This is a genomic window from Microbacterium phyllosphaerae, assembly GCF_050628115.1.
GTDB lineage: Bacteria > Actinomycetota > Actinomycetes > Actinomycetales > Microbacteriaceae > Microbacterium > Microbacterium phyllosphaerae_A.
On the sequence record NZ_CP192502.1, the window covers coordinates 3,654,342 to 3,766,758 of the forward strand.

General features: G+C 68.2%; 109 protein-coding genes, 1 tRNA gene and 1 riboswitch (2 of these 111 only partly in view). Of the genes, 40 read left to right on the plus strand and 70 right to left on the minus strand.

Annotated features, from left to right (window positions below; translation table 11 throughout):
• A protein-coding gene (gene dapE / locus ACQ4LY_RS17540; RefSeq protein WP_431073604.1) for a succinyl-diaminopimelate desuccinylase crosses the window boundary here: on the minus strand, nt 1-989 show its 5' portion. The gene continues 85 nt to the left of window position 1, outside the view; only the first 989 of its 1,074 coding nucleotides appear in the window; its start codon is at nt 987-989; its stop codon lies beyond the left edge, outside the window.
• A gap of 65 nt (nt 990-1,054) precedes the next feature.
• Between dapE and dapD the strand changes: the two genes are divergently transcribed.
• Nucleotides 1,055-2,008, plus strand: a complete 954-nt coding sequence (gene dapD, locus ACQ4LY_RS17545; protein WP_431073606.1) for a 2,3,4,5-tetrahydropyridine-2,6-dicarboxylate N-succinyltransferase — start codon at nt 1,055-1,057, stop codon at nt 2,006-2,008.
• 225 nt (nt 2,009-2,233) lie between these two features.
• Entirely contained in the window at nt 2,234-3,640 is a 1,407-nt protein-coding gene (locus tag ACQ4LY_RS17550; protein WP_431073608.1) for a DEAD/DEAH box helicase, read from the plus strand.
• 105 nt (nt 3,641-3,745) lie between these two features.
• On the opposite strand, the gene ACQ4LY_RS17555 is transcribed toward ACQ4LY_RS17550, so the two are convergent.
• The 7 genes from ACQ4LY_RS17555 to ACQ4LY_RS17585 all read right to left on the minus strand — a co-directional run bounded on the left by ACQ4LY_RS17555 (nt 3,746) and on the right by ACQ4LY_RS17585 (nt 8,689).
• Nucleotides 3,746-4,216, minus strand: coding sequence for an SRPBCC family protein (locus ACQ4LY_RS17555; protein WP_431073610.1), 471 nt, complete (start codon nt 4,214-4,216; stop codon nt 3,746-3,748).
• Nucleotides 4,217-4,227: 11 nt separating this feature from the next.
• The gene (locus ACQ4LY_RS17560; protein WP_157534228.1) at nt 4,228-5,547 is read right to left on the minus strand and encodes a citrate synthase; all 1,320 of its coding nucleotides are present in this window, start codon (nt 5,545-5,547) and stop codon (nt 4,228-4,230) included.
• 144 nt (nt 5,548-5,691) lie between these two features.
• A complete protein-coding gene (dapC, locus tag ACQ4LY_RS17565; protein ID WP_431073612.1) occupies nt 5,692-6,804 on the minus strand; it encodes a succinyldiaminopimelate transaminase in 1,113 nt (370 codons plus the stop codon).
• A 3-nt stretch (nt 6,805-6,807) separates the two neighbouring features.
• Nucleotides 6,808-7,128, minus strand: a complete 321-nt coding sequence (gene fdxA / locus ACQ4LY_RS17570; protein ID WP_341956961.1) for a ferredoxin — start codon at nt 7,126-7,128, stop codon at nt 6,808-6,810.
• A gap of 9 nt (nt 7,129-7,137) precedes the next feature.
• Entirely contained in the window at nt 7,138-7,614 is a 477-nt protein-coding gene (locus tag ACQ4LY_RS17575; protein ID WP_431073614.1) for a histidinol dehydrogenase, read from the minus strand.
• Between the two features lie 53 nt (nt 7,615-7,667).
• On the minus strand, nt 7,668-7,982 hold the full coding sequence (locus tag ACQ4LY_RS17580; RefSeq protein ID WP_431073616.1) for an AzlD domain-containing protein: 315 nt from the start codon (nt 7,980-7,982) through the stop codon (nt 7,668-7,670).
• The gene (locus ACQ4LY_RS17585; RefSeq protein ID WP_431075719.1) at nt 7,979-8,689 is read right to left on the minus strand and encodes an AzlC family ABC transporter permease; all 711 of its coding nucleotides are present in this window, start codon (nt 8,687-8,689) and stop codon (nt 7,979-7,981) included. The genes ACQ4LY_RS17580 and ACQ4LY_RS17585 overlap by 4 nt, the downstream gene beginning before the upstream one ends.
• A 93-nt stretch (nt 8,690-8,782) precedes the next feature.
• On the opposite strand from ACQ4LY_RS17585, the gene ACQ4LY_RS17590 reads away from it, so the two are divergent.
• The gene (locus tag ACQ4LY_RS17590; protein ID WP_120493244.1) at nt 8,783-9,331 is read left to right on the plus strand and encodes a helix-turn-helix domain-containing protein; all 549 of its coding nucleotides are present in this window, start codon (nt 8,783-8,785) and stop codon (nt 9,329-9,331) included.
• A gap of 24 nt (nt 9,332-9,355) precedes the next feature.
• Here the strand turns inward: ACQ4LY_RS17590 and ACQ4LY_RS17595 are convergent, their stop codons facing one another.
• The 3 genes from ACQ4LY_RS17595 to typA all read right to left on the minus strand — a co-directional run bounded on the left by ACQ4LY_RS17595 (nt 9,356) and on the right by typA (nt 12,972).
• On the minus strand, nt 9,356-9,646 hold the full coding sequence (locus ACQ4LY_RS17595; RefSeq protein ID WP_431073618.1) for a hypothetical protein: 291 nt from the start codon (nt 9,644-9,646) through the stop codon (nt 9,356-9,358).
• A gap of 354 nt (nt 9,647-10,000) precedes the next feature.
• Nucleotides 10,001-10,894: a phospholipase gene (locus ACQ4LY_RS17600; RefSeq protein WP_431073620.1), complete on the minus strand. Its 894-nt coding sequence runs from the start codon at nt 10,892-10,894 to the stop codon at nt 10,001-10,003.
• A 164-nt stretch (nt 10,895-11,058) separates the two neighbouring features.
• Nucleotides 11,059-12,972, minus strand: a complete 1,914-nt coding sequence (typA, locus tag ACQ4LY_RS17605) for a translational GTPase TypA (protein ID WP_431073622.1) — start codon at nt 12,970-12,972, stop codon at nt 11,059-11,061.
• A 100-nt stretch (nt 12,973-13,072) separates the two neighbouring features.
• On the opposite strand from typA, the gene ACQ4LY_RS17610 reads away from it, so the two are divergent.
• Complete coding sequence (locus tag ACQ4LY_RS17610; RefSeq protein ID WP_431073624.1) at nt 13,073-13,858, plus strand: CPBP family intramembrane glutamic endopeptidase; 786 nt, start codon at nt 13,073-13,075, stop codon at nt 13,856-13,858.
• Between the two features lie 24 nt (nt 13,859-13,882).
• On the opposite strand, the gene ACQ4LY_RS17615 is transcribed toward ACQ4LY_RS17610, so the two are convergent.
• From ACQ4LY_RS17615 to ACQ4LY_RS17675, 13 genes are all read right to left on the minus strand, one after another.
• A complete protein-coding gene (locus ACQ4LY_RS17615) occupies nt 13,883-14,446 on the minus strand; it encodes a PH domain-containing protein (RefSeq protein ID WP_431073626.1) in 564 nt (187 codons plus the stop codon).
• 2 nt (nt 14,447-14,448) lie between these two features.
• Nucleotides 14,449-16,122: a dipeptide ABC transporter ATP-binding protein gene (locus ACQ4LY_RS17620; RefSeq protein WP_431073628.1), complete on the minus strand. Its 1,674-nt coding sequence runs from the start codon at nt 16,120-16,122 to the stop codon at nt 14,449-14,451.
• Nucleotides 16,119-17,063 (minus strand): ABC transporter permease, encoded by a 945-nt coding sequence (locus ACQ4LY_RS17625; protein ID WP_431073630.1) that lies wholly within the window; start codon nt 17,061-17,063, stop codon nt 16,119-16,121. Before ACQ4LY_RS17625 ends, ACQ4LY_RS17620 begins: the two co-directional genes overlap by 4 nt.
• Nucleotides 17,056-17,982 (minus strand): ABC transporter permease, encoded by a 927-nt coding sequence (locus ACQ4LY_RS17630; protein WP_056508779.1) that lies wholly within the window; start codon nt 17,980-17,982, stop codon nt 17,056-17,058. Before ACQ4LY_RS17630 ends, ACQ4LY_RS17625 begins: the two co-directional genes overlap by 8 nt.
• Before the next feature lie 102 nt (nt 17,983-18,084).
• Nucleotides 18,085-19,758 carry a peptide ABC transporter substrate-binding protein gene (locus tag ACQ4LY_RS17635; protein WP_431073633.1) on the minus strand — a complete coding sequence of 558 codons (1,674 nt, stop codon included), beginning with the start codon at nt 19,756-19,758 and terminating at the stop codon, nt 18,085-18,087.
• Between the two features lie 220 nt (nt 19,759-19,978).
• The gene (gene gcvP / locus ACQ4LY_RS17640; protein WP_431075720.1) at nt 19,979-22,810 is read right to left on the minus strand and encodes an aminomethyl-transferring glycine dehydrogenase; all 2,832 of its coding nucleotides are present in this window, start codon (nt 22,808-22,810) and stop codon (nt 19,979-19,981) included.
• A 61-nt stretch (nt 22,811-22,871) separates the two neighbouring features.
• The gene (gene gcvH, locus ACQ4LY_RS17645) at nt 22,872-23,249 is read right to left on the minus strand and encodes a glycine cleavage system protein GcvH (protein ID WP_056508773.1); all 378 of its coding nucleotides are present in this window, start codon (nt 23,247-23,249) and stop codon (nt 22,872-22,874) included.
• Nucleotides 23,246-24,430 carry a glycine cleavage system aminomethyltransferase GcvT gene (locus tag ACQ4LY_RS17650; RefSeq protein WP_431073637.1) on the minus strand — a complete coding sequence of 395 codons (1,185 nt, stop codon included), beginning with the start codon at nt 24,428-24,430 and terminating at the stop codon, nt 23,246-23,248. Before ACQ4LY_RS17650 ends, gcvH begins: the two co-directional genes overlap by 4 nt.
• 234 nt (nt 24,431-24,664) lie before the next feature.
• Nucleotides 24,665-24,759, minus strand: a riboswitch (glycine riboswitch).
• Between the two features lie 125 nt (nt 24,760-24,884).
• The gene (locus ACQ4LY_RS17655; protein ID WP_431073639.1) at nt 24,885-25,721 is read right to left on the minus strand and encodes an ABC transporter ATP-binding protein; all 837 of its coding nucleotides are present in this window, start codon (nt 25,719-25,721) and stop codon (nt 24,885-24,887) included.
• Entirely contained in the window at nt 25,718-26,581 is an 864-nt protein-coding gene (locus tag ACQ4LY_RS17660; RefSeq protein ID WP_431073641.1) for an ABC transporter ATP-binding protein, read from the minus strand. Before ACQ4LY_RS17660 ends, ACQ4LY_RS17655 begins: the two co-directional genes overlap by 4 nt.
• Nucleotides 26,578-27,558: an ABC transporter permease gene (locus ACQ4LY_RS17665; protein WP_431073643.1), complete on the minus strand. Its 981-nt coding sequence runs from the start codon at nt 27,556-27,558 to the stop codon at nt 26,578-26,580. The genes ACQ4LY_RS17660 and ACQ4LY_RS17665 overlap by 4 nt, the downstream gene beginning before the upstream one ends.
• Nucleotides 27,551-28,546 (minus strand): ABC transporter permease, encoded by a 996-nt coding sequence (locus ACQ4LY_RS17670; protein ID WP_431073645.1) that lies wholly within the window; start codon nt 28,544-28,546, stop codon nt 27,551-27,553. The genes ACQ4LY_RS17665 and ACQ4LY_RS17670 overlap by 8 nt, the downstream gene beginning before the upstream one ends.
• Before the next feature lie 39 nt (nt 28,547-28,585).
• The gene (locus ACQ4LY_RS17675) at nt 28,586-30,277 is read right to left on the minus strand and encodes an ABC transporter substrate-binding protein (protein ID WP_431073647.1); all 1,692 of its coding nucleotides are present in this window, start codon (nt 30,275-30,277) and stop codon (nt 28,586-28,588) included.
• A gap of 244 nt (nt 30,278-30,521) precedes the next feature.
• Between ACQ4LY_RS17675 and ACQ4LY_RS17680 the strand changes: the two genes are divergently transcribed.
• The 7 genes from ACQ4LY_RS17680 to ACQ4LY_RS17710 are packed head-to-tail and all read left to right on the plus strand — an operon-like array spanning nt 30,522 to nt 37,867.
• Entirely contained in the window at nt 30,522-31,238 is a 717-nt protein-coding gene (locus tag ACQ4LY_RS17680) for an NUDIX hydrolase (RefSeq protein ID WP_431073649.1), read from the plus strand.
• Nucleotides 31,235-32,572 carry a quinolinate synthase NadA gene (nadA, locus tag ACQ4LY_RS17685; RefSeq protein WP_431073651.1) on the plus strand — a complete coding sequence of 446 codons (1,338 nt, stop codon included), beginning with the start codon at nt 31,235-31,237 and terminating at the stop codon, nt 32,570-32,572. The genes ACQ4LY_RS17680 and nadA overlap by 4 nt, the downstream gene beginning before the upstream one ends.
• Nucleotides 32,569-34,077, plus strand: a complete 1,509-nt coding sequence (nadB, locus tag ACQ4LY_RS17690) for an L-aspartate oxidase (protein ID WP_431073653.1) — start codon at nt 32,569-32,571, stop codon at nt 34,075-34,077. Before nadA ends, nadB begins: the two co-directional genes overlap by 4 nt.
• Complete coding sequence (gene nadC / locus ACQ4LY_RS17695) at nt 34,077-34,928, plus strand: carboxylating nicotinate-nucleotide diphosphorylase (protein WP_431073655.1); 852 nt, start codon at nt 34,077-34,079, stop codon at nt 34,926-34,928. The genes nadB and nadC overlap by 1 nt, the downstream gene beginning before the upstream one ends.
• 5 nt (nt 34,929-34,933) lie before the next feature.
• Nucleotides 34,934-36,073 (plus strand): cysteine desulfurase family protein, encoded by a 1,140-nt coding sequence (locus tag ACQ4LY_RS17700; RefSeq protein WP_431073657.1) that lies wholly within the window; start codon nt 34,934-34,936, stop codon nt 36,071-36,073.
• 53 nt (nt 36,074-36,126) lie between these two features.
• Nucleotides 36,127-37,074 carry a glycosyltransferase family 2 protein gene (locus tag ACQ4LY_RS17705; protein ID WP_431073659.1) on the plus strand — a complete coding sequence of 316 codons (948 nt, stop codon included), beginning with the start codon at nt 36,127-36,129 and terminating at the stop codon, nt 37,072-37,074.
• 19 nt (nt 37,075-37,093) lie between these two features.
• The gene (locus tag ACQ4LY_RS17710; RefSeq protein WP_431073661.1) at nt 37,094-37,867 is read left to right on the plus strand and encodes an SDR family NAD(P)-dependent oxidoreductase; all 774 of its coding nucleotides are present in this window, start codon (nt 37,094-37,096) and stop codon (nt 37,865-37,867) included.
• Nucleotides 37,868-37,930: 63 nt separating this feature from the next.
• Here the strand turns inward: ACQ4LY_RS17710 and ACQ4LY_RS17715 are convergent, their stop codons facing one another.
• Nucleotides 37,931-39,970, minus strand: coding sequence for an ABC transporter ATP-binding protein (locus tag ACQ4LY_RS17715; RefSeq protein ID WP_431075721.1), 2,040 nt, complete (start codon nt 39,968-39,970; stop codon nt 37,931-37,933).
• A gap of 174 nt (nt 39,971-40,144) precedes the next feature.
• Here ACQ4LY_RS17715 and ACQ4LY_RS17720 point away from each other — a divergent pair, with 174 nt between their 5' ends.
• Nucleotides 40,145-41,623: an MDR family MFS transporter gene (locus ACQ4LY_RS17720; RefSeq protein WP_431073663.1), complete on the plus strand. Its 1,479-nt coding sequence runs from the start codon at nt 40,145-40,147 to the stop codon at nt 41,621-41,623.
• Nucleotides 41,624-41,648: 25 nt separating this feature from the next.
• Here ACQ4LY_RS17720 and ACQ4LY_RS17725 read toward each other — a convergent pair whose 3' ends face one another.
• Nucleotides 41,649-41,792, minus strand: a complete 144-nt coding sequence (locus tag ACQ4LY_RS17725; RefSeq protein ID WP_431073665.1) for a hypothetical protein — start codon at nt 41,790-41,792, stop codon at nt 41,649-41,651.
• Between the two features lie 93 nt (nt 41,793-41,885).
• Here ACQ4LY_RS17725 and ACQ4LY_RS17730 point away from each other — a divergent pair, with 93 nt between their 5' ends.
• Nucleotides 41,886-42,467, plus strand: a complete 582-nt coding sequence (locus ACQ4LY_RS17730; RefSeq protein WP_431073667.1) for a 1-acyl-sn-glycerol-3-phosphate acyltransferase — start codon at nt 41,886-41,888, stop codon at nt 42,465-42,467.
• 10 nt (nt 42,468-42,477) lie between these two features.
• Here the strand turns inward: ACQ4LY_RS17730 and ACQ4LY_RS17735 are convergent, their stop codons facing one another.
• Entirely contained in the window at nt 42,478-42,699 is a 222-nt protein-coding gene (locus tag ACQ4LY_RS17735; RefSeq protein WP_431073669.1) for a hypothetical protein, read from the minus strand.
• Nucleotides 42,700-42,888: 189 nt separating this feature from the next.
• On the opposite strand from ACQ4LY_RS17735, the gene ACQ4LY_RS17740 reads away from it, so the two are divergent.
• On the plus strand, nt 42,889-43,302 hold the full coding sequence (locus ACQ4LY_RS17740) for a DUF6328 family protein (RefSeq protein ID WP_431073671.1): 414 nt from the start codon (nt 42,889-42,891) through the stop codon (nt 43,300-43,302).
• A 9-nt stretch (nt 43,303-43,311) separates the two neighbouring features.
• On the opposite strand, the gene ACQ4LY_RS17745 is transcribed toward ACQ4LY_RS17740, so the two are convergent.
• On the minus strand, nt 43,312-43,866 hold the full coding sequence (locus ACQ4LY_RS17745) for a Dps family protein (RefSeq protein ID WP_431073673.1): 555 nt from the start codon (nt 43,864-43,866) through the stop codon (nt 43,312-43,314).
• Between the two features lie 96 nt (nt 43,867-43,962).
• On the opposite strand from ACQ4LY_RS17745, the gene ACQ4LY_RS17750 reads away from it, so the two are divergent.
• The 3 genes from ACQ4LY_RS17750 (at nt 43,963) to ACQ4LY_RS17760 (ending at nt 45,353) form a co-directional block, all read left to right on the plus strand.
• The gene (locus ACQ4LY_RS17750; RefSeq protein ID WP_431073675.1) at nt 43,963-44,502 is read left to right on the plus strand and encodes a GNAT family N-acetyltransferase; all 540 of its coding nucleotides are present in this window, start codon (nt 43,963-43,965) and stop codon (nt 44,500-44,502) included.
• 76 nt (nt 44,503-44,578) lie between these two features.
• Nucleotides 44,579-44,878 carry a Fe-S cluster assembly protein HesB gene (locus ACQ4LY_RS17755; protein ID WP_431073677.1) on the plus strand — a complete coding sequence of 100 codons (300 nt, stop codon included), beginning with the start codon at nt 44,579-44,581 and terminating at the stop codon, nt 44,876-44,878.
• A 130-nt stretch (nt 44,879-45,008) separates the two neighbouring features.
• The gene (locus tag ACQ4LY_RS17760; protein WP_431073679.1) at nt 45,009-45,353 is read left to right on the plus strand and encodes a LysR family transcriptional regulator; all 345 of its coding nucleotides are present in this window, start codon (nt 45,009-45,011) and stop codon (nt 45,351-45,353) included.
• A gap of 3 nt (nt 45,354-45,356) precedes the next feature.
• Here the strand turns inward: ACQ4LY_RS17760 and ACQ4LY_RS17765 are convergent, their stop codons facing one another.
• From ACQ4LY_RS17765 to ACQ4LY_RS17775, 3 genes are read right to left on the minus strand one after another with little or no spacing between them, the layout of a single operon-like run.
• On the minus strand, nt 45,357-47,021 hold the full coding sequence (locus ACQ4LY_RS17765; RefSeq protein WP_431073681.1) for an ABC-F family ATP-binding cassette domain-containing protein: 1,665 nt from the start codon (nt 47,019-47,021) through the stop codon (nt 45,357-45,359).
• A 47-nt stretch (nt 47,022-47,068) separates the two neighbouring features.
• Nucleotides 47,069-47,605 carry an isochorismatase family protein gene (locus ACQ4LY_RS17770; protein WP_431073683.1) on the minus strand — a complete coding sequence of 179 codons (537 nt, stop codon included), beginning with the start codon at nt 47,603-47,605 and terminating at the stop codon, nt 47,069-47,071.
• 5 nt (nt 47,606-47,610) lie between these two features.
• Nucleotides 47,611-48,171: an alpha/beta fold hydrolase gene (locus ACQ4LY_RS17775; RefSeq protein WP_431073685.1), complete on the minus strand. Its 561-nt coding sequence runs from the start codon at nt 48,169-48,171 to the stop codon at nt 47,611-47,613.
• Nucleotides 48,172-48,405: 234 nt separating this feature from the next.
• Here ACQ4LY_RS17775 and ACQ4LY_RS17780 point away from each other — a divergent pair, with 234 nt between their 5' ends.
• Entirely contained in the window at nt 48,406-49,512 is a 1,107-nt protein-coding gene (locus ACQ4LY_RS17780) for a N(5)-(carboxyethyl)ornithine synthase (RefSeq protein ID WP_431075722.1), read from the plus strand.
• Nucleotides 49,513-49,555: 43 nt separating this feature from the next.
• Here the strand turns inward: ACQ4LY_RS17780 and ACQ4LY_RS17785 are convergent, their stop codons facing one another.
• Nucleotides 49,556-51,322: a GNAT family N-acetyltransferase gene (locus ACQ4LY_RS17785; RefSeq protein WP_431073687.1), complete on the minus strand. Its 1,767-nt coding sequence runs from the start codon at nt 51,320-51,322 to the stop codon at nt 49,556-49,558.
• An 83-nt stretch (nt 51,323-51,405) separates the two neighbouring features.
• Between ACQ4LY_RS17785 and ACQ4LY_RS17790 the strand changes: the two genes are divergently transcribed.
• Both ACQ4LY_RS17790 and ACQ4LY_RS17795 read left to right on the plus strand, forming a co-directional pair.
• The gene (locus ACQ4LY_RS17790) at nt 51,406-52,185 is read left to right on the plus strand and encodes an alpha/beta fold hydrolase (protein WP_431073689.1); all 780 of its coding nucleotides are present in this window, start codon (nt 51,406-51,408) and stop codon (nt 52,183-52,185) included.
• Between the two features lie 26 nt (nt 52,186-52,211).
• A complete protein-coding gene (locus tag ACQ4LY_RS17795; protein WP_431073691.1) occupies nt 52,212-52,550 on the plus strand; it encodes a hypothetical protein in 339 nt (112 codons plus the stop codon).
• A gap of 32 nt (nt 52,551-52,582) precedes the next feature.
• Here ACQ4LY_RS17795 and ACQ4LY_RS17800 read toward each other — a convergent pair whose 3' ends face one another.
• From ACQ4LY_RS17800 to ACQ4LY_RS17815, 4 genes are all read right to left on the minus strand, one after another.
• A complete protein-coding gene (locus tag ACQ4LY_RS17800; protein ID WP_363571361.1) occupies nt 52,583-53,113 on the minus strand; it encodes a VOC family protein in 531 nt (176 codons plus the stop codon).
• 81 nt (nt 53,114-53,194) lie between these two features.
• Nucleotides 53,195-53,854 carry a helix-turn-helix domain-containing protein gene (locus ACQ4LY_RS17805; RefSeq protein ID WP_431073693.1) on the minus strand — a complete coding sequence of 220 codons (660 nt, stop codon included), beginning with the start codon at nt 53,852-53,854 and terminating at the stop codon, nt 53,195-53,197.
• Between the two features lie 69 nt (nt 53,855-53,923).
• Nucleotides 53,924-54,997 (minus strand): redox-regulated ATPase YchF, encoded by a 1,074-nt coding sequence (gene ychF, locus ACQ4LY_RS17810; protein ID WP_056376106.1) that lies wholly within the window; start codon nt 54,995-54,997, stop codon nt 53,924-53,926.
• A 49-nt stretch (nt 54,998-55,046) separates the two neighbouring features.
• On the minus strand, nt 55,047-55,796 hold the full coding sequence (locus ACQ4LY_RS17815; protein ID WP_431073696.1) for a class I SAM-dependent methyltransferase: 750 nt from the start codon (nt 55,794-55,796) through the stop codon (nt 55,047-55,049).
• A gap of 59 nt (nt 55,797-55,855) precedes the next feature.
• Here ACQ4LY_RS17815 and ACQ4LY_RS17820 point away from each other — a divergent pair, with 59 nt between their 5' ends.
• Complete coding sequence (locus ACQ4LY_RS17820; RefSeq protein ID WP_311243064.1) at nt 55,856-56,449, plus strand: exonuclease domain-containing protein; 594 nt, start codon at nt 55,856-55,858, stop codon at nt 56,447-56,449.
• A gap of 44 nt (nt 56,450-56,493) precedes the next feature.
• Nucleotides 56,494-57,798, plus strand: coding sequence for a DNA recombination protein RmuC (locus ACQ4LY_RS17825; RefSeq protein ID WP_431075723.1), 1,305 nt, complete (start codon nt 56,494-56,496; stop codon nt 57,796-57,798).
• Between the two features lie 50 nt (nt 57,799-57,848).
• Here ACQ4LY_RS17825 and ACQ4LY_RS17830 read toward each other — a convergent pair whose 3' ends face one another.
• Entirely contained in the window at nt 57,849-58,145 is a 297-nt protein-coding gene (locus ACQ4LY_RS17830; protein WP_140036590.1) for a hypothetical protein, read from the minus strand.
• A 158-nt stretch (nt 58,146-58,303) separates the two neighbouring features.
• Complete coding sequence (gene glpX / locus ACQ4LY_RS17835) at nt 58,304-59,290, minus strand: class II fructose-bisphosphatase (RefSeq protein WP_056308721.1); 987 nt, start codon at nt 59,288-59,290, stop codon at nt 58,304-58,306.
• A gap of 184 nt (nt 59,291-59,474) precedes the next feature.
• Between glpX and fbaA the strand changes: the two genes are divergently transcribed.
• A complete protein-coding gene (fbaA, locus tag ACQ4LY_RS17840; protein WP_431073699.1) occupies nt 59,475-60,503 on the plus strand; it encodes a class II fructose-bisphosphate aldolase in 1,029 nt (342 codons plus the stop codon).
• Between the two features lie 64 nt (nt 60,504-60,567).
• On the opposite strand, the gene ACQ4LY_RS17845 is transcribed toward fbaA, so the two are convergent.
• From ACQ4LY_RS17845 to ACQ4LY_RS17855, 3 genes are all read right to left on the minus strand, one after another.
• A complete protein-coding gene (locus ACQ4LY_RS17845; RefSeq protein ID WP_431073701.1) occupies nt 60,568-61,092 on the minus strand; it encodes a DUF6264 family protein in 525 nt (174 codons plus the stop codon).
• Nucleotides 61,093-61,360: 268 nt separating this feature from the next.
• Nucleotides 61,361-62,152, minus strand: coding sequence for an IclR family transcriptional regulator (locus ACQ4LY_RS17850; protein ID WP_431073703.1), 792 nt, complete (start codon nt 62,150-62,152; stop codon nt 61,361-61,363).
• Nucleotides 62,153-62,154: 2 nt separating this feature from the next.
• A complete protein-coding gene (locus ACQ4LY_RS17855; protein WP_431073705.1) occupies nt 62,155-63,234 on the minus strand; it encodes a 4-hydroxy-3-methylbut-2-enyl diphosphate reductase in 1,080 nt (359 codons plus the stop codon).
• 54 nt (nt 63,235-63,288) lie between these two features.
• On the opposite strand from ACQ4LY_RS17855, the gene xseA reads away from it, so the two are divergent.
• From xseA to ACQ4LY_RS17880, 5 genes are read left to right on the plus strand one after another with little or no spacing between them, the layout of a single operon-like run.
• Nucleotides 63,289-64,581, plus strand: coding sequence for an exodeoxyribonuclease VII large subunit (gene xseA, locus ACQ4LY_RS17860; protein ID WP_431073707.1), 1,293 nt, complete (start codon nt 63,289-63,291; stop codon nt 64,579-64,581).
• 31 nt (nt 64,582-64,612) lie between these two features.
• Complete coding sequence (locus ACQ4LY_RS17865) at nt 64,613-64,849, plus strand: exodeoxyribonuclease VII small subunit (protein ID WP_431073709.1); 237 nt, start codon at nt 64,613-64,615, stop codon at nt 64,847-64,849.
• Entirely contained in the window at nt 64,846-65,484 is a 639-nt protein-coding gene (locus ACQ4LY_RS17870; RefSeq protein ID WP_431073711.1) for a DUF4245 family protein, read from the plus strand. Before ACQ4LY_RS17865 ends, ACQ4LY_RS17870 begins: the two co-directional genes overlap by 4 nt.
• A gap of 5 nt (nt 65,485-65,489) precedes the next feature.
• Nucleotides 65,490-66,179: a carbonic anhydrase gene (locus ACQ4LY_RS17875; protein WP_431073713.1), complete on the plus strand. Its 690-nt coding sequence runs from the start codon at nt 65,490-65,492 to the stop codon at nt 66,177-66,179.
• Nucleotides 66,176-67,597, plus strand: coding sequence for a class II fumarate hydratase (locus tag ACQ4LY_RS17880; RefSeq protein WP_431073715.1), 1,422 nt, complete (start codon nt 66,176-66,178; stop codon nt 67,595-67,597). Before ACQ4LY_RS17875 ends, ACQ4LY_RS17880 begins: the two co-directional genes overlap by 4 nt.
• Before the next feature lie 65 nt (nt 67,598-67,662).
• Here ACQ4LY_RS17880 and ACQ4LY_RS17885 read toward each other — a convergent pair whose 3' ends face one another.
• From ACQ4LY_RS17885 to ACQ4LY_RS17895, 3 genes are all read right to left on the minus strand, one after another.
• Complete coding sequence (locus tag ACQ4LY_RS17885) at nt 67,663-69,045, minus strand: PhoH family protein (RefSeq protein WP_120493280.1); 1,383 nt, start codon at nt 69,043-69,045, stop codon at nt 67,663-67,665.
• A 170-nt stretch (nt 69,046-69,215) separates the two neighbouring features.
• Nucleotides 69,216-70,334 carry an aminotransferase class V-fold PLP-dependent enzyme gene (locus tag ACQ4LY_RS17890; RefSeq protein WP_431073719.1) on the minus strand — a complete coding sequence of 373 codons (1,119 nt, stop codon included), beginning with the start codon at nt 70,332-70,334 and terminating at the stop codon, nt 69,216-69,218.
• Nucleotides 70,335-70,371: 37 nt separating this feature from the next.
• Nucleotides 70,372-71,151 (minus strand): isoprenyl transferase, encoded by a 780-nt coding sequence (locus ACQ4LY_RS17895; RefSeq protein WP_431075724.1) that lies wholly within the window; start codon nt 71,149-71,151, stop codon nt 70,372-70,374.
• 97 nt (nt 71,152-71,248) lie between these two features.
• Here ACQ4LY_RS17895 and trhA point away from each other — a divergent pair, with 97 nt between their 5' ends.
• Entirely contained in the window at nt 71,249-71,977 is a 729-nt protein-coding gene (gene trhA, locus ACQ4LY_RS17900; protein WP_056308749.1) for a PAQR family membrane homeostasis protein TrhA, read from the plus strand.
• Nucleotides 71,978-72,003: 26 nt separating this feature from the next.
• On the opposite strand, the gene ACQ4LY_RS17905 is transcribed toward trhA, so the two are convergent.
• Entirely contained in the window at nt 72,004-72,288 is a 285-nt protein-coding gene (locus ACQ4LY_RS17905) for a hypothetical protein (RefSeq protein ID WP_431073721.1), read from the minus strand.
• A gap of 69 nt (nt 72,289-72,357) precedes the next feature.
• Here ACQ4LY_RS17905 and ACQ4LY_RS17910 point away from each other — a divergent pair, with 69 nt between their 5' ends.
• Both ACQ4LY_RS17910 and greA read left to right on the plus strand, forming a co-directional pair.
• The gene (locus ACQ4LY_RS17910) at nt 72,358-72,744 is read left to right on the plus strand and encodes a DUF4307 domain-containing protein (protein WP_431073723.1); all 387 of its coding nucleotides are present in this window, start codon (nt 72,358-72,360) and stop codon (nt 72,742-72,744) included.
• A gap of 96 nt (nt 72,745-72,840) precedes the next feature.
• Entirely contained in the window at nt 72,841-73,332 is a 492-nt protein-coding gene (gene greA, locus ACQ4LY_RS17915; protein ID WP_056308754.1) for a transcription elongation factor GreA, read from the plus strand.
• Nucleotides 73,333-73,412: 80 nt separating this feature from the next.
• Here the strand turns inward: greA and ilvA are convergent, their stop codons facing one another.
• Complete coding sequence (gene ilvA, locus ACQ4LY_RS17920; protein WP_431073725.1) at nt 73,413-74,642, minus strand: threonine ammonia-lyase; 1,230 nt, start codon at nt 74,640-74,642, stop codon at nt 73,413-73,415.
• Nucleotides 74,639-75,835, minus strand: coding sequence for an AI-2E family transporter (locus ACQ4LY_RS17925; RefSeq protein ID WP_431073727.1), 1,197 nt, complete (start codon nt 75,833-75,835; stop codon nt 74,639-74,641). Before ACQ4LY_RS17925 ends, ilvA begins: the two co-directional genes overlap by 4 nt.
• A 78-nt stretch (nt 75,836-75,913) precedes the next feature.
• On the opposite strand from ACQ4LY_RS17925, the gene ACQ4LY_RS17930 reads away from it, so the two are divergent.
• Complete coding sequence (locus ACQ4LY_RS17930; RefSeq protein ID WP_431073729.1) at nt 75,914-77,176, plus strand: winged helix-turn-helix domain-containing protein; 1,263 nt, start codon at nt 75,914-75,916, stop codon at nt 77,174-77,176.
• Nucleotides 77,173-77,652, plus strand: coding sequence for a hypothetical protein (locus ACQ4LY_RS17935; protein WP_431073731.1), 480 nt, complete (start codon nt 77,173-77,175; stop codon nt 77,650-77,652). The genes ACQ4LY_RS17930 and ACQ4LY_RS17935 overlap by 4 nt, the downstream gene beginning before the upstream one ends.
• Nucleotides 77,653-77,724: 72 nt before the next feature.
• On the opposite strand, the gene ACQ4LY_RS17940 is transcribed toward ACQ4LY_RS17935, so the two are convergent.
• The 3 genes from ACQ4LY_RS17940 to ACQ4LY_RS17950 all read right to left on the minus strand — a co-directional run bounded on the left by ACQ4LY_RS17940 (nt 77,725) and on the right by ACQ4LY_RS17950 (nt 80,942).
• A complete protein-coding gene (locus tag ACQ4LY_RS17940; protein ID WP_056508667.1) occupies nt 77,725-78,291 on the minus strand; it encodes a LemA family protein in 567 nt (188 codons plus the stop codon).
• 93 nt (nt 78,292-78,384) lie between these two features.
• On the minus strand, nt 78,385-79,698 hold the full coding sequence (locus ACQ4LY_RS17945) for a D-arabinono-1,4-lactone oxidase (protein WP_431073734.1): 1,314 nt from the start codon (nt 79,696-79,698) through the stop codon (nt 78,385-78,387).
• A complete protein-coding gene (locus ACQ4LY_RS17950) occupies nt 79,695-80,942 on the minus strand; it encodes an amino acid deaminase/aldolase (RefSeq protein WP_431073736.1) in 1,248 nt (415 codons plus the stop codon). Before ACQ4LY_RS17950 ends, ACQ4LY_RS17945 begins: the two co-directional genes overlap by 4 nt.
• Before the next feature lie 141 nt (nt 80,943-81,083).
• Between ACQ4LY_RS17950 and ACQ4LY_RS17955 the strand changes: the two genes are divergently transcribed.
• Nucleotides 81,084-81,156 (plus strand) — tRNA-Leu (locus ACQ4LY_RS17955).
• A 12-nt stretch (nt 81,157-81,168) separates the two neighbouring features.
• Here ACQ4LY_RS17955 and ACQ4LY_RS17960 read toward each other — a convergent pair.
• From ACQ4LY_RS17960 to ACQ4LY_RS18010, 11 genes are all read right to left on the minus strand, one after another.
• Nucleotides 81,169-81,855: a DedA family protein gene (locus ACQ4LY_RS17960; protein WP_431073738.1), complete on the minus strand. Its 687-nt coding sequence runs from the start codon at nt 81,853-81,855 to the stop codon at nt 81,169-81,171.
• A 17-nt stretch (nt 81,856-81,872) separates the two neighbouring features.
• Nucleotides 81,873-82,700: a cation-transporting ATPase gene (locus ACQ4LY_RS17965; RefSeq protein ID WP_431073740.1), complete on the minus strand. Its 828-nt coding sequence runs from the start codon at nt 82,698-82,700 to the stop codon at nt 81,873-81,875.
• Nucleotides 82,701-82,990: 290 nt separating this feature from the next.
• Nucleotides 82,991-84,478, minus strand: a complete 1,488-nt coding sequence (locus ACQ4LY_RS17970; protein ID WP_431073742.1) for an NAD(P)/FAD-dependent oxidoreductase — start codon at nt 84,476-84,478, stop codon at nt 82,991-82,993.
• Nucleotides 84,479-84,516: 38 nt separating this feature from the next.
• A complete protein-coding gene (locus tag ACQ4LY_RS17975; RefSeq protein WP_431073744.1) occupies nt 84,517-85,809 on the minus strand; it encodes a S8 family serine peptidase in 1,293 nt (430 codons plus the stop codon).
• Nucleotides 85,806-86,348 (minus strand): DUF501 domain-containing protein, encoded by a 543-nt coding sequence (locus ACQ4LY_RS17980; RefSeq protein WP_431073746.1) that lies wholly within the window; start codon nt 86,346-86,348, stop codon nt 85,806-85,808. Before ACQ4LY_RS17980 ends, ACQ4LY_RS17975 begins: the two co-directional genes overlap by 4 nt.
• A gap of 65 nt (nt 86,349-86,413) precedes the next feature.
• Nucleotides 86,414-86,836: an FtsB family cell division protein gene (locus ACQ4LY_RS17985; protein ID WP_431073748.1), complete on the minus strand. Its 423-nt coding sequence runs from the start codon at nt 86,834-86,836 to the stop codon at nt 86,414-86,416.
• 194 nt (nt 86,837-87,030) lie between these two features.
• Nucleotides 87,031-88,311 carry a phosphopyruvate hydratase gene (eno, locus tag ACQ4LY_RS17990; RefSeq protein ID WP_056308775.1) on the minus strand — a complete coding sequence of 427 codons (1,281 nt, stop codon included), beginning with the start codon at nt 88,309-88,311 and terminating at the stop codon, nt 87,031-87,033.
• A 99-nt stretch (nt 88,312-88,410) separates the two neighbouring features.
• A complete protein-coding gene (locus ACQ4LY_RS17995) occupies nt 88,411-89,070 on the minus strand; it encodes an O-methyltransferase (RefSeq protein ID WP_431073751.1) in 660 nt (219 codons plus the stop codon).
• 31 nt (nt 89,071-89,101) lie between these two features.
• Entirely contained in the window at nt 89,102-90,052 is a 951-nt protein-coding gene (locus tag ACQ4LY_RS18000) for a lysostaphin resistance A-like protein (protein ID WP_431073753.1), read from the minus strand.
• Nucleotides 90,053-90,098: 46 nt separating this feature from the next.
• Nucleotides 90,099-91,118: a hypothetical protein gene (locus tag ACQ4LY_RS18005; protein WP_431073754.1), complete on the minus strand. Its 1,020-nt coding sequence runs from the start codon at nt 91,116-91,118 to the stop codon at nt 90,099-90,101.
• Nucleotides 91,115-91,465, minus strand: a complete 351-nt coding sequence (locus ACQ4LY_RS18010) for a GntR family transcriptional regulator (protein ID WP_056308779.1) — start codon at nt 91,463-91,465, stop codon at nt 91,115-91,117. Before ACQ4LY_RS18010 ends, ACQ4LY_RS18005 begins: the two co-directional genes overlap by 4 nt.
• Before the next feature lie 99 nt (nt 91,466-91,564).
• On the opposite strand from ACQ4LY_RS18010, the gene ACQ4LY_RS18015 reads away from it, so the two are divergent.
• Both ACQ4LY_RS18015 and ACQ4LY_RS18020 read left to right on the plus strand, forming a co-directional pair.
• Entirely contained in the window at nt 91,565-92,035 is a 471-nt protein-coding gene (locus ACQ4LY_RS18015) for a PaaI family thioesterase (protein WP_431073757.1), read from the plus strand.
• A 49-nt stretch (nt 92,036-92,084) separates the two neighbouring features.
• Nucleotides 92,085-93,311, plus strand: coding sequence for an APC family permease (locus ACQ4LY_RS18020; RefSeq protein WP_431073759.1), 1,227 nt, complete (start codon nt 92,085-92,087; stop codon nt 93,309-93,311).
• Here ACQ4LY_RS18020 and ACQ4LY_RS18025 read toward each other — a convergent pair whose 3' ends face one another.
• Nucleotides 93,312-94,115: a helix-turn-helix domain-containing protein gene (locus ACQ4LY_RS18025; RefSeq protein ID WP_431073761.1), complete on the minus strand. Its 804-nt coding sequence runs from the start codon at nt 94,113-94,115 to the stop codon at nt 93,312-93,314.
• Nucleotides 94,116-94,210: 95 nt separating this feature from the next.
• Between ACQ4LY_RS18025 and ACQ4LY_RS18030 the strand changes: the two genes are divergently transcribed.
• Nucleotides 94,211-94,732, plus strand: coding sequence for a VOC family protein (locus tag ACQ4LY_RS18030; RefSeq protein ID WP_431073763.1), 522 nt, complete (start codon nt 94,211-94,213; stop codon nt 94,730-94,732).
• On the opposite strand, the gene ACQ4LY_RS18035 is transcribed toward ACQ4LY_RS18030, so the two are convergent.
• From ACQ4LY_RS18035 to nhaA, 4 genes are all read right to left on the minus strand, one after another.
• Entirely contained in the window at nt 94,704-95,513 is an 810-nt protein-coding gene (locus ACQ4LY_RS18035) for an SGNH/GDSL hydrolase family protein (RefSeq protein WP_431073765.1), read from the minus strand. The genes ACQ4LY_RS18030 and ACQ4LY_RS18035 overlap by 29 nt on opposite strands.
• A gap of 60 nt (nt 95,514-95,573) precedes the next feature.
• A complete protein-coding gene (locus ACQ4LY_RS18040) occupies nt 95,574-96,824 on the minus strand; it encodes a histidine--tRNA ligase (RefSeq protein ID WP_431075725.1) in 1,251 nt (416 codons plus the stop codon).
• Between the two features lie 65 nt (nt 96,825-96,889).
• Nucleotides 96,890-97,501, minus strand: coding sequence for a MazG family protein (locus ACQ4LY_RS18045; RefSeq protein WP_431075726.1), 612 nt, complete (start codon nt 97,499-97,501; stop codon nt 96,890-96,892).
• Between the two features lie 67 nt (nt 97,502-97,568).
• The gene (gene nhaA, locus ACQ4LY_RS18050) at nt 97,569-98,735 is read right to left on the minus strand and encodes a Na+/H+ antiporter NhaA (protein WP_431073767.1); all 1,167 of its coding nucleotides are present in this window, start codon (nt 98,733-98,735) and stop codon (nt 97,569-97,571) included.
• 88 nt (nt 98,736-98,823) lie between these two features.
• On the opposite strand from nhaA, the gene ACQ4LY_RS18055 reads away from it, so the two are divergent.
• Nucleotides 98,824-101,511, plus strand: coding sequence for a phosphoenolpyruvate carboxylase (locus ACQ4LY_RS18055; RefSeq protein WP_431073768.1), 2,688 nt, complete (start codon nt 98,824-98,826; stop codon nt 101,509-101,511).
• 151 nt (nt 101,512-101,662) lie between these two features.
• Nucleotides 101,663-103,033 (plus strand): NADP-specific glutamate dehydrogenase, encoded by a 1,371-nt coding sequence (gene gdhA, locus ACQ4LY_RS18060; RefSeq protein WP_431073770.1) that lies wholly within the window; start codon nt 101,663-101,665, stop codon nt 103,031-103,033.
• Nucleotides 103,034-103,121: 88 nt separating this feature from the next.
• Here gdhA and ACQ4LY_RS18065 read toward each other — a convergent pair whose 3' ends face one another.
• From ACQ4LY_RS18065 to ACQ4LY_RS18075, 3 genes are all read right to left on the minus strand, one after another.
• Entirely contained in the window at nt 103,122-104,555 is a 1,434-nt protein-coding gene (locus tag ACQ4LY_RS18065) for an APC family permease (RefSeq protein ID WP_431073772.1), read from the minus strand.
• A gap of 156 nt (nt 104,556-104,711) precedes the next feature.
• Nucleotides 104,712-107,741 (minus strand): aminotransferase, encoded by a 3,030-nt coding sequence (locus ACQ4LY_RS18070; protein ID WP_431073774.1) that lies wholly within the window; start codon nt 107,739-107,741, stop codon nt 104,712-104,714.
• Nucleotides 107,738-108,364 (minus strand): gamma carbonic anhydrase family protein, encoded by a 627-nt coding sequence (locus ACQ4LY_RS18075; RefSeq protein WP_431073776.1) that lies wholly within the window; start codon nt 108,362-108,364, stop codon nt 107,738-107,740. The genes ACQ4LY_RS18070 and ACQ4LY_RS18075 overlap by 4 nt, the downstream gene beginning before the upstream one ends.
• Before the next feature lie 172 nt (nt 108,365-108,536).
• On the opposite strand from ACQ4LY_RS18075, the gene ACQ4LY_RS18080 reads away from it, so the two are divergent.
• A complete protein-coding gene (locus ACQ4LY_RS18080; RefSeq protein ID WP_431073778.1) occupies nt 108,537-109,418 on the plus strand; it encodes an SDR family oxidoreductase in 882 nt (293 codons plus the stop codon).
• A gap of 25 nt (nt 109,419-109,443) precedes the next feature.
• On the opposite strand, the gene mfd is transcribed toward ACQ4LY_RS18080, so the two are convergent.
• On the minus strand, nt 109,444-112,417 hold the 3' portion of the coding sequence (mfd, locus tag ACQ4LY_RS18085; RefSeq protein ID WP_431073780.1) for a transcription-repair coupling factor. It continues 590 nt past the right edge of the window; the window shows 2,974 of its 3,564 coding nt (coding positions 591-3,564); its start codon lies off the right edge, out of view — the gene reads right to left on this strand; the stop codon is at nt 109,444-109,446.

Consider the following 112,417-nt stretch of genomic DNA (forward strand, 5'->3'; position numbering starts at 1 on the left):
AGGTGGGGGTCGCCGGGGCCGTAGTTGACGGCGGGGATGCCGAGGGCCGAGAAGCGCGCCACGTCGGTCCAGCCGTACTTCGGGCGGGGTTCGGCGCCGACGGCGGTGACGAACTCCTGCGCGATGGGGGCGTCGAGCCCCGGGCGGGCGCCTTCTGCGGCATCTGTGATCTCGACGTCGAAACCGGCGAGCAGGTTGCGGATATGAGCCTCGGCGTCGGCGGCGGACTTGCTCGGCGCGAACCGGTAGTTGACCTCGACCTCGCAGGCGTCGGGGATGACATTGCCCGCGACTCCCCCGGCGATGCGCACTGCGCTCATGCTCTCGCGGTAGAGCAGCCCGTCTACCGGGATCTCCCTGGCGCGGTACTCGGCGAGACGAGCGAGGATCGGGGCCGCGCGATGGATCGCGTTCTCGCCGATCCAGGCGCGCGCCGCGTGGGCGCGGACCCCTGTGGTGCGCACGATCGCGCGCATCGTGCCGTTGCAGCCGCCCTCGACCTCGCCGTTCGACGGCTCGCCGAGGATCGCGAAGTCGGCCTGGAAGAGATCGGGGCGCACCGCGGCGAGAAGCGCCAGGCCGTTCTTCGACGCCTCGACCTCCTCGTTGTCGTACCACATCCAGGTGACGTCGACCGAGGGCTCGGTGAGCTCGGCGGCGAGCTTGAGCTGCACGGCGGTGCCGCTCTTCATGTCGACGGTTCCGCGGCCCCAGAGGTAGGCGACGCCGTCGATCTCGATGTCCTTCGTCGGCACGTTGTCGTTGATCGGCACCGTGTCGATGTGACCGGCGATCGCGACCCGCTGCTCGCGCCCGAGATGCGTACGGGCGACGATCGTGTTGCCGTGGCGGATCACCTCGAGGTGATCGAAGGCCGAGATCGCCTCCTCGATGGCATCCGCGAGGGTCTTCTCGTCACCCGAGACACTCGAGATGTCACAGATCGCGCGGGTCAGGTCGACGGAGGACGCTGTCAGATCGAGCACCATGACCCCAGCCTACTTACCCCGACATCTGTGCGATCGCGCATATCCCGTCGCGATAGCGTTGAGTCATGACTGAGGCGCGCACCGTGTGGGGTACTGGACTTTCGACGATCTCCGGCAACGGCACCGTTCTCGATGCCTGGTTCCCCGAGGTGCGCACCGACACCCCGTCGGCCGCGGACGCCGCGGCCGCGCTCGTCACCCTCGAGGCCCTGGCCGGCCCCGACGAGCGTCGCAACGTCACGGTGGAGACCGTCCAGCTGCAGATCGACCTGGATGCCCCACCGGCATCGACCGTCGACGCCTACCTGCGCCTGCACGCGCTGTCGCACCTGGCTGTGCGTCCGAACCAGCTCAACCTCGACGGCATCTTCGCCCATCTGCCGAACGTGGCGTGGACGAACGCCGGCCCCGTGCACCCCGATGACGCGGCCCGGCTCCGTCCGCTGCTGCAGCGCGCCGGCATCCAGGTGCAGGGCCTCGACAAGTTCCCGCGGCTCAGCGACTACGTGCAGCCCGCCGGCGTCCGGATCGCCGACGCCTCGCGCGTCCGGCTCGGCGCTCACCTCTCCCCCGGCACCACGGTCATGCACGAGGGCTTCGTGAACTTCAACGCCGGCACGCTCGGAGCATCGATGGTCGAGGGCCGCATCTCGCAGGGCGTCGTCGTGGGCGACGGCAGTGACATCGGCGGCGGGTCATCGATCATGGGCACCCTGTCCGGGGGCGGCGCACACCGTGTGTCGATCGGTTCCCGCACACTGCTCGGGGCGAACGCCGGCATCGGCATCTCGCTCGGCGACGATTGCGTGGTGGAGGCCGGTCTCTACGTCACGGCGGGCACCAAGGTCGTCCTCGTCGACGGCCCCACCACGCCCGACGGCGGCAAGAAGACCGTCAAGGCGGCTGAGCTCTCGGGCCAGGACGGCCTGCTGTTCCGTCGCAACTCGCTCAGCGGAGCGGTCGAGGCCGTCAGACGTGCCGGCGTCGGAGTGACCCTCAACGACGCGCTGCACGCCTGACACCGACTCGCTGGGCGGGCGACGTCCCAGGTTTCTGCATCTGACGCGTGATAGTGTCGAGGCGACGCTCCTCGCGATGCGAGACGTCTGCGTCGTCGACACGCTCCCGCGCCACTTGCCTGGTTCTGGCCATTTCGAACGGCGAAACGATGCGCGATCCCGCGCCGTCGCCCACCTTCCCGCACCCGGCCCGATGGTTCGTGCGTGCATTCTCGGAGATACTTCATGACTTCCTTCCTCGATCTCGGCGTGCCCGCCGACCTCGCCGCCGTCCTCGCGAAGGACGGCAAGACCGAGGCGTTCGCGATTCAGCGCGACACGCTTCCCGACTCTCTCGCGGGCCGCGACCTCCTCGGCCGCGGCCGCACCGGCAGCGGCAAGACGATCGCATTCGCGCTTCCCCTCGTCTCGCGTCTTGCGGCCTCTTCGCGCAAGAGCCGTCCGAACCACCCGCGCGGTCTGGTGCTCGCACCGACCCGTGAGCTCGCCACCCAGATCGCCGCGACCATCGCTCCCCTCGCCGAGGCCAAGGGCCTGCGCGTCACCACCGTCTTCGGCGGCGTGAGCCAGCGCCCGCAGGAGCAGGCCATGCGCAACGGCGTCGACATCGTCGTCGCATGCCCCGGCCGCCTGGAAGACCTCATGAAGCAGCGGGTCGTGCAGCTCGACGCCGTCGAGGTCACCGTGCTCGACGAGGCCGACCACATGGCTGACCTCGGCTTCCTGCCCGGCGTCACCCGCATCCTCACCGCCACCCCCGCCGGTGGCCAGCGCCTGCTGTTCAGCGCGACGCTCGACCGCGGCATCGACACCCTCGCGCGTCGCTTCCTCTCGAACGCCGTGAGCCACGAGGTCGACGAAGAGAGCGTTCCGGTCGGCGAGATGACGCACCGCGTGCTCGTGGTCGACTCGCCCGACAACAAGACCACGCTCGTGCGCGACCTCGCCTCCGGCACCGGCCGCCGCATCCTCTTCACCCGCACCAAGCACCAGGCGAAGAAGCTCGCGAAGCAGCTCACCGCCGCCGGCATCCCGGCCGTCGACCTGCACGGCAACCTCTCGCAGAACGCGCGTGAGCGCAACCTCGGCGCGTTCTCGTCCGACCCCGAAGACGGCGGAGTGCGCGTTCTCGTCGCGACCGACGTCGCCGCCCGTGGCGTGCACGTCGACAACGTCGACCTGGTCGTCCACGTCGACCCGCCCATGGAGCACAAGGCGTACCTGCACCGCTCCGGTCGCACCGCTCGTGCGGGCGCCGCCGGAACGGTCGTCACGGTCGTGCTGCCCGAACAGCGTCGCGATGTGAAGGACCTCCTCCGCAAGGCGGCCATCACGGCCGCCCTCGAACCGCTCACGTCGAACGCCGTCACCGAGCTCGTGCCCGAGCGTGCGCCGCACGTGCGCCCGGCTCCTGTGCAGCCGCAGCAGCAGCAGCGTCAGTCGTCGAAGCAGCGTCCGGCAGGGGGCGAGCGGAACTCCGCAGCCAACCCGCCGTCGCGTCGCAGCCGTCGCCCCCGCTCCGGTGGTCAGGGCGGACAGGGACAAGGTGCTCAGGCAGGGTCCCGTCAGGGTGGCGGCCAGTCCCGCTCCGGCGGCCAGGGCGGCCGTGGTCGCGGCTCGCAGGGCCGCTGACCCTCAGACATGACAAGGCGGGTGCGCCGATGCTCAGGCATCGGGGCACCCGCCTTTTCGTAACCCTGTTCCCGAGGCCGGGACAAGGCGTGATCTCGTCTCTCGTCAGCGACGAACGGCGTCCAGCACCTGCGGGTCGGAGCATCCGCGGGCGAAGCCGGCGATGCGTCGTCGGATCTCGAACCCGAGAACCCGCACGCCGATCCACTCCGCGATCGGAGCAATCCACGCCGGCCGGCACGAGAAGTTGTACTTCCACACGGCGAGCGTGCCCTCGGGAACCTCGATGAACCGCCAGCCGCCGCCGAGCTTGGTGAAGAACCACGGCCCGGTCTCCATGACCATGCCGACGTTGCGCGGCGGGGCGTAGGACACGTAGCGGCTCACCATCGAGAAGCCCAAGCGCTGGCGCGTGTAGGTGCGCACATCCTTGGCCGCGACGACCGCACCATCGAGGAAGTGCTGCTCGCTGATGAACGGATCCCAGCGCCTGCGCGCGGCTCCGGTCGTCTGCGAGACTGCGAAGGCCGTCGCCGGATCGACCGGAACGACGGCCTCAGCGGTGACGACGGGCATAGCGCGTCGGATCAGCGGGTCTGGAAGGTGCGCTCGGGGGATCCCGTGTAGAGCTGCTGCGGGCGGCCGATCTTGGTCTGCGGGTCGAGCTGCAACTCGCGCCACTGTGCGAGCCAGCCCGGCAGGCGTCCGATAGCGAACAGCACGGTGAACATGCGCGTGGGGAACCCCATCGCCTTGTAGATCACGCCCGTGTAGAAATCGACGTTCGGGTACAGACGACGCTCCTTGAAGTAGTCGTCGGCGAGGGCGAGTTCCTCGAGCTCCTGCGCCAGGTCGAGCAGCGGGTCGGTGACGCCGAGCTCTGCGAGGACCTCGCCGGCCGCCTCCTTGACGAGCTTGGCGCGGGGGTCGTAGTTCTTGTAGACCCGGTGCCCGAAGCCCATCAGCTTCACGCCCTCTTCCTTGTTCTTCACCCGCTCGACGAAACGCGACACGCTCTGACCGGAGTCGCGGATCTGACCGAGCATGGTGAGGACGGCTTCGTTCGCGCCGCCGTGCAGCGGGCCCGAGAGCGCCTGGATGCCCGCGGAGATGGAGGCGAACTGGTTCGCGCCGGTGGACCCGACCAGACGCACGGTCGACGTCGAGGCGTTCTGCTCGTGGTCCTCATGCAGGATCAGCAGGAGCTCGAGCGCCTTCGACATGACCGGGTTGACCTGGTACTCCTCGGAGTGCACGCCGAAGTTGAGCTTGAGGAAGTTCTCCACGAACCCGAGAGAGTTGTCGGGGTAGAGGAACGCCTGACCGACGCTCTTCTTGTGCGCGTATGCCGCGATGACCGGCAGCTTGGCGAGCATGCGGATCATGTTGAGCTCGACGTGCTCGGGGTTGTGCGGGTCGGTCTGACCCTCGTAATAGGTCGACAGTGCGGCGACGGCCGACGACAGCACCGACATCGGGTGCGCCGTGTGCGGGAGAGCCGAGAAGAAGCGCTTCAGATCTTCGTGCAGCAGCGTGTGCCGACGGATCTTCTCGTCGAACTCTGCGAGCTCGGCGGCAGAAGGCAGCTCGCCGTAGATCAGGAGCCAGGCGACCTCGAGGTAGCTGGTCGAGCCCGCGAGCTGCTCGATCGGGTACCCGCGGTAGCGCAAGATCCCCTTGTCCCCGTCGATGAACGTGATCGCGGACTTCGTCGACGCCGTGTTGACGAACCCGTAGTCGAGTCCCGTATAACCGGTCTGGCGGGTCAGCGTCGAGAAGTCGATGCTGTCGGTTCCTGCCGTGCCGCGCACGAGCGGGAACTCCGCAGTGGTCTCGCCGATCGTCAGCTTCGCCGTCGCCTGCTGCTCTGCCGCTGCGCTCACGCGGGCCTCCTCATGGATCTTCATCAAGTCGGATGTGGCGATGTCACGGCGCTGTGCACCAGGTCGGATCGAGATCATCGATACATGACCGAATCGCCTTTACAGCCTAGTAGGCACACCGGCCTACTGTGACATCGGACAAAAGAAAGGCAATGGTAGGGAGAGAAGCTACAGAGCCTGCGCGTGCAGGCGCCGAGCACCCTCGGCTATTCGCTCGGACGGGGCCGTCAGAGCAAGACGCACGTGCTGCGTGGAGTGCGGCCCGTAGAAGGGGCCCGGGCCTGCGAGGATGCCGAGGTCGGCGAGCCGGGCGATGCTTGCCCACGCATCCTGCCCTTCGGTTGCCCACAGGTACAGCCCCGCCTCGGAGCCGTCGATGCGGAATCCCGCAGCCTCGAGCGCGGGGCGCAGGGTCTCGCGCCGGTGCCGGTACAGCTCCTTCTGCGCCGCGACATGCTCGTCGTCGCCGAGGGCGACGGCCATCGCATGCTGCACGGGCTCGGGCGGCATGAGACCGAGATGCTTGCGTGCCGTGAGCAGCTCGCCGACAATGCGCGCGCATCCGGCGACGAACGCTGCCCGGTAGCCGGCGAGGTTCGACTGCTTGCTCAGCGAGTACACACTGAGCAGATTCGCTCTGCTGCCGTCCGTCACGCGGGGATCGAGGATCGATGGAATGGGCTCGCTCGCCCAGCGACCGTCCCAGCCGAGTTCCGCATAACACTCATCGCTGGCGAGAACCGCGCCGATCTCACGCGCGCGGCGCACCGCTGCCGAGAGCTCGTCGACGGTCCACGTGCGTCCGTCGGGGTTTCCCGGGGTGTTGATCCAGATCAGCTTCACACCCTCGGGCCATTCGGCGGGGTCATCGGCGGCCAGAGGCGTGGCACCGACGACGCGAGCGCCGACCTCGTAGGTCGGGTAGGCGATGCGCGGGTGCACCACGATGTCGCCCTCCCCGAGACCCAGGAGGGTCGGCAGCAGCGCGACGAGCTCCTTCGAGCCGATCGTCGGAAGGACATTGGCCACGGTGAGGTCGGGCACTCCCCTGCGCCGCGCGTACCAGTCGACGATCGCCTCGCGGAGCGCCGGAGTCCCGACGGTCTGCGGGTAGGCGTGCGCGTCGGTTGCGTCGGACAGCGCCCGACGGATCAGCTCGGGCGTCGGATCGACGGGCGATCCCACGGAGAGATCGACGATGCCCTGGGGATGCAGGGCTGCGCGCTCACGGTACGGGACGACGGCATCCCAGGGGTAGTCTGCGAGGTCGCGGACGCTCACGGACTACTCGCCCTGGGGAGGGAGGGCTGTGATGATGGGGTGGTCGTGCGCGATGACGCCGACCTTCGCCGCACCACCGGGCGAGCCGACCTCGTCGAAGAACTCGACGTTGGCCTTGTAGTAGTCCTGCCACTCGTCGGGCAGATCGTCTTCGTAGTAGATCGCCTCGACGGGGCAGACCGGCTCGCAGGCGCCGCAGTCGACGCACTCGTCGGGATGGATGTACAGCGAGCGTTCGCCCTCGTAGATACAGTCAACGGGGCACTCGTCGATGCAGGCGCGATCCTTGACATCGACGCACGGAAGGGCGATCACATACGTCACCCCCTCAGTCTACGACTCGCGACCTGTCCGATCGCCCAGCGCGGGTCCTCGAGTGGGCGAAGCCGCGTCGTCGCCGTGCGGTCGGGCCTGCAGTGCAGCGGGCTCCGCCACGGCATCCGTGCGGACAGGCAGCCGAGAGAACGACGGCCACGCGACGGCGAGCAGTACGAGACCTGCGACCAGATAGATCCAGATGCGACCGCTGAGCGTGTCCTCGACCACGACGGATCCGCCGGGGCCGACGCCGGAGATGAGGACGAGCATCCCCAGCATCCCGAGACCGGCGGCGAGGGTCGCGCCCCGATCGTGGGTGAGCGCCCGGATCGCCACGAGGATCGCGCCGCAGGCGATGGCGCCGACGATGAGGCCCACGGGGATCGGCCCCCACGTCAGACTGTGGCCGATCGTGCCGGCCACGCCGAACACGCCGCCCACGAGGGCCGCCGCTATCCAGGAGAGCACCCGGGAGATCCATCCGATACGCACGAGACGATCCTACGCGCGGTCGCCCTGCGCCCGGATCATGCCGCGGTCCGGCGTCAGACCGCGAGACCGAGCAGACGCAGCAGAGCGGCCACTGCGGCCGCAGCGAAGACCACGACCAGGAACGACTGCCGCAGCCACAGCAGTCCCGCCGCGACGAGCAGCGCGGGCACTCGCGCATCCACGACGACGGCCTGCCCCGCCCCCAGGGTCTGCACCGCCACGAGTGCTGCAAGCAGGGCGACGGTGAGCAGATCCGAGATGCGCGCGGGTCGAGGCGCTTCCAGCACCCTCGGCGGCACCAGGTATCCGACGGCTTTGAGCGCGAGGCAGATCACCGCGGCCAGCAGGATCGCGCTCCAGACGCTCAACTGCCCACCCCCGGATCGTCAGGTCCGACCGGGGCGTCCCGACCGAGCCAGTCGAACCATCCGACGATGATCGCCACGACCGCGGCGACCAGCACCGGGAGCCCCGGCATGATGAACGGTGTGAGAGCCGCCGCCACGACCGCTGCCGCGACGCCGACGGCGATCGCCTGACGCTGCTTGAGCCGTGGCCACAGCAGAGCGAGAAAGGCCGCAGCAGCAGCGGCATCCAGTCCCCAGGTCTTCGGATCACCGAGCACATCACCCACCAGCGCTCCGATGAGGGTCGTGGCGTTCCATCCGACGAAGATGCCGATGCCCGTGACCCAGAAGCCCACTTGGCGAAGCCGCGGGTCGCTCTGCGAGATGGCGACCGCGGTCGACTCGTCGATCGTGAAATGCGCGGCGGCCACCCGCCGCGCAGGGGTCATGCCGACGATCGGCGACATCCGCATGCCGTAGGCGACATTGCGCACGCCGAGCAGCGCGGCCGAGGCGATGGCCGACGGCAGCGCGGCGAATCCCCCGGCGGCGAAGACACCGACGAAGGCGAACTGCGACCCGCCGGTGAACATCAGCAGGCTGAGCACGCAGGACTGCCAGACGTCGAGACCGGATGCCACGGCCAGCGCGCCGAACGAGATGCCGTAGGCGCTGGTGGCGAGCACGACGCCGAGCGCCTCACACCAGACCTCGCGCTCGGCGCTCATGAACGGGCCGTTCGATTCGGTGAACACACGCTCATCATTCTGAACAGTGCTCGATGGATAGTCAAGCGAACAATCGTTTGACATGATGAACGCATGGAGGATCTCCGCACCCGCATCGCCCGTACCCTGCGCCGAGAAAGAGAGGCCGCCGGACTGTCGGTCTCCGAGCTCGCCCGTCGCGCGGGGATCTCGAAGGCCACGGTCTCGCAGCTCGAGTCAGGTTCGGGCAACCCCAGCGTCGAGACCCTCTGGGCGCTGGGCGTCGCGCTGGGCGTGCCGTTCGCCGTCCTCGTCGATCAGCAGACCAACGCCCCCACCCTGATCCGTGCCGACGATCTCGCGGGCGTCCCCTCCTCCGCGGCGGCGTACAGCGCGACACTGCTCTCCGCCAGCCCGCCCGGGGCGCGTCGGGATGTCTACCTGATCCAGGCGGAGCCCGGAGATCCGAGACGCTCGGACCCGCATCATGCCGGGACGACGGAGCACGTGATCCTCATCTCCGGACAGGCGCAGATCGGACCCGCGGGCGAACCCGTGCTGCTGAACCCCGGCGACTATCTCTCCTATGCCGGCGACGCACCGCACGTGTTCGAGGCCACGGCGCCCGGAACCAGTGCCGTGCTCATCTCGGAGCTGCGCTGAGTTCAGGCTGAGGTCCCGCTGAGGTCAGTCGGTGTCCGTCGCCGGTGACGGATCGGGGATCTCGTCGGGCTTGTACTTCGGCAGACGAGACGCCGGGAGGATCGCCACGGCGCTGAGCCCCGCGAGCAGCAGCAGCCCGAGGCGCAGGGTGCCGAGGCGCGACTCCTCGTTGACCGCCACCGCGGCGTCGATCTGCGCGGGGGTCGCATCCGTCTGCTCGAGAGCCGCGCGGAGATCGTCGTTGCTGACGAAGTTCAGGTTGTCCATGTCGACCTGCGCCACTAGTGTGGGCGGCAGCTCAGGATGCTCCACCACCGCGCGACCGATGCTCAGGCCGAGCAGAGAGACGAGCAGCGCCCCTGCCAGGGCGGTTCCGACGGCCGACGCGAGGTTCTGGGTCGTTCCGCGGAGGGATCCGACGTCGCCCGCGAGCTCAGCGGGGGCTGCCGTGACCAGGACGTTGAAGACCAGAGCGTGACAACGCCGCGACGTCCATTCGTTCTCCTCGGATCCACGACCCCCCAGCCGTCACCGCTCAAGGTAGTGGCATCGCGTCGTGCTGCCTAGAGGCAGTTCCGATCGCATCGAGACGGCATGCGAAACGCCGAGACCCACCGCCGCATCCGGTGCGGGGTGGGTCTCGGCGGAGGCCTTCTACGGCGCGCGGGATCAGTACCAGTTCGACGCCTGCGAGTGGCCCCAGGCGCTGCAGGGTGCCCCGTATACGGAGTCGATGTAGCCCAGCCCCCAGGCGATCTGGGTGGCCGCATTGGTCTGCCAGTCACTTCCGGCGGAGGCCATCTTGCTTCCGGGAAGCGCCTGCGGGATGCCTGTGGCTCCCCCCGACGCGTTGTACGCCTGGTAGTTCCAGCCCGACTCCTTGGTCCAGAGCGAGTTGAGGCAGGAGAACTGGTCCTCGCCCCATCCGTACTTGTCGGCCATCATCTGGCGTGCGGTGGCCTTCGCGCCCTCGGGGGTGTTCGCCTGCGCCAGCGCGGCAGCCTCCGCCGCCGCCTGCTCGGCCGCAGCCTTGGCAGCGTCGTCGGCCGCCTTCTTCTCCTGCGCGGCGGTGAACGAGGCCTGCAGCGCGGCCGTGCCGGCGATGACCTCGTCGGTACCGGTGGAGGTCGCGACGGCGACGGAGGAGAGCAGGAGCGCGGACATGGAGTCGCGATCGCCGCTCAGGCGGTCGATGTCGGCGGCGAGCTCGTCGGTCGCGACCGACGAGGGGTCCGCGCCGAGGTCGAGACCCGAGGCCGCGACCTCGGCGTTGAGGGCGTCTGCCGCGGTCACGGCGTCCTCTGCCAGAGCGATCGTGATCGCCGAGTCGTCGGCGATCTTGGCCAGGGGCTCGCCGCCGGTCACGAACGAGGTCACCTCGGCGACAGCATCCGGCATCTCCGCCCCGGCAGCCGGGCCCGCCGCCATTCCGACGGTGACCGCGAGTCCGAGGACAGCACCCGCGACCGTACCGAAGATCAACTTGGGGCGGCGTGCGGTGACCGCGTTACGGGCGGACGCCGCCGCGTGGGCGCGCCGAAGCGCACGGGAGGTGTGAAGCATGGGTTCGACTTTCGGGTCGTCGTACGCCCGTCACAGGACACTCATCGGGAGATCGCCCCAGGCGCAAGGTAACGATTCTGCAACGGAGCACCTGGACGTTTCGTGAGAAAGGGGCCCTGCACCGCCGATTCCGGCAGTGCAGGGCCCCTTTTCTTAGACGATTCTCAGACGTTGGCGTCCTGGCGCTTCAGTCGAGCGGTCTCACGCGCACGGGTGTTCGCGTCGAGGTTCACCTTGCGGATGCGGACGACCTCGGGCGTGACCTCGACGCATTCGTCGTCGCGAGCGAACTCGAGGCTCTCTTCGAGCGTCAGCTGGCGCGGCGGCGTCATCGACTCGAAGGTGTCGGAGCTCGCCGCACGCATGTTGGTGAGCTTCTTCTCCTTGGTGATGTTGACGTCCATGTCGTCGGCGCGCGAGTTCTCGCCGATGACCATGCCCTCGTAGACCTCCTGCGTGGGCTGCACGAAGAACGACATGCGCTCCTGCAGGGCGATCATCGCGAACGGCGTGACGACACCCTGACGGTCGGCGACGATCGATCCGTTCTGACGGGTCGTGATGGAGCCGGCCCACGGCTCGTAGCCGTGCGAGATCGCGTTGGCGATACCCGTGCCACGTGTCGTGGTGAGGAACTCGCTGCGGAAGCCGATCAGACCGCGCGAGGGGACGATGAACTCCATGCGCACCCAACCGGTGCCGTGGTTGGTCATGTTCTCCATGCGGCCCTTGCGGTTCGCGAGAAGCTGCGTGATCGCGCCGAGGTGCTCCTCCGGCGTGTCGATCGTGAGGTGCTCGAACGGCTCGTAGGTCTTGCCGTCGATCTTCTTCGTGACCACCTGCGGCTTGCCGACGGTGAGCTCGAAGCCCTCACGGCGCATGTTCTCGACGAGGATCGCCAGAGCCAGCTCGCCGCGGCCCTGCACCTCCCACGCGTCGGGACGCCCGATGTCGACGACCTTGAGCGAGACGTTACCGATCAGCTCCTTGTCGAGACGGTCCTTGACCATGCGAGCGGTGAGCTTGTGACCCTTGACCTTGCCCATGAGCGGCGAGGTGTTGGTGCCGATCGTCATCGAGATGGCGGGGTCGTCGACCGTGATCGCAGGAAGTGGGCGGACGTCCTCGGGGTCGGCGATGGTCTCGCCGATCGTGATGTTCTCGAAGCCGGCGATGGCGACGATGTCGCCGGGGCCCGCCGAGTCGGCGGGGTAGCGCTCGAGCGCACGGGTCTTGAGCAGCTCCGTGATGCGCGCGTTCTGGTGCGTGCCGTCGGCACGGACCCAGGCGACGGTCTGGCCCTTCTTGAGCGTGCCGTTGAACACGCGCAGCAGCGCGAGGCGACCGAGGAAGGGGCTGGAGTCGAGGTTCGTGACCCAGGCCTGCAGCGGGTGCTCGTCGTCGTACGCCGGAGCGGGGACGTGCTCGAGGATCGCCTCGAAGAGCGGCTCGAGGTCGTCGTTGTCGGGCAGCGAACCGTCGGCGGGACGGTTCTGCGATGCCGCGCCGGCACGACCGGAGGCGTAGACCACCGGCACGTCGAGCAGCGCGTCGACGTCGAGGTCGGGCACGTCGTCGACGAGGTCGGAGGCGAGGCCCAGGAGCAGGTCGTGGGCTTCTTCCTCGACCTCGGCGATGCGAGCGTCGGGACGGTCGGTCTTGTTGACCAGGAGGATAACGGGGAGCTTGGACTCGAGAGCCTTGCGCAGCACGAAGCGCGTCTGCGGCAGCGGGCCCTCGCTCGCGTCGACCAGCAGGACGACACCGTCGACCATGGACAGGCCGCGCTCGACCTCACCACCGAAGTCGGCGTGACCCGGGGTGTCGATCACGTTGATCGTGATCTCCTTGCCCTGAGCATGCTTGCCCTTGTACGTGATCGCCGTGTTCTTGGCGAGGATCGTGATGCCCTTCTCACGCTCGAGGTCGTTCGAGTCCATGGCGCGCTCATCGACGTGGGCGTGTTCGCCGAACGAGCCCGTCTGACGCAGCATGGCGTCGACGAGAGTGGTCTTGCCGTGGTCGACGTGCGCGACGATTGCGACGTTGCGGAGGTCAGAGCGAAGGGCGTGCGCCATGCATATGTCCTAAAGAGTGTGGGGTTTTGCCGAGAAGCCGACGTTCCAGACTATCGTATTCGGGCGAGTCGTTCCTGAACGCCGAAGTACGATCGTGTGCGTGACCGATGTCGACCTCTCCCCCACTCCCTCTCGAAGTCGTCTGTGGTGGGAGATCGCGATCGTGCTGGCTCTCGGGCTCGGGCAGTCCGCGGTGTACGCGATCGTGCAGCTGGCCTACCGGCTCACCGACGAGACTCCTCTCGCAGATCAGACGGCCGCGCTCAATCCTTCGCGGAGCGATCGGGAGATCTTCGACCTGATCTATCAGATCCTCTCGATCGGATTCTCGATCGTCCCGGTGCTGCTGGTCTGCTTCCTGCTCTGGCAGTCGTCGAGGCCGCACCTCGGCAGGCTCGGCCTCGACGGGACCCGCGTGAGTGCCGACATCGGGCGGGGCGTGCTGCTCGTCGCGGCGATCGGCATCCCGGGCATCGGGCTCTACCTGGCCGGAAGAGCCATGGGAATCTTCGTCGCGGTCGACCCCTCAGGCCAGGGCGCCCACTGGTGGACCGTGCCGATCCTCCTTCTCGCGGCAGCCCGTGCATCGCTGCAGGAGGAGTTCGTGGTGCTGGGATATCTGTTCGCCCGCCTGAAGCAGCTCGGGTGGGGTCCGTGGACCATCATCCTGACGACGTCGCTGCTGCGCGCGAGCTACCACCTCTACCAGGGTCCTGGCGCCTTCATCGGCAACTTCGCGATGGGCCTGCTGTTCGGCTGGCTGTTCCAGCGCAGTGGCCGGCTCATGCCGTTCCTGGTGGCGCACTTCCTGATCGACGCGACCGTGTTCGTCGGCTACCCCTGGGCCGCTGACGCGTTCCCCGCGCTGTTCGGCCTTCCGGGCTGAGACGGCCAGGCCTCACGCACGCGCTCAGGCGCTGGCGATGACGACCGATACGACGGCCCAGAGCACGATCACACCGAGCGCGATGAGCGCCCGCGAATCCCAGGCGCGTCGGAGAGGAGCATCCGCCGTCGCCGGTGCGGCCTGCCACCGGTCGCGGATCTCGGTCAGGTCGCGAAGACCTGCCGGAGCCTTGGCCTCGTCGTCACCGCTCGTCGGGCGGCGGACGGGGCGCGCACGAGCGGGGCCGCCATAGCACGAGAGGTCGGTGCCGTCATCGAGGGAGAACACCAGCTGCCAGCGCAGGTCGATGTCGCGCACCCGACTCCAGCCGAACGACGTGCGGCGGAGCATGTTCTGCACGACGGCGCCCTGGGCGTCGACGCGTACGACCGAGACGAAAGCGATCTCGTAGACCACCCAGAGCCCCAGCAGCACCCACGGAGCGAGCAGCAGCATCTGTCCCCAGCCGGCGCGCACGACGGCGTCGCCCAGCAGGAAGAGCGCCAGCAGCGAGCAGAGGACGAGGGAGACAGGCCCGGAGGCCGCACGGAATGTCCGTGCGGCCTCCGGTCGAGGTTCGACGCTCACTCTCAGTGACCGCCGAGGGTGATCGATGCGCCCGGGATCGCCTTCAGCAGGCGATCCGTGTACTCCTGCTGCGGGTTGGCGAAGATCTCGTCGACAGTGCCCTGCTCGACGATCCTGCCCTTCTCCATGACGCACACGAGGTCGCTCGAGACACGGACGACCGCGAGGTCGTGCGTGATGAACAGATACGTGAGTCCGAGCTCCGACTGGAGCTCGGCCAGCAGCTGCAGGACCTGATCCTGCACCAGCACATCGAGCGCCGACACTGCCTCGTCGAGCACGATGATGTCGGGCTTGAGCGCGAGCGCACGGGCGATCGCCACGCGCTGACGCTGTCCGCCCGACAGCTCATTCGGATACCGCGTGGCGAGCACCCGTGGCAGCGAGACCTGATCCAGGAGCTCCTCGACGCGTTCGCGACGCGACGTGCGGTCGCCGACGCCGTGGATCTGCAGCGGTTCGGCGATCGTGTTGCCGATGTTGCGCAGCGGATCGAGCGATCCGTACGGGTCCTGGAACACCGGCTGCATGCGACGACGCAGGCCGAACGCCTGCGCGTTCGAGAGCTTCGACACATCCTGGCCGTCGATCTCGATGGTGCCACTGGTGGGCTCCTCGAGCTTCAACACCATCTTGGCGACCGTGGACTTGCCCGAGCCCGACTCGCCGACAAGAGCGAGGGTCTTGCCACGAGGGATCTCGAAGGACACGTCGTCGACCGCGCGGAACGCTTCGCTGCGGAAGTTCCCCTGACGGATCTTGTAGTCCTTCGTCAGCCCCGCGACACGCACGGTCGGCGGGATGGCGGAGAGGTCTTCGAGCGTCTCGATGCCCCGGTCCTCCACCACCGCCTGGATGCGCTGCGACGCCACGCTCGGCGCCGCCGACACGAGACGCTTGGTGTACGGGTGCTGCGGGTTCTCGAGGATCTCGCGGCTGGGACCCGCCTCGACGATGTTGCCGCCGTTCATCACGATGATCTTGTCGGCACGCTCTGCCGCGAGGCCGAGGTCGTGCGTGATCAGGAGCACCGAGGTGCCCTTGTCGCGAGTGAGCGAGGCCATGTGATCGAGGATCACGCGCTGCACCGTCACGTCGAGAGCCGAGGTCGGCTCGTCGGCGATGAGCAGCTTCGGGTCGGCCGCGAGGCCCATCCCGATCAGCGCACGCTGACGCATTCCTCCCGAGAACTGATGCGGGAACTGGTGCAGACGCTTCTCGGCGTCCGCGAGCCCTGCCTGCTGCAGCACCTCGACGGTGCGCGCCTTGGCCGCATCGCGCCCCTGGGCGATGCCGTTCGCACGGATCGCCTCCTTCACCTGGAAGCCGATGCTCCAGACGGGGTTGAGGTTCGACATCGGGTCCTGCGGCACGAAGCCGATGTCCCGACCGCGGACAGCTTCGATCTCACGACGGTTGAGAGTCGTGAGCTCGCGCCCCTCCAGGGTGATCGATCCAGCGGTGACCTGGCCGGTACCGGGCAGCAGATTCACGATGGCCGTGGCCGTCGTCGACTTTCCCGAGCCCGACTCGCCCACGATCGCAACCGTCTCGCCGGGCATGACATCGAAGCTGACTCCGTGGAGCACTTCGCGCAGGCCCTCCTGCGTGCGGAACGCGACGCTGAGATCGCGGATGCTCAGCAGCGGGACCTGTTCGGTGATTCGCTCGCTCATCGGCGTGCCCTCGCCTTCGGGTCGAGGGCGTCTCGGATGAGCTCGCCCAGGGTGACGAACGCCAGCACCGCGAGGGTGAGTGCGATCGACGGATAGATGAGCGCCATCGGCGCGACACGCAGCGATGCCTGCGCCTTGGCGATGTCGTTACCCCACGACATCACGTCGCTGCCGAGACCGACCCCGAGGAACGAGAGCGTCGCCTCAGCGACGATCGCTGCCGCGAGTCCGAGCGTCGACACCACGAGCAGCGGTGCGATCGCGTTCGGCACGACGTGGTTCAAGAGGATCTTGAACTTCGACTGGCCGAGCGCCTGGGATGCCATCACGAAGTCGGCCTGTCGTACGCGGAGCACCTCGGCTCGAACGACTCGCGCTGTCGAGGCCCACGCGAACGCGCCGATCGCGAACGCGAGAGTCCATACCGAACGTGCATCCCGGAACACGGTCATCACGACCACGGCCGCGAGGATGTAGGGGATCGCGAAGAAGATGTCACCGATGCGCGACAGCAGGCCGTCGAGCCATCCGCCGTAGAACCCCGCAAGGGCTCCCATGATCAGGCCGAGGACCGACGAGAGCACCGTGGCGATCAGGCCGACCGCCAGCGAGGTCTGGGATCCCCAGACGATGCGCGCGTAGATGTCGCAACCCTGGAAGGTGAACCCGAGAGGATGCCCGGCGGTCGGGCCGCCGTTGCTGTTGGACAGCTGGCAGTCGTCGTTCGGCGGTGTCGAGGTGAACAGCGTCGGCCACAGGGCCATCACCAGGAAGAAGACCGCGAGGGCGATGGAGAACCAGAACAGCGGACGGCGGCGCAGGTCGAACCAGGCATCCCTCCAGAGGTTGCTGGGCTTGTCGGAGATGCGGACGACGTCGACGGCGATCGACTCGGTCTCGACCGGGGCGACGTAGTGCTTCTGGGAGGTGGGATCAGGCATAGCGAATCCTCGGGTCGAGCAGACCGTAAAGAAGGTCGATGAGAAGGTTCACCAACACGTACAGGATGACGAACACCGTCACGAACGAGACGACCGTCGGGCCCTCGCCGCGCTGGATTGCCTGGAACAGGGTGTTGCCGACACCGGGCACGTTGAAGATGCCCTCGGTGACGGTCGCGCCGACGAGCAGCACACCGAAGTTCGTCGCGGAGTTGGTGATCACGGGGATCAGCGAGTTGCGCAGCACGTGCACGGGGAGCACGCGGTTGCGCGAGAGCCCCTTGCTGTAAGCGGTGCGCACCCAGTCCTGGTTCAGGGTCTCGATGACGGAGCTGCGCATCAGACGCATGCTCACGGCGTAGAGGCTGAAGCCGAGCACGATGGCTGGAAGCCAGAGCCCACCCCAGTCGTTGTCCGCGCCCACCGTGGGTTTGAACCATCCGAGTTGGATCGCCAGGAAGTACTGAGCGAGGAAGGCGACCACGAAGATCGGTATCGCGATCGCGACGAGCGCCACGATCAAAGACACGTTGTCGAACAGCTTGCCCTTGCGGAGGGCAGAGATCGTTCCGATGATGATCGCCAGCACGAACTCGATGGCGATCGCCATCACGGCCAGTCGTCCTGTGACCGGAAGCGTGGCGGCGAGGACCGCCGACACCGGTCGACCGGAATACGTGGTGCCCAGGTCTCCCTGGAAAACACCGGTGATGTAGTACCAGTACTGCACGATGAACGGGTCGTTCAGGTGGTACTGCTCCCGCAGCTGGTTGACGACCGCCGGACTCGGCGTCTTGTCGCCGAACAGGGCGAGGATCGGGTCGCCGGGCATGGCGAACACCAGGAAGTAAATGAGCAGGGTGGCTCCGAAGAAGACCGGGATCACCTGCAGAAGACGCCTCAGAATGTAACCGAGCATCCGCTAGTCCCTTCTTAGAGGGGAAAGAAAGCTACGTGAACACAAGCCTGTGAGGCGGTGACGAAGAATCGTCACCGCCTCACAGGTGAAGTGCCGTCAGACTTACTCGCCGGCCTTCGTGATCTCGTAGTACAGCGGAACCGAGTTCCAGCCGAACGTGACGTTGTCGACGTTCTCGCTGAAGCCACCGGTCACGTTCGAGTACCACAGCGGGATCGCGGGAAGATCCTGGAACAGGACCTCCTGCGCCTTGGTGAAGTCCTCGAGCTGAGCGTCGGCGTCCGGGTTGCTGATGCCTGCGGAGATGAGGTCGTCGAACTCGGGGTTCGAGTAGTCACCGTCGTTGGAACCGGCGCCCGTGGCGTAGAGCGGTCCGAGGAAGTTGTACAGACCCGGGTAGTCGGCCTGCCAGCCCGAACGCGCTGCCGTGGTGATGGAGCGGTCGTTGATCTTCGTGCGAAGATCCTGGAAGGTCGGGTACGGGTCACCCGATGCCTCGATGCCCAGCGTGTTCTTGATGCTGTTGCTCACCGCGTCGACCCAGGCGTCGTGTCCGCCATCGGAGTTGTACGCGATCTTGAACTCGCCGTCCCACGGGGAGATGGCGTCGGCCTCGGCCCACAGCTCCTTCGCCTTCTCGGGATCGAAGTCGAGGACCTCGCTACCGGGAACCGAGTCGGACCAGCCGTCGATGACCGGCGACGTGAAGTCGGCTGCCGGGGTGCGCGTACCCGAGAAGATGGTCTCGGTGATCTCTTCGCGGTTGATCGCCATCGACAGCGCCTGACGACGCAGCTGGCCCTCTTCGCCGCTGAAGTGCGGGAGGAACTGGCCGATGGTGAACGACTGGAACACAGCCGAGGGCTGGTTCACGGCACGGTCACCGAGCTCGTCGGCGAAGACCGGGAGCGAGTTCGTCGGGATCGCGTCGATGACGTCGACCTCGTTCGACAGCAGGTCTGCGTATGCCGCTTCCTGCGTCGCGTAGAACTTGATCGTCAGACCGCCGTTGGCCGCCTTGCGGGGGCCGTCGTAATCGTCGTTGCGGACGAGATCGATCTGGACGTCATGCTGCCACGCGTCGTCGGCGCCGATCTTGTACGGGCCGTTGCCGATCGGGTTCTGGCCGAACGCCTCGATGTCTTCGAAGGCCGCGTCGGGCAGCGGGTAGAACGCCGAGTAGCCGAGACGCAGAGCGAAGTCGGAGGCCGGCTTGTTCAGCGCGATCGTGAAGGTGTAGTCGTCGACCTGCTTCAGGCCGGCCATGTCGCCCTGTGCACCGAAGATGTCGTCATCGGGGTTGGCCGGGTCGCCCGCGTCGTTGATGAAGCCTTCGATGTCCTCGAAGAAGTAGCCCGACAGCTGGGCGTTCTCTGCCTGTGCGCCGTAGTTCCACGCCTTGATGAAGTTGTCGGCGGTGACCTCTTCACCATCGGTGAAGGTCAGCCCCTCACGGATCTTGACGGTGATGTTCTGCGGGTCCTCCGTGGTGATCTCCTCAGCCACGTCGTTGACCGGGGCGCCTTCGGCGTCGTAGTAGATCAGACCAGCGAAGATCTCGTCGAGGATCTTTCCGCCACCCACCTCGTTGGTGTTGGTCGGGATCAGCGGGTTCTCCGGCTCGGAGCCGTTCGTGGTGATGATGGCATCTGCGTCGACGTTCGCGCCGGAGCCGCCGTCGCCTTCGTTGCCTCCACCGCTCGCGCAGCCCGCGAGCGCCAGGGCGCCGATCGCGAACAGCGCGGTGCCCGCAAGGGCGATCTTGTTGCGCTTCACTTGTGTCCTCCTGTGGACGGAATTCATCAGACTGCGCGCTCACAATCGAGCGCGTAGGGATAGTTGACTGTAACCCGCGTTTCAGGCGGCATCGCACTCGGCTAATGAACCGTTACTGAGTGGTGACCATACGTAATATCGCGGAAACATGCGGGAATGCACGGAAACGAGAAGCGGGGCCGGATGCGATCAGCATCCGGCCCCGCTTCTCGTGGGGGTGTCAGGCGAAGGCCTCGATCGGCGGGCAGGCGCAGACGAGGTTGCGATCTCCGTACGCCTGGTCGATGCGGCGCACCGGCGGCCAGTACTTTCCGGCGACCAGGGCGTGCACCGGATAGGCGGCGTCCTCGCGGGTGTACGAGTGGTTCCACTCCCCCGCGATCAGCGAGACCGCGGTGTGCGGCGCGTGCACCAGAGGGTTGTCGTCGGCGGGCCAGCGGCCCGCCGCAACTGCATCCGCCTCGGCCTTGATCATGATCATGGCCTCGATGAAGCGCTCGATCTCGCCGAGATCCTCGGACTCCGTGGGCTCGACCATCAGCGTGCCGGCGACGGGGAACGACATGGTCGGGGCGTGGAAGCCGTAGTCGATGAGGCGCTTGGCGACGTCATCGACCGTGATCCCGGTCGCCTCCTTGAGAGGACGCAGGTCGAGGATGCACTCGTGCGCGACGCGGCCGTTCTCGCCCGCGTACAGCACCGGGTAGTGCTCGCCGAGGCGCGCGGCGATGTAGTTCGCCGAGAGCACCGCTGCGGCGGTCGCATGGCGGAGGCCGTCGGCCCCCATCATCCGCACGTACGACCACGAGATCGGGAGGATGCCCGCCGAGCCGTACGGTGCCGCCGACACCGCGCCGCCCTCGAAGACGAATCCGCCCGCGTGCTCCGCCCGCTGCGCGAGCGGGTGCGACGGCAGGTAGGGCGCGAGGTGCGCCTTGGCCGCGACAGGGCCCACACCGGGGCCGCCGCCGCCGTGCGGGATCGCGAACGTCTTGTGCAGGTTGAGGTGCGAGACGTCGCCGCCCAGGTCGCCGAAGCGCGCGTAGCCGAGCAGCGCGTTGAGGTTCGCACCGTCGACATAGACCTGTCCGCCGGCGTCGTGCACGGCGGTCGTGATCTCCACCACGTCCTGCTCGTAGACACCGTGCGTGGACGGATAGGTGATCATCAGGGCGGACAGCTCGTCGGCGTGCGCCGTGATCTTCGCCCGCAGGTCATCGAGGTCGACGTTGCCGAGCTCGTCGCAGGCGACGACGACGACCTTCATCCCCGCCAGTACCGCCGAGGCGGCGTTCGTCCCGTGGGCCGACGACGGGATCAGACACACCGTGCGCTGCGCGTCGCCGTTCGCCAGGTGGTAGCCGCGGATCGCGAGAAGCCCTGCGAGCTCACCCTGCGAACCCGCGTTCGGCTGCAGCGACACCGCGTCGTACCCGGTGACCTCGGCGAGCCACGCCTCGAGCTGGGTGATCATGTCGAGGTACCCCTCGACATCGGATGCCGGTGCGAACGGGTGGATGCCCGCGAACTCCGGCCACGTGATCGATGCCATCTCGGTGGCGGCGTTGAGCTTCATCGTGCACGACCCGAGCGGGATCATGCCGCGATCGAGCGCGTAGTCACGATCCGCGAGGCTCTTGAGGTAGCGCATCATCGCCGTCTCGCTGCGGTGCGCGTGGAACACGGGGTGCGTGAGGTACTCGTCCTGGCGCAGCAGGTCACCGGGCAGGGCGCCCTGCGATCCGGATCCGAAGAACCCGAATGCCCGCTCCCGGGCGCCGCCGAACACCTGGGCGACCTGGTGGAGCTCGGAGACCGTGGTGGTCTCGTCGACCGAGATGCCGATCGTGTCGGCGTCAGCGGCGTGCAGCAGGATGCCGAAGCCGTGATGAGCCTGCTCCACGTATTCGGCCGCTCGCCCCGGAACACGCACCTGGAGGGTGTCGAAGAACGAGTCGTGCACGACGTCGGCCCCCGCATCGGCGAGCCACTCGCGCAGCATCGCGGTCTTGGCCGCGACCTCCCGCGCGATCGTCTTCAGCCCGTCAGGCCCGTGGTAGACCGCGTACATCGACGCCATGACCGCGAGCAGGACCTGCGCGGTGCAGATGTTGCTGGTCGCCTTCTCACGGCGGATGTGCTGCTCGCGGGTCTGCAGGGACAGCCGGTACGCCGGCTTGCCGTCCGCATCGACCGAGACTCCGACGAGGCGCCCGGGCAGCTGCCGCTCGAGTCCGGCACGCACGGCCATGTAGCCGGCGTGCGGGCCTCCGAAGCCGATGGGCACGCCGAAGCGCTGGGTCGTCCCGACCGCGACATCGGCGCCGAGCGAGCCCGGCGACGCGATGAGGGTCAGCGCGAGCAGATCGGCCGCGACGACGGCGAGTCCGCCCGCCAGGTGCGTCGCATCGATCACGGCTGCCGGGTTCCACACTCGTCCGGAAGCCCCCGGGTACTGCACGAAGACGCCGAACAGCTCCGCGGGCAGCCCCTCGCCGGCCGCGAAGTCGACGGACACCAGTTCGATGCCCACCGCCTCGGCCCGGGTCTCGAGCAGTGCCTTCGTCTGCGGGAAGGCGTCGGCGTCGACGGCGAACACATTCGACGCCTTCTTCGACGCTCGGCGCGCCAGAAGCATCCCCTCGACGACCGCGGTCGACTCGTCGAGCATCGACGCGTTCGCCGTGGTGAGACCGGTGAGCTCGGCCACCATCGTCTGGAAGTTGATCAGCGCCTCGAGGCGCCCCTGCGAGATCTCCGGCTGGTACGGCGTGTAGGCCGTGTACCAGGAGGGGTTCTCGAGCACGTTGCGCTGGATCACCTGCGGGGTGACCGTGCCGTAGTACCCGAGGCCGATCATCGGCCGGTTCACCGTGTTGCGAGCGGCGATCGCCCGCAGCTCGGCGAGAGCCTCGGTCTCGCTCGCTGCGCGAGGGATGACCGAGTCCATGGAGGCTGAGGTGAAGATCGAGGAGGGCACGGCCTGGCGCATCAGCGCCTCGACCGGGCTCCAGTCCTCGAGCGCGGACTCGACACCCAGCGCGTCGAGCATCTGGCGCTGCGTGGATTCGGTGGTTCCGATGTGACGATCGGCGAAGGAGACCACTGGTCGATCAGCCCTCCGTCAGAGCGACGTACGCGTCGCGGTCCATCAGACCCTCGAGCGCACCCGCGGCCACTGCGACCTTGATGAGCCAGCCGCCGGCGAACGGCTCCGCGTTCACGAGCGAGGGGTCATCGACGACGGTGTCGTTGATCTCGACGACCGTGCCGGTGACCGGTGCGTAGAGCTCGCCGACCGACTTGGTCGACTCGATCTCGCCGACGACGGAGCCTGCGGCGATCTCGGTGCCGACGGCGGGGAGCTCGACGAACACGACGTCGCCCAGCTTGTCGGCCGCGTAGTCGGTGATGCCGATCGTCACGGTGTCGCCGTCAGCGGCGATCCACTCGTGCTCGTCGGTGTAGCTGAGGGCGTTGAGGTCGGTCATTTGGTCCTCCGGTAGAAAGGCAGAGCGGTCACGGTCGCGGGGATCCTGGTCCCCCGCACATCAAGGAATACTGCGGTTCCCTCCGCAGCGGAAGACGGTTCGACGTAGGCCATGGCGATCGGGTGACCGAGCGTCGGGCTCAGCGCACCGCTAGTGATCTCGCCGAGTACGCCGCCGTCCTGATCGACGACGGGGTATCCGGCACGGCCTGCGCGCTTGCCTTCAGCGACGAGGCCCACGAGCACCGGGGCATCGGATGCGGCATCCACCGCGCCCTTGCCGATGAAGGTCTCTTTGTCGGAGACGACGACCCGGCCGAGACCGGCCTGCGACGGCTTGGTCTCACGGGAGAGTTCGTGGCCGTAGAGGGGCATACCCGCCTCGAGCCGGAGCGTGTCGCGTGCGGCGAGACCGGCCGGGACGAGACCGTGCGCCTGACCGGCCTCGACGAGCGCGTCCCAGAGCGCCGGGGCGTCGGCGACCCGGACGAGAAGCTCGAAGCCGTCCTCCCCCGTGTACCCGGTGCGGGCGAGGAGCAGCGGGCCTTCGAGGAACGAGGCATCGGCCCAGGCATAGTACTTCTGCTCCGACCACGGGGTCCCGAGGTCGGTGATGCCCGCCGTCGTCGAGAGGATGCTCTCGGATGCGGGGCCCTGCACGGCGAGCAGCGCGTACTCGTCGGAGACGTCCTCGACGTCGACGCCGCGGTCTCCGAGGAAGCCCTCGAAGGTGCGCTCCTCGCCGGCCGTGAGCGCCGGCCGTTCACGCTCGATCCGTGAGGGGAACGAACGGATCCGCGAAGCGAACGCCCCGTCGACGAATCCGCGGTTGCCCGCGTTCGCGATCACCAGGAACCGATCCTCGGCGAGGCGGTAGACGATGACGTCATCGATGATCCCGCCGTCGTCGGCCAGCATGAGCGAGTACTTCGCCTTGCCGACGGACATCGCCGACAGACGACCGGCGAGAGAGTAGTCGAGGAAGGCGCCTGCGAAGTCTCCGGTGATCATGAACTCCGCCATGTGCGAGATGTCGAAGATCCCGGCGGCCTGACGCACCGCGTGGTGCTCGGCGAGGTCGGAGGTGTAGCGCACCGGCATCTGCCAGCCGCCGAAATCGGTGAACGAGGCGCCGAGCGCCTCATGGCGCTCGCGGAGCGGGGTGTAGCGAGGGTCGGACATGGAGTTCTCCCGGGCTGGGTCGGGCGGAACAGCGGTGTCGCCGTTCCTCGGAACTCCCCCTCTGTCATGGGCCTGAGAGCTTCACCCAGAGACTGGGCTTTCACCGTCGGCGGACCACCGGCGAAGAGACGGAGACGCGCGGAATGCATGTCGCCAGGGTTTCGGCTCGGGCGCCTCCGGCGGCCTCGCTCAACCCGATTTCTCGCTTCGCTGGAAATCGCTTTTCAGAGTGGCCGGAACCGCGCGGTACGCGTACCTGAGAGATTGGCGGGGAGGCTTGCTCCTTCGGTGCCCGGCTGCGTTCGCCGGGGCTCTCCCGCGTGGGTCATTCGGCCTGTCTTCACTTGTGCGTTCAGTCTAGCGGGTCGCCCTCGCCGAGACAGGCGGCATTCCGGTCGCACTTCGTGTCGCGCGAACGGATCGTCGGCGACACAGAGTGCGACCGGAAGGGTGCTCAGCGGCCGGCGAGCTCTGCCCGCACCTCGTCACGGAGGCGGCCGAGGTTCTCCGGCTCGGGCGCTGCGCCCAACAGCGTCTTCGTGTAGTCGTGCTGCGGATCGAGGATGACTTCGTCTGCTGGCCCCCGCTCGACGACGTCGCCCTTGTAGAGGACCATGATCTCGTCGCTGAAGTGGCGGGCCGTCGCGAGATCGTGCGTGATGTACAGCACGCCGAGGTTCTCCTCCCGCTGCAGATCGGCCAGCAGGTTGAGCACCCCGAGCCGGATCGAGACGTCGAGCATCGAGACCGGCTCATCCGCGACGATGAACCGCGCCCCCGGGGCGAGTGCCCGCGCGATGGCCACCCGCTGCCGCTGCCCACCGGACAGCTCATGCGGGCGGCGCTCGGCGAAGCTCTCCCCCGGTGACAGTCGCACCCGCTCGAGCAGCTCGATCGCGCGCGCCCGAACCTCTGCGCCGGAGAGCTTCGGATGGTGGAGCCTGATCGGGCGCTCCAGGTGGTGGATGATCGTGTGGAACGGGTTCAGCGAGGCGAACGGATCCTGGAAGACCATCTGCACCTGCGACCGGTACTCCTCGACCGCGCGGCCCCGCATCCCCGAGTCGCTGCCGTCGAGCAGGATCTGCCCGCTCGTCGGCGTCTCGAGCTTCATCAGCATCCGGGCGATCGTCGACTTGCCCGACCCCGACTCGCCGACGAGGGCGACCGTCTTCCCCGCCTCGATCGTGAACGAGACGTCCTTGACGGCGTGCAGGATCGAGGTCCTGAGCCCTGATCGCAGGGTGAAGTCCTTCACCAGATTGCGGGCTTCGAGGGTGGGAGCACTCATCGGATCTCCTCCTGACTGGGCTGGCTGCCGGTGCGGACGAAGTCGCCGCGCTCACCGGTCAGACTCGGGAAGCTCGACAGCAGCTTCTTCGTGTACTCGTGCTGGGGCGTGCGGTAGATCTCCTCCGCTGTGCCCTCCTCCACGATCTGCCCCTGCAGCATCACGGCGATCCTGTCGCTGATCTCGATCAGCATCGGCAGGTCGTGCGTGATGAAGATCACTGCGAACCCCAGCCGCTCGCGCAGCCGCATGATCTCGCGGATGATCCCCCGCTGCACGACCACGTCGAGCGCGGTGGTGGGCTCGTCCATGATCATCACCTGGGGGTCCAGCGCGAGCGCCATCGCGATCATCATCCGCTGCCGCATGCCGCCGGACAGCTCGTGCGGGAAGCTCGTCAACCGCGAGGGGTCGACACCGACCAGCGTCAGCAGCTCCTCGGCCCTGGCCTGTCTGTCCTTCTTGGACATGCCGGGGCGGTGGGTCTCGAAGATGTCGAAGATCTGCGCCTTGACGCTGATCACCGGGTTGAGCGAGTTCATCGCCCCCTGGAACACCATCGAGATCTTGTCCCAACGGAAGGCGCGCAGGCCGTCTCCGTCGAGTGCGACGATGTCGATGTCGTGGCCGTCGCGGTCGTGGAACACGATCTCGCCGCTCGTCATGAGTGCCGGCGCCTTGAGCAGCCGATTCATACCGTAGGCGAGGGTGGTCTTGCCACAGCCCGATTCGCCGGCCAGGCCGAGGATCTCTCCTCGATTGAGGGTGAGCGAGACGTTGCGCACCGCCTTCACGGGCGGATCCACTTCGTACTCGATCGACACGTCGCGTGCGGTGAGCACGGCATCCGGAGCGCTCATGCGGCGATCCCCTTCGTCTTGGCGGCCTTGCGCACACGACGAGCGGCGTCCGGCGCATTGCGCAGCTTGGGGTTGATGACCTCGTCGATCGCGAAGTTGATGAGTGAGAGCCCCGCGCCGAGCATGGCGATCATGATTCCCGGCGGCACGAACCACCACCAGGCCCCTCGCCCGAGCGCCTGCCCCGACTGCGCGTCGTTGAGGATGGTGCCCCAGGTGATGGACGAGTTCGGCCCGAGGCCGAGGTACGACAGGCCTGCCTCGCCGAGGATCGCGAAGATGATCGCGAAGAGGAACTGCGCCGTGAGCAGCGGCAGCAGGTTCGGCATGATCTCGACCAGGATGACGCGGAAGGATCGCTCCCCCGCGACCTTGGACGCGTAGACGTAGTCGCGGGTGCGCAGCGATCGCGTCTGCAGTCGGAGTACATAGGCCGCACCGGCCCAGGAGGTGATGCCGAGCACGAACGCGACGAGCTGCCAGCTGCGCTGCGGGACGAAGGAGGAGATCACCATCACCAGCGGCAGGCCGGGGATCACGATCATCACATTCGTGAGCAGGGCGAGCGTGTCCTCGCGCCAGCCGCCGAGGTACCCCGCGAGGACGCCGAACAGCAGCGACAGGATGATGGCGATGCCGCCGGCGACCACACCGACCAGGAGCGATCCCTGAGCGCCGATCGCGAGCTGGGCGAACATGTCGTTGCCGAGTTTGGTGGTGCCGAGCCAGTGCTCCGGCGACGGCGGGAGCAGAGCAGGGTTGTCGGTGCTCCGAGGGTTCTGCGAGAAGATCGGCGCGATGATCGCGAACAGCACGATCGCGATCACGATCACCGCCCCGGCGATGAACTTCGGCGAGGTCGTCGGGAGCACTCGGCGGCGCTTGCGGCCGCGCTGCGTCGCGAGCGAGATCGTGCTCGCTGGCTGGGTCATGGGCTGATCCTTCGTGATCAGCACTGTGTTCTCGGTGTCAGACATTCTGGCGAGCCCTCGGGTCGATGAAGCCATAGACGAGGTCCATGATGAAGTTGGCGGCGAGCACCGTGATGGTGATGACGAGGAAGAGCCCCTGCATCAGCGCATAGTCGTTGTTCGTGACCGCCTGGAACATCAGCTTGCCGATGCCCGGGTACGTGAACACCTGCTCCATGACGATGGAACCCGCCACCACGAACCCCAAGGTGATCGAGAAGCCTGCGATCGACGGGATCGCGGCGTTGCGAGCCGCGTACGTCGTCATGATGCGACGAGGACGGAGCCCCTTGGCCTCGGCCGTGAGCACGTAGTCCTCGGCCATGGTCTGCACCATCATGTTGCGCATCCCGAACATCCAGCCACCCACCGACGAGATCACGATGGTGATCGCAGGAAGGATCGCGTGCGAGAGCGCATCCGCGAAGAACGCCCAGGTCGGCTCGGGGCCGTCCGGGAAGTCGAACACGTCGTAGCCGCCGAAGATCGGGAACCAGCCGAGTCCGACCGCGAACACCGAGACGAGGAGGAGCGCCATCCAGAAGTACGGAATGGACTGCAGCACGGTGGTCGCCGGGATCAGGTGATCGACCCACGTTCCGCGTTTCCATCCGGCCCAGGCGCCGAGCACGACGCCGAGCACGAACGAGATCACGGTCACGGTGCCGACGAGGATGAGCGTCCACGGCAGAGCCTGCCCGATCAACTCACTCACCGGGGCCGGGAACTTCGTGACGGAGATGCCCAGGTCGCCCTGGAACATGCGCCCCCAGTACGCGATGTACTGGTCCCAGAGGGAGGAGTCATCACCGCCGAGCAGCAGCTTGATGTTGCGGATCGTGGTCTCGGAGACCTCGCCGCCCGCACGCTGCATCTTGGCGATCATGATGTCCGCCGGGTTCCCCGGCATGAGCCGGGGAAGCAGGAAGTTGAGTGAGATCGCGGCCCACAGCGTGAATGCGTAGAACCCGATTCTTCGTGCATAGAACTTCATGTCACTGACCGTGCTTCCTGCTCCCCCGACGTCATTCGGTTAGTTCGCCGGCTCGAGCTGCGTCAGGATGTATCCCGCCGCGATCGCTCCCCAGGACGGCGGGAAGGCGTAGAGGTCCTCCTCCGTCGGCCAGCCGGTGAAGTCCTTCGTGTTGTAGAAGGTCTGCGTGGCGTTGATCACGAGCGGGATGTAAGGAAGGTCGCGGACGATCTCGGTCTGGATCGTTCCGTACAGCGCCTTCTTCTCCGCCTCGTCGTTGGTGCTGATCGCGGCCTGGACCGCCTCATCGACGACCGGGTTGCTGTAGCGGCTGAAGTTCCAGCGCCCGGCCGGTACCTCCGACCCCACGGCTGCGGTGGATCCGACCGTTGTGCCGCCGAACCAGTCGCGGTAGATCTGGAACGGATCGGCGACCGACGTGCCGATGACACCGCCGACGATCAGCTGGAAGTCCCCGCCCTGACGGGCATCGGAGAATTCCTGCCACTGCACGGTCGACGCGGTGACCTTGATGCCGGCCGCCTCGGCCTGCTCTGCGATCAGCTTCGCGGCATCGTTGTAGTCGGTCCAGCCGTCGACCGAGATCAGGCTGAGCTCGAGCGGCTTCCCGTCCTTGGAGTAGTAGTCGCCGTCCTTGGTGTAACCGGCAGCCTCGAGGATCTCGCCCGCCTCTGCGGCGTTCGCCTCCTGCGGGCTGACCTCGTTGGCCGGGTCCGCCACCCACTTCTCGTCACGCGGGAGCAGCGCGAACGTCGGCGAGATGTCGCCGGTCAGCCCGACGAACGCCTTGTCCTTGATCGCCGCGCGGTCGATGGCGACGTTGAGCGCCTGACGCACGGCGACATCGGTCTGGGGACCGGTGCAGCCGAGCTCGGCGTTCGAGCAGGTGTAGAGCACAGTCGGGTCCTGCGGCGTGTTGATCCACTCGATCGCGCCGTTGCCCGTGACGTCGTCCGGATTCGGGATGAACATACCCGTCCAGTCGAGCTTGCCGGCGGCGAGCAGATCCTGCGCGGTCTGGTTGTTGTCGACGGCGATGTACTGGACCTTCTTGACGCCGAGATCGTCGGCATCGCGGAAGTTCTCGTTGGCGACGAGCGTGTACGACTCGCTCGTCGTCTTGTCGACGACGTACGCGCCCGAGCCCACCGGATCCTCGTTCGCGAAGTTGGCGAAGTCGGTGACCTCCGACCAGACGTGCTCGGGAAGGATGTAGGTCGAGCCGAGACGCTGGAACTCGGTCGTGTACTGCGCGCTGGTGTAGGTGAGGACGACGGTGGTGTCGTCAGTCGCCTCGGCGGAGACGAGACCGTTGCCCTCGGGGTTGTTGGCCTCGTAGGTGAACGAGAACGCCACGTCGGCGGCGGTGAGAGGCTCGCCGTCGCTCCACTTCAGATCGGGCTTGATGGTGACCGTGATCACCGTGCCGTCCTCGTTGTACTCGTACGAATCGCCGATCAGGCCGACGGGCTCGGAGTCCGCCGTCTTGTTGAAGAAGAACAGCGGCTCATAGATGGGACCGAGCGCGCCATGGAGCACGGTCGGTGCGAACGGGTTGTAGTTCGCGGTGATGGGGGTCTGGCTGCCGGCCCACACGCGAAGAGCCCGGTCGCCATCGCCACCGCTCCCCTCGCTGCCGCCGCCTGCGCCACAGGCCGTCAAACCCAGGGCGAGGACGGATGCCCCCGCCACAGCGGTGAGCGCGATCTTGCGCCTTCCGTTACGGATCATTCTGTATTTCCTCTCGGTGCTGCACTGCAGGAGGGATCTCCGGGATGGAGCCGAGTCCCAGATCGGAACTCGCGACAGATCCCGTGAAAGGGATTTGTTAGGACAGTAACCTAACAAATAGCCATGCGGGCGACAAGGGTTCAGAACGCTGGCGTATAACGTTTCGGCCTCGGGACCCGTCCGTCACAGAGGTGCACTAAGAGTCTCGATGACACTAAGATCGATCTCGGAGGTTAAGGTAGATATGACTCAAACCAGGGGCATCGACGTGGCCGTGTCGACGGTGATCCTGACGCTGCGTCGCACCGAGGACGGCGCGGCTGTGCTCGCGTTGCCGCTGGTGCTGCGCACCCGCGAGCCGTTCGCCGATCAATGGGCGCTTCCCGGAGGCTGGCTGACCCCGACCGAATCGCCGGTGGACGCCGCCGCCCGCACACTCGCCGAGACCACGGGTCTCACGCCCAGCTATCTCGAGCAGCTCTACGCGTTCGGGGCCGTCGACCGCTCCCCCACGCGCGTCGTGTCGATCGTCTACTGGGCGCTGCTCCGCCAGGACGAGGTCGATGCGCAGAGCGCCGCGCATCGCGCATCCGGTCTCGCCCCCGAGAATGTCCGCTGGTTCGATCTCGGCGACGTGCCGCCGCTCGCCTTCGATCACCGCAAGATCGTCGACTACGCCCTCTGGCGCCTGCGAAGCAAGGTCGGCTACAGCCGGGTCGCGCACGGCTTCCTGCCGGCGGAGTTCACTCTGGCCGACCTTCGAGAGGCCTACGAGGCGATCCTCGGCAAGCACCTCGACCCGGCCAACTTCCGCCGACAGGTCGAGTCCGCCGGCAATCTCCTCCCCACCGATCAGTTCCGCACCGGCAGCCACCGCCCCGCCCGCCTGTACCGCTACAACACCGATGTCGAGCTGGCCGATCACGGCCCCCTCGGCCCCGAGGAAACGAGCACTCGATGAGCACCACCTTCGTTCCGACCCCGACCGTCCAGCTTCTCGACGCCTCGGTCGACCACGCGATCCAGTCGATCGTCTCGGGCGCGTCGACCGACGCGACCTGCACGACCGACCTCGCGTCCGGCCCCTGGGACTTCGACGCACGCCCCGGATACGGTCCCGGATCCTCGATGGGTGACGTCATCCCGACCGGAGCACCGCGTCAGGGCGAGCTGCCGGTGGACTATCGCGAGGCGAGCGAAGACGAACTCGACGAGCGCATACGTGCGGCGAAGGCCACGCTCGGCGACCGAGCCGTCGTGCTGGGACACTTCTACCAGCGCGAGGAGGTCGTGCGTCACGCCGACTACGTGGGCGACTCGTTCCAGCTCGCGACCGCGGCGAAGGAGCGACCGGATGCCGAGGCCATCGTCTTCTGCGGCGTGCATTTCATGGCAGAGACCGCCGACCTGCTCTCCGGCCCCGACCAGGCGGTCATCCTGCCGAACCTCGCCGCCGGATGCTCGATGGCCGACATGGCCGACATCGATCAGGTCGAGGACTGCTGGGAACAGCTCGCCGAGGTCCTGGGTGATCTCGACGCTCCGGATGAGAGCGGCCGAGTGCCGGTGATTCCCGTCACGTACATGAACTCCTCTGCCGCGATCAAGGGCTTCGTCGGCCGGCACGGCGGGATCGTCTGCACCTCGTCGAACGCGCAGACGGTGCTCGAGTGGGCGTTCGAGCGCGGTCGGCGGGTGCTGTTCTTCCCCGATCAGCATCTGGGGCGCAACACCGCGAAGGCGATGGGCGTGCCGCTCGAGCAGATGCCGATGTGGAACCCGCGCAAGGCGCTCGGCGGCTCCACGGCATCCGATCTGCTCGATTCGCGCGTCATCCTGTGGCACGGGTTCTGCTCGGTGCACCGGCGCTTCACGGTGGCTCAGATCGACCAGGCGAGGGCGGAGCACCCCGACGTGCGCGTCATCGTGCACCCGGAGTGCCCGATGGACGTCGTGGACGCCGCAGACGAGGCAGGCTCCACGGACTACATCCGCCGGGCGATCGCCGCCGCGACAGAGCCCACTACCTTCGCGATCGGCACCGAGATCAACCTCGTACGCCGGCTGGCCGCGCAGTTCCCGCAGCACGAGATCTTCTGCCTCGACCCCGTGGTGTGCCCGTGCTCGACGATGTACCGCATCCACCCCGGATACCTGGCGTGGGTGCTGGAGGAGCTCGTGGCAGGCCGCACTCCCAACCGGATCACGGTGACTTCGGACGTGGCCGACCCCGCGCGGGTCGCTCTCGAGCGGATGCTGGCGGCGAAGCCGCCGGTGATGGCGAGCGCCCGATGAACGTCGTCGTCGTCGGCTCGGGAATCGCCGGCCTCACCGCCGCACTGCATGCCCACGAGGCGGGGCACGCGGTGACGGTCGTGACGAAGGGGGTGCTCGGCGACGGATGCACCGGGTTCGCGCAGGGCGGCGTCGCCGGGATGTACGGCCCGGCGGACTCCGCAGCTCAGCACGCCGCAGACACGATCGACGCGGGAGCAGGGCTGTCCGACAGCGCTGCGGTCGACGTGCTCGTACACGACGCCGCCGCGAGGATCGCCGAGCTGATCGCCAGAGGCGTCGCGTTCGACCGCGGCCCCGATGGCGAACTGCTCCTCGGACGCGAGGCAGCGCATCGGCATGCCCGCATCGTGCATGCCGGTGGGGATGCGACCGGTGCCGCGATCGCGGGCGCGCTCGTCGCCGCCACCCGGCGTGCCGCCATCACGGTGGTCGAGGGCGCGTTCCTCGCCGACCTGATGATCGTGGGCGGCGTCGCGTGCGGAGTCCGCGTGCTCGTCGGGGGTGCGCTCTCAGACCTCGAGGCCGATGCGGTGATTCTCGCCACGGGCGGCGCCGGTCACCTCTACGCGCACACCACGAACCCGGAGGGAACCACCGGCGACGGCATCGCCGCCGCTCTGCGCGCGGGAGCGGTCGTCGCAGATCTGGAGTTCATGCAGTTCCACCCGACGGTCCTCGCCGAGGGGCCGGCGTTCCTGATCTCCGAGGCGGTACGCGGCGAGGGCGCGACACTCATCGACGTCGACGGTCGCCGTTTCGCCTTCGACAGCCACCCCGACGGCGAGCTGGCTCCCCGCGACGTCGTGTCCCGGGCGCTCGCGCGGCAGGCCGCAGCTCAGGACTCCCCGGTGCGTCTCGACGCCACGATGCTGGGCGAACGCGTGCTGGCGCGCCGCTTCCCGACGATCGACCGGGTGACGCGCGAGCGCGGCTTCGACTGGGCCATTCATCCCATTCCGGTGACCCCGGCCGCGCACTATCTGATGGGCGGGGTCGTCACCGACCTCGACGGCCGCACGTCGATCCCCGGCCTCTTCGCAGTCGGCGAGGTCGCCCGCACCGGCGTGCACGGCGCGAACCGGCTCGCCTCGAACTCGCTGCTGGAGGGCGCTGTCTTCGGCGCGCGCGCGGCGACCGCCGTGGGCAAGCCATGGAAGCCAGTCCCCGCCCACGTCCCCACGGATGCTCGCAGCGCATCCACAGCCGGCACTTGCCGCACCCGACCGCGCCCGGACGGCAGTCCGTTCAGTCGCTCCGTACTGCAGCGGCTGATGTGGGATGACGTCGGGCTCCTCCGCACGGACGAGGGGCTCGAGCACGCTCTCGACGCCGTGATCCGCTGGCGGTCCACGGCGCCCGCACCCGTCACGGTCGCCGAGCGCGAGGACGCGAATCTGCTCCTGCTCGCCGAGGCCACGGCATCCGCCGCCCTCGCCCGCACCGAATCGGTCGGCGCCCACTACCGCGACCCCGTCGCCTCGCCCCTTCTGGAGACCGTCTGATGCTCACTCGCGCACTCATCGCCCGCGTCGTCGGCGCCGCCCTCGAGGAGGACGCACCGTGGGGCGACCTCACCAGCACGACGCTGCTTGCCGCTGACGCCACCGCCACCGCCGACCTGGTCGCCAGGGAAGCCGGGATCTTCAGCGGCGGTGAGGTCATCTCGGCCGCCTTCGCTCTCACGGATCCGTCGATCACGATCGATGTGCACGTCGGCGACGGCGATCGCTTCGCGCCCGGTGACGTACTGGCCTCGGTCTCGGGTTCGGCCCGCGGCATCCTCACTGCGGAGCGTGTCGCGCTGAATTTCGCGCAGCGGATGAGCGGCATCGCCACCCTGACCGATGCCTATGTGCGGGCGATCGAGGGGACCTCGGCTCGCATCGCCGACACCCGCAAGACCACCCCGGGCCTGCGCGCCTTCGAGCGTCACGCCGTGGTCTCCGGCCGCGGGCACAACCACCGCTACTCGCTGTCGGACGCCGTGATGGCCAAGGACAACCATCTCGCCGTGCTGCAGCGCTCGGGTGTCGACCTCGCCACCGCCCTGCGCGAGGCGCTGTCCCGCCTGCCCCATACCACCCACGTGGTCGTCGAGGTCGACCGGCTCGATCAGATCCGGGCCGTGCTCGACGGCGGAGCGCACACCGTGCTGCTCGACAACTTCTCGCTCGAGGATCTCCGGGCGGGTGTGGCGTTGATCGGCGACCGCGCGCAGGTCGAAGCGTCCGGCGGGGTGACCCTCGACACGGTCGGCGACATCGCGAGCACCGGGGTCGATGTGATCTCGGTCGGCGCGCTCACCCACTCGGCGCGCGCGCTCGATCTCGGCCTGGACGTGCGGATCGACTGACCCCGATGCTCTACCTCGATCACGCTGCGACCTCTCCGGTCCGCCCGGAGGTGCTCGATGCGATGCGCCCGTACCTCACCGGCGTGTTCGGCAACCCCTCCAGCCACCACACCTACGGCGAGGCTGCGGCGAGCGCGCTCGACGATGCGAGGTCGCGGGTCGCGCGTGTGCTGGGGATGCGCGCCGGCGATGTCGTGTTCACCGCGGGCGGCACTGAGGCGAACAACCTCGCGGTCAAGGGGATCGTACTCGCCGCTCTCGCGGACGACCGCCGCCATCTGGTGATCTCGCCGATCGAGCACGAGTCGATCCTGGAGTCCGCGGACTACCTGCGACGCTTCCACGACGTCGAGGTCACTGCGGCGGCGGTGGACTCGCACGGCCGGGTCTCCGTGGCATCCCTGCGAGAGGCCATCCGCCGGAACACCGCGCTGGTCGCCCTCGGACACGCCAACAACGAGATCGGCACTGTCCAGGACGTGGCCTCGCTCGCGGAGGTGACCCGCGCAGCCGGCGTTCCGCTGCACGTCGATGCGGTGCAGTCGGCGGGGTGGCTGCCGCTCACAGGTCTCGGGGCGGATGCGATCGCGATCGCCGGGCACAAGCTCGGAGCACCCAAGGGGATCGGCGCCCTCGCCGTGCGCGGCCGGGTCCCCCTCGAACCGCTCCTGCACGGGGGCGGTCAGGAGCGGGGACGCCGGTCGGGGACGGAGAACGTCGCAGGGGCGGTCGGCCTCGCCGTGGCATTGGAGCTCGCCGAGGCGGAGCGCGGCACCGTCGGCGCCCTCGTCGGAGCGGCGACGCAGCGTTTCATCGCCGCCGTGCTCGCAGCCGTTCCCCATGCCGCGCTCACGGGAGATCCGGTCAGGCGGCTCCCCGGAACCGCGAGCTTCACTTTCACGGGGGTGAGCGGCGAGGCCGTGCTGCTCGAGCTGGAGCGCCGGGGCGTGGTGTCGTCGAGCGGTTCGGCGTGCGCCGCCGGAAGCGACGAGCCGTCGCACGTGCTGCTCTCCTGCGGCATCGCCCCCTCCGTCGCGCAGAGCTCCGTGCGGTTCACCTTCGGTCATGCCCCGCTGCCCGACGATCTTCCCGATCGCCTCGCAGCCCTCGTGGCAGAGTCGGTGCGCGCCGTCGTAGGTGTCTGAGAGGCGAGACGACTGAGAGCCCAGACCTTCGTACACGGCCATAGACTCGGCTGGTGACCGCCCCCGCCCCGATCGTGACCCTGATCGTCCCCGGCCGCGACATCGCCGGCTTCGCCCCGGCCGCACTCGATTCGCTGCGTGCGCAGACCGAGAATCGGTGGCATGCGATCCTCATCGACGACGGCTCGACCGACGATACAGCCGAGATCTTCGCCGCGGCCGCGGCATCCGACCCGCGCTTCCGTGCGGTGCGGCATGAGGCGTCGCGCGGCCTCGGTGCTGCGCGGAACGTGGGTGTGGATCTCGTCGACACTCCTCTGGTCGGGTTCCTCGACGGCGACGACGAGCTGACCCCTACCGCGCTCGAGCGTCTCATCGGAACCCTCATCGAGACGGGGAGCGACTTCGTGGCCGGTGCCTACGTGCGCTCGCGCTTCGACGGCGAACGCTACATCCCGGGACGCGTGCAGCCCTGGGTCGAGGCAGCCACGTCGCCGGCGCGACTCGGAACCACGATCGTCGAGCACCCCCATGCCAGCGCGAACATCGTCGCCTGGTCGAAGATCAGCCGCACCGAGTTCTGGAGCGACCTGCGGTTCCCCGAGGGGGTCGCCTACGAGGATCAGGTGGTCGCTCAGCTCATGTACACGCGCGCACGCGCTTTCGATGTGATCCCGGACACGGTCGTCCGGTGGCGGCTGCGGGCCGACGGCACCTCGATCACCCAGGGCCGCGCGCAGCTTCCGGTGCTCCGCGACTATCTCCGCGCGCTCCGCGGAGGCATCCGCGTGCTGCATGACGCCGGTGCGCACGCCGCCGTGACCGCACGACTCGAACTGATCCTCGCGATGGACCTGCCGCCGCTCCTCGAGATCGCCGCCACCCATCCCGATCCCCGCTACGCCGGCGACGTGGAGTCGTTCGCCGCCGAGATCCAGGCGCTGCCCGAATACGCCGATGCCCGCCCCGATCCCGCTCTCACCGCTGCCCTGGCATGGTGAGAGCACTCCCAGGAGACTCATGAACGGCTACCTCGCCGACCTCTTCTCGCTCGACGGCCGCACGGCGGTCGTGACCGGCGGCAGCTCCGGCATCGGTCGCGGCATCGCCACGGCACTCGCGAAGGCGGGGGCCTCGACCGTGATCGTCGCTCGCGGCGAGACCAGGGTCGATGCGACCGTCGCCGAGCTCACGGATGCCGGATGCCGGGCAACGGGCGTCGTCGGCGATCTCAGCACCCGGGAGGGGATCCGTGCCGTGGCGGAAGCTGCCACAGTGCCGTTCGGGGAGCCGGACATCCTCGTGAACTCCGCCGGTATCAACATCCGTCCGCCCTTCGCCGAGATCACCGAGGACGACTGGGATGCGACGATGACCGTCAACGCCCTCGCACCGTTCCTGCTCGGGCAGCGTTACGGCGTGGGTATGGCCGAGCGCGGATACGGTCGGCTGATCCACATCAGCTCGCAGCAGGCGCACCGTGCCTTCGTCGGCAGCGGGATCTACGGTGTGTCCAAGGGCGCAGTGGAGTCGCTGATGCGGTCCGAGGCCGAGGCCTGGGGCGGCACCGGCGTCACGAGCAACACGCTCGTCCCCGGGTTCGTGCTCACACCGCTGAACGCCCGGCTGCAGGAGGACCCCGCTCAGATCGCCGCCCTCGCCGCGCGTACGATGATCGGTCGCAACGGCCTGCCCTCGGACTTCGCGGCAGCCGCCGTCTTCCTGGCGGGTGCGGGGTCGAGCTACGTCACAGGTCAGTCGCTGTTCATCGACGGCGGGCTCTCCGTGCACTGAGACCAGCTCCGTGCACTGAGACCAGCTCCGTGCACTGAGACCAGCTCCGTGCACCGACAGCGCTCAGCCCTCTGCCGGGTACACCCTCTCGTCGGCGCGCGGAGCGTCGAGCAGCGGCACCGAGGCCGTCAGTGTCGCGACCGCATCCGCTCCGGCAGAGTCCTCCGGCGCGCGGTCGGCCCGCCGTTCGGCGAGCGCGGCGCTCACTCCCCCGGCCACGGCCTCCTCGATGACCGTCTCCGTCTCGATCACCCGAGAAGCTGCGACCTGCTGCGCGGCGAGCTCGGCATAGAGTCCGCCACGTGCGATGAGCTCGGCATGGGTGCCTGACTCGACGATCTGTCCTGCCTCGAGCACGTGGATGACGTCAGCGCCGATCACCGTCGACAACCGATGTGCGATCGTCAGGGTCGTGCGGCCCTTGGCCGCCTCGTCCAGCGCCTCCTGCACGACGCGCTCGGAGACGGTGTCGAGAGCCGATGTGGCCTCGTCGAGCAGCAGCACGGGCGGGTCCTTGAGCAGCACGCGAGCGATCGCGATGCGCTGCTTCTCACCGCCCGAGAGCCGGTAACCGCGCTCTCCGACGACCGTGTCGTAACCGTCTTCGAATCCGGCGATGATGTGATGGATGTTAGCCGCGACGCAGGCGGCGATCACCTCGTCCTCCGTCGCACCCGGCTTCGCGTACAGGAGGTTCTCGCGGATCGTCGCGTGGAAGAGGTAGGTCTCCTGTGACACGATCCCGACCTGATCGATGATCGACTCCTGCGTGAGCGTGCGGACGTCGGCCCCCGCGAAGAGCACGGCCCCGCCGTGCGCCTCGTACAGGCGCGGAGCGAGGTAGAGCACGGTCGTCTTGCCCGCGCCCGAGGGGCCCACGAACGCCACGTGCTTCCCGGGCTCCGCGACGAACGAGACGCCCTGGAGCGTGGGGCGCGCGTCCGGTGCGGCATCGGGATAGCGGAAGACGACGTCGTCGAACTCGATCCGCCCACGGGGTCCCGGCGCTTCTGCGACCGTGGTCGCATCCGGGGCGTCCTGGATCTCCGGCACCAGGTCGAGGTACTCGAAGATGCGCGCGAACAGCGCGGACGACGTCTGAAGGTCGAGCGACACCCGCATGAGTCCCATCAGCGGCTGCAGCAGTCTCGCCTGGACGGTGGTGAACGCGACGACGGTCCCGGCCGTGATCGCGCCGGTACCGCCCGCGATCAGGTATCCGGAGACGAGGTAGATGACGGCCGGCACGCTCGCCATGAGCACCTGGACGACGGCGAAGAAACCCTGGCCGCTCATCGCCCTGCGCACCTGGAGCTTCACCTGGTTGCGGTTCTCCGCCTGGTAGCGCTGGGATTCGGTGCGCTGGCGGTTGAACGCCTTGGACAGCAGCATGCCCGACACGCTCAGCGTCTCCTGCGTGATCGAGGTCAGTTCCGACAGCGACTCCTGCGTCTCGCCTGCGATGCGCGCGCGCACCTGGCCGACGCGTCGCTGCACGATGATCAGGAACGGCATCAGCACGACCGCGATCAGGGTCAGCCGCCAATCGATCAGGATCATCGCGACCAGCGAGGCGATCACCGTGACCACGTTGCCGAGGATGCTGGTGACCGTGTTCGTCAGCACGCCGGATACGCCGCCGACGTCGTTCTGCAGCCTCGACTGGATCACCCCGGTCTTCGTGCGAGTGAAGAAGCCGAGCTCCATCGCCTGCAGGTGCTCGAAGAGCCGTACCCGCAGATCACCGGTGACGCTGTTGCCCACCGTCGAGGTGAACCAGGTCTGGGCGACGCCGAGGACTGCGGAGACCAGGAACAGCCCGACCATCGCGGACACGAGCCAGATGAGCAGCTGCAGCTGCGGACCGCCGCCGTCGACGGGGAAGAGGGCGTCATCGAAGATGCGCTGCACGATCAGCGGCGGGATGACCGCGATGCCGGCGCCGATGACGACCAGCACGCCCGTCCAGAAGATGCGCCACCGGTACGGCCGGAACAGGGTGATGACCCTGGCCCCGAGGCCGCTGATCCGCGGCGCCTCGGCATTGAGCCGACGCTGTGCGCTCTCGTCCACGCCGCGGAATCCGCCGCGACCGCCACCCATGCTCATGTCGCCAGCGTAGTCAGGGTGGCGGACGCCGGGTCGCCCGCGGCATCCCGATGCTCCGCTGAGAGCGGATTCGATCGGATCCGGAATGAAATGTCCGAACCTGTGGTTACGCTGAATGGTCCCCGCGCACTCGCGCGATCTCCCCCTCTTCAGTGCCTAGGAGGCCGTATGTCTGCCGTCGACACCGGTTCGATCACCACGCCCCCTGCGTCGTCAGGAGGGGAGATCTCTCGCAGCGACATGCGGGTGATCTGGCTCCTGCTCGTCGCTGCGTTCGTCGCCATCCTCAACGAGACGACGATGGGGATCGCGATCCCGCATCTGAACGCAGATCTCGGCATCCCGCCCGAGCTCGGGCAGTGGCTCACGAGCGCGTTCATGCTCACGATGGCCGTCGTCATCCCGACCACCGGCTTCATCCTGCAGCGCTTCACGACGCGCCAGGTCTTCATCGCGGCGATGATCTCGTTCTCACTCGGAACCCTGGTCGCGCTGGTCGCGCCCGGCTTCGAGGTGCTGCTCGCCGGCCGCGTCATCCAGGCCGCCGGCACCGGAATCATGATGCCGCTGCTCATGACGACGATCATGAACGTGGTGCCGCCGCAGTCGCGTGGCCGGATGATGGGCCGTGTCGGTCTCGTCATCTCGCTCGCTCCCGCGATCGGCCCGACGCTCGCCGGCGCCGTCCTCGAGACGCTCAACTGGCGCGCACTGTTCGCGGTCATCCTTCCGATCGCGCTCGTCTCTCTCCTCATCGGCGCCAAGTGGATGACGAATCTCGGCGAGACACGCAAGGTCCCTCTCGACGTGCTCTCCATCCCGCTGGCGGCTCTCGGATTCGGTGGCATCGTCTTCGGCCTCAGTCAGTTCGGCGGCGAGGGCGGATCCGGCGAGGCCGCGGGCATCGTCGCGCTCGTCGTGGGCGCCGTCGCACTCGCGCTGTTCGTGTGGCGTCAGCTGATCCTGCAGCGCGTCGACGACGCACTGCTCGACCTGCGCGTGTTCCGTTCCGCGAACTTCACCTTCTCGGTCATCATCATGACGATCCTCGCGCTGTCGATGTTCGGCACGCTGACGCTCCTTCCTCAGTACCTGCAGAACGTCGCCGGCCTCAACGCCCTCGAGTCCGGACTGATCCTGCTGCCGGGTTCCGTGCTGATGGGTCTGCTCGGTCCGATCATGGGCCGAGTGTACGACGCACGCGGCACCCGTCCGCTGCTGATCCCCGGAACGATCCTCGTCTCGGCGGCGCTGTTCTACTACTCGACCGTGGGCGAGCACACCGTGTGGTGGGTGCTGATCATCGTGCAGGCCGCGATGTCGGTCGGACTCGCGATGTCGTTCACTCCGCTGTTCTCCGCCTCGCTCGGATCCCTGCAGCGTTCGCTGTACTCGCACGGATCAGCTGTGCTCAACACGCTCCAGCAGGTCGGTGGAGCGGCCGGCGTGGCTGTGCTCACCGTGACGTATTCGGCGATCCTGCACGCCGGCGAGGCCGAAGGACTGCCGACGGCTGCGGCCGGCGCACCGGGTGCGCGAATGGCGTTCCTGATCGCTGCGATCATCTCGCTCGCCGCCGTCGCGCTCAGCGCGTTCGTGCGCAAGCCCGCAGATGACATCGCCGGGGGAGTGCACGGCGCGCACTGATCACCGCAGCGGCGGCGTCTGACTGCTACTGCGTCTTCGGCGCAGAGAAATGGCAGACGCCGCCGCTGCAGTACCCGGCGGAGTCGTTCTCGAGCAGGTTCAGAGCGTCCGGAAGCGGCTGGAGCGCGGCGGGCGCGTCCTGCTCGACGGAGTCCTGTGTCTTGGCCATCATTAGATGCTACGCCTGCTCAGACCGGATGGCGCGGAAATCGACACGCCGATCGACAGCGGACGGACAGCCGCACTCCCCTACGGTTGACGAGTGCTCAAACGACTCCTCGCCCGCGTGTACTGGACGCTCAGCCGCTGGACCCTCACCGCTGAGGGCACACCCACCCGCCCGACGATCCTGATCGGCGCTCCGCACACGTCGAACTGGGACTTCGTGCTGATGCTGGCCATCGCCTGGCGCCTGGACATCGAGGTGCACTGGCTCGGAAAGAGCAGCCTCTTCCGAGGATGGCGGGGCCCGATCATGCGCCGCCTCGGCGGCATCCCCGTCGACCGAGCGGACCCCGCGCGCGTCGTCACCGACGTGGTGGCGCAGGTTCACTCGGGAACCGTGTTCGGCCTCGTCATCACCCCCGACGGCACCCGCGGTGGCAACGAGTACTGGAAGTCGGGCTTCTACCGCATCGCGCGCGAGACGGGGATGCCGGTCACGCTCGGGTTCGTCGACCGCACCATGATGACGACCGGCCTCGGACCCACGATCGATCTGACCGGCGACATCCCCTCCGACATGGACCGGATCCGCGCCTTCTACGCCGACAAGGCGGGAGTCCGCCCCGAACGCCGCACCGTGCCCCGTCTGCGCGAAGAGCATGCGGACGGCGAGAGCTGACAGCGTCGTCTCAGGAGGGTTCGTCCGCGTCGACTTCCGACCGGGCCTCGGCCCGCGCATAGTCCAGGTCCTCGTCGGACAGCGTCTCCGCCATCCCGACCACCGCGCCGGTGATCGTCCTGATCTCTTCCCGTGTCCTCTCGCCGAGGTGCGGGGAGGTCTCCCCGAGCACCTCCAGTCTCGCCTCGAGCGACAGCTCGGACCACCACTCGCGGATCGGGGGAAGCGTCATCTCGTGCTCCTTCGACGCGTGCGCGCAAGAGTCTGGACAGATTCCGAACCATGCCGCGAGACTGACTGGATGGAACCCGCCCACAGATCTGCGCCATCGCCAGAGCACGACGATCGTCGCGACGGTCGTGACGAGACCCCTAACGAGCGCGCCGACCGGAACTGGGAGGAACTCCTACAGGAGCTGCGAGTGATGCAGACCGGAACGCAGATCCTCACAGGCTTCCTGTTGGCCGTCGCGTTCACTCCCCGCTTCGAGGACATGGACGAGGTCCAGCGCGACCTGTACGTGATTCTCGTCGGGCTCGCGGCACTCGCGACGATCTTGGCTCTTGCACCGGTCGGAATGCACCGGGCGCTGTTCGGTCGACGTCGCAAGCCCGAACTGGTCCGCGTGGCGGCTCGGATCGTGAAGATCGATCTCGTGGCGATCTCTGCACTGACCATCGGTGTCACCACGCTCATCGTCGACTTCACGGTCGATCGCGCCGCCGGACTCATCGCACTCGTCTCCTCACTGGTCTGCGTCCTCCTGCTCTGGCTCGTCCTCCCGCGCCTCGTCCGACGAGAAGCCGAGCGGGGGCGGGAGGACGAGCGAGCCTGAGCCGTCGGATCAGCTGGTCGCAGGAGTCCGGTTCTCGGCACTCACCATCCAGGCGAACTGCTCCAGGCTCTCGAGCACGGCGTGCAGGATGTCGGCCGATGTGGGGTCCTCCTCATCGACGGCATCGTGCACCTCGCGGATGGTGCCGATCGTGGCCTCGAGGCGCGCGGTGATGAGGTCGATCGTGTCAGTGGTCGACACCTCGCCCATCGGGAACGCGGGCAGCGAGGTCGACTCCGCGATCGTGTCGGTGCGCCCATCGGGCACGGCGTGCAGTGCCCGCATGCGCTCGGCGACCGTGTCGCTGAACGTGCGCGCGGCATCGATGATCTCGTCGAGCTGACGGTGGTTGTCCCGGAAGTTGCGTCCCACGACGTTCCAATGCGCCTGCTTGCCCTGCAATGAGAGCTCGATCAGGTCGACGAGCACGAGCTGCAGGTTCGCGGCGAGGGTGGGGGACGCCGTGAATCCCTTCTCCGCGTTCTGTCTCCTCGTCGTCTTCGCTCCGCGCTTGGGCGCGTTGCCGGTCTTGGACGCGCTCTTGGACGTGTTCTTCTCAGCCATGAGTCCTCCTGGGGTTGGAAACTGCGAGGCTAGCTCCGCTCGCGGCCCGTATCGAGGGGGTTGACAGTCCCCTCGGTCTCATCAGATCGTGGCGCAGTGACGAAATCAGAGAGAGCACAGACCGAGATCGACGATCATGCATCGGATGTGGTGATCGCACCGACCTCGGAGTCAGATGCAGGCGAGGTGCTCACCCTGCAGCGCGCAGCGTTCGTGTCGGAGGCGCAGATCTACGGCAGCGCCGATATGCCTCCGCTCACCCAGACGCTGGCCGAGGTGGAGGCGGAGCTGCGTTCCACCAGTGGGCTCTCGGCGCGGAAGGACGGGCGACTGGTCGGGGTCATCCGGTTCGTGGAAGACGACGGCGTGCTGCTGATCGGCCGGATCGCGATCGCGCCGGACGTGCAGGGAGAGGGCATCGGGCGCATGCTGCTCGACGCGGCCGAACGCGCGTCGACCGCAGGTGTGGCCGAGCTCTTCACCGGCAGCCTGAGCGAGGCGAACATCCGTCTGTACACGTCCTGCGGATATGAGGAGGCCGAGCGCGTGCCCCAGGGCGACGGAACCCAACAGGTTTTCCTGAGAAAACCTCTGCATCAGGTGGGAGACCCCTCCGAACCAGGTGCGTCGGGTTGAAACACGTCGCCGGGTGGGGAATCGTGGCCCGGACACGTCGCACCCGCGTCGTGACCGCAACCGGAAGGAGAGTCTCGTGCTCACCCTCACCGATAACGCCACCGCAATCGTGAGCACCCTCGTCAGCCGTCAGACCGACGCCACCGACGCAGGACTCCGCATTCACTCCACGCCCGCACCAGGGCCCGACGGCGGCGCGCGTCTCGCCGTCCTGGTCACGCCGGATCCCGAGCCTGAGGATCAGGTCGTCGAGGTCTCGGGCACCCGTCTCTTCCTCGATGAGACAGCCGCAGCCGCCCTCGATGACAAGGTCCTGGATGCCGGAGTCGACGACGAGGGCTCGGTGTCCTTCGCCGTGCTCCCGAAGGTCGCCTGACGAAGACTCCCCGGATGCCGCGGCTCATTGAGCCGCGGCATCCGTGCGTCCGGGGCGTGTGCGCCCCCGGCTCGCGTAGGTTAGAACCAGAGCCGCGATCGTCGTGGTTCGAGAAGGACCGTTCACGCGCATGAAGTTGGCACTGCTCCGCCGCTACGTCGTCCTCGCCGAGACGCTGCACTTCCCCCGAGCCGCGAAGGAGCTGGGCATCCCGCTGGCTTCGCTCTACACCTCTCTCGACAAGCTCGAAGCAGAGGTTGGCCACACTCTCATCAACCGCGAGGGCACGCCTCGCCTGACGAGCGTAGGGGAGCTGTTCCTCGTCGAGGCTCAGGCCACTGTCGCGGCCGCTCCCCCGCCCGCACCGAAGACCGTGGCGCCGGCCGGCGGCAAAGCCAAGGCCTCGAAGGGCAAGGGGCGGGCGCCCATCGTCAAGGGGCAGCCCAAGCCGTACAAGAAGCGTCAGGGTCGCTGAGACTCAGCGTTCTTCGACCCGTCCGTCCTCCACCCTCCAGCGGCGGTTCGTCTGCACCGCCTCCAGCATCCGACGGTCGTGCGTGACGAGCAGAAGCGTGCCCGTATAGGACTCGAGGGCCTGCTCGAGCTGCTCGATCGCCGGAAGATCGAGGTGGTTGGTGGGCTCGTCGAGCACAAGCAGGTTGATCCCGCGCGCCTGCAGCAGGGCGAGTGCTGCCCTCGTGCGCTCCCCCGGTGAGAGCTCGTCCACCGGCCTCGTCACATGGTCGGCTCTGAGACCGAACTTGGCCAGCAGCGTCCGCACCTCGGCAGCTGACATCTCGGGCACCAGCGCCTCGAACGCGTCGGCGAGCGCAGCGTCGCCGATCAGGAGCGAGCGCGCCTGATCGATCTCTCCGATCAGCACGCTGCTTCCGAGTGTCGAAGTCCCCTCGGCGGGCGCCTGTCGTTGGAGGAGCGCGCGCAGCAGTGTGGACTTCCCTGCTCCGTTCGGCCCGGTGATCCCGATGCGGTCTCCCGCGTCGACCTGCAGCGACAGCGGACCGAGAGCGAAATCGCCCTGGCGGAAGACCGCGGAGTTCAGTGTCGACACGACGGTGCCCGAGCGAGGCGCGGAGCCGATCGTGAACTCGAGCTGCCACTCCTTGCGAGGCTCCTCGACCTCGTCGAGGCGTGCGATCCGGCTCTCCATCTGACGCACCTTCTGCGCCTGCTTCTCACTGGACTCCATCGACGCCTTGCGTTTGATCTTGTCGTTATCGGGCGACTTCTTCATCGCGTTGCGCACGCCCTGGCTCGACCACTCCCGCTGCGTGCGGGCACGGGCGACGAGATCGGCCTTCTTGTCGGCGAACTCGTCGTACTTCTCGCGCAGGTGACGGCGGACCACCGCGCGCTCCTCGGAGTAAGCGTCGTACCCGCCGCCATACACGCGATGGGAGTTCTGCGCGAGGTCGAGCTCGAGCACCCGGGTGACGCTTCGCGCCAGGAACTCGCGGTCGTGGCTGACGAGCACCACGCCACCGCGAAGCCCGCGCACGAAGGACTCCAGCCGATCCAGGCCGTCGAGATCGAGATCGTTGGTCGGTTCGTCGAGGAAGACGATGTCGAAACGCGAGAGCAGCAGGGCCGCCAGTCCGACGCGTGCGGCCTGACCTCCGGACAGTCCCGTCATGAGTGCGTCCCCGGCTACGCGTCCACCATTCGGGAGCCCCAGATCCGCCAGCACCGCGGGGATGCGCTCATCGAGGTCTGCGGCACCGCTGGCGAGCCATCGGTCGAGCGCCAGCGAGTACGTGTCGGCGGGATCCGTGCCGGCGGGCGCGAGCGAGGGGTCACCCAAGGCGGCAGCCGCGGCATCCATCTCCCGCGTTGCCGCGGCGCACCCCGTGCGGCGCGCGATGTACTCAGCCACCGTCTCACCCTCGACGCGCTCGTGCTCCTGCGGCAGCCAGCCGACGAAGGCGTCGGTCGGTGCGAGAGACACCGTTCCGTCAGCGGGAGAAAGAACCCCCGCGAGAATCCGGAGCAGCGTGGACTTGCCCGCGCCGTTGGCGCCGACGACGCCGACGACGTCTCCGGGAGCGACGGTCAGGTCGAGGCCCTCGAAGAGGATGCGGTGACCATAGCCACCTGCCAGATTCTGGGCGACGAGGGTTGCGGTCATCAGACCAGTCTGTCAGGAGCGCGGTCAGCCGACCGCGCGATCCCGCCTCAGAGCGCGACCTGGTCGTGTGCGGCGATCGCGAATCGCTGGCCCGGATACCGCAGGCCCGAGAAGTACATGTTCGTGTGTGCGACGATCTGCTCTCCCGAGATCGGCACACCGTCCCATTCGGTGTCGCCGGTGGTGTGCGCGTCGCTCACGAGCGTGATGTCGTACCCCTCGGCGGCCGCGCGCTGCATCGTGGTGCGCACGCAGAAATCCGACTGCGCTCCGGTGATCACCAGGTGCGTCGCACCGATGTCATCGAGCGTCTGCCTCAGCGTGGTGTCGGCGAACGAATCGCGGTAGCTCTTGCGCACCAGCGGCTCCCCTTGGGCGCGATGAAGAGGCGCCGCGAGTTCCCACTCGGGTGTGCCCACTCCGACGGGGTCGTGATGCACCCAGACCACGGGGACGTCAGCGGCGCGAGCGCGATCGATGAGCGCAGCTGCACGCGAGAGCACGCCGCGCTCGTCGTGACACCCGGGCATCACCCCGACCTGCAGGTCGATCGCGAGGACGACGGTGCGCTCGACCGGTGCCACCGGGTTCAGTCCCAGTCCAGGTATTCCTCGATGATCACGCCGGTCTCGATCGGGTGATGCATCGGGAAGAGGTGATCGCCGGCGATCGTCTTGATGCTCGAGCGGTCGGGTATCGCGGACTGCAGCGCCTCGGCGTTCGCGGCGGGAGTGTCGGTGTCTTCAGTTCCCTGCACGATCAGCACGGGGATCGCGGGGGCCACCTCGATGTCGACGTCCTCGACGCCCAGCAGCAGGAGTCCGTTCGCGCGGTCCGCGTGCGCTGCGACCAGTGCCCGAGCGATGGTTCCACCGAATCCGTGGCCTCCGACCCAGGTGTCTTCGATGCCGACATGGTCGATCACGGCGACGACGTCGTCGACGCGCTCGTCGAGCGTCGCCTCGCCGGCACGGTGGCCGATGCGCAGCACATGGAACCCTGCCTCCTCGGCGAGGTAGTGCGCGGCGACGCCCAGAACGTCGGCTGCAAGCCCCCGCTCCTGGATCAGCACGAGCTTGACCGGCCCGTCGCCCTCATCCACGAAGGGGATGGCGCGGCCTTCTGGCTCGAAGATCTGGGTGTCGGTCATGGGCGCGCGGCTCCTCGTTCTACGTTCAGGGATCGCTTTCCAGCGTAGTCGAGCGCGTAGGCGGGGATCGGCCGCGCCACCTCAGCCGCCGCAGGGGCGTAGAGTCGGGCCAGGAGCTGACCTTGGTTCCCCGAAGATGGGAACCCGTTGTCAGACACGACACGCTCGTCCGCCGTCCGTACAGCGACCTCCGGTCAGAAGCTTCTGACCCTCGGCCTGCTGGCGAACTCCTCGATGGAGAACGAACGACGCCTCCCGATCCATCCCCGTCACCTCGATCGCATCGACGCGGATGTGCGTGCTCGCATGATCGTCGAACAGGGGTACGGCGCCGATTTCCAGCTCGAGCCCGACTACGTGGAGTCTCGCGTCGGCCGCGTCGCCGCGCGCTCCGACGTTCTCGCCTCCGCAGACGTGCTCCTGCTGCCCAAGCCGCAGCTCACGGATGTCGCCGAGATCAGCGAAGGCGGCATCCTGTGGGGCTGGCCGCACTGCGTGCAGGACGTCGCTCTCACGCAGACGGCCATCGACAGCCGGCTCACGTTGATCGCCTTCGAGGCCATGAACCATTGGACACCGCAGGGCGATATGAGTCTGCACGTCTTCCACAAGAACAACGAACTGGCCGGATACTGCTCGGTCATCCACGCGATGAGCCTCGTCGGCTCGACGGGAGACTACGGCCCCCGCCTCCGCGCTGCCGTCATCGGCTTCGGCGCCACGGCCCGCGGCGCCGTGACGGCCTTGAACGCTCACGGAGTGCACGACATCGAAGTCCTCACTCAGCGCGGGGCGGCAGCCGTGGGCTCCCCCATCCACAACTCCCACCTGACTCAATTGAACACTGACGAGGGGCCCACGCACCTCAGCGAGGTCGAGACGGAGCACGGCGCCGTGCTGCTCCCCGACTTCCTGGCGGCCTACGACATCGTCGTGAACTGCACCCTGCAGGATGTCGCGGCCCCGTTGACATATCTGCGCACCGAGGACCTGTCCCGGTTCGCTTCGGGCAGCCTGATCATCGATGTCTCCTGCGACGAGGGCATGGGCTTCGAGTGGGCGACGCCGACGACGTTCGACGAGCCGATGTTCACGGTGGGTCAGGGCGTCAACTACTACGCCGTGGACCACAGCCCCTCGTACCTCTGGAACTCGGCCACGTGGGACATCAGCGAAGCTCTCATGCCTTTCCTCCGCACTGTGCTCGAAGGCCCCGACGCGTGGGCCGAGAGCTCGACGCTCACACGCGCGATCGAGATCCGCGACGGAGTGATCCAGAATCCGAGCATCCTGAGCTTCCAGGGACGATCAGCGGAGTACCCACACCGACTCGCCGTGTGAGACGAGCGAATCGGACAGGGGCTCGCCCGCGGAGAGACGCGCGCTATATCTGCCTCTTGAGCCCGACGTGAGCCGTCTGGTATCCGAGTCGCGTGTAGAAGGCACGACTCCGATCCCGTGCCTCGTCGGTGGTGACCTGTGACAGCTGTGCTCCCCGTGCACGACCGAAATCGTGCGCCCACTCGAGCATCGCCGCGCCCAGACCCCGTGACCTCTCGCCCGGGGCGACTCGCAGACCCTCGATCTGCAGTCGGGTCGCACCACCGCGGGACAGCCCCGGGATGACGGTCAGCTGCATGGTGGCGACGATGCGCTCGGCGCTGTCGCGGACGACACCCAGATAGTTGGAGGCGTCGCGAGTGACTGCGCTGAAGCCCGCCTCATACCGTTCGAGCTCGACGCCCTCACGGTCTGGACCGAATGGATCGTCGGACAGCAGTGCGGCAATGGCCGCGATGTCATCGCGGCTCGCGCGCTCGATCCGGAACGTGCGGTCCGCCGCCTGCAGCCGTCCACGAACGGAGGACCGCGCGTCCGCCTGCAACCGGGAGACGAGCAGGTCGAGCCAGCCGCCGACGTTGGTGCGAGCCTCAGCAGTGTCGGGATAACGGCACCTCAGGTGCAGACCCGACTCGTCCAGGATGAACCACAGCATGACGCCGTCGGTGTCGGTCGCCGCGCTGACGTACTGGGCGTCGAGCCCGACGGAGTCGATCCGCACGGGCAGCCTGCGCAGGTCGAGCCACGAGATAGCGAACATCCCGGGAGCCACAGGCATGCCGCCCCACGGAGCGAGGACGTCGGCGAGCGGCCACGCACCGAGCTGCACCGCCTCCTTCACCGCATCCGCCGCCGCGTGCGGTTCGGCGAGCTCCGATTCGAGGACGGAATTGGTGATGAACCAGCCGACCGAATCGTGCCAGCCCTGCTCGTAACGGCTGTGCACGGGAAAGACGGCTCGCAGCGCCGTGCCCGCCACCTCGCGGGTGACCGCGGTCATCGCGACCACCGCGCGAGCCAGGGTCGAGACGCCGTCGTCGCGAGCCTGCGCAGCGAACGCGGCGGCGTCATCGACATCGAACACATCGCGCACTTCGACGCGCTCACGATGCGGCACGGGAGCCCCCAGGGACAGCGGGAACTTCGGCATCACGCCGCCGCTGTCCGCGATGATGGCCGCCCACCGCTGACGTACCCGATCCGGTGCAGCATCCCGATCCAGCAGCGCCTGAGTGTGTTCGACGAAGGCAGGCGCTGGCCCGGGCATCGGCTTCGCGCCGGTCCTCCCGGCGTCGAGGGCGGACAACAGATCGCGTGCGATCACCAGCATCGACCACATGTCGACGTGCGCGTGATCCGCGGCGATCACCACCGTGAGCCCCGCAGCGGTCTCCAGCACACACAGGCGGTGCGAAGGACGCTGGTACGGCGAACACGCGGCATCGAGGATGTCCCGCAACGCATCGTTGACGGCCTGCCCAGAGCCGACCTGATGCTCCACCCAGCTTCCGGGGCCGATCTCGACCTCGTGCAGCATCGGATCGCCATCAGCACCGGGCGCGAATGCCGATCGCAACGTGCCATGGCGAGCGATGACAGCCAGCCATGCCTCGGCGATCGACTCTCGCCGAGTCGGTGCAGGCAACCGGAACGACAGCGCCATCCAGGAGCCCGGTCGATCGCCGGCTCCGACATGGATCCGCTGATCGAAAGACACGGGGAGGCGCCGCCCGAGCGCAGACGCGCTCACGTCGTACCCCCAGAGCCGTCCGAACGGGAGGCGGAGGTGCGTGACGTTGGTCAGTCGCATGGGTAGCACCCTATCGGCCCCGATAACCTGAAAACTCCACGACTGCCCGACCAGACTCGTCCAGTCACCGATCGAGGAGCCTGATGCCCACTTTCGAGGTACCCGGAGCCGAGCTGGCTGTCGCCTTGAGCGACGAAGGCGGACACCCGGTGGTCCAGTTGCACGGACTCACGTCGAGCCGGGCCCGCGATCGGGTGCTCAATCTCGACCTCGGTCGAGGGCTCAGCGGAACTCGATTGCTGCGGTACGACGCACGGGGCCATGGTCGGTCGACCGGGCGCAAGGTCTCGGAGGACTATCGCTGGCCGAACCTCGCCGAGGATCTTCTGCGATTGCTCGATCGCTGGTTCCCGGGCGAACCCGTCCACGGGGTCGGCCCCTCCATGGGCGCCGCGACTCTCTTGCACGCTGCGTCGCGCGAGCCCGACCGCTTCACCGGGCTCACACTCATGGTGCCGCCCACCGCGTGGGAGACCAGGCCCGATCAAGCCGCGATCTATCGGACGGCGGCAGAGCTCATCGAATCCGACGGTGTGGAAGCGTTCCACGCCGCCACGCGCGGATCGACACCACCCCCGGCCACCGTCGGTGCGCCGGAGACATGGCCCGACGTCGCCGACGCTCTCCTGCCGTCGCTGCTTCGCGGTGCGGCAATCAGCGATCTGCCAGCCCCTGAATCCGTCGCGCGAATCGATGTGCCGACGACCATCTTGGCGTGGGTGGACGACCCCGGCCACCCGCTGTCGACCGCGGAATCACTCGCCGCGCTGCTCCCGAACGCGACGCTGACGGTCGCGCGCACGCCGGCGGATGTCGAAGCCTGGCCCGAGGTCTTGCGTCAGGACGTCGACGGTCGCGGCTAGACCACGTGTTCGACGAGACTGGACCCGTGGACGACTGCAAGACCTGCGACTCAGCCGGGGTACCCGGCATCGGCGCGCTCCCCTGGGACATCGACGCGACGACAGCGGCGCTGATCGACAGGGTCAGCACCGGCCGGATGCGCGAACTGCGAGGTGACGTTCCGCTCGAGGACATGATCCCTCTGCTCGAGTCAGACCTGAAGTACACGATCGTCAGCTTCATGGACTGTCTCGACTGCGAGCGCGTGCTCTTCTGGGGACTCTGCGTCCGCGGCAACCCCATCCTCCGGCGTGCGGACAGGACCGAAGTCGACCGCTGGCAGTGGAGTGAAGTGCCGGCACGAGAGCGATGGGCACGGAGCTGACAGGACCCGCGCATCTGTCGGCGGTGCGCTTGTCAGGCCTTGGGATCGCGCAGGGCGGTCATCGCCTCGAGCAGCGTGTCATGGATGTAGGCGAGCTCGGGCGAGATCTCACCCCATCCCTGATCCCCGTCCTCTGCCGTCCACTCGCTCCCGCTTTCATCGGCGTCCCAGACCGCATCACCGTGCTGCCAGATCCACCAGAGGTTCGCACTCGAATCCTGCACCCGAGCGAACTGCGTGCCGAAGAAGTCGGTGGGCTTCGTGACCAGACGACCCCCGCGCGCGAGAGCCCGCTCGAGTACGGCGTCGAGGTCATCGACATAGATCTGAAGCAGGCTCGGAGTGAAAGGCCAGTCCGGCTTGCGCTCCGCGAGCATGATGGTGGTCGTGCCCACTCTCACCTCGGCCTGAAGCAGAAGGCCGTCGTCATCGACGGTGCGTGCCTCGGCACGCTCCTCGCCGCCGAAGACGTCGATGACGAACCGGGTCAGATCCTCGGCGCCCGTCGTGATGATGAACGGGTTGACGGTGGCGTAGCCCTCGGGGGCGGCGGGAATGGACATCGTCTGCTCCTCTGCTGGTGATGGATGCGATGCCCTCAGTCCACCACCGGGTGACTGCCTCGGTATTGAATTTTTCCGCCATCATCGACCTGACAGCACCTGGGCCGGCGTCTGGCCGTGGAAGGCCCTCAACGAACGAGTCAGGTGAGCCTGGTCGGCGAAACCGCAGCGCGCAGCGCATTCCGTCGGCGGGACGCCCTGTAACAGCAGGGCGAACGCTTCACGCGCTCGCGACAACTGCTCGATCTGCTTGCGCGTGAGCCCTGTCACGGCGCGGACCCGGCGCTGACGGTGTCTTTCCGAGTAGCCCACGTCATCGCCGCCGAGCATCCGCCTGACTTGCTCGTCATCGCGCAGCACGTCGAGCTCGAGAAGACGATCAGTGAAGCTCTCGAGGTCCTCGAACTCCGGGAACGGTAGTGCATGCTGCCCGATTGTGACCTTCCCCGCTCGGACGGCGAGGTGCTGCTCGCCGCCGCGCAGGAGCAGCTTGCTCACTCCGGGCAGGACCGCGTGAGCCTTCAGCTGGATGCCCCAGCTGTGCTCGCCGACCGTCGAGCGGATCCAGCGGTGCCCCAGGGTCGGACCTGTCAGGCCGGCGAGCATCTCACCATCCGGGTCGCGGGCGAACCACAGATCCCAGTACTCGACGGCCGCGACGAGGTAGCGCTCATCTCGCGTCGCCCGCGCCTGCCACACACACTCCAGCACACGCGAGTCAGGGTGACGTTCCTCGTACATGCGTTCCGTTCGCAACTGATCACTGCGAAGCCAATATAGACGCTGCGAGTCGGTGAGCCGCCAGAGCGCTCAGTTGTTGAAGCGGAACTCCACGACGTCGCCGTCCTGCATGACGTAGTCCTTGCCCTCGAGGCGGGCCTTGCCCTTGGAGCGGGCTTCGACGACAGAGCCGGTCTCGACGAGGTCGTCGAACGACACGATCTCGGCCTTGATGAAGCCCTTCTCGAAGTCGGTGTGGATGACACCGGCGGCCTGCGGCGCCTTGGATCCCTTGGGGATCGTCCACGCGCGTGCCTCCTTGGGCCCGGCCGTGAGGTAGGTCTGCAGACCGAGGGTGTCGAAACCGATGCGGGCGAGCTGGTCGAGACCGGACTCGTCCTGGCCGGTCGACGCGAGCAGCTCCGCGGCGTCCTCGGGGTCGAGATCGATCAGCTCGGACTCGATCTTCGCGTCGAGGAAGATCGCCTTCGCGGGAGCGACCAGCGCGGCGAGCTCCGCCTTGCGGGCATCGTTCGTGAGCACGCCCTCGTCGACGTTGAAGACGAAGATGACGGGCTTGGCCGTGAGAAGCCCGAGCTCGCGGATCGGGGTCAGATCGATTCCGGCGACGGACAGCAGCACGCCGCGCTCCAGAGCATCCTTGGCCGCGTTGGCGGTCTCGAGGACGACGGGCTCGATCTTCTTGCCGCGCACCTCCTTCTCATACCGCGTGATCGCCTTGTCGACGGTCTCGAGGTCGGCGAGCATGAGTTCGGCGTTGATGGTCTCCATGTCGGACGCCGGGTTGACCGCGCCGTCGACGTGCACGACGTCGTCGTCGGCGAAGCCGCGGACGACCTGCGCGATGGCATCCGCCTCACGGATGTTCGCGAGGAACTTGTTGCCGAGGCCCTCACCCTCGCTCGCGCCGCGCACGATGCCGGCGATGTCGACGAACGACACGGCCGCGGGAAGGATGCGCTCGCTGCCGAAGATCTCGGCGAGCTTGTCGAGACGCGGATCGGGCAGGTTCACCACCCCGACGTTCGGCTCGATCGTCGCGAACGGATAGTTCGCCGCGAGCACGTCGTTCTTGGTCAGAGCGTTGAAGAGGGTGGACTTGCCGACATTGGGCAGGCCGACGATTCCGATAGTGAGAGCCACGGGGGTCGAGTCTACCTGCCGTGGATGCGCAGTCCCTGCGGGATGCCGGTCAGGCGCGCACGGCGCGGAACGCGTGCGTCACGTAGGGGAGGTCGATCGTCGTCTCGCCATCGAGCCCCAGCTCGTCGAACAGGTCGTCCATCTGCCGGGTGATCTCCGCGCGCTCGTCGGCGGGGGCGGTGATGAGGTAGCTGCGTGAGAGCGCCATCTGGTGCAGTCTCGCCCTGCTCATCGGGCGGGCCCACTCCCACTGCTGCTTCTCGACATGCGTGAAGGGCGCCTCGATGCGTGGGCCGTCGGAACCGGGGCCGTTGACCATGTTCTCGGCCGCACTGCTGTGCATGATGTCGGTCAGGCGACGAACCCACTCCACGCGCTCGTCGCGGATGTTCCAGATCAGCCCCAGGACTCCCCCGGCGCGGACGACCCGTCCGAGCTCGGCAGATGCAGCTGACGGCTCCACCCAGTGCCACGCCTGACCGAGCACGACGGCGTCGACGCTCGCATCGGGCAGCGGCATCCGCTCGGCGGTTCCCTGGAACGTCGGAACGCCGGGGACGCTCAGGCGCAGGGTCTCGAGCATGGTGGCATCCGGGTCGACGGCCACGACCTCGGCGTCCGGTGCCTGAGCGAGGACCTGCGTGAGCTTGCCCGTGCCCGCGCCGACATCGGCGATGCGACGAGAGCCGTGCGGCATCGGCTCGAGCATCCAAGTGACTGCCTCGAAGGGATAGTCGGGTCTTCCGGCCTCGTAGTTCGCGGCTTCGGCGCCGAAGGATGTCGCTCGGTCGGTACTCATGTCGCCAGCCTACGGCGAGTCATCCTGGGGCGTCTCGGATGCCGGGAGAGAGTGGGGATGTGCCACTGGACTTCACCGCTATCGACTTCGAGACGGCGAATTCCAGCCCCGCCTCAGCCTGCTCCGTCGGCCTCGTGCGTGTGCGCGATGGCCGGATCGTCGCGACGGCCGGATGGCTGATCCGCCCGCCGGCGGGGCACGACGAGTTCCAGGAGTGGAACACGAAGATCCACGGCATCCGTGCGCACGACGTGCTGGACGCGGCCACCTGGTCGGATCAGTTCGACCGTCTCTGCGCCTTCGCGGGCGCCGACGTGCTCGTGGCGCACAACGCAGGCTTCGACCTCAACGTGCTCCGCCGCGCGTCGGAGGCCACCGGTGGCGACTGCCCGCCGTATCGCTCGCTGTGCAGCCTGCAGGTGGCGCGCAAGACCTACGAGCTCGAGTCGTATCGGCTCCCGAAGGCCGCCGAGGCTGCCGGTTTCACCGGCTTCTCCCACCATGACGCGCTCGCTGACGCGCTCGCCTGCGCGCACATCATCATCGATGCCGCCCGCCGGAACGGCGCATCCGACGTCTTCTCCCTGGCCGATGCGCTCAAGCTGCGTGTGACCGATCCGGTCGTCGTCACTCCGGAGCGTGCCGTCGCCTGAGTCGCACCGGACGAATGTCCGTGGCCGAGCGCATCATGGAGCACATGGATGCTCTCACTCTCGTTCTCCTCCTGGCCGCTCTCGTGGCCGGAGCCGCAGTGGGATGGTTCCTCCGTGGCTCCCGCGGTGCGGCGGATCTCGCTCGTGCCGAGGCAGAGCTCGCCGCCGCCCGAGACGATCGCGACCGGCAGTACGACCTGTATCGGGATGCCGTCGAGCACGCGAGACTCGAGCAGCGCGCCGAGGCGCAGCGTGTGCAGCAGCAGAATGCGGTGCTCACGGCTCTCGCCCCCGTTCGCGAGAGCCTGCAGCAGATGCAGCAGAAGGTGTCGGCCATCGAGCAGGAACGGCATGCGCAGTTCGGGTCCCTCGCAGAGCAGCTCAGGCGCGCGCAGGAGTCCGACGAGGCTCTGCGCTCGACGACCGAGTCGCTCGCCGGAGCGCTGCGGTCGACAGCCACACGCGGCGTCTGGGGCGAGACTCAGTTGCGCCGCGTCGTCGAGGCCGCAGGACTGATCCGTCACGTCGACTTCGATCTGCAGTCGACCATCTCGTCTGATCGTGGTCAGGGGCGCCCCGACATGGTGATCCGCCTGGCCGGCGGCACGTCGATCGCAGTCGACGCCAAGGTGCCGCTCGACGCCTATCTCGAAGCGTCGGCGCTGCCGATCGGAGACGCCCACGAGGCTCAGCGACGCACGCACATGCAGAGGCATGTGAAGGCCGTGCGTGCCCACATCGACGCACTCGCGAAGAAGGCCTACTGGTCGGGTCTCGACGCGAGCCCCGAGTTCGTCATCTGCTTCCTGCCGAGCGAGTCGCTCCTCGCTGCGGCCATCGACGAAGATCCGGCGCTGCTGGACTACGCCTTCAGCAAGAGAGTGGCGCTCGCATCGCCCGTGAACCTGTGGGCAGTGCTCAAGACCGTCGCCTACAGCTGGACCCAGCAGGAGGTCTCGACCGAAGCACGAGCACTGCTGAACCTGGGAACGCAGCTGTACGACCGGCTCGGTGTGCTCGCCGGCCACGCAGACGACCTGCGCCGTGCGCTCGAGCGCACCGTCGACAGCTACAACAGGTTCGCCGGCTCCCTCGAGAGCCGCGTGCTCGTGACAGCCAGGCTGTTCCCAGGGATCAGCGCGTCGACGCTCGACGCGGCTCCGCCCGCGGTCACGGCACAGACCCGACGCTTCACCGCGCCCGAACTCATGATCGACTCAGAGCAGGATCGCGAGTCGAACCGTGACGTCAACCACCCGGATGCCGAGACATCCGAAGAACCGGGTGCCTCGATTCAGGCCGACGTCGGAGATGTCCGCTCCCGCTTCGGCAGCGCAGGGCCAGCCTAGACGGGGTCAGCCTCCGGGGTGATCGAACCCGAAGAGACCCGCAACTGACGTCAGGCGATGCCCGGTACGCCGCTGAGCAGGAGGATGACGAGGCCGCTGGTGACGACGAAAGCGCCGATCATCCACCAGGAGCTGATCTCGTGCCCCTCATCGAGGCGCTTTCGGAACAGCACATCAGCGCGTCGAGCGGGGTCGGTGACGGCGGTCGTGACCACAGGCGGCGCCGGCGTCCCGGTCGGAAGAGGCACCCCGGCCTCATCGACGTTGATTCGCATGATTCGACCGGTGGGCGTCGTCACGATTTTGGTCGGCGCGGCCTTGGAACCACTCGTGTGCTGCGTTGTCATCGGTCTGCCCTCCTGTGCCTGCGGTGCCTGGCGGCTCCGTCGACGGCGACAAATCCAGTGACAATTGTGACACGGCCGCGCGCGAATGCCTGGCCCAGCACTCCGCAGAGCGGTACCGGGTCGGTAACGATGGCCCGTCGGCGCTCAGGCGACGGGTATCAGAGCCACTTCGAGACGAGGTGCTCCGAGGCGATCCTGCGCAGCGTTCCCGAGGCTCCACGCAGCACGACGCTCTCGGTGTAGATGTAGCCGCCCTCCCGACGCACACCGGCGACGAGCTGACCATCGGTCACGCCGGTCGCGACGAAGATCGTGTTGTCCCCTCGCACCAGGTCGTCAGCCTCATAGACCTTGTCCATATCGAGCCCCGCGTCGATACCGCGCTGACGCTCGTCATCGTCGCGCGGCCAGAGGCGACCCTGGATGTGACCCCCGAGCGCCTTGATGGCACAGGCCGTGACGATGCCCTCCGGGCTGCCGCCGACGCCCACGCACATGTCGGTCCGAGCGGCATGACGCGCAGCGTTGATGCCGCCGGCGACGTCGCCGTCGCTCATCAGACGGGTTCCCGCTCCGGCATCCCGGATCTCCTGGATCAGCTTCTCGTGACGAGGACGGTTGAGCACCGAGACGACGATCTCGTCGACCGGCTTGCCGAGCGCGCCGGCGAGCTTGCGGATGTTCTCGCCGATGGGAAGGCGGATGTCGACCACTCCGACGCCGGCTGGGCCCGTCACGAGCTTGTCCATGTAGAACACGCTGGAGGCATCGAGCATCGAACCCCGGTCGGAGACTGCGATCACCGAGAGGGCGTTCTGGCGGCCCGCTGCGGTGAGCGAGGTGCCGTCGATCGGGTCGACGGCGATGTCGCACTGCGGGCCGGTGCCGGTGCCGACCTCTTCGCCGTTGAACAGCATCGGCGCGTTGTCCTTCTCGCCTTCGCCGATCACGACACGCCCCTGGAACGCGACAGTGCCGAGGAACGCGCGCATCGCGTCGACCGCAGCGCCGTCTGCAGCTTCTTTCGCACCCCGACCGATGAACGGCACGGCACGGATCGCGGCCGCCTCGGTGGCCCGCACCAGTTCCATCGCAAGGTTTCGATCGGGACGAAGAGGGCTGAGATCCGCAGTAAGACTAACCATGCGGTCAGCCTAGCCATCGACACACCGCCAACCAGGGTGTTTTCGCGCACGGAAGGCCGAAGGAATCTTGATTCTTAACGTGAGCGCAGGAGCAGGCTGGTCACCGGGACTCGCCGCCGGAAACCGAGAGCCAGCCCCGATAGAGTGACTGCTGTCCCGGCTTCCCAAAATCGCAGGAGTTCTCATGCCCGTCGCCACCCCGGATCAGTACGCCGAAATGCTCGACCGCGCGAAGGCCGGCGGCTTCGCGTACCCGGCATTCAACGTCTCGAGCTCGCAGACGATCAACTCGGTCCTCCAGGGCCTGACCGAGGCAGGTTCCGACGGAATCATCCAGGTCACCACCGGCGGCGCGGACTACTTCGCCGGCCACACGGTCAAGGCACGCGCGACCGGCGCACTCGCCTTCGCCCGCTTCGCGACCGAGGTCGCCAAGAACTACCCGGTCACCGTCGCACTGCACACCGACCACTGCCCGAAGGATGCCCTCGCCGGCTTCGTCGAGCCGCTGATCTCGGCCTCTGAAGAAGAGGTCAAGGCCGGACGCAACCCGATCTTCCAGTCGCACATGTGGGACGGCTCGGCCGTGCCCCTCGCGGAGAACATCGAGATCGCTCAGGATCTCCTCCCCCGCATGAAGAACATCAACGCCATCCTCGAGGTCGAGATCGGCGTCGTCGGCGGCGAAGAGGACGGCGTCGCACACGAGGGATCGAACGATGCCCTCTACACGACGTTCGCGGACGTCGACCAGGCGGTCCAGGCTCTCGGCCTCGGCGAGCAGGGCCGCTACATCGCCGCCCTCACGTTCGGCAACGTGCACGGCGTCTACAAGCCCGGTGGTGTCAAGCTGCGCCCCGAGCTCCTGGGCGAGATCCAGCAGCAGGTCGCAGCGAAGTACAACACGGGCGCGAAGCCGCTCGACCTCGTCTTCCACGGCGGCTCCGGCTCGACCGATGACGAGATCGCCCTCGCGGTCGCCAACGGTGTCATCAAGATGAACATCGACACAGACACGCAGTACGCATACACCCGTGCGATCGCCGACTACATGTTCAAGAACTACGACGGCGTCCTCAAGGTCGACGGCGAGGTCGGCAACAAGAAGCAGTACGACCCGCGCGCCTGGGGCAAGATCGCGGAGACGGCGATGGCCGCCCGCGTCGTCGAGTCCACGCGCCAGCTCGGCTCGTACGGACAGTCGAAGAGCTGATCTTCCTCTGACAGAGAGATGCCCCCGACCGCTGCGGTCGGGGGCATCTCTGTGTCTCAGCCGCCTACTGGCCCGCGGTCTTGGCGACGAAGTCGATGAAAGCGGGGTCGTTCATCAGCGGGATGGCGGCGCAGATCGATGCCACGAGAAGCGTCACAGCGGCTCCTGCGAGCGGAACCCACCACGAGGCCTTGCCTCCGCGCAGTCGTCGGATCGAGAAGAACGCGGTGAGCGACCACCCTGCGGCGAGCACGATCGCTGCGACCGTTCCCCAGACCTTGCCCTGAGCGAAGTTCGTGAACTCGCCGTCGACCCCGAGGGCGCTCATCATCTGGTTCATCGCGGTGGGGAAGTCGAGATACGACAGCCCGGTCACCACGACGTTGACGAGACCGTAGGCGAGCAGCCCGATGGTGATGAACCTGTCGACCGGGCGGGGCCGGACGGCCGCTGCACCCCCTGGCCGCGTCTCAGGGACCGATGCGACGGCGACCGCGGGGGGCATCTCGTCGAGCGGCGGCAGCCCCGCTGCCTTGCGCTGCTCTTCGAGGGTCGCGATTTCGCCGTACTGAGGCCGCTGGTCGGTCATGCCGCCATGCTATCCGCACCATCTCTGCGCGGCTCCCAGACTGAGCAGCCCGAACATGATGGCGGCCCCGGAGAAGTGGGGACTCCTCGGGGCCGCGGATTCGGAACGCTGGGGACGCTCGTCATCCAAGTGGGTCGAGGAACGCTGGGGACGTTCCACCACCTGTAGTGCCGTTTGCACATGCGACTACATCTCACATGTTAGGAAAGCGCGTGCCGACCCGCTAGTGGCATTTCTTCAGATAGTGAACCAATAGTGCGGGCGAGCGTCAGATCGAGGACCGGAGGTCCGGTTCTGCGCCCGCCAACGCATCCGCGCCCAGCTGCAACGACAACCGCGTCGCGGTCTGCTTGAGCTTGGACACAAGACCACGGTCGACCTGCGCGCGGGCCGAGGGGAGCGAGATCGCCAGCGACGCCACGATGTTCGGCGCGATCACGGGAACAGCGACGCACATGTTGCCGATCGCGTACTCCTCACGATCCAGGGCGAAGCCCCGTGACCGCTCCAGCTCCGCCAGCAGCGCGCCCCGGTCGCTGATCGTGCGCGGTGTGAGCTCCTCGAGGCGATGCCGCGACAGGTAGTCGAGGCGCTCCTCACCGGGCAGGTCGGTGAGGATCTGCTTGCCGAGCGCCGTCGCGTGCGCGCTCGATTCGAGCGCCACCGACAGGTCGATCCGCGGACTCCGTACGGCATCGACGATATCGACGAGGTACATCTCGCCATCGTGGTACCGAGACAGATAGGCCGTCTCTCCGACCGCGTCGGTGACCTGCCGCAACGAGGATCGCACCCGCGCGAGGAGCACGCCACCGGCATCCGGGGCGGCCCGGAACACCGGGAAGCTCGCACCGAGGACGAGCCCGTCCGGCTCGTTGGCCAGGTATCCCTCGTGGATCAGCGTGCGCACGAGGTTGTACGTCGTGCCCTGCGTGAGACCGGTGAGCGCTGCGAGAGCCTTGACGGTCACGGGTCGGGCTGAGTCCGCCACGATATCGACGAGGCGCAGAGCACGCTGGACCGATCCGATCAGGGTCGGCGCCGCCTCCGTGGTGGGCACGGTCAGGCGTTTCCGCCTGAGGCGCGGCCCCCCAGCGCACGCGCGTCGCGCTGACCCGAGGCATCCTGTCGAAGCTCCTTCGGCAGCGAGAACATGAGGTCCTCCTCTGCCGTCTTGACCTCTTCGACATCGCGGTAGCCCGCGCCGTCGAGGGCCTCGAGGACCTCACGGACCAGCACCTCGGGAACGGATGCCCCGCTGGTGACGCCGACGGTGGCGACGCCGTCGAGCCACTCCTGCTTGACCTCTTCGGCGTAGTCCACGCGGTACGCGGCCTTCGCACCGTACTCCAGGGCGACCTCGACCAGACGCACGGAGTTCGAGGAGTTGGACGAACCCACGACGATCACGAGGTCGGCGTTCGCGGCGACCTTCTTGATCGCCACCTGACGGTTCTGCGTCGCGTAGCAGATGTCGTCGGACGGAGGGTTGTGCATCTCCGGGAAGCGGGTCCGCAGACGGTTGACCGTCTCCATGGTCTCGTCGACCGAGAGAGTGGTCTGCGAGAGCCAGACGACCTTCGAGGGGTCCTTCACCTGCACTGTGTCGGCCTCGTCGGGCGAGTTGACGATGGTCACGTGTTCGGGGGCTTCGCCGGCGGTGCCCTCGACCTCCTCGTGTCCTTCGTGACCGATCAGCAGGATCTCGAAGTCGTCGCGGGCGAAGCGGACGGCCTCGCGGTGGACCTTGGTGACGAGCGGGCAGGTCGCATCGATGGCGTGCAGGCCGCGATCGGAGGCTGCCTCCACGACCGCAGGCGAGACACCGTGCGCACTGAACACGACGTGAGCACCTTCCGGCACTTCGTCGACCTCTTCGACGAAGATCGCGCCCTTCTCTTCGAGTTCGGACACCACGTGGATGTTGTGCACGATCTGCTTGCGCACATAGACAGGCGCGCCGTAGCGCTCGAGTGCCTTCTCGACCGCGACGACCGCGCGGTCGACGCCTGCGCAGTATCCACGCGGCGCGGCGAGCAGAACGCGCTTGTTCCCCACCACCGGGTTATCCTGAAGCCGCCCGGCCGCCCCACGTACTCGTGGGACACGCGGCAGAGGCAGATGAACGGCAGTCGAAGTCACACTGGAATTCTACCGCCGAGAACCTGAGCAGGAGCGGGAAGGTGCACTGAGCGGATGACGGTCTTCGAAGCCTCGACGCGGCCGGGCGAGACTCCACCGGCGGATGCTGTCGCTCCGCGCGACTCCTCCGCGGACGCTCCGACCTCCGTCGCCCGCCTGAACGGCACGATCCGAGACTTCGTCGCTCGGTGGAACACGGTCTGGGTCGAAGGCGAGATCACCTCCTGGAACGTCCGCGGTGGAAACATCTTCGCCCGGCTCAAAGACACTCGCTCCGACGCGCAGATCTCGATCAGGGTGTGGTCGAGCGTCCGCCCCCGCATCCCCGGCGACCTCGCCGTGGGCGACCACGTCGTGGCAGCCGTCAAGGCCGACTACTTCGTCAAGGCCGGCGACTTCAGCTTCACCGTCTCGGCGATGAAGCACGTCGGGCTCGGCGATCAGCTCGAGCGCCTCGAGAGGCTCCGCCTGCAGCTGCGCCAGGAGGGACTGTTCGACTCCGCACGCAAGAAGCGCCTCCCGTTCCTGCCGCACGTGATCGGGCTGATCACGGGCGAACGATCCGACGCCGAGAAGGACGTGCACCGCAACGCGGAGCTGCGCTGGCCCCAGGTCAGGTTCCGCACCGAGTACGCCGCCGTCCAGGGCGACCGCTGCGTGCCCGACACCCTGGCTGCCCTCGCCAGACTCGACGCAGACCCCGACGTCGACGTGATCATCATCGCGCGCGGCGGCGGAGACCCGCAGACCCTCCTCGGATTCAGCGATGAGCGGCTCGTCCGCGCCGTGGCTGCCGCATCCACCCCCGTGGTGAGCGCGATCGGACACGAGAACGACCGCCCGCTCCTCGACGACGTCGCAGATCTCCGCGCCTCCACTCCGACGGACGCGGCGAAGCGCGTCGTGCCGGACGTCAGCGAGCAGCGCGCTCTGATAGCGCAGCTGCGGTCTCGCGCGACCTCCCGACTCACGCAGCGGCTGTCCCACGACATCGCCCAGCTCGAGCAGCTGCGCTCCCGGCCTGCACTGCGCTCGCCCGACCCCATCATCGACTCGCGCTCGCAGGAGGTGTGGTTGCTGCTGTCGCGCGGACGCGACACGATCACGCGCCAGCACGACGCGGCAGGGCGGGCGACCAGCGAGCTGCGCGCGTCGCTTCGCGCCCTCTCCCCCGCAGCAACGCTCGCGCGCGGCTACGCGATCGCGCATCTCGAGGGTGGCGTGATCCTTCGCGATGCGGCGGATGCACCGGCCGGCAGCGCTCTGACGATCACGGTCGACCGAGGGTCGGTCGCGGCCCGTTCCGAAGGAGAGATCGCGGAGGCACCGGCACCTCGCTCCGGATGAGCACACCCTGCGCACCGCGTAGGATGGAGGCGTGAGTGCGCTGAACGACACCCCTGTGGACACGCTGTCGTTCGAGGCCGCTCGCGACGAGCTCGTGAAGGTCGTCTCCGAGCTCGAGCAGGGTGCTCCGACCCTCGAGCAGTCGCTCGCACTCTGGGAGCGCGGCGAGGCTCTCGCCGCCCGGTGCGAGGAGTGGCTGCTCGGCGCGAAGCGTCGCCTCGAAGCCTCCCGCGCCGCCGCCGACACCTCCGACGAGGATGAGTCGTGAACAAGCCCGCCCCCATCGTCGCGGAGCTCGGCCGACCCGAGACCCCCGCTGAGACGGCGGCCCGCAAGGCCGCCTCGAGCAAGGCCTACCGCTCGAGCCAGACGGTGCGCAGCCTGATCGCCGCTCTGATCGCCACCCTGGCCATCGTCGCGGTGATCGTGTTCGCCGTGCCCCGCGGCGAACCCGCGACGAGCACGACGATCGACATGGTCGGCATCGCAGCCGACGTCGAGTCCACCGTCGACAGTCCCGTGATCGTTCCCGATCTCGGCGACTTCTGGCGCGTGAACGCTGCCGGCCTCACGAGCGGCGCGACCGCGGTGTGGGATGTGACGCTCGCCCCGTCCGCCGAGGACGAGCGCGGCTTCATCAAGCTCGCGCAGGCCTTCAGCACCGATTCTTCCTGGGCGCCGCAACGCCTGAACGGAACCGCGCCCACGGACACGACGTCGATCGGCGGCATCGAGTGGGATGTCTTCGAGCTCGGCGATGCCGGCGCGAAGCAGAACATCACCTACGCGATCGGCACCCGGGCGGGTGACGATTACCTTCTGCTCTACGGCTCGCGTTCGGCCGACTCCACGGCTGAGCTCGCCGAATCCCTCGTCCCGCAGATCCGCGACCTCTCGGAGTAGCCCTCATGACAGATACGCTCACGCCCGCCGCCGCCTGGAAGCAGATGCAGGAGGGCAACCAGCGATTCGTCGATGACGCCCCCCGGCACCCGAATCAGGACGTGGCGCGACGCAAGCACCTGGCTGCCGCGCAGCATCCGGTCGCGACCCTGTTCGGATGCTCCGACTCGCGCCTCGCGGCGGAGATCATCTTCGACCTGGGCCTCGGCGACCTCTTCGTCGTCCGCAACGCCGGCCAGGTGATCGGCGAGTCGATCGTCGCGAGCCTCGAATACGCGGTCGCGGTGCTGAACGTGCCGCTGATCGTCGTCCTCGCGCACGACTCGTGCGGCGCCGTGCGCGCCGCCATCGACGGCACCGCGATCGACGCCGCTCCCCTGCCTCCGCACATCTGGAAGCTCATCGCGCCGATCGTCCCCGCAGCCCGCAAGGTGCTCGCCGAGAACGGTGGGACCACCGTCGACGAGATCGACGCCGACCTGGTCGGCCAGGAGCACCTACGCAACACCGTCAGCGATCTGCTGCAGTCGTCCGAGGTGATCTCCCACGCGGTCGCCGAAGGCCGCCTGGGCATCGTCGGCGCCAACTACCGTCTGGCCGAGGGCACCGCTGTGCCCGTCATCACGGTCGGCATCGACACAGACGGAATCGACACCGAGGGGCACGGCCCCGCAACCAAGGAGGGTTCGGAATGACCGACACCGACCAGCTCAGCGGCGAGAACTCGCAGGGCTACCGCATCGAGCACGACACCATGGGCGAGGTACGGGTGCCCGTGAACGCGCTGTACGGCGCGCAGACGCAGCGCGCCGTCGAGAACTTCCCGATCTCGGGCAAGGGCCTCGAGTCGACGCAGATCGCCGCTCTCGCGCGCATCAAGAAGGCTGCAGCGCTCGCGAACAAGGAGCTCGGCACGCTCGACGGCGCGATCGCCGACGCGATCGCGCAGGCCGCAGACCAGGTCGCCTCAGGCGCACACGATCGTGAGTTCCCGGTCGACACGTACCAGACGGGTTCCGGCACGTCGTCGAACATGAACATGAACGAGGTCCTCGCGACTCTCGCGACCCGCATCCTCGGTGCGAACGTGCACCCGAACGACCACGTGAACGCCTCGCAGTCGTCGAACGACGTGTTCCCGACCTCCGTGCACATCGCCGTAACGCAGGCGCTGATCGACACCCTCATCCCGGCGCTCGACCACCTCGCCGTCGCCCTCGAGGCGAAGGCGGAGCTGTGGAAGGACGCGGTCAAGTCCGGCCGCACGCACCTCATGGATGCGACCCCGGTCACCCTCGGCCAGGAGTTCGGCGGCTACGCGCGTCAGATCCGCCTCGGCATCGAGCGTGTGCAGTCGGCCCTCCCCCGCGTGTCCGAGGTCCCCCTCGGCGGCACGGCGACCGGCACCGGAATCAACACGCCGCTCGGCTTCCCGCAGAAGGTCATCGCGCTGCTCGCGGCCGAGACCGAGCTGCCGATCACCGAGGCGAAGGACCACTTCGAGGCGCAGGCCAACCGCGACGGCCTCGTCGAGGCATCCGGTGCGCTGCGCACCATCGCCGTCTCGCTGACCAAGATCAACAACGATCTGCGCTGGATGGGCTCCGGCCCCAACACGGGTCTCGGCGAGCTGCACATCCCCGACCTGCAGCCCGGATCCTCGATCATGCCCGGCAAGGTCAATCCGGTCGTCCCCGAGGCCGTGCTGATGGTCTGCGCGCGTGTGATCGGCAACGACGCGACCGTCGCGTGGGCCGGGGCATCCGGTTCGTTCGAGCTCAACGTCGCCATCCCGGTGATGGGTACGGCGCTGCTGGAGTCGATCCGTCTGCTCGCGAACGCGTCGCGCGTGCTCGCCGACAAGACCGTCGACGGCCTCGAGGCCAACCTCGAGCGCGCTGCCGCATTCGCCGGGATGAGCCCGTCGATCGTCACCCCGCTGAACAAGCTCATCGGCTACGAGGCTGCGGCCAAGATCGCCAAGCACGCCGTGGCGAAGGGCATCACCGTCCGCGACGCCGTGATCGACCTCGGCTACGTCGAGCGGGGCGACCTCACTCTCGAGCAGCTCGACGAGAAGCTCGACCTGCTCTCGATGACCCACCCCGGTTGATCCTCAGCCACTGACACGCGGATGCCGCAGGGACTCGTTCCCTGCGGCATCCGTCGTTTCGAGGACTAGCTGAGTTCGCCGCCCTCGAGAAGCTCGGTGACGAGAGCCGCGATCGCCGAGCGCTCGGACCGCATCAGCGTCACGTGTGCGAACAGGTCGTGCCCCTTGAGCGTCTCGATCACGCTGGCGATGCCATCGTGGCGGCCGACGCGCAGATTGTCTCTCTGTCCGACGTCGTGCGTGAGGATGACCCGGGAGTTCTGCCCCATCCGGCTGAGCACCGTGAGCAGCACGTTGCGCTCGAGCGACTGCGCCTCATCGACGATCACGAACGCGTCGTGGAGCGACCGGCCACGGATGTGGGTCAGCGGCAGCACTTCGAGGATGCCCCGTTCGACGACCTCTTCCATGACGTTGCCCGAGACCACCGAGCCGAGAGTGTCGAAGACCGCCTGCCCCCAGGGGCCCATCTTCTCGCCCTGGTCTCCGGGAAGGTAGCCGAGCTCCTGACCGCCGACCGCGAACAGCGGGCGGAAGACGATGATCTTCTTCTGCTGTTGACGTTCGAGCACCGCCTCGAGTCCGGCGCACAGTGCGAGCGCCGACTTGCCTGTGCCCGCTCGTCCGCCGAGAGAGACGATGCCCACATCGGGATCCGTCAGCAGGTCGATCGCGATGCGCTGCTCAGCCGAACGTCCGTGCATGCCGAAGATGTCGCGATCGCCCCGTACGAGCTTGTACTCGCCGTCGCCCGTCATGCGACCGAGGGCGGAGCCGCGCTCGGAGTGGATGATGAGGCCGGTGTTCACCGGAAGCCCCCTGGCGTCTTCGCTGATTCCGACCTCGCTCTCGTAGAGGTCGCTGATCTCATCGCCCGAGAGATTCAAGGTCGTGATGCCGGTCCAGCCGGAGTCGACCGCCTGTTCGGCCAGGTACTCCTCGGCACGGAGTCCGAGAGAGGCGGCCTTGACGCGCATCGGGAGGTCTTTGGAGACGATCGTGACGTCCTGTCCGTCCTGCGCCAGATGCATGGCGACCGAGAGGATGCGGGTGTCGTTGTCGCTGAGCCGGATGCCGGCGGGAAGCACGGAAGCGTCGGTGTTGGCGAGCTCGACGCGAAGAGTGCCGCCCTCTCCGACCTCGACCGGGAAGTCCAGGCGACCGTGCTCGACGCGCAGGTCGTCGAGGTGACGGAGAGCCTGCCGGGCGAAGTAGCCGATCTCGGGGTCGTGCCGCTTGCCCTCGAGCTCGGTGATGACGACCACCGGAAGCACGACCGAATGCTCGGCGAACCGGAAGAACGCCTGCGGATCGCTCAGCAGGACGGACGTGTCGAGCACGTAGGTCCGAAGATCCTGATCAGGATCAGCGGACGCCGCTCGCGTCGTCGTCTTACGGGTGGACTGCTGCGCGGTGCTTGCGGACTGCTGCGCTGTACGTGAGGTCACGACCCACTCCCGACCCGGGGAGAATCCCGGTTTTTCGAACGAGTCGACCAGGGGGTCACGAGTCGTCAACCTGAGGCCGACCCGACGGGCACCTTGCCCGATGCCTAGAAGCTACGACCAGGTGCCGACATTAACCCGACTCGACACGCCATCACTTCGTTACGTGTTGATTAACGGGCGGTACCGTATCCCTGAAGAGCCTCGTCGAGCATCGCGAAGGTGGCAGCATCCGTGCCTGCGTGGGGCGCCACACGGATCGCTGCGCCGCGCGCGGTGACCACCAGTCCGGCGTTCGCCAACGCCGCGGCGAGGCGAGCCGGCTCATCGGGCAGCAGCGAGACGATGCCGGCGCGGCGGTCGCGCTCCCGCGGGGAGATCACCGGGACGCCGTACCGATCGGCGATCTCGATGACCGCGTCGACCTGCTCGGCGAGACGCGCCTCGATCGCCGCCACACCGGCGTCGCGCATGTCGCGCAGGCCGATCGCGAGCCGACCTGCCGCGAGCGTGTCAGGGCCACTGACCGTGTACGCCTGCGCCGTCGGAGACGGAGTCGGGAGGTCGTCGACGGGAAGGCCTGCGGACGACGAACCGGTGATGCCGCTGAGCACAGGTGCGATCCTCTCTCGCGCGCGGGGCGAGAACCACGCGAAACCACTGCCGCGACCGGCGCGCAGCCACTTGTACCCGTGGCCGACCACGACATCGGCCGCGGAGTAGTCGGCGTCCACCACGCCGAACGACTGCACCGCGTCGACGATCAGCAGACGGTCGGGACCGATCAGCTCTCGCAACGCAGCGAGGTCGACGCGATAGCCCGTGCGGAAGTCCACGTGGCTCAGCACGAGAGCGGAGACATCCGCATCAAGGGCTTCTACGACGGCATCCGGCGTGATGCGCCCGTCGGCAGGGCTGAGCCACCGCGGGGCCAACGATCCACGTGATGCCGCGGCGGCACGCTCGAGGGTGAGGCTGACGCTCGGGAACTCGGCGCCGCCTGCGATGACCGATCCGCTCAGCCCGTACAGGGCGTGCATCAGTCCGTGAGTCGAGGAGGGCTGGAGCGTGACATCGGCGGCATCTGACCCGAGCATCTCGGCGATGAGATGCTGTGCCTGACCGACCCGCTCGGCCACGAGCGCGAGGGACGAGGGACGACCGCTCGCGAGCAGATCCGCGTCGGCGAAGACCTCCTCGCGAACCGAAGGAGACAGCGGCCCGAAGGCCGCCCAGTTCAGGTAGCCCGGATCGCCCTCGAAGGAGCCGAGGTAGGCGTCGAAAGCACTCACCGACCAATTCTGGCACGGCGGCGCAGAACGCCTCGAATCAGCGACCGAAGCGCCGATCGCGGTCGGCGAAGTCGCGGATCGCACGCAGGAAGTCGACCTGGCGGAGATCGGGACCGAGTGCCTCGACGAAGTAGAACTCGCTGTGCGCGCTCTGCCAGAGCAGGAAGTCGCTCAGACGCTGCTCACCGCTCGTGCGGATGACGAGATCGGGATCCGGCTGCCCGCCCGTATAAAGGTGCTCTCCGATCATCTCGGGAGTGAGATGCGCGGCAAGGTCCTCGATCGTGCCACCCGAGGCCTGGTGAGAGGTGACGATGCTGCGCACCGCATCGACGATCTCGTTGCGCCCGCCATAGCCGACAGCGAGATTCACATGGAGTCCCGTGTGTTCGCGCGTGCGCTCTTGCGCGTCATCGAGCACCCTGGCGAGCTCAGGGGGCAGGATGTCGGATCGTCCGACGTGCTTGACCCGCCAGTTCGGCTCCTGCGAGAGCGCCTCGGCGAGCTCCGCGATGATCTCGATGAGGTCGGCCAGCTCTGCGGAGTCACGCTTGAGCAGGTTGTCGCTGGAGAGCAGATACAGCGACACGACACGGACGCCGAGCTCGTCGCACCATCCGAGGAACTCCCGCATCTTGGCGGCACCTGCCCGGTGCCCTTCGGCCGGGGTCTCGTATCCGAGCTGTCGGGCCCATCGCCGATTCCCGTCGATCATCATCGCGACATGGTGCGGAACGGACGCCGGGTCCAGGTGGCGGCGCAGCCTGCTGGTGTAGAGCCGGTACAGCGGCCCCCGCCCCTGACCATCACGTGACATCACCTCCCTACGCTATCGTGCCGAGGCCAGAGCGACAGTGGGCCGACGCTCAGGATATGTACGTCTGCTGGAATGGCGGCCCGCATAGAGTGAGAGCGTGAGCACTCCCGACTCCTCGGTACCTGACGTCCCCCAGCTGCCCCTTCTGGAGGAGGCGGCGCACGATGCCGCCGTCGAGATCAGACCGACGTGGCGCGGGTGGATCCATGCGGCCACGTTCCCCGTCGCGATCGTCGCCGGTGTGGTGCTCATCATCGTCGCCCAGGGCGGCGCGGCGAAATGGGCGGCCGCGGTCTTCATGGCGACCTCACTGCTGCTCTTCGGGAACTCCGCGCTCTACCACCGGTTCGACTGGAGCCCGAAGGTCAAGGTCGTCCTCAAACGGATCGACCACGCGAACATCCTGCTGCTCATCGCCGGCACGTACACGCCGCTGGCCGTGCTCGCCCTCCCGCCCGAGAAGGGTGCGCTGCTCCTCGTGCTCGTCTGGAGCGGCGCTCTGCTCGGCATCCTCTTCCGGGTGTTCTGGATCAACGCGCCGCGCTGGCTCTACGTCGCGCTCTATCTGGTGCTCGGATGGGCGGCCGTGATGTACATGGCAGACCTGCTCGTCGCGAACGCGGCGATGATGGTGCTCGTCATCATCGGCGGCCTGCTCTACACGGGCGGGGCGATCGTCTACGCGCTCAAGAAGCCCAACCCGTGGCCCGGCCATTTCGGCTTCCACGAGATCTTCCACGTCTGCACGGTGCTGGCGTTCCTGTGCCACTGGACAGCGTGCCTGCTCATCGCCCTGGCGCCGCTGTCGCCGTCGCTCGGAGCCTGAGCGAGCCTGATCGGATCAGCGACTGATCAGCGCTTCTCGGGGTCGTCGTCGCCCTCGCGGACGATCGGCAGGTCGGCATCCGTCTCGGTCGCCTCATCGGCTTTGAGAGCGGCCTCTTCGGCATCGAGTTCTTCTCTGACCTCTTCCCGGTAGCGCACGCGGCGAATCCGTCGGTTCATGTCGAGGATCAGGAGGATCACGGCGACCAGGATGATCACCACGGCGGCGAAGCCGACGAACCCGGGCGTGACCAGCTGGGGGTCGACCGTCATCGTGGGCGTCGGCATCGGGGTCTCGGTCAGAGCAAGCACGGAGTCGGCCTTTCATGCGCAGGTCGCATAACCTGGAGTTACCAGCCTAACGACCGGAAGCGCCACCCCGTGACAACCGCAGAACAGCTCGACGACCGATACGGCCGCACCCGCAGGCGACGAGGCCCGTGGATCGTGGTCATCGCGATCGCCGTCCTGCTCGTCGGGGCCTTCGGATGGATGACCGTGACCACGCAGATGAACGCGGTCGATTCCGACGATCTCGGTTTCGATCTGGTCGACGAGCACTCCGTCACCGTGCGGTTCCAGATCACAGGGGTGCAGGGCAAGGACGTGGCATGCGTCGTCGAGGCGCTCGACGAGGAGTTCGGCGTCGTGGGCTGGAAGGTCGTCGAGATCCCCGCGGGCGACACCCATTCCCAGGCCCTGTCGGCCACCGTTCCCACGGTCTCGGCCGCGACGACAGGTTTGGTGAACAGCTGCTGGGTCGCCTAGACTCGTCGCAGCAAGACGACGCCCTGGCAACCTGCCGGGGCGTCTTGGCATATCCCCCGCGGATCGTCGGCGGGTACCTACCGAAGGAGCTTCGTCATGTCTACTGACGCTCAGGTTCCCTTCCTCACGCAGGAAGCATACGACCGGCTCGTCTCCGAGCTGGAACACCTGTCCACGACGGGACGCGATGAGATCGCCAAGCGCATCGAAGCGGCCCGCGAAGAGGGCGACCTCAAGGAGAACGGCGGCTACCACGCGGCCAAGGACGAGCAGGGCAAGCAGGAGGCGCGCATCCGCACCCTGGAGAACCTGCTCAAGACCGCGAAGGTCGGTGAGGCTCCCGCCAGTCGCGGCATCGTCGAGCCGGGCACCGTGGTCACCGCGGTCGTCGCAGGAGGCGAAGAGGTCTTCCTCCTCGGCAGCCGAGAGATCGCGGCCGGCGGCAGCGACCTCGACGTGTACAGCGAGGCAAGCCCCCTCGGGCAGGCGATCCTCGGTCTCAAGGTCGGCGAGAAGTCGTCGTACGAGGCTCCGAACGGTCGCTCCATCGCCGTCGAGATCGTCAACGTCGAGACCTACACCGGCTGACACCACGGCCAGGGCGATATCGCCCGTCATACGAAGAGGCCCCGTCCGAGCGGACGGGGCCTCTTCGTATGCTCAGGTGCTCAGTCCGGGACGATCATCGGATGGAAGCCTGCCCGACGGAGCGTATCGAGTGTGTGCTCGGAGTGCTCGGCACCGCGCGTCTCGACGCTGAGCTCGAGGAACACCTCGCTGATCTGCAGTCCGTGGCCGTGGCGGGTGTGCATCGCCTCGATCACGTTGGCTCCGGCCTCGGCGATCAGCTCGGACACGCGCGCGAGCTGACCGGGGCGGTCGGGAAGAGGGATGCGGATCGTCAGGTACCTGCCGGATGCCGCGAGGCCGTGCGAGACCACGCGCTGCAGCAGCAATGGGTCGATGTTGCCTCCCGACAGCACGGCCATCGTCGTGCCCGTCGCCGATACCTTGCCGGCGAGGATCGCGGCGACTCCCGCGGCCCCTGCAGGCTCGACGACGACCTTGGCCTGTTCGAGCAGGATCAGGATCGCGCGAGCCAGATCATCGTCGGAGACCGTGACGACCTCGTCGACGAGATCCTTGATGATGTCGAACGGGATCGCTCCCGGGCGGGCCACGAGGATGCCGTCGGCGATGGTCGGCCTGGTCTCGATGTCGACCGGATGCCCCGCATCGAGCGACGGCGGAATCGCCGCCGCGTTCTCGGCCTGCACACCGATGATGCGAACCGTGCGTCCGAGCTGAGCGGCCCTCGCCTTGACCGCCGCTGCGACCCCCGCGATCAGTCCGCCGCCACCGATACCGAGCACGATCGTGTCGACCTCGGGCGCGTCGTCGAGCAGTTCGAGCCCGAGAGTTCCCTGACCCACGACGACGTCGCGGTGGTCGAACGGGTGGATGAGCATCGCGCCGGTGCGCTCGGAGAACTCCGAGGCGAGGCGGAGCGAAGTGGCCACGGTCTCGCCTTCGAGCACGACCTCCGCGCCATACCCCCGCGTGGCGAGCAGCTTCGGCACCGGCACCCCGATGGGCATGAAGATCGTGGCGGGGATGCCGAGGGCCTGGGCCGCCAGGGCAACGCCCTGGGCATGGTTGCCGGCCGACGCCGCGACGACGCCGTGTGAGCGCTCTTCGGCGCTCAGCCGCGACAGGCGATACGCTGCGCCGCGGATCTTGAACGAACCCGTGCGCTGCAGGTTCTCCATCTTGAGCAGGACGGGTGCGCCGAGAATGTCGGACAGCGCCCGCGACGGAAGCGTCGGCGTGTGCGTGATCACCTCAGCCAGACTCTGAGCAGCGCTCTCGAACTCGGTCAGGCTGGGGACTGCGCTCATCGATTCCTCCGTCTCCGCTCGCGCGGAACTGTACTCCAGATCAGGTCTGCGTTCGGCACATCGCCGGTCTTCCACGATCCCGTGCTGACGGTGACGGCCGCCACGTTGACGAACGCCGCGAGCGGCACCGCGAACAGCGCGCCGGGGATGCCGCCGACCATCGAGCCACCGGCGACGACCAGCACGACGGCGAGCGGATGCACCTTCACGGCCGACCCCATCAGGATCGGCTGCAGGATGTGGCCCTCGAGCTGCTGCACTCCGAGCACCACGGCCAGCATCGCGAGCGCGATCCAGGGGCCGTTGTACACGAGAGCGAGCAGCACCGCGATCGCGCCGGTCACGACGGCACCCACGATCGGGATGAACGATCCGAGGAAGACGAGCACCGCGACGGGGATCGCGAGCGGGACGCCGAGCAGCGCCGCACCGACTCCGATGCCGACCGCGTCGATCGCCGCCACGAGCAGCTGCGTGCGTGCGTAGTTGACGATCGTGGCGAACCCGTTGCTCGCGGCGGCGTCGGCGGCGGGGCGCGCGGCGCGCGGGAAGAGGCGCAGCGTCCACCTCCAGATGCCGCGGCCGTCGGCGAGCAGGCAGATGAGGATGAAGAGCGAGAGCACAGCGCCGGTCACGACGTGCGCAGCCGTGGTGCCGACCGCGAGTGCTCCGTTGAGCAGCGCCTGCGTCTGCTCGTTGATGATCTGGAGACCCTGATCGATGTACCCCTGGATCTGCGATTCGCTCAGGTGCAGCGGGCCGTCGAGGAGGAACGTGCGGAACTCGTCGACGGCTTGGGAGCTGCGCTCCTGCACATCGGGGAGCTGGGCACGGATCTGCCAGATCACGAGCCACAGCAGCAGCGACACGATCGCCAGCGTGCCGATGATCGAGAGGGCGACGGCGAGCCACCGCGGGAAGCGGTGACGAAGCATCCACTGGAACCCGGGCCAGAGCAGCGCGGTGATCAGGATGCCGACCATGAGCGGGATGACGAGGAGCTTGAGCTCGATCACGAGCCAGATGAACCCGGCGACGACCGCTGCGATGAGCAGCACTCGCCAGGCGTACGCCGCGGTGACCCGCAACCCGAAGGGCACGGCATCGTCGACATCGGTGGTCGCGGTGCGGTCCGTCGCCACCGGGCGCGGACGGAAGAGATCCCTCAGCCGCGGACGCTGCTCTTCGCTCATCGCCCAAGTCTACGGCGCTGCCGTAGGACGGCATGACGATGCGGTCACTATGTCAGACACCGGAGATACGCTGACCACGTGACCGACACCCTCAGCTCCGCCCAGGCGCGTCGAATCGCGCTGGCCGCGCAGGGATTCACCCGCGCCCGTCCGAGTTCGGTGTCCGCCCGGCACGTGCATCGCGTGATGGATCGACTCGGCGTGCTGCAGATCGACTCGGTCAACGTGTTCGCACGCTCGCACTACCTGCCCCTGTTCTCGCGTCTGGGGTCGTACGACCCCGCGCTGCTCGACCGGGTGTTCCATTCGCGCACGACCCACTACGTCGAGTACATGGCTCACGAAGCGACGTTCATCCCGATCGAGGACTGGCCGCTCTGGCGCTTCCGCATGGACGACTTCCGCGCGCGCTGGTCGGGGCCCGACTCGTGGATGAGCAACAACTCCCGCACTCTGAGCTGGGTGCAGGACGAGCTGCGGGATCGCGGGCCCCTGCGCCCCGCCGACCTCAGAGCCGACGCACCTCGCGAGCGTGGCACGTGGTGGGACTGGGACGACGTGAAGCTCGCGCTCGAGCATCTCTGGCGCACGGGTGACGTGGCGATCAGCGGGCGCAAGGGGTTCGAGCGCAGCTACGCGCTCGCCGAGCACGTGATCCCCGACTCCGTGCTCTCTCAGCAGATCCCCCGCGACCAGGCGATCCGCGAACTCACGCGACGTGCCGCGCGGTCTTCCGGAGTCGCGACGCAGTCCGATCTCGCCGACTACCACCGCATCCGCGATCGTGCCGCGGTGTCGCAGTCCATCTCCGACCTCGTCGATGCCGGGGAGCTGCTCCCGGTCGCCGTGCGCGGTTGGGAGCGCGCGGGGCGCCCGCTCCCCGCCTGGCGCCACCACGAGGCGGTGCTCCCACGAAAGGTCGATGCTGCGGCACTGCTGACGCCCTTCGACCCCGTGGTGTGGTTCCGCGACAGGGCGCTGCGTGCGTTCGAGCTCGACTACCGCATCGAGATCTACGTCCCCGCAGAGAAGCGGCGTTACGGCTACTACTCGCTGCCGGTACTCGTCGGCGACCGAATCGTCGCCCGAGTCGATCTGAAATCCGACCGCGCGACCTCGACCCTGCAGGTGCAGTCGGCCTGGTGGGAACCGCAGGCCAGGCCCCTCGAGGATGCGGAGCGGATCGCGGCCGAACTGGCACTCGCCGCGTCGTGGCAGGGACTCTCCCACATCTCCGTGTCGGGGTGGGGCACCGCGGCCGAGAGCCTGCACGACGCGCTTTCCGGCCGCCCTGGGACCTCCGTCCGTCGCCATGTGCATGCCAGGGAAGCCACGCCATGACCCGTCGCCTCGCGTGGACGATCGGTGGCGGCGTCGCCGCCATCATCATCGCGGGGGCGGCAGTGCTGCTGTGGCAGTCGACGAGCGTCCGTCCGTCGCCTCAGGCCTCGCCCACCGCGACCGTCGCATCCACCGCCGACGCACAGGCTCTCGCGCAGCAGCAGCTCGACGAGCATCTCGAGACCTGCACGGCTGAAGAGGTCGTCGGGGGCGTCGTCCCCGACGGGTGCGGCATCCGGATCCCCTGGGGCACGGAGTTCGCCGTGGTCGAGCGCGTCCACTTCCGAATCGATCGGATGCCGGTGCTGGAGCTGACCGAAGACGGATTCGTCGCCGACGGCGGAGTTCTCGTCGCGACGGTGTCGGGCACCGGGCAGAACGGAGCCGCGAGAACCGAGACCTACCGCACCGAGTCGTGGAGCGTTCGAGGCGACGTCGCGGTCGACGGGGACCGGGCGGATCTCGACGTCTGGTGACGCACCGCGCCCGGAACCCCGCCCGAGTACGCAGAAGGCCCGATGCGGCGATGCGCATCGGGCCCTCGGACGTCAGAACTGCACGCGTGGCGGTTCGGAGATGGCACCGCTGTCTGCGACCTCGAAGAACTCGCGCTCGGTGAATCCCAGCCCCTTGGCGAACAGGTTGTTGGGGAAGACCTTGATCTTCGTGTTCAGCTCGCGGACGCCGCCGTTGTAGAACCGGCGCGCCGCCTGGATCTTGTCTTCGGTATCGACGAGCGCCTGCTGGACCTGCAGGAAGTTCTGGCTCGCCTGCAGCTGCGGATACGCCTCGGCGACCGCGAAGAGGCTCCGAAGCGCCTGCTGCAGGTGTCCTTCTGCGATTCCCGCTTCTCCGGGACCGCCGGCAGAGAGTGTCTCGGCGCGCGCACGCGTGACGTTCTCGAACACCGCCTTCTCGTGGGAGGCGTAGCCCTTCACCGTCTCGATGAGGTTGGGTATCAGGTCAGCCCTGCGCTTCAGCTGCACGGTGATGCCGCTCCATGCCTCGTCGACGCGCACGTTCAGCTGCACCAGCGAGTTGTAGGTCGCCCACAGGTAGATTCCGATGAGCAGAATCACACCGACGACGATCAGTACCGGCACGAGCCATTCCATCAGAGGCCCACCCTTCCTCGTGTTTGTCTCATCCTATCGGCGCAGTCTGCGCGTCGACTGGGTGCGGTCTCGCACAGCCATCCGACATCCCGATCATTCACCGAGCACGCGATCCAGGTACCGGTTCGTGAACCGACGATCGGGATCGAGCTGATCCCGAAGGGCCGTGAAGTCTCGGAAGCGCGGATACCGTTCGCGCAGCTGCTCGGAGCCCAGAGTGTGCAGCTTGCCCCAGTGCGGGCGCCCGCCGTGCTCGAGCATGATCTGCTCGACGGCCTCGAAGTACGTCGTCGGGTCGGCTCGCCAGTATCGGTGCACGGCGATGTATCCGGTCGCTCTCCCGTATGCGGTGGAGAGCCACCGGTCGTCCTCCGCCGCGAATCGCACCTCGATCGGGAACTCGATCCGCCACCCGCGCCTCTCGATGAGCGCTCGCACGGCACGGAACGCGGGGACCACGTTCTCGGCCGGCAGCGCGTACTCCATCTCACGGAACCGGACTGTGCGGCTCTGCGTGAGCACTCGATGGGACAGATCCGTGTACTTGCGGTCGCCCGTCAACTTCACCGCGAGACGACTGAACGGCGGCGTGACGGCAGGCACGACCTGTCCTGCCGCGCAGACCGCTCTGTACACGCCGTTCGAGAGCAGGGTCTCGTCGATCCATCTGCCCACCACCGGAAGGGGCTGGCGTCTCGTCGACTCCGGCACGCGGGTCTGGCGCTTGGTCAGCGCGACGTCGGTGTGCGGGAACCAGTAGAACTCGTAGTGATCGGACGCCGCGACACGATGCGCCAGTGTCGCCAGCACGTCCTCGAGCGGTGCGGGCTCATCGATCGCCTTCATCACGAACACGGGCACGCACTGGAGCGTGACGTCGACGATGATGCCGAGCGCGCCGAGGCCCAGCGCCACAGCGGGCAGCATCTCGGCGTTCTGTTCCTCGTCGATGCGCAGGAACTCGCCTGCCGCCGTCACGAGCGTGACGCCCACCACCTGCGTCGCGAGTCCACCGAACCCGGCGCCGGTGCCATGCGTCCCTGTCGAGATCGCGCCCGAGATGGACTGTCGGTCGATGTCGCCGAGGTTCTCCATCGCCAGCCCGAACGGCGCGAGCAGGCCGGGGATGCGGTGCAGCCGCGTGCCCGCGAGCAACGTGACCCGCCCCGTGGCCACATCGGCCGACACCAGCCCCTGGAGGTCGTCGAGCTCGAGCAGCACACCCGGCGCCACCGCGATTCCGGTGAAGCTGTGGCCGGCACCCACCGCCTTGATCGTGAGGCCCTGGGCGACTGCCGCCGTGACCGCGCGCTGCACCCCTTCCGGCGTCCGAGGGCGCTCCACACGGAGTGGTTTCACCTGCGCCGATCGCCCCCAGTTCTGCCAGGTGCCACCGATCCTCGTCACAGGAACGCCTTTCCTTCGCCGCGATACGTCGGCAGCTCGTCGATGATCTCGTCGCCGGAGACGAGCTGATAGCTGAGGATGCGTTCGGCGGGTTCGCCGCTCTTGGAGTGCCGGAACCAGACGCGGTCCCCGACGCCGAGCCGTGCGGCAGCACGCCCCTGCAGCGGCGTCTGCACCTCGCCCGCAGCTTCACGAGCCAGCGTCCGCAGTCCTTGCGGCCACACGGGAAGAGGTTGACGCGACGCCAGTGCGGGTCCCGACGCGATCCATCCGCCGCCGAGCACCGTCGCGATGTCGGCGGTCGGTCGCCGCACCACATCGAACGCGAAGGCGGATGCCGGGGCCGGGCGGAACGAGCGGTAGCCGTCGAAGAGGTGGCCGCCCAGCAGCCCGCTGCCCGCGCTCGCCTCCGTCAGGGACTCGTCGCTGCCGGTGAACTCGAGCGACCCGGTGCCGCCGCCGTTGAGGAACTCGAGGGGCGCGATATCGGTGAGCGCGCCGACGATGGCGGCTCGCCGCTCGCGCAGTTCTGCCCGCGAGCGCGCCTGGACGAGACGGATGACAGGAGCATCCGCCCCCGCGTTGTCGCCCTGCCCGGCGATCTGTGCCTCGTACATCTGCAGCCCGACCAGCGTGAAGCCGGGGCGACGGACGATCGTGCGTGCGAATGCGGCGACCTCACCGGCGGTGAACAGTGCCGACCTGCGCACCCCGATGTGACCGAGAGCGGCCGAACGGAGCGAGGCATCGGCATCGATCGCGACGCGGATGTCGGGGCGGCTTCCGGCGGGAGCGACGCTGTCGATGACGTCGAGATGCGCGGAGTCATCAACCATCAGAGTGATGCGGCGGGTGGCTTCCTCGGACGCGAAGAGCTGGGCGAGACCGGCACGGTCGACTGTCGGGTAGCCGAGGACGATGTCGTCGTGGGTCTCTGCGAGCCACAGTGCCTCGGCGAGGGTGAACGCCAGGATCCCCCGGTAGCCGGGCAGCTGGAGCACCGCATCGAGCACCGAGCGCACGCGCACGGACTTCGAGGCGACGCGGATCGGCAGCCCTCCCGCGCGGACGAGCAGATCCATCGCGTTGTGGCGGAGAGCCTCGCGATCGATCACAGCCACGGGAGCAGGCAGGTGGCCGGTGGCCGCAGAGAGGCGCGGCCAGAATCGCGATGGGTCCTGCCACTCGGGGGAGACGGCGGAGGGTCCCTTTTCAGGGCTCAGATCGGCGGTGAGGTCGAGCACTCCCCCACCCTACGGCGTCGACGAACTCGGATTCATTCTTTCTGGAATCGAGTCGCACCCAGTTCCTCTGCTGGAGAGTCGGGCACTGACGGGCGCTCGCCTCTGACCTCCGTGTACTCTGAGCCAGAGTCAAGGCCGACCGCCCCCGTAGCCCAATGGCAGAGGCAGGCGACTTAAAATCGCTTCAGTCTGGGTTCGAGTCCCAGCGGGGGCACGCGGCGCTCGGTCACTCGAGCACCCCGCCGGGCCGGTCAGCAGCCTGAGACCCCACGGCTCTCGACCCGCGCGCCTCGCGCACTCGACGGACGACGAGGATGCCGAGGGCGATCGCGATCGCCGCGTAGACGACGTAGTCGACATACCCGAGAACGCCCTCGAGCTGCTCGTGCTGGGTGCCGAGGGCGGCGCCGACCCCGATGAGGAACGAGTTCCACAGCCCGCTCCCCACGATCGTGTACAGACTGAAGCTGACGAGGTTCATCCTCGTCGCTCCTGCGGGGATCGAGATCAGGCTCCGGACGCCGGGCACCAGGCGACCGACGAGCACCGTCCACCCTCCGCTGCGCAGGAACCACTGTGCTCCGCGGTCGAGGTCCGAACGACTCACGAGCTTGGTCGCCGCGAGCACTCGCACGGCTCGCTCCACCCCGACTGCCGCGCCGAGCCAGTAGAGCAGCAGCGCGCCGATCCATGACGCGAGGGTGCTCCAGACGATGAGCCACCCGAGGTTCAGGTCTCCGCTCTGGCTCAGGTATCCGGCGAACGGAAGGATCACCTCGCTCGGGATGGGCGGGATGAGCACCTCGACGAACACCAGCACGCCGACTCCGACGTCGCCGAGTGCGGTGAGGATGTCAGCGGCGAAGCCGGTGAGGCCGGAGAAGCCGTGATCTGCCTGCGCGGCGGCGGCCATGACGGAACCTGACGAGCTCATCGGCTGAACAGGTCGCCGATGCCGGGGATCCCGAGATCCCCCAGACGCTGTCCCCACTCGCCGGCTGTGTCCCCGAGGCCGGACACGGTCTCCCCCGCCGATCCCAGTAGGCCCTCCGCCGCACCCGCGAGCTCTTCGCCGCCGATGCCGCTCGTGATCGCCTCGACGTCGAGTCCCTGGGCGAGGGCGTCGAAATCGACGCCGAGTCCTGCCGCCTGCTCGAGGAGAGGCCCGGCGACCGCGCTCCCCACGGCACCGACGGCGACGACACCGAGAACCCCCACGGCCGCGCCGCCGACCATTCCCGCGGCACCGCCACCACGGACTCGCGAGAGCAGCCCCCGCATCCGTCCGGGGCGCGCGGCTTCCGTGCGCCCTGCCGCGCGCGCCAGATCGTCGACCGATGACGACGCGGGTCGCTCTCCGGGCGCGAGCTCCGTGTTCATGCGCTCCTGCACCTGCGCGCGCTGGGCGGGCGTCAGGCGCGCGAACGCCTCACGGTGGATCTGTTCGACGCTGCGGGGATCGGCCGTCTCGAGCAGGTAGTCGTATCGGGCGATCGCGGCGCGATCGGCATCCGAGGCTGAACCGGTGCGATCGGGGTGCGCGGACCGCGGCACAGTCGTGGCCTGACCCGTCGGTCGCGCGGGAGGCGGCGAGTACGGGTCGTGCGCCGGCCGACGCGGAGGAACAGGGGACGCGTGCGCATGCGATGGAGCCGCCTGCGGCTGTGCGGACCGCGAGTCATTGCGCCCGTCGCGCCCGCCGTCGTCGAGATCGAGCGCGCGAGCGGCCATGCCGATGAGCTTGGTCAGTTTTCCCATGGTGTCGATTTCCTTCGTGGCGTGTGGACGACCACGGGACTTCGACAGCGGGGTGACGAGAGTCCATGGTCGTCCGCAGATACGGACGCCAGGTCTCCTCCACCCTCACGGGCCGGTGGGCCGGGACACGACATCGCGTCCGTAATGACGACACCACCGCAGACGGGAGTACTCCCCTCGCTCGACCGACTTTAGCGACCACTCCTATGAGCCCGGTGCGAGAGCCCGTCCCGCACCGGAGACGACGAACGCCCCGACTCCGGCGGAATCGGGGCGTTCGTGGAAAGACGCTACTTGGCGGCAGCCGTCTCGGAGGCCTGCTCAGCAGCGGGCTTCTTCGCTGCCGGCTTCTTGGCGGCGGGCTTCTTGGCGGCGGTCTTCTGACCGGCAGGCTTCTCGTCTGCGGCCTTGTCGGAAGCGGTCGCCTGAGCTGCCGGGGCCGTGGTCGCGGGAGCTGCCGGGCGCGGGCGAGCGGCGAACTCCTCGAAGACGTAGCGCGGGTTCTGCACCGTCTCGAGGTTCACCAGGTCGCGACCGAGCCACAGGTTGTTCCACCAGCCCCAGACCACACGGAACTTGCGCTCCCACGTGGGCATCGCGAGACCGTGGTATCCACGGTGCGCGACCCACGCGACGAAGCCCTTGAGGGCGATCTTGCCGGACTGGAAGACACCGTTGTAGAGACCGAGGCCCGCGACGGCGCCGAGGTTCTTGTGGAAGTACTCCTTCGGGTCCTCCCCGCGCAGGACCGCGACGAGGTTCTTCGCGAGGAGCTTCGCCTGACGCACGGCGTGCTGAGCGTTCGGAACGCAGAAGCCGCCGACGCCACCGCCCGAGAGATCGGGGACGGCCGAGACGTCACCGGCGGCCCAGGCGCCCTCGACGAATGCCTCGGGGGTGCCGACCCGCAGGTCGGCGCGGGTCTGGATGCGACCGCGCTCTTCGATCGGGAGATCGCCACCGCGCACCACCGTCGGGTTCGCCATGACACCGGCGGTCCAGACGATGAGGTCGGTCGGGATGACCTCGCCCGTCGAGAGCTCGACGTTGCCGTCGACCGCGCTGGTGAGCTGGGTGTCGAGGTGCACGTTGGCACCGCGCTTCGCGAGGTCCTTGAGGACCCACTCGCTCGTGGGCAGCGAGACCTCGGGCATGATGCGGCCCATGGCCTCGATGAGGTGGAAGTGCGTGTCCTCGAAGCTCAGCTGCGGGTACTTGCCCACCAGCGACGAGGCGAGCGAACGCAGCTCCGCGAAGACCTCGATGCCGGCGAAGCCGCCACCGACGACGACGACCGACAGCAGGCGGTCACGCTCGGGGCCGGCCGGTAGCGATGCGGCCTTGTCGAAGTTCGACATCAGGCGGTCGCGGATCGCGACGGCCTCTTCGATCGTCTTCAGGCCGATCGCGTTGTCCGCGATGCCCGGGATCGGGAAGGTGCGCGAGACGGCACCGGCGGTGACGACGATCTGGTCGTATGCGAACTCGTAGGGCGCGCCCACGGGCGGCGTGATCGTCGCGACCTTCTCGGCATGGTTGATTCCCGTGACCTTGGCGCCCAGCACGTGCGTGCGCTTGAGGTGACGACGGTGGGCGACCACCGAGTGGCGGGCTTCGATCGAGCCGGCGGCCACCTCGGGAAGGAACGGCTGGTACGTCATGTACGGCAGCGGGTCGACCATGGTGACGTCTGCTTCACCCTTGCGAAGGTGCTTCTCCAGCTTCCACGCCGTGTAGAAGCCTGCGTAGCCTCCACCGACGATCAGAATCTTGGGCACAGTGCTGTTCTGAGGCACAGGGGAAAACTCCTCGGGAGTCAGGGATGTGGCGTGCGAGCGCGCGCCGATCGGATGCGCCGGGCAGCTGCGGTGACGCCAAGCGCTACCAGGATACCAGGGACTGTGAGCGCGATGAGCGGCAGGGTACCGTAGCGCAGCGAATCAGCGCTGGGAAGCAGCGGTGAACCGGGATCCGTCGGCGCGTCGGCGGCAGGAAGCGGCGGCACTTCGACCGGTGCGACGGTGGGCTCGGGCTCCGGAACGGTCTCGGCCCTCCGGTACAGCCGCACCCACTCGGCGAGGTCGCCCATCGGGTTCTCATCGACCTTCGCGACGTCGGCGCCGACCGCTGCCTCGGCGTCGAGCAGTCCGTAGCCGTAGAGCGGATCGGGCAGCTTCGCCGCACCCGGCACGGGGATCGCCGTCTTGATGATGCGGTTGATGACGTTGGCGGCGTCCAGGTCGGGGTGCGCCGAGCGGATGAGCGCCGCGACGCCCGCGACGATCGGGGCCGCACCGCTGGTTCCGCTCCAGGAGACGAGCGTGCCGTCGGCGGAGACACCCCGAAGGCCCTCGCTGGGGGCAGCGATACCGATCGTGATGCCCTGCGTGGACGCCTCGATGCTCGCTGTTCCCGTCTGGTCGACGCCGCCCACGGTGAGCACTCCGGGGATCGTCGCGGGAGCGCCGATGATGTTCGTCCCGCTCCCCCGGTTGCCAGCGGCCACGACGACCACCACGTCGTGGTCGAACGCGTAGAGGAACGCGTCGTCCCAGCTCCGGTCCCAGTCGAGCGTGTTGGTCGTGAACGAGAGGTTGATGATGTCGGCGCCGTGGTCGACTGCCCAGCGCATCGCTTTCGCCACCTGCTCCGTGAACGGCACCGCGGCGGCGGCGCCGAAGCCCACCGAGATCGAGAGGAGGTCCGCCTCCGGGGCGACCCCGATCATGCCCTTTCCGTCGGCTGCCCCGCGGCCGGCGGCGAGCGACGCCACCCACGAGCCGTGGTTGCCGTCGATGGCGCCGACAGGGGTGCGCCCGTCGGGAGACCCGGTGCCGGACACGTCGGTGCCGCCGACGACGGCCTCATCGAAGACCCCGGGGACCTTGCCGATGCCGGTGTCGATGACCGCGATCGTCACTCCGTCGCCGCGCGTCGTCTGCCACGCGTCACGGATGCCGGCGCCGTCGAGCCAGTACTCCGACGCACGCACGGGATCTGCGGGGTCGTCGGGCACCGGAGGTGGAGTGGCCGCCGCACCGAGGAGCAGGACGGATGCCACGACGGTCGCCAACGCGGCGCCGTTGCGCAGCACCCGACGCGGCCTCATGCCGACGATGCCTCGGCGTCGCGCAAGGCGGCACCCGGTTCGTCGCAGCGGCACTTCTCGGGAGACCAGCTCGAACGCTCGAGCGCCAGGTCGCCGATCGGGTTCACACCGCGCCCCGCGGCGAGAGCGTGACCGGCGAGAGCGTGGAGGCACTTGACACGCGTGGGCATTCCGCCAGCGGAGATCCCGTCGATCTCGGTGACCTCGCCGAACTGCGCGCGGTCGCTCAGGTATGCCTGATGCGCGGCGAGGTACGCCGCCGCGACATCCTCGTCGTCGGCGAGCAGTGCGGCGAGCTCGGGCATGACCTGCGTCGCCTCGAGCGTCGACATCGCTGCGGTCGCGGCCGGATGGGTCAGATAGTAGAACGTGGGGAACGGCGTGCCGTCGGGGAGCCGAGGCGTGGTGGCGACGACCGTGGGGTTTCCGCACACGCAGCGTGCCGCGATGCCGACGACGCCTCGCGCCTGGCGCCCCAACTGGGCCGACACCACGGCGAGCTCGGCGGTCGTGGGGGCGGCGAAGGGAGGCGTGGTCACTCCTCCAGCGTACGGGAGACGCCGGGGAGGATGCTCGGAGGCCGCGGCGTCGCCTGCGACCATGCTCAGCGGCTGACCGCTGCCGTGTCGCTCAGTCCGGCGGCGGTCAGGGTGCGCAGCAATTGGGACATCCAGTCGGACGGCGTCTCTTCGAGAGTGTCGCTGACCGGGCCCTGCTCCTGCGGAAGCGCTGCGGGGTCCAGGTCGTTGTCGATCAGGTAGACGACCTCGCCCGGCTTGACGTAATAGAGGCGCTCTCGCGCCTGGGTGGTGATGTAGGCCGGGTCGTTCCAGCGCTCGCGTTCCTTCTCGAGCGCGGTGATCTCGTCTTCGGAGACCTGGATCGACTGCTCCAGAGCCGCGATCTTCTGACGCTGGTCGATGAAGGTGCCGAGCGTGGGGACGAGCACCCACGCGCCGAGGACGACGAGCGACAGCATGATGACGGAGAAGGCGGACAGTCGGATGCCGGACGCCCATTCGCGCACATCGACGCGTCGCTCCTGACTTCCCCTGCCCGCCGCGCCACGCGGCGGTCGGGGGGTCTTGGTGCGTGGAGCGGGCTTCGCAGCCGCCCCCGGGCGGGAAGACCCCGGAGACGCCGAAGGAGGAGCCGGTCGTCGTGCCACGGCTCCTCCTCCGTACGTGCCGCTCAGGCGGCGTGTGTCTGTCTCAGCTGCATTCAGCCCTGGTAGCGCGGGAACGCCGAGCGGCCGGCGAAGACCGCGGCGTCGCCCAGCTCTTCTTCGATGCGCAGAAGCTGATTGTACTTCGCGACGCGCTCGCTGCGAGCAGGCGCACCCGCCTTGATCTGACCCGCGTTCGTGGCGACGACGAGGTCGGCGATCGTGGTGTCCTCGGTCTCTCCCGAGCGGTGCGAGAGCATCGCCGTGTAGCCCGAGCGCTGCGCGAGGCTGACCGCGTCGAACGTCTCGGTGAGCGTTCCGATCTGGTTCACCTTGACGAGCAGCGAGTTGGCGACGCCGCGCTTGATGCCGTCGGCGAGACGCGTCGGGTTGGTGACGAACAGGTCGTCGCCGACGAGCTGGACCTTCGAGCCGAGAGCATCCGTGAGGAGCTTCCAGTTGTCCCAGTCGTCTTCAGCCAGTGCGTCCTCGATCGTGACGATCGGGAAGTCCTTGACCAGACCCTCGTAGTACTCGATCAGCTCGGGGCCGGTCCAGTCCTTGTTGTCGAGGCGGTAGACGCCGTCCTTGAAGAATTCGGTGGCGGCGACGTCGAGGCCCAGCGCGATGTCGGTGCCCGGAGTGAAGCCGGCCTTCTCGATCGCCTTGACGAGGAAGTCGAGGCCCTCGCGGTTGCTGGGCAGGTCGGGGGCGAAGCCACCCTCGTCGCCGAGGCCGGTCGCGTAGCCGGCGGCCTTCAGCTCGCCGCGCAGCACGTGGTAGGTCTCGACGCCCCAGCGGAGCGCCTCGGAGTAGGTCTCGGCACCGATCGGCGCGAGGAAGAACTCCTGCATGTCGATGCCGTTGTCCGCGTGCTCGCCGCCGTTGATGACGTTGAAGAGCGGAACGGGCAGCACATGGGCGTTCGGGCCACCCAGGTAGCGGAACAGCGGCAGGTCGGCCGAGTCGGCCGCGGCCTTCGCGACAGCCAGGCTGACGCCGAGGATCGCGTTGGCGCCGGTGCGCTGCTTGTTCTCGGTGCCGTCGGTCTCGATGAGGATCTCGTCGACGATGCGCTGCTCGCTCGCCTCGACGCCCTCGAGCGCCGGGCCGAGCTCGTCGATGATCGCGTCGACGGCCTTGAGCACGCCCTTGCCGCCGTAGCGGCTCTTGTCGCCGTCACGCAGCTCGTATGCCTCGAATGCGCCGGTGGATGCACCGGAGGGGACGGCGGCGCGCTGGACGACACCGTCGTCGAGGAGCACCTCCACCTCCACGGTCGGGTTTCCGCGCGAGTCGAGAATCTCGCGTGCGCCTACAGCCTCGATCAGTGCCACTGATGTGCTCCTTGCTCAGAGAAAAGGTGTGTGGAGCGTCGTCGATCCGCGCCCAGTCTAGCCCGCCTGCGCCTCATGCCCCGGGCGCGCGTCGGAGGGTCACACCACGACGGCGACCGCGAAGCCGTCCCAGCCCTTGACCCCCACGGTCTGCAGGGCGGTGGCGTCGAAGCGGGGGTCCTCCCCCAGCATCCGCAGTCCTTCCCTGGTCCCGACGACCTTGGGATCGGTGGAGTCGTCACGGACGATCTCGCCCTCGCGTCCGATGTTGTCGAGGATGACGACGGTGCCGGGGTGGCCCAGCTTCGCCGCCCAGTCGAGGTAGATCGTGTTGGACTCCTTGTCGGCGTCGATGAAGACGAGATCGAAGCCCCCGACGAGCGTGGGCAGCACGTCGGCGCCCCGCCCGATCCTGATGTCCACGCGGTCGCCGACGCCGGCCGCGTCGATGCTCGCTCGCGCCACTGCGGCGTTGTCGGCCTCGGCTTCGACCGTCACGACGCGACCCTCCACGCCGACCGCACGTGCCAGCCAGATCGTCGAGTACCCCCCGAGCGTGCCGATCTCGAGCACGCGGCGAGCGCCGCTGATGCGCGCGATCAGGTTGAGCAGCTTGCCCGACACCGGCGCCACCTCGATGGCAGGCAGACCGGCCTCCCGCTGGGCCGCGAGGGCCGCCTCCAGATCCGGATCGTGCCCGACGAGCAGGTCGGCGAGATAGGCGTCGGCGTCGGACCAGGCGGTGGGAGTGGAATCCATGTCCTCAGCCAACCGCGCGGCACCGAGAGCGTCAAGAGGCGGCGGAGCGACCGCCCTCACGGGGCGCGGACAGCAGCCGACCGGGTGCCCCCGCGAGCTCCGGCTGCTCCCTGAACTGTCCGGTGAGGACGAGTACTGCGATCACGACGGCCGCCACGATCCATCCGACGACGCCCAGGGGACCTGCGAGCGCGAGGTCGGGCTGCGATGCGGCGAAGAGGATCACAAGCCCACCGGCCGCGTTGAGGGCTCCGTGGGCGAGCACCGCGGGCCAGATCGAGGCGGAGCGCAGACGCAGCCAGCCCAGCAGGACGCCCCAGGCGACGCAGCCTCCGATCATGAAGAGCACTCCGGTGATGTCCGTGCGGCCGAAGTTGTAGCCGAGCAGGATCACCGGACTGTGCCAGAGACCCCAGATGATCCCGCTGAGGAGCAGGGTCGGCCAGGTGCCGAGCGGCCGAAGCGCGGGCACGAGCCACCCGCGCCAGCCGAGCTCCTCGCCGAACGCCACCACGCAGTTGATGAGGGCTCCGAGCGGGATCATCGCGATCTGCGAGAACACCAGCAGCTCGATCGGCGGCATCGGAGTGCCTTCCGGCAGGAGGTTCGCGATCTCGGTCGCGAACCCCGCGAAGGTCGGATCGAGCCGGATGAATCCGAGAGCCGCCGCGAGCAGGATGGTGAGTCCCACGAGCAGCGGAGGGGCGAGCCAGCCGACGACCATGAGCCAGACCACGCGATTGGCCGGGCGCAGCGGCCACAGGCCGAGGAAGCGCACCCTCTCGCCCGGGGCGGGGATGCGCATGGTGAAGGTGATCACCAGCGCGGCGATCGCCGGTGTGAGCATCATGACGGGCAGCAGCAGACCCGCGCTCGGCTCGGTGAGGCCGTCGCCCAGCCACAGCGGCAGGGCCACGAGCCACGCGAGCCCGCACGCGAGCACGGTGAAGGCGATGATGGCGGCGAGGCGGATGCGGGTCATGATGATCTCCTCGGTCGAATGCTGTGAGTGCGCGGTCGGCGAGAGGTCAGCGCCGGGCTGCCGCCGCGAGGACGGATGCGGCGGTGGCCGCGTCGTCGACCGTGACCACGAACACCCGACCGTTCGTGCGGGTCACCTCGATCGCGTCCCCCTTGCGGAGCACGATCCCGCGCCGACCGTCCAGACCAAACCGATACCCCCAGCCGCCGAACTCGGCGAAGGGGTCGACCTGCACGGCACGAGTGCTCGCGATCTCCGCGGCGGGGATATCGACCCGCGGCCAGCCGGCGATCGATCGCACCCGCAGTCCCGCGGCGCTCGCGCGGACGCGGAAGGTGAGGCTGGTCGCGACGAGCGCGAGAAGCACCACGGCGACTGCGGCGGTGATCCAGCCCGCGGCGATGCCCTGCGCGAGCAGGAGCACGCTCATCGCGACCACGATGAAGACGCCGATGCCGAGCACGACCTGACCCGTCGTGGCGACGGTCACGGTCTTGATCCACACCGCGCGCTCGTGATCGGTCAGTGGCAGCGGAGTCGCCTCGGCAGCCGAGGAGTCCGTCGAGATCGGCACAGCCGGCTGCAGGAACCACCCCGCGATGCCGAGACCGGCCATCGCCAGGAGGAGGACCGGAACCCACGGGGTGATGTCGGCCGCATCCGCGGCGTCGGCGAGGCCGCGCTGAGCGGCGGTCGAGGCGATGGCGAGCATCGACATCATGCCGGCGGTGCCGAGGCTCGCGGCTCCCAGCAGACGCGCCGTCGCCGACCACTGCGGCTGAGGGATCGTCGTGGCAGCGCCCCGCTGTGGGAGTCGGTGGGAGAACAGCGCGATCACCGCGAACAGCAGCACGGTGCCTCCCCCGAGACCGATCAGCAGGGCGAGAGGCGTCCACCGAGGACCGAAGCCGTCGGCGCCGTCGAGACCCCAGTGGATCGCGGCGGGGTCGGGCACATCGGGGAGCCAGGAGAGCACGACGATGCTCGCGAGCACGAGCAGCGCCAGCGGAACGATCACCCCCACCCACCAGAAGGCGGTGCGGGCTCTGCGGATCTCGGGGGTCATGCGTCGGTCTCCTTGATGAGGGCGGCCAGGGTCGTGGAAGAGACGCCGAGGGATGCGGCGCGGGCGACGAGCGCGGTGATGTCCTGTGAGAGCTCGGCCAGAGGAGCGGCGGAGGCTGCGACCACTGCTCCCCTGCCGCGACGCAGGTCGATCAACCCCTCGTCTCTGAGCTGCTGATAGGCGCGGAGCACCGTGTGCAGGTTGATCTCGAGGGCGTCCGCCAGCTCGCGCGCGGCCGGCAGCCGATCGCCCGGACCGAGCCGCCCGGTCAGGACGTCGGCACGGACGGACGCCGCGACCTGGTCGAAGAGCGGCCGAGCACTGTCGGCATCGATTCGAATCAGCATCGCGTTCCTCAATTTCTATTAGTTATAGGAGAACTATAACAACTGTCGGAACCCTCCAGCAAGCTTCGCCTCGCTGACCGCGTCGTCCACACTGACCTCATGCGCATCACTCCCCGACGCCTCGCCACCGGCATGAGCCTGTGGATCCCCAACCTGTTCAGCGGGATCCGCATCCGCCGCTTCAGCGAGGACTGGACCCATGCGACCGTCGAGCTGCACGTGAACGTCTTCACCCGCAACTACGTCAAGACGGCGTTCGGCGGCTCGATGTCGGCGATGACCGATCCGTACTTCTTCATGCTCGTCATGCACCAGCTGGGACGCGACTACGTGGTGTGGGACACGCGCGGCGAGATCGAGTTCCTCAAGCCCGGCCGCGGCGTGCTGACCGCCGAGTTCGAGGTCAGCAGGGAGCGCGCCGCGGAGATCCGCGAGCGCGCGCACGGCGGAGCGAAGGTGCTCGAGTGGTTCGAGACCGTGATCACCGATCGCGACGGCGATGTGGTCGCCAGGGTGCGCCGCGAGGTCTACATCCGCGAGAAGAAGCGGGTCACTGCGGCGCGAGGCTGATCAGCGCCGACGACATCGGAAGTTCACCCGCGCGTGCGACGATGACGGGATGCCCCTCGCCCGCCGCCTGACGCTCGTCGATGCCACAGCGCTCGGACTCGGTTCGATGATCGGTGCGGGGGTCTTCGCGGTCTGGGCGCCGGCGATCGGAGTCGCCGGCAGCGGCCTGCTGACAGCGCTCGCGATCGCTGCGATCGTGGCGTACTGCAACGCCACCGCGTCGGCTCAGCTCGCCGCGGTGCATCCCGTCGCCGGCGGCACCTACGCCTACGCCCGCGCGGAGATCGGTCCGTGGTGGGGGTTCGTCGCCGGATGGAGCTTCGTGATCGGCAAGATCGCGAGCTGCGCGGCGATGGCCATGACCTTCGCCGCGTACGCCGCCCCCGACGGCTGGCAGACGCCTGTCGCGGTCGCGTCGGTGATCGCGCTCGCGACCGTCAACTGCCTCGGGGTCACCCGGACGGCTCTCGCGACTCGGATCCTCGTGATCTGCTCGCTTCTCGGGCTGGCCGTCGTGGTCGCGGTCGGGCTCGGCTCGGCATCCGCGGCGACCCCCTCCCCTCTCCCCGATGCGACTGCCTACGGCGTTCTCCAGGGCGCCGGGCTGCTCTTCTTCGCCTTCGCGGGATACGCGCGGATCGCGACCATGGGCGAAGAGGTCGTCGACCCCGCACGGACGATCCCCCGTGCGATCGCCCTCGCGCTGGGTGGAGCCGTGGTCGTGTACCTGCTGGTCGCGGTCACGGTGGTCGTCACCCTCGGCGGCGATGCGGCGTCGAGCTCCGCTCCGCTGGCAGACGCCCTCTCATCGACAGGGTGGGCCGCGCTCACGCCTGTCGTCCGGATCACGGCCGCCGCCGCCTCGTTGGGCGCGCTGCTCGCACTCCTCACCGGAATCGGCCGCACGACGCTGGCGATGGCACGGGAGAGCGATCTACCGTCACTCCTCGCGAAGGTCGACGATCGCCGACAGGTGCCCAGACGAGCCGAGATCATGATCGCCGTCATCGTGGTCGCGATCGTGCTCGTCGCCGATCTGCGCGACGCGATCGGTTTCTCATCCTTCGGAGTCCTGCTGTATTACCTGATCGCGAATGCTGCGGCATTCCGTCAGCAGGCATCCGCTCGTCGCTATCCCCGAGCTCTGCAGGTCGTCGGAGCGCTCGGCTGCCTGCTGCTCGTGAACACCCTGCCTGTGCTGGCCTCGGTCGTCGGAACCGCTGCGGTGCTGATCGGAGTGCTCTACCGGGCCATCCGTCTGCGGATCACGAACTGATCAGGGGCTCGCTCCCTCTGCGGATTCCACGCCTGCCCCGGCGCGATAGGTACGCGGGGCGATCCCCAGGACGCTGCGGAAGTCCCGCGTCAGGTGCGCGTGGTCGGCGTAGCCCAGCTCGGCCGCGAGCGCCGACAGATCGAGACCAGGGTCGAGTCGCAGCCGCTCGGCGGCCTCCTGGAGCCGGCGCCGCCGGATCATCGCGGCCGGTGAGACACCGACATATCGGTGAGCGAGGCGCTGCAGAGTGCGCACCGACACCGCGAGTCGCGTCGCCGCCTCCTCGACCGTGTCGGCCGCGCCGTCTCCCATCAGGACATCGACGAGCGCGTTCGCCTGAGAAACCGCACCCTCGATCGGACCGATCCTGAGCGCGAGCCAGTCGGAGAACGCCGTGACGGCGCGCTCGCGATGCCCGGATCCCGTGCGCATCGCTACGCCGACGGCGTCGACGAGGTCGGGGGCGTCGATGATCGTCTCGTCGTCGACGAGCGCCGCAGGATCGTCGGTGAGCACCGCGACGGCGGCCGGCCGCAGCAGGGCGCCCACCGCCCACCCTGTGCCGCTCAGGTCGCGATGCGCTGCCCGAGTCGTCGCACCCGACAGAGTCACCACCCCCTGGTCGACCACCAGGTTCAGCGCCGGATAGCCCACGATGTCCTGCCGCGACGATCTACCGGGCTCGATGTCCCACTCGGGAATCCAGAACCACACGACGAGATCCCGAGCGTGGGCCTCGGGCGGCAGACGATGGAACTCCGGCAGCCGCGCCGGATACAGCACCCCACGGGTCTGGCTCACCATCGCCCCAGCGTATTCCGCGAACTCTCCGCGAACCGCACCCGCAGTTGTCGCGAATGTTCAAGCGCACGATGCCGGCCGCTCCGTACGGTGGCCGTATGACCACCGACAACACGACCGGCGCGACCGGCGCACACACCACAGACGGACGACCGCACAGCGCGACCTCGCTCACTCCTTTCCTCGCGATCCCCGGGGCACGTGAGGCGATCGAGTTCTATCGCGACGTCTTCGGCGCACGCGTCGTCGACGTCACGGAGTTCGGGGGCGTCGTCGCCCACGCCGACCTCGACTTCGGTCTCGGACGTCTGCAGCTGGGCGAGCCGAGTCCCGACTACCATCTCGTTCCCGCGCCCTCGGGCGACGACGACTGCTACTCGATGGGGCTGTACGTCCCCGATGTCGACGCCATCGTCGAGCGTGCCGTCGCCGCCGGGGCGACCGTACGGGAGGCGCCGTCGGCATTCGTGTCGGGAGACCGCTTCGCCAGCATCCGGGATCCCTTCGGCGTGCGGTGGTCGGTGATGACCCGCGTCGAGGATCTGTCGGACGAGGAGAGCGCGCGACGGGTGGCCGAGTGGGCGGCATCGTTCAGCGCCGCACCTGCCGACGCGAGTTGAGGGCTGCCTCCGCGGCGAGGCACGCGGTCGGAAGGAGTGCCTCGGCCGTGCGCCGGTACCCCAGAGCGCTCGGATGGAAGCGGTCCATGCTGAACATGGCGTCCGGATCGTCGAAGAACATCGGGCCGACGGCGCGACGGAGATCGACAGGGCGCGCCCCCGCGGCGAGCGCGGTCTCTGTCTGCGCCTCCGCGAGCCTGCGCGACATGCTCGAGACCAGACGACGCAGCGGTTGAGGCACGGGGCGCAGCGCGCCGAGGTCGGGGCAGGTCCCGACGACGACCTCAGTGCCGAGACGACGCAGACGCAGGATCGCGTCACGTAGGTGCTGTGTCGAGACGGCGACCGGGATCCGGTGCGTGACATCGTTTCCGCCGACCACGATCACGGCGACGTGCGGCGCGTAGTCCTCCGGGAGGCCTGCGAGTTGAGCCGCGAGGTCGGGCGACTCCGAGCCTACGACTGCGGCCGTGCGGAGCTGCACCGACCCTCCCACGCGCCGCGCCATGCCTTTGGCGAGGCGACCGCCGAGCGTCTGCTTCCGTCGCTCGGCGCCGAGACCCGCCGCGAGCGAGTCTCCGAGCACGAGCAGTTCGATCGGCTCGCCGCCGAGCGACGGGCGCCAGACGCGGTCGGCGTCGATCGACCGTTCGCCGAGCGGCTTGCCGATGCGTCGACGAGCGATGGCCGCCTGATGGGCGAGCACCCACCGGATGCCGGCGGCCACCCCCGCCGTCGCGACGCCGACCGCGGCGAAGGCGACGAGATGCTGTCGTCTCATGCGCCGATTCGACCCGACCGGCGTGAACACCGCATGAACGGCATCCGGGCCTGCTGGGCCTCAGGACAGGGGCTTGAGCTCCAGCTGGGACGCACCCGCAGCGACGGTCGCGAATTCCGTGTACCCATCGGCGGCCGAGCGCTCGAGCAGCGCCTTGACGTTCTTCGTGCGTCGTTCCAGCCGCACTCTGGCACCGGTCGCCACGAGCGTGGCCTTGTGGGTGACGAGCTCTACGACAGGCACGTCGGCGTCGTGGATCAGCACGACGGCGCGCTCGGCGCCATCCGCCCCGGTCGTCACGAGATCGACCAGTCGTTCGAAGCCGAGGGAGAACCCGACCGCGGGAACCTGCTGACCGAGGAAGCGCCCGATCATGCCGTCGTAACGCCCTCCGCCGCCCAACGAGTACGAGACCGACGGGTGCGCGAGCTCGAAGATCGTGCCGGTGTAATAGCCCATGCCACGCACCAGGAACGGGTCGAAGACCAGCGGGATGTCGGTCGCGCCGCGACCGGCGGCGACGGCCTCGCCGATGCCGACCAGGTGCCCGACGATCTCATCAGGCGCGTCGTCAGGCAGCGCCTTGCGGATCTGGCGCTCGCCGAACGGGTTGTACTCCATGGTCCGCGGGCGACGCAGGAACTCCTCGAACGCGTCGACGGCGGATGCTGCGGCACCTCGCTCGCGCAGTTCCGTCGCGACCCCCTCCGGGCCGATCTTGTCGAGCTTGTCGATCGTGATCAGCACGCCGGGCCGCTCGACGGCGGTGAAGCCGAAACTGTCGAGCATCCAGTCGAGTGCGCGCCGGTCATTGATGCGCACTGTCGCACCCTCGAGTCCGAGTGCATCGACCGCGTCGAGAGAAGCGACCATGAGTTCGGCCTCGGCCCGTGACGAGTCATCGCCGATGATGTCGATGTCGCACTGCACGAACTGGCGGTAGCGGCCCTTCTGCGGGCGCTCCGCACGCCACACCGGGCCGATCTGGATGGCACGGAAGACACCGGGCAGCTGCCCGCGGTTGCTCGCGTAGAACCGCGCGAGGGGCACGGTGAGGTCGTAGCGGAGTCCGAGGTCGGCGAGTGCGCCCTGGTCGTCGGCCGCGTCGCGGATCGCCTCGGCGTCGAGGCCACGGCGCAGGACGTTGTAGGCGAGCTTCTCGTTGTCGCCGCCGATGCCGGCGTGCAGTCGCGAGTACTCCTCGAGCGCGGGAGTCTCGATCTCGTCGAATCCGTGCGAGCGATACCGGTCGCGGATGACGGAGAGGACGCGCTCACGGCGGGCCTTGTCGGCGGGGAGGATGTCGCGCATGCCGCGCGGCGGGTTCACAGTAGCCACGCCCCCATCTTTCCAGGTCGGCGGGGTGGCCTGTGGCGTCAGGCGCCGGATTCGGCGTCGCGGACGTCGGCTTCGAGCCCGCGGAGCCGCTCGCGCAGCGCCCGCTCGGCGTCCCACCCCTCGGTTCGTGCCACAGCGACGAGCCCGAGCAGAACGTCGCCGAGCTCCGCCTCGGTCCTGGGTGCGGTCACGGCGCCGCCGGTCGGCCCTTCGACCTCCACGCCCGCCCCTGCCGCTCGTCCGACGATCTTCTGTGCGAGCGCCAGCGCCGGCATCCCTCGCGGGACGCCGTCGAGAACACTCCGCCTCGTGCGCTTCTCGGCCGCCTTGGCGGCGTTCCAGTGCACGAGCACCTCGTCGGGGGTGGTCGCGATCTCACCCGCGAAGACATGCGGGTGCCGGCGGACCATCTTCTCGGTCAGCGTGTCGGCGACGTCGTCGATGTCGAACGGGTCATCGGGATCCTGTGCGGCGATCGCCGCGTGGAACAGCACCTGCCAGAGCAGGTCGCCGAGCTCTTCGCGCAGGTCGGCGCGCGTGCCGCTCTCGACGGCGTCGATCACCTCGTGCGACTCCTCGATCAGATACGGCACGAGGTCGCGGTGTGTGATCTGCTGCGACCAGACGCACCGGTCACGTACAGCGCGCATGGTCTCTGCGGCCTCGCGCAGCGGATCGCGTTCCGGGTCTCCGGTCACTGTTCCTCCTCGAACATCGTCAGGATGTCGCGGCGCTCAGCCGACGATAGGCGCGAGCGCGAAGCGACACGACCACCCCGGACAGCACGAGTGCGATGAGCGAGCCCACGAGCACGCCGAGGATCGCCTGATCGCGGACTCCCGCATCCGACGCGAACGCGAGATTGGCGAGGAGCAACGACACCGTGAACCCGATTCCGCCCAGGGTGCCTGCTGCCAGGATGTCGGCGAACGGGAGCGCCGGTGCCGTGCCTCGGGGACGGATGCGCATGGCGAGCCACCCGAACAGCGAGATGCCGATGATCTTGCCCACAGGGAGAGCGACGACGATGCCCCAGAACGCCGGGGAGAGCTCGGATGGCGCCAGAGCCGGGATCACCACGAACGCGGCGACGAATGCGAACACAGGCAGGATCGCCCCGTTCACCGTGGGTTCGAGGGCATGCCTGGTCCGGCCGGCGGGCACCGGCGACATGACGAGTCCGAGCATGACGCCCGCGATGGTGGCGTGGATGCCGGACATGGCGACGAGTCCCCACGCCACGACTCCGACGATGACCATCGCCACGGCGATCGTGGGATGCCCCTTGGCGTGCAGTGCTCGGCTGAGGACCCAGAACAGTGCGACCGCGATCACGGCGAGCACCAGCAGCAACCACTGCACATCGTGCGCGAAGAGCACGGCGATGAAGATGATGCCGATGATGTCGTCGAGGATCGCCAGCGCCAGCAGGAAGACCCGCACGGTCGAGGGCAGGCGCTTGCCGAACATGGCGAGCACACCGAGCGCGAAGGCGATGTCGGTCGCTGTGGGGATCGGCCACCCGGTGGCGGTCGCCGAGTCTCCGGCGATGAGCAGGTAGACCGCGATGGGCACCAGCACACCGCCTGCGGCGGCGATCGCCGGTTGCACGGCCTTGCGCGGCGAGTCGAGCTCTCCGTGCGTGAGTTCGTGGCGCAGTTCGATCGCGACGACGAGGAAGAAGATCGCGAGGAGCCCGTCGGACACCCAGTGCTCGATCGAGAGATCCAGCGAGGTGCCGGGCACCGCGATGTGGAAGTCGAGCACCGCGGCGAGCGCGTCGTGCGTGGGGAGATTCGCCAGCAGCAGACCGAGGCCGGCGGCGACGAGGAGGAGGACAGCAGGGAACTGCTGCCCTCGGAGAGGGTTCGCGGAGATTCGCATCCCCTCCATGGTAGTTCGCCGGTCGCCGCGGGCGTCTCGGATCGTCATGCGTTCCGAGCACCACCCCGACCCGGGATACTCTCGAACGGTGACCCCCGAACACGCCTTCCCCGAGCCCACCGACACCTCGGCCATCCGCATCATCGGCCGTTTCGAAGCGGGCCGAGGCATCCCGGACGCGATGCGTTCCGACGTCAGGATGCTCGGCGCTCTTCTCGGCCAGGTGCTGCGAGAAGCCGGCGGCGACGACCTCTTCGAGGACGTCGAGAAGCTGCGCCTCGCCACCATCCAGGCCTACGACGAAGAGACGTCCGACGCTTTCGAGCGCGCAGCGTCGATCGCCGAGTCCTTCAGCATCGCCCGCGCCGACGAGGTCGCGCGGGCGTTCACGTGCTACTTCCACCTCGTCAACCTCGCCGAGGAGCACCAGCGCGTGCGCGTGCTCCGCGAGCGCGCAGGTCAGCCCGGGCGTGAGGATGCCGCCGACACGGTCGCCACGGCGTACGCCCGCCTGAAGACCGAGGTCGGCGACGACGAGGCACGTCGCCGCCTGCAAGGTCTGCGCTTCCACCCCGTCTTCACCGCCCACCCCACCGAGGCCCGGCGCCGGGCGGTGTCGTCGAGCATCCGTCGCCTGTCCGAGCTGCTCACGCAGCACGACGCGGCGAGCGAGGGCGGCTCCGAGGAGCACCGCGCCCGTCGCCGCATGCTGGAGGAGATCGACACCCTCTGGCGCACCGCGCCGTTGCGCGCCGAGAAGCCGTCGCCGACCGACGAGGTGCGCACGGTCATGGGCGTGTTCGACGAGACGCTGTTCACGACGGTCCCCCATGTGTACCGCCGCATCGACGATGCTCTGCGCGGCGACGACTCCGGCGCATCCGAGCCCGTCGTCCCCGCTTTCGTGCGGATCGGCTCCTGGGTCGGCGGCGACCGCGACGGAAACCCCTTCGTCACGGCATCCGTCACGCGGGAAGCCTCTCAGATCGCCTCGGATCATGTGCTCCGCGGTCTCGAGCGCGCGCTCGAGCGCATCGGCCGCACGCTCACGCTCGACGCCGAGGACACTCCCCCGAGCGCGGCCGTCTCGGCGCTGTGGGACGACTTCGCCACAGCGGATCCGCGCGGCGCCGAGGAACTCGGCGCCCGCTCCCCCGGCGAGCCGCACCGCCGGGTGCTGCTCGCGCTCGCCCACCGCGTCGCCGCCACCCGCCGCGGTGACGAGCAGCGGTACGGCCGCCCCGAAGAGCTCCTCGCCGACCTCCGCGCCGTGCAGTCGTCGCTGTCGGATGCAGGTGCGAAGCGCCACGCCTTCGGCGGCGTGCAGCACCTGATCTGGCAGGTGGAGACGTACGGCTTCCACCTCACCGAGCTCGAGGTGCGCCAGCACTCGCAGGTGCACGCGAGGGCTCTGGCGGAGCTCGCGAGCGGCGAGGCCGTCAGCACGCAGACCGAAGAGGTGCTCGAGGTCTTCCGTGCGATCGCCGAGATCCAGCGCGACCGCGGCCTCCGAGCCGCCGGCCGCTACGTCGTATCGTTCACGCAGGCAGCCTCCGACCTCGCGAACGTGTACGCACTCGCGCGGCACGCACTCGGCGACGACGCACCCGTGCTCGATGTCGTCCCGCTGTTCGAGACCTTCGCCGACCTTCAGGCCGCTCCCGAGATCCTCGCCGAGGCAGTGACGTTCCCCGAGTTCCAGGAGCGGATGGCCGCCACCGGCAACCGCCTCGAGGTCATGCTCGGATACTCCGACTCGTCGAAGGACGTCGGCCCGGTCGCCGCCAACCTCGCCCTCTACGAGGCCCAGGAGAAGATCGCTCTGTGGGCGCAGGAGTCGGACATCGAGTTGACGCTGTTCCACGGCCGCGGCGGTGCCCTCGGCCGCGGTGGCGGACCCGCCAACTCGGCGATCCTCGCGCAGCCGCCGCACTCGGTGGACGGCCGCTTCAAGCTCACCGAGCAGGGCGAGGTCATCTTCGCCCGCTACGGCGAGCCCGCTATCGCGATGCGCCACATCGACCAGGTCGCCGCAGCGACCCTGCTCGCGTCGTCGCCGACGGTCGAGAAGCACACCAGCGAGGCCGCAGCGCGTTTCGCGGACATCGCCTCGGTGATGGACCGCTCCTCGCGCGAGCGCTTCTTCTCGCTCGTGAAGGCCGAGGGCTTCGCCCCCTGGTTCGCCACGGTCACCCCGATGGAGGAGATCGGTCTGCTCGCGCTCGGCTCGCGCCCCGCACGACGAGGCCTCTCCGTGGAGTCCCTCGAAGACCTCCGGGCCATCCCGTGGGTGTTCGCGTGGACGCAGGCGCGCATCAACCTCGCCGGCTGGTTCGGACTCGGCACGGCGCTGGCCGCCGTCGGCGACGAGGCTCGCCTCATCGAGGCGTACCGCGACTGGCCGCTGCTGCGCACCATGATCGACAACGTCGCGATGAGCCTCGCGAAGACCGACGAGCGCATCGCCCGCCAGTATCTGGCACTGGGCGATCGCGACGACCTCGCCCAGCTCGTGCTCGATGAGATGACGCTCACGCGCGAATGGGTGATCCGCCTCACCGGAGGTGTCGGACTGCTCGAGAACAAGCCGATCCTGCAGCGCGCCGTGCAGCTGCGCACCCCCTATGTCGACGCGCTGTCACTGCTGCAACTGCGCGCCCTGCGTGCGCTGCGCGACCCGGCGGAGGCGACCGGATCCGGTGCGGACGAGGAGCAGCGGCGCCTGCTGCTGCTCTCCGTGAGCGGCGTCGCAGCGGGTCTGCAGAACACCGGCTGAGCTTCATCCCGGTCGTCGTCGAGTGCATTCCGGTGTGAGAGTCCTCACCTCGGCGCGCCCGCTAGAGTGAGGTTTCTGCCCGATCCGGCGGCCTCTCACGCGACACGATCGCACGCATCATCTTCTTCCCCCGTTCAGAAAGCTCTTTCGCGTGACCTCTTCGTCTTCCGCTGATTTCCACCCGCTCGCCGACTCGGTGCAGCCCGTCTTCGACACGGTCCTGACCCGCAGCCCGCACGAGCCCGAGTTCCAGCAGGCTGTGCACGAGGTGCTGAACTCGATCGCCCCGGTTCTCGCGCGCAATCCGCAGTTCGTCGACGGCGGCATCCTCGAGCGTCTGGTCGAGCCGGAGCGACAGATCCTGTTCCGGGTTCCGTGGGTCGACGACGCCGGCCGCCTGCAGGTCAACCGCGGCTACCGCATCCAGTTCTCCTCGGTCCTCGGCCCGTACAAGGGCGGGCTCCGCTTCCACCCGTCTGTCAACCTCTCGATCATCAAGTTCCTCGGCTTCGAGCAGATCTTCAAGAACGCCCTCACGGGGCAAGGCATCGGCGGCGGCAAGGGCGGCTCGGACTTCGATCCGCACGGTCGGTCGGACGGTGAGATCATGCGCTTCTGCCAGTCGTTCATGAACGAGCTGTACCGCCACCTGGGCGAGCACACCGACGTCCCCGCGGGCGACATCGGAGTGGGCGGCCGCGAGATCGGCTATCTCTTCGGCCAGTACCGCAAGATCACCAACCGTCACGAATCCGGCATGTTCACGGGCAAGGGCACCGGCTGGGGCGGCGCAGAGGTGCGCACCGAGGCCACCGGCTTCGGCGCCGTGTTCTTCGCGCAGGAGATGCTCGGCGTGCACAACGACTCGCTCGACGGCAAGCGCGTCGGCGTCTCGGGCTCTGGCAACGTCGCGATCTATGCGATCCAGAAGGCCACGCAGCTCGGCGCGACCGCCGTGACCGCATCCGACTCCTCCGGCTACGTCGTCGACGACGCCGGGATCGACGTCGACCTGCTCCGCCAGATCAAAGAGGTCGAGCGCGCTCGTATCGTCGAGTACGCCAACCGTCGTCCCGGTGCGCGCTTCATCGAGGGCGGCAGTGTCTGGGAGGTTCCCGTCGACATCGCGGTGCCCTCCGCGACGCAGAACGAACTCGACCTCGATGCGGCCGAGGCTCTCATCGCCAACGGCGTGCGAGCGGTCTCCGAGGGCGCGAACATGCCCTGCGTGCCTGCCGCCGTCGACGCCTTCCAGGCCGCCGGCGTGCTGTTCGCTCCGGGAAAGGCGGCGAACGCCGGCGGTGTCGCGACCTCCGCCCTCGAGATGAGCCAGAACGCATCCCGTCAGCGCTGGACCTTCGACGCCAGCGAGAACAAGCTGCGCGAGATCATGGCAGACATCCACAGCGCCGCATTCGATGCCGCAGAGCGCTACGACGTCGCGGGTGACTATGTCGCGGGCGCGAACATCGCCGGCTTCGAGCGGGTCGCGGGCGCGATGCTCGCGCAGGGCGTCATCTGACCCGCCGGTCTCCGCCTGCATACGTCAGAAGAGCCGCCCCTCCCAGGTGGGCGGCTCTTCTGCATCCCTGTGCTGTGCGCGCAAGAGCTCAGCTCTCGTCGACAGGCACCTTGACGACCTTGTTGAAACCGGTCACCGGCTGGTTCTCGTCGAACGCGACCACCTTCTTGCGGAAGCCCTTCGTGATCACGGCGAGGTAGATCAGGCCGATGGCCGTCCAGATGAGGCCTCCGGTGAGGGCATCGGCATGCAGGTTCACCCACAGGAGCCCTGTCAGCAGCATGCCGATTCCCGGCATCACGATGTACGAGAAGATGTCGCGCGGCGTGTGGCGCCGGCCCTTGCGGATCGCGAACCACGCGATCACCGAGATGTTGACGAAGGTGAAGGCGATCAGTGCGCCGTAGTTGATCCAGGCCGCGATCAGCTCGAGCGTGAACGGGATCGCCAGCAGCGAGATCGCGCCGACCAGCACGATGTTGAACGTGGGCGTGTGGGTGCGGGGGTTGATGTACCCGAACGCCTTCTGCGGAAGGACGTTGTTGCGTCCCATCACCAGCAGCATGCGCGACACCGAGGCGTGCGAGGCGAGGCCCGAGGCGAGCGTCGCGCAGAACCCGGCAGCCGTCAACACCGCCATGAGCACGTTGCCGCCGACGAGGTTTCCGATGATCGGCAGCGTGGAGTCCTCGACGTACTGCATGTCGCCGCCAGGGGCGAACTCGTTCCAGTCGGGGAAGCGGAGCTGCGTGACGTATCCCGCGATCAGGAAGATCGCTCCACCGAGTATCACGGTGAGGAGGATCGCCTTGGGCATGATCTTCGGGTCCTTCGCCTCTTCGGCGTACATCGTCACCGCGTCGAAGCCGATGAACGAGAAGCAGACGATCGTGGCTCCCATGAGGACCGCGCTGATGGTCGCGCCGTCGTGGATGAACGGGGCGGCCGAGGCGATCGTGGCCGCACCTTCGCCGCGCATGAGCTGGGCGACGACCATGACGACGAACACGACCATCACGACGATCGAGAACACGAGCAGGATCATGTTCATGTTCGACGTGCCGCGCATGGTCATGTAGATGATGCTCGTGACGAGGATGCAGTACAGCACCACCCAGATCCAGCCGGGGATGTCGGGGAACAGCGCCTCGAGGTAGCTGCGGATGATGAGGCAGTTGACCATCGGGAGCAGCACGTAGTCGATCAGCGAGGTCCAGCCGACCATGAAGCCGAGGTTCGGGTGGATGGATTCGCGGACGTACGTGTAGGCGGAGCCTGCGCTCGGGATCGCGCGGGAGATCTTGCCGTAGCTGATTGCCGTGAAGATCATCACGACGAGGGCGACCAGGTAGGCGGCGGGGACGACGTTGTCGGTATCGCGGGCCACCATCCCGAACGTGTCGAACACGACGGTCGGCGTCATGTAGCCGAGGCCGAGACCGACGATCGCCCAGAGTCCGAGGTTGCGGCGGAGAGACCCTCCGCCCTGAGCGAGCGGTTTGGTCTTCAGGGGCGTGGCCATGAGTACTCCTTCGGGAACAGCGCATGGGTCGGACTTCGGGCGATCCGACGCTGACGCTCAGTATGTACCCGGGAGAATCATCAGCGGAAGAGTGGATCTGATTCGAAATACGCATTTAACATCGCGAATCCCCGCGGGATTCGAAGACTTCAGCGATCACCAGCCTTCGGAGAGCACCCGATCCAGCATCGCGACCACATGCTCGGCGCTCTCGATCGTCACGCAGAGCGGCGGCTTGATCTTCAGCACGTTCGAACGCTCGGAGGTGGTGAGCACGATCACGCCGAGCTCTCGCATCCGCTCGCAGATCGCGGCGGCCTCGGCATCCGCCGGCTGCATGCTCTCGTGATCCCGCACGAGCTCGACTCCGAGGTAGAGGCCTTCGCCGTGCACAGGACCCACGAGCGGATGCCGGTTCGACAGCGCACGGAGAGACTCGGCCAGACGCGCACCCACCTCGAGGGCGTTGTGCTGCAGGTCGTCCTCGACCATCGCATCGAGCACCGCCAGCCCGACTCGGCAACTGAGGGTGCTGCCGCCTGCCGAGGAGAAGAACTGCCCCTGGCTGCTGAGTGCATCGGCGATCCGCCGCGAGGTGATCACTCCCCCGATCGGGAATCCGTTGCCCATCGGCTTCGCGATCGTGACGATGTCCGGCACGACGCCGGACCGCTCGAACCCCCAGAAGCTCGAGCCCATGCGGCCGAAGCCGACCTGCACCTCGTCAGCGATGCAGAGGCCGCCCCGGGCACGCACCAGATCGTAGGCGCCCGCCAGATATCCGTCGGGCAGCAGCACACCGCCGGCGTTGCCGAGCACGGATTCGCAGAGGAACGCCGAGGGCTCGCGGCCGTCCGCGGCGAGACGATCGAGGTCCGCCGCGAGGTCGGCGAGATATCGTTCGGCCGTGTCGTCTCCGCGGTACGTGCCGCGGAAGGAGTTGGGCACATCTGCCACGTGCACCCACTCGGGTCGCGTCTCGAGAGCCTGGGGATTGTCGTAGGCGCTGGTCGTGACCGCATCGCTCGCCATCGTCCAGCCGTGATAGGCCTCGCGAAGCGCCACGACGGTGCGTCGACCTGTCGCCGCCTGCGCCAGACGGATGCCGAGATCCACCGCCTCCGAGCCGCTGTTCACCAGCAGCACCGTGTCGAGTCCGCTGCCCTCGGGCATCAGCGCGATCAGGCGCTCGCTGTACTCGGCGAGGTCGCGGAACAGGAAGCGCGAGTTCGTGGCGAGGGTCTTCAGCTGTCGGTTTGCCGCGTCGGCGACCTTCGGATGCCCATGGCCGAGGCCGGCGACGTTGTTCACCATGTCGATGTAGCTGCGGCCGGTGGTGTCGACGAGGTGATGCCGCCAACCGCGTTCGATCTGCGGCGGGTGCTCGTAGTAGCGCTCCTGCGCCTCGGCGAAGATCCGCTCGCGGCGGCGCAGCTCGTCGTCCGCGCCGTCGCGCTGCGCGTGCGACGCGAGGCTGAGCAGAGGTGCGGGGTCGGCGGTGAAGCGACGCCAGGCGTCGACTCTGTCAGGCGTGACCAGGTGTGCGGCAATGGCTTCGACAGGCAGCGACGGAGCATCCGCCCGCCGGAGTCCGACGACCAGCGTCCTGATCTCGAACGACGCAGCGAGTCGGCCGATGCTCTCACCCTTCTCGACTCTGCCGTTTCGTGTCGGCTCCAAGTCAGGCCCTCGGAGATCGAGTTCCCACCCGCCGTCGATCGCGATGCGCACACTGCCGTCGATGATCTTCAGGTCGCCCTCGACCGGGGCGATCATGCGCGACGACGGCCCAGGAGCGACGTGGATCTCGGTCTCGACCGGCCAGGTGGCCGCGGCATCCGAGGTGTCGACCTCGGTGCGCGTGAGACGGAACACACCGTAGGGAACCACGGCGGCACGCGCACCCTGCGCGTGCGCCCCGGCGATGAGCTCTGCCTCGGCACCAGGCGCCGTCCAGCGGCCGGCACCCAGTGCGTCGGATTCCACGCCGGGATCGACCACGACGATGCGGCCGTCCAGCTCAGGGAGCAGAGTGGCGAGCGGGGACGTCAGGTGAGCACGGTCGGGCGGTGGTGCGTCGTCCTCCATACTCTCGCGCTCGGGCACCTCCCCCTCTGATCCGTCCACCACTGGTGCCTCGACGACGGGCACCTCGAACGCGGGCGAGTCGAAACCCAGCCTGTCGAGCACCAGCTCCGTCGCCTCGGCGAGCGGAACAGCGGTCGCGGCGTCGAAGATGGCCTGCTCACCCGCGACCCGCTCCCGGGCATAGTCATTGTCGCCGTCGATCTCGAGCTGCCGCCAACCGCTGGCGACAAGGAGCGCCGATCGCAGCACGACCAGTGGCCAGACGGCGAGAGCCTCGTCGCGGCTGAGCGGAGCACCGGCGTGGAACGCGGCGATCGTGTCGAGCGCGCGCAGAGGCCGATCGGGTTCGTGGTGGAGCATCGACGAGACGCACACCGCGAGTTCGGCGACGCGCCAGCCGAGGCCCAGGTCACCGAGGTCGAGGACGACGTGAGGATGCAGTCGCGAGTCCGCGCCCCGCCGGCCGGTGACGTTGTCGTCGGTGAGGTCGCCATGGATCGGCTGCACCGGCAGCCGATCAGCCACGACCGCCACCGCCTTCTGCGCGTCGTCCGATGCCGTGCGCACACGCGAGCGCAGCTCCGCATCGGTCACCGACGGCGCCAGCACCGTGACCTGCTCGAAGGCGACGCGCATGTCCCACATGTGCTCGCGAGTGAGGCCCGGATGCTCTAGACCGGCGAGCGCATTCACGGATGCCGCCGCGAGCGCGCCGAACTCCGCGAGCACGCTCGGTGCGAGATACCCGGCATCGACGAGGGGCTCGCCGTCAGCGAACTCGCTGCGCCGCACCGCGAATCCGTGCCATCGCTGCGTGAGCGCGCCGTCCGCACCGGGCAGCACGGCGGGGACCGGCACGCCCGCCGCCCGATAGGCCTCGAGCGCCTGATGCTGCGCGTCGCGGGCGTCGTCACCGAACACCGGATTGTCGACTCGCAGGACGCTGCGCGAGCCGTCGGTCTCGACGAGCACGAAGTTGCGATCCTGATTGCTGCCGAGTTCGCTCGCCACCACCTCGATTCCATAGCGCTCCCGAGCGATCGCGGCTGCGTCGGCCGCACTCACATCGGGTCGGACGAGCCCTGCGCCCTCGCTCACCCTCGACCCGCCGCGCGGCCGTCGACGTCGAGACGCACATCGTGGGCGTGACGCGCGAGCGAGCTGCCGTAGCGCTCGGTCAGCTGCACCATCAGATCGGGGGTGTCGCGATCGACGCCGAAGACGTGCCCGGGAAAGTCGAGCTCGGGCTGCGCAGCCGAGATCTCCTCCTCGCGGTCGGGCGAGAGCAGCTGCACGGGGTCGCCGACGGCGACCCATCCGATCGGCACGACCGTGCCGGCCGGCAGCACCGCACGCCGGTGCACGATCGCGTTGACGCGTACCTCGCAGTGATCGCCGACCAGCGCGCCGTTGAAGATCCGTGCACCGGATGCGAAGAACACCTCTTCACCGACCGTGGCGCCAGCGATGCTCGCGAGAGTGCCGACGAGGGTGTGCGAGCCGATGTGCACGGCGTTCGCGGCTGTCGCGCGGATGAGCGCGTTCTCCATCACGATGACGTGCTCGCCGAGGGTGATCGGTCCGCCCTCGGCCGTGATCACGGCGCCGTGCAGCACTTGGCAGCCGGCGCCGATCTCGACATCACCGGAGATCACGGCGGTGGGAGCGACGACGGCGGTGTCATGGATCCGGGGCCGAGCCCCGAGGTGCTCGTACAACATGTCGCCAGCGTAGTGCTGCGGGGCGTATCGAGAGAAGACGACTCCAGGCCCCGAGCGGTCGGGAGCGCTGCTGCTACGCTGTCGCCCATGCAATGCCGGTGACTCGATCCTCCCCCCTGCCGCTGGGCCGCACGTCTGCGCGCTCCGGCACCGCGATCGAAAGGCCTCTGTCATGCACTCCCCCGAACTCCCCCTCCTCGGCCGTACCGCCCTTGTCACCGGTGTCTCCCGTCGCCGCGGCATCGGCTTCGCGACGGCCACGACCCTCGCGTCCCTCGGCGCGAACGTGTTCTTCCACCACTTCCGCCCGCATGATCTCGACCACCCGTGGGGCGGCGACGATCTCGACGCGGTGCGAGCGGGCATCCGTGACTCGCTCGTACCCGGGGCCGTGATGGGCGATGCTGAGGCGGATCTCCGCGACTCGGCCGGCATCGAACCACTGCTCGATGCAGCATGGTCCCTGTCGGGGTGGCTCGACATCGTCGTCTGCAACCAGGCGATGAGCGGGGGCGACGGCACGATCTTCGACATGACATCCGAGCGACTCGACGCCCACTGGCAGGCCAACGCGCGGGCCTCGCTGCTCCTCACCGCTGGGCTGGCCCGCCGCGTCCGGGATGGCCTCGGTGGGGCCACGTCTCCTGTCGCACGCCCCGGCGACGGCATCCCCTCGCTCGGTACGTTCGAGACGCCCACGGCTCACGTGATCTGGATGACCTCGGGTCAGGGGCACGGTGCGATGCGCGGTGAGATCTCGTACGCGACGAGCAAGGCGGCGCTGGCGGGCATCACGCGCTCGACCGCCGCCGAGCTCCTCGATGTCGGGATCGTGCTGAACACCGTGAACCCGGGTCCCGTGAACACGGGGTACCTCGACGCAGACACCACCGACCGCGACCTGTCCGGGATGGACGACTGGATCGCCGGCACACCGTTCGGACGGGTCGGGCGCCCCGACGACCCCGCCCGACTGATCGGGTGGCTCTGCACCGACGCGGGGTCGTGGGTCGTCGGTCAGGTGCTGACGACGGACGGCGGCTTCTCGCTCTAGAGATCCTGTCTCTGGAGCGGCGCCGTCACTCGACCTTCGCCGGTTCGGGGAAGATCGCCGTGAGCAGCTGCCCGACCCACTCGAGCAGCTCCGCGTTCGGCAGTGGCTCGAGACCGACGCCGACCGCGGCGGGGATCGTCGGCATCGGCACGACGAGAGCCTCTCCCCCGGCCACGAGCTTGGCCTTCGGGTAGAGACGCTGCAGACGCACCTTGATCGAATCCTCCAGACGAGCGGGCGCGATGCGGAGGTTCGATCCCATCACGACGACGTCGGCGAGCCCTGCCCTGGCCGCGCGGCGACGCAGACGGGCGACCGCGATCAGACCCTCCACCTCGTCGGGCGGAGTGCCGTAGCGGTCGGTGAGCTCGTCGATCACGAGATCGATCGCGTCGTCCTTCGCCGTCGCGGCGGACGCCGCGGAGAGCTTCTGATAGGCCTCGAGCCGCAGACGCTCGCTGTCGATGTAGTACTCGGGGATGCGGGCATCCAGCGGGAGCTCGAGTCGCAGCTCCTGCCCGGACTCGACGTCTTCGCCGCGGAACGTCGCGACGGCCTCGCCGATCATCCGCAGGTAGAGGTCGAAGCCGACGCCGGCGATGTGTCCGGCCTGCTCGCCACCGAGCAGGTTGCCCGCACCGCGGAGTTCGAGGTCCTTGAGTGCGACCTGCATGCCCGAGCCGAGATCATTGTTGACCGCGATCGTCTGCAGACGGTCGGCCGCCGTCTCGCTGAGCGGCTTCATCTCGTCGTACAGGAAGTAGGCGTACGCCCGCTCACGACCGCGCCCGACACGGCCGCGCAGCTGATGCAGCTGGCTGAGCCCGTACTTGTCGGCACGGTCGATGATGATCGTGTTCGCGTTCGAGATGTCGAGGCCCGTCTCGATGATCGTTGTCGACACGAGCACGTCGAACTTTCGCTCCCAGAAGTCGTCGACGACCTGCTCGAGAGCATGCTCGCCCATCTGACCGTGGGCCACCGCGATGCGCGCCTCGGGCACGAGCTCCGCGAGCTGCGCCGCCACCCGCTGGATCGACTGCACACGATTGTGCACGAAGAACACCTGCCCCTCGCGGAGGATCTCCCGTCGGATCGCCGCGGTGATCTGCTTGTCGCTGCGGGGTCCGACGAACGACAGGATCGGATGCCGGTCTTCCGGCGGTGTCGCGAGCGTCGACATCTCGCGGATGCCGGTGACCGCCATCTCGAGCGTGCGCGGGATCGGCGTGGCGCTCATCGCGAGGATGTCGACGTTGGTCTTCATCTTCTTGAGGGTGTCCTTGTGCTCGACCCCGAAGCGCTGCTCCTCGTCGATGATCATCAGGCCGAGGTCCTTGAACATGACCTGATCGGTGAGGATCCGGTGGGTGCCGATGACCATGTCTACCGTGCCGTCGAGCAGGCCGTCGAGCGTCAGACGTGCCTCCTTGTCGGTCTGGAATCGTGACAGCGGGCGCACCTTCACGGGGAACCCGGCGAAGCGCTCGGTGAAGGTCTCGAGGTGCTGCTTCACGAGCAGCGTCGTCGGCACGAGCATCGCGACCTGCTTGCCGTCCTGGATCGCCTTGAACGCCGCACGCACGGCGACCTCGGTCTTGCCGAAGCCCACGTCGCCCGAGAGCAGACGGTCCATCGGGATCGGCCGTTCCATATCGGCCTTGATCTCATCGATCGTCTGCAGCTGGTCGGGGGTCTCGGCGAACGGGAACGCCTCTTCGAGCTCGCGCTGCCACGGGGTGTCCTGCCCGAACGCGTGCCCCTTCGCGCTCATGCGCGCCGAGTAGAGCTTGACGAGCTCGACCGCGATGTCGCGCACGGCCTTGCGGGCCTTGCCCTTGGCCTGAGACCAGTCACTGCCGCCCATCTTCGAGAGGGTCGGCCCCTCGCCGCCGACGTACTTCGAGAGCAGGTCGAGCTGATCGGTGGGAACGTACAGCTTGTCGCCCGGGTAGCCCCGCTTGGACGGCGCGTATTCGAGCACCAGGTAGTCGCGCACGGACTTGGTCGCATTGCGACCTCCGGTGGACACCTCGCGCTGCGTCATCTCGACGAACCGGCCGATGCCGTGCGTGTTGTGCACCACGAAGTCGCCCTGCTTGAGCTGCAGCGGATCGACGACGTTCTTGCGGCGGGAGGCGAGCTTCTTGACGACGCGCTGGTCGCCGCCGATCGTGCGGCCGTAGAACTCGTTGTCGGTGAGGACCGCGAGCTTCGCCTCGGGGATCTGGAATCCGGCCTCGACGGAGCCGGTGACCAGCGTCGCGACGCCGGTGTCGGGCGCATCGACGAGCTCGGACACGATGCGGGCGGCGATGCCCCTGTCGGAGAGCACATCGCGGGCACGGTCGACAAGACCGGCACCCGCCGCGATGACGACGACGCGCCACCCGTCGGCGACCTTGGCGTCGACGAACGAGATCGCGCCGTCGACGTTGCCGTGGAACGAAGGGATGACAGAGGCGTCGATCGTCTCGGCGTCCTCGCCCCCCATCGAGAACGGGCTCAGTCGCCACCACACGCCGCCGCGGTCGCGCACCACCTCGCGCAGCTCGGCGATCGTGAGGAAGTCTCCGGCGCCGAGATCGATCGGCGCGGATGCTCCGGAGGTGGCCGCGCTCCAGGCCGCGTCGAGGAACTCGCGGTTCGTCTCGCCCAGGGTGATCGCGCGGGCGCTCGAGCGCTCGGGGTCGACGACGGCCGTCGCGCTGCCTTCCGGCAGGTATTCGGCGAGCGACTTCAGCGGGCCCGAGACAGCAGGAAGCAGCGACTCCATGCCTTCGACGGGGATGCCCTCGGACATCTTCTCGAGCATTCCGGCGATCGCGGGAAACCCGCCGATCAGCGCTCTCGCGCGGTCGCGGACGTCGGGGGTGAGCAGCAGCTCTCGGCTCGGCGGCAGGTCGACCCCGTCGACGTCGCCGGGAAGCGAGCGCTGATCGGCGACCGAGAACGCGCGGATCTGATCGACCTCGTCGCCGAAGAACTCGACACGGAAC

Bases quoted from the DNA above. Each gene is read 5' to 3' on its own strand.
- dapD (WP_431073606.1), top strand. From the start codon at position 1,055: ATGACTGAGGCGCGCACCGTGTGGGGTACTGGACTTTCGACGATCTCC.
- ACQ4LY_RS17550 (WP_431073608.1), top strand. From the start codon at position 2,234: ATGACTTCCTTCCTCGATCTCGGCGTGCCCGCCGACCTCGCCGCCGTC.
- ACQ4LY_RS17555 (WP_431073610.1), bottom strand. From the start codon at position 4,216: ATGCCCGTCGTCACCGCTGAGGCCGTCGTTCCGGTCGATCCGGCGACG.
- ACQ4LY_RS17560 (WP_157534228.1), bottom strand. From the start codon at position 5,547: ATGAAGATCCATGAGGAGGCCCGCGTGAGCGCAGCGGCAGAGCAGCAG.
- ACQ4LY_RS17585 (WP_431075719.1), bottom strand. From the start codon at position 8,689: ATGAGCGCCGAGCGCGAGGTCTGGTGTGAGGCGCTCGGCGTCGTGCTC.
- ACQ4LY_RS17590 (WP_120493244.1), top strand. From the start codon at position 8,783: ATGGAGGATCTCCGCACCCGCATCGCCCGTACCCTGCGCCGAGAAAGA.
- ACQ4LY_RS17600 (WP_431073620.1), bottom strand. From the start codon at position 10,894: ATGCTTCACACCTCCCGTGCGCTTCGGCGCGCCCACGCGGCGGCGTCC.
- typA (WP_431073622.1), bottom strand. From the start codon at position 12,972: ATGGCGCACGCCCTTCGCTCTGACCTCCGCAACGTCGCAATCGTCGCG.
- ACQ4LY_RS17620 (WP_431073628.1), bottom strand. From the start codon at position 16,122: ATGAGCGAGCGAATCACCGAACAGGTCCCGCTGCTGAGCATCCGCGAT.
- ACQ4LY_RS17625 (WP_431073630.1), bottom strand. From the start codon at position 17,063: ATGCCTGATCCCACCTCCCAGAAGCACTACGTCGCCCCGGTCGAGACC.
- ACQ4LY_RS17630 (WP_056508779.1), bottom strand. From the start codon at position 17,982: ATGCTCGGTTACATTCTGAGGCGTCTTCTGCAGGTGATCCCGGTCTTC.
- gcvP (WP_431075720.1), bottom strand. From the start codon at position 22,810: ATGCTCGACGCGCTGGGTGTCGAGTCCGCGCTCGAGGACTGGAGCCCG.
- gcvH (WP_056508773.1), bottom strand. From the start codon at position 23,249: ATGACCGACCTCAACGCCCTCAGCTACACCGACGAGCACGAGTGGATC.
- ACQ4LY_RS17650 (WP_431073637.1), bottom strand. From the start codon at position 24,430: ATGTCCGACCCTCGCTACACCCCGCTCCGCGAGCGCCATGAGGCGCTC.
- ACQ4LY_RS17655 (WP_431073639.1), bottom strand. From the start codon at position 25,721: ATGAGTGCTCCCACCCTCGAAGCCCGCAATCTGGTGAAGGACTTCACC.
- ACQ4LY_RS17660 (WP_431073641.1), bottom strand. From the start codon at position 26,581: ATGAGCGCTCCGGATGCCGTGCTCACCGCACGCGACGTGTCGATCGAG.
- ACQ4LY_RS17665 (WP_431073643.1), bottom strand. From the start codon at position 27,558: ATGTCTGACACCGAGAACACAGTGCTGATCACGAAGGATCAGCCCATG.
- ACQ4LY_RS17670 (WP_431073645.1), bottom strand. From the start codon at position 28,546: ATGAAGTTCTATGCACGAAGAATCGGGTTCTACGCATTCACGCTGTGG.
- ACQ4LY_RS17675 (WP_431073647.1), bottom strand. From the start codon at position 30,277: ATGATCCGTAACGGAAGGCGCAAGATCGCGCTCACCGCTGTGGCGGGG.
- ACQ4LY_RS17680 (WP_431073649.1), top strand. From the start codon at position 30,522: ATGACTCAAACCAGGGGCATCGACGTGGCCGTGTCGACGGTGATCCTG.
- nadA (WP_431073651.1), top strand. From the start codon at position 31,235: ATGAGCACCACCTTCGTTCCGACCCCGACCGTCCAGCTTCTCGACGCC.
- nadB (WP_431073653.1), top strand. From the start codon at position 32,569: ATGAACGTCGTCGTCGTCGGCTCGGGAATCGCCGGCCTCACCGCCGCA.
- nadC (WP_431073655.1), top strand. From the start codon at position 34,077: ATGCTCACTCGCGCACTCATCGCCCGCGTCGTCGGCGCCGCCCTCGAG.
- ACQ4LY_RS17700 (WP_431073657.1), top strand. From the start codon at position 34,934: ATGCTCTACCTCGATCACGCTGCGACCTCTCCGGTCCGCCCGGAGGTG.
- ACQ4LY_RS17710 (WP_431073661.1), top strand. From the start codon at position 37,094: ATGAACGGCTACCTCGCCGACCTCTTCTCGCTCGACGGCCGCACGGCG.
- ACQ4LY_RS17715 (WP_431075721.1), bottom strand. From the start codon at position 39,970: ATGGGTGGCGGTCGCGGCGGATTCCGCGGCGTGGACGAGAGCGCACAG.
- ACQ4LY_RS17720 (WP_431073663.1), top strand. From the start codon at position 40,145: ATGTCTGCCGTCGACACCGGTTCGATCACCACGCCCCCTGCGTCGTCA.
- ACQ4LY_RS17725 (WP_431073665.1), bottom strand. From the start codon at position 41,792: ATGGCCAAGACACAGGACTCCGTCGAGCAGGACGCGCCCGCCGCGCTC.
- ACQ4LY_RS17735 (WP_431073669.1), bottom strand. From the start codon at position 42,699: ATGACGCTTCCCCCGATCCGCGAGTGGTGGTCCGAGCTGTCGCTCGAG.
- ACQ4LY_RS17745 (WP_431073673.1), bottom strand. From the start codon at position 43,866: ATGGCTGAGAAGAACACGTCCAAGAGCGCGTCCAAGACCGGCAACGCG.
- ACQ4LY_RS17760 (WP_431073679.1), top strand. From the start codon at position 45,009: ATGAAGTTGGCACTGCTCCGCCGCTACGTCGTCCTCGCCGAGACGCTG.
- ACQ4LY_RS17765 (WP_431073681.1), bottom strand. From the start codon at position 47,021: ATGACCGCAACCCTCGTCGCCCAGAATCTGGCAGGTGGCTATGGTCAC.
- ACQ4LY_RS17775 (WP_431073685.1), bottom strand. From the start codon at position 48,171: ATGACCGACACCCAGATCTTCGAGCCAGAAGGCCGCGCCATCCCCTTC.
- ACQ4LY_RS17780 (WP_431075722.1), top strand. From the start codon at position 48,406: ATGGAGAACGAACGACGCCTCCCGATCCATCCCCGTCACCTCGATCGC.
- ACQ4LY_RS17785 (WP_431073687.1), bottom strand. From the start codon at position 51,322: ATGCGACTGACCAACGTCACGCACCTCCGCCTCCCGTTCGGACGGCTC.
- ACQ4LY_RS17790 (WP_431073689.1), top strand. From the start codon at position 51,406: ATGCCCACTTTCGAGGTACCCGGAGCCGAGCTGGCTGTCGCCTTGAGC.
- ACQ4LY_RS17800 (WP_363571361.1), bottom strand. From the start codon at position 53,113: ATGTCCATTCCCGCCGCCCCCGAGGGCTACGCCACCGTCAACCCGTTC.
- ACQ4LY_RS17805 (WP_431073693.1), bottom strand. From the start codon at position 53,854: ATGTACGAGGAACGTCACCCTGACTCGCGTGTGCTGGAGTGTGTGTGG.
- ACQ4LY_RS17815 (WP_431073696.1), bottom strand. From the start codon at position 55,796: ATGAGTACCGACCGAGCGACATCCTTCGGCGCCGAAGCCGCGAACTAC.
- ACQ4LY_RS17825 (WP_431075723.1), top strand. From the start codon at position 56,494: ATGGATGCTCTCACTCTCGTTCTCCTCCTGGCCGCTCTCGTGGCCGGA.
- ACQ4LY_RS17830 (WP_140036590.1), bottom strand. From the start codon at position 58,145: ATGACAACGCAGCACACGAGTGGTTCCAAGGCCGCGCCGACCAAAATC.
- glpX (WP_056308721.1), bottom strand. From the start codon at position 59,290: ATGGTTAGTCTTACTGCGGATCTCAGCCCTCTTCGTCCCGATCGAAAC.
- fbaA (WP_431073699.1), top strand. From the start codon at position 59,475: ATGCCCGTCGCCACCCCGGATCAGTACGCCGAAATGCTCGACCGCGCG.
- ACQ4LY_RS17845 (WP_431073701.1), bottom strand. From the start codon at position 61,092: ATGACCGACCAGCGGCCTCAGTACGGCGAAATCGCGACCCTCGAAGAG.
- xseA (WP_431073707.1), top strand. From the start codon at position 63,289: ATGACGGTCTTCGAAGCCTCGACGCGGCCGGGCGAGACTCCACCGGCG.
- ACQ4LY_RS17875 (WP_431073713.1), top strand. From the start codon at position 65,490: ATGACAGATACGCTCACGCCCGCCGCCGCCTGGAAGCAGATGCAGGAG.
- ACQ4LY_RS17880 (WP_431073715.1), top strand. From the start codon at position 66,176: ATGACCGACACCGACCAGCTCAGCGGCGAGAACTCGCAGGGCTACCGC.
- ACQ4LY_RS17895 (WP_431075724.1), bottom strand. From the start codon at position 71,151: ATGTCACGTGATGGTCAGGGGCGGGGGCCGCTGTACCGGCTCTACACC.
- greA (WP_056308754.1), top strand. From the start codon at position 72,841: ATGTCTACTGACGCTCAGGTTCCCTTCCTCACGCAGGAAGCATACGAC.
- ilvA (WP_431073725.1), bottom strand. From the start codon at position 74,642: ATGAGCGCAGTCCCCAGCCTGACCGAGTTCGAGAGCGCTGCTCAGAGT.
- ACQ4LY_RS17925 (WP_431073727.1), bottom strand. From the start codon at position 75,835: ATGAGCGAAGAGCAGCGTCCGCGGCTGAGGGATCTCTTCCGTCCGCGC.
- ACQ4LY_RS17935 (WP_431073731.1), top strand. From the start codon at position 77,173: ATGACCCGTCGCCTCGCGTGGACGATCGGTGGCGGCGTCGCCGCCATC.
- ACQ4LY_RS17940 (WP_056508667.1), bottom strand. From the start codon at position 78,291: ATGGAATGGCTCGTGCCGGTACTGATCGTCGTCGGTGTGATTCTGCTC.
- ACQ4LY_RS17960 (WP_431073738.1), bottom strand. From the start codon at position 81,855: ATGGCCGCCGCCGCGCAGGCAGATCACGGCTTCTCCGGCCTCACCGGC.
- ACQ4LY_RS17965 (WP_431073740.1), bottom strand. From the start codon at position 82,700: ATGGGAAAACTGACCAAGCTCATCGGCATGGCCGCTCGCGCGCTCGAT.
- ACQ4LY_RS17975 (WP_431073744.1), bottom strand. From the start codon at position 85,809: ATGAGGCCGCGTCGGGTGCTGCGCAACGGCGCCGCGTTGGCGACCGTC.
- ACQ4LY_RS17995 (WP_431073751.1), bottom strand. From the start codon at position 89,070: ATGGATTCCACTCCCACCGCCTGGTCCGACGCCGACGCCTATCTCGCC.
- ACQ4LY_RS18000 (WP_431073753.1), bottom strand. From the start codon at position 90,052: ATGACCCGCATCCGCCTCGCCGCCATCATCGCCTTCACCGTGCTCGCG.
- ACQ4LY_RS18005 (WP_431073754.1), bottom strand. From the start codon at position 91,118: ATGACCCCCGAGATCCGCAGAGCCCGCACCGCCTTCTGGTGGGTGGGG.
- ACQ4LY_RS18010 (WP_056308779.1), bottom strand. From the start codon at position 91,465: ATGCTGATTCGAATCGATGCCGACAGTGCTCGGCCGCTCTTCGACCAG.
- ACQ4LY_RS18015 (WP_431073757.1), top strand. From the start codon at position 91,565: ATGCGCATCACTCCCCGACGCCTCGCCACCGGCATGAGCCTGTGGATC.
- ACQ4LY_RS18020 (WP_431073759.1), top strand. From the start codon at position 92,085: ATGCCCCTCGCCCGCCGCCTGACGCTCGTCGATGCCACAGCGCTCGGA.
- ACQ4LY_RS18025 (WP_431073761.1), bottom strand. From the start codon at position 94,115: ATGGTGAGCCAGACCCGTGGGGTGCTGTATCCGGCGCGGCTGCCGGAG.
- ACQ4LY_RS18030 (WP_431073763.1), top strand. From the start codon at position 94,211: ATGACCACCGACAACACGACCGGCGCGACCGGCGCACACACCACAGAC.
- ACQ4LY_RS18035 (WP_431073765.1), bottom strand. From the start codon at position 95,513: ATGAGACGACAGCATCTCGTCGCCTTCGCCGCGGTCGGCGTCGCGACG.
- ACQ4LY_RS18040 (WP_431075725.1), bottom strand. From the start codon at position 96,824: ATGCGCGACATCCTCCCCGCCGACAAGGCCCGCCGTGAGCGCGTCCTC.
- ACQ4LY_RS18045 (WP_431075726.1), bottom strand. From the start codon at position 97,501: ATGCGCGCTGTACGTGACCGGTGCGTCTGGTCGCAGCAGATCACACAC.
- nhaA (WP_431073767.1), bottom strand. From the start codon at position 98,735: ATGCGAATCTCCGCGAACCCTCTCCGAGGGCAGCAGTTCCCTGCTGTC.
- ACQ4LY_RS18065 (WP_431073772.1), bottom strand. From the start codon at position 104,555: ATGGCCACGCCCCTGAAGACCAAACCGCTCGCTCAGGGCGGAGGGTCT.
- ACQ4LY_RS18075 (WP_431073776.1), bottom strand. From the start codon at position 108,364: ATGTTGTACGAGCACCTCGGGGCTCGGCCCCGGATCCATGACACCGCC.
- ACQ4LY_RS18080 (WP_431073778.1), top strand. From the start codon at position 108,537: ATGCACTCCCCCGAACTCCCCCTCCTCGGCCGTACCGCCCTTGTCACC.